This is a genomic window from Flagellimonas sp. B-3, assembly GCF_056857835.1.
The window spans coordinates 56,765-172,107 of the sequence record NZ_JBSXNW010000022.1 but is presented as its reverse complement, the minus strand read 5'-3'; the positions used below and the strand labels follow the sequence as shown (position 1 = coordinate 172,107).

Annotated in this window: 108 protein-coding genes, 1 tRNA gene and 2 riboswitches (2 of these 111 running past the window's edge); of the genes, 39 read left to right on the top strand and 70 right to left on the bottom strand. The window is 42.0% G+C overall.

What is annotated here, in order from left to right:
• Nucleotides 1–600, top strand: the 3' portion of a protein-coding gene (locus AC13CS_RS10755) for a creatininase family protein (RefSeq protein ID WP_293167648.1). Its footprint begins 165 nt before the window's first position; only the last 600 of its 765 coding nucleotides appear in the window; its start codon lies off the left edge, out of view; it ends in the stop codon at nt 598–600.
• Between the two features lie 148 nt (nt 601–748).
• Nucleotides 749–871 carry a hypothetical protein gene (locus AC13CS_RS10750; protein ID WP_293167650.1) on the top strand — a complete coding sequence of 41 codons (123 nt, stop codon included), beginning with the start codon at nt 749–751 and terminating at the stop codon, nt 869–871.
• Nucleotide 872: 1 nt separating this feature from the next.
• Here AC13CS_RS10750 and rsmG read toward each other — a convergent pair whose 3' ends face one another.
• Complete coding sequence (gene rsmG, locus AC13CS_RS10745; RefSeq protein ID WP_293167652.1) at nt 873–1,508, bottom strand: 16S rRNA (guanine(527)-N(7))-methyltransferase RsmG; 636 nt, start codon at nt 1,506–1,508, stop codon at nt 873–875.
• A 114-nt stretch (nt 1,509–1,622) separates the two neighbouring features.
• Between rsmG and AC13CS_RS10740 the strand changes: the two genes are divergently transcribed.
• Entirely contained in the window at nt 1,623–2,726 is a 1,104-nt protein-coding gene (locus AC13CS_RS10740) for a fatty acid desaturase family protein (RefSeq protein WP_163625163.1), read from the top strand.
• Between the two features lie 14 nt (nt 2,727–2,740).
• Nucleotides 2,741–3,925, top strand: coding sequence for a pyridoxal phosphate-dependent aminotransferase (locus tag AC13CS_RS10735; RefSeq protein ID WP_293167655.1), 1,185 nt, complete (start codon nt 2,741–2,743; stop codon nt 3,923–3,925).
• A 91-nt stretch (nt 3,926–4,016) separates the two neighbouring features.
• Here the strand turns inward: AC13CS_RS10735 and AC13CS_RS10730 are convergent, their stop codons facing one another.
• Together AC13CS_RS10730 and trkA are read right to left on the bottom strand one after the other, a co-directional pair.
• On the bottom strand, nt 4,017–5,507 hold the full coding sequence (locus tag AC13CS_RS10730) for a potassium transporter TrkG (RefSeq protein ID WP_293167657.1): 1,491 nt from the start codon (nt 5,505–5,507) through the stop codon (nt 4,017–4,019).
• On the bottom strand, nt 5,507–6,856 hold the full coding sequence (gene trkA, locus AC13CS_RS10725; protein ID WP_163625166.1) for a Trk system potassium transporter TrkA: 1,350 nt from the start codon (nt 6,854–6,856) through the stop codon (nt 5,507–5,509). Before trkA ends, AC13CS_RS10730 begins: the two co-directional genes overlap by 1 nt.
• A gap of 194 nt (nt 6,857–7,050) precedes the next feature.
• On the opposite strand from trkA, the gene ubiE reads away from it, so the two are divergent.
• Together ubiE and porT are read left to right on the top strand one after the other, a co-directional pair.
• Entirely contained in the window at nt 7,051–7,779 is a 729-nt protein-coding gene (gene ubiE / locus AC13CS_RS10720) for a bifunctional demethylmenaquinone methyltransferase/2-methoxy-6-polyprenyl-1,4-benzoquinol methylase UbiE (protein WP_293167660.1), read from the top strand.
• A 4-nt stretch (nt 7,780–7,783) separates the two neighbouring features.
• Nucleotides 7,784–8,482, top strand: a complete 699-nt coding sequence (gene porT / locus AC13CS_RS10715; RefSeq protein WP_293167662.1) for a type IX secretion/gliding motility protein PorT/SprT — start codon at nt 7,784–7,786, stop codon at nt 8,480–8,482.
• 271 nt (nt 8,483–8,753) lie between these two features.
• Here the strand turns inward: porT and AC13CS_RS10710 are convergent, their stop codons facing one another.
• Nucleotides 8,754–9,470, bottom strand: coding sequence for an RNA methyltransferase (locus tag AC13CS_RS10710; protein WP_293167665.1), 717 nt, complete (start codon nt 9,468–9,470; stop codon nt 8,754–8,756).
• Between the two features lie 24 nt (nt 9,471–9,494).
• Here AC13CS_RS10710 and tamL point away from each other — a divergent pair, with 24 nt between their 5' ends.
• From tamL to AC13CS_RS10665, 9 genes are all read left to right on the top strand, one after another.
• Nucleotides 9,495–12,083: a translocation and assembly module lipoprotein TamL gene (gene tamL / locus AC13CS_RS10705; protein ID WP_293167964.1), complete on the top strand. Its 2,589-nt coding sequence runs from the start codon at nt 9,495–9,497 to the stop codon at nt 12,081–12,083.
• Nucleotides 12,084–12,135: 52 nt separating this feature from the next.
• Nucleotides 12,136–13,203, top strand: coding sequence for a class II fructose-bisphosphate aldolase (fbaA, locus tag AC13CS_RS10700; RefSeq protein ID WP_293167667.1), 1,068 nt, complete (start codon nt 12,136–12,138; stop codon nt 13,201–13,203).
• Between the two features lie 27 nt (nt 13,204–13,230).
• Nucleotides 13,231–14,091 (top strand): acetyl-CoA carboxylase, carboxyltransferase subunit beta, encoded by an 861-nt coding sequence (accD, locus tag AC13CS_RS10695; protein WP_293167669.1) that lies wholly within the window; start codon nt 13,231–13,233, stop codon nt 14,089–14,091.
• Nucleotides 14,092–14,362: 271 nt separating this feature from the next.
• Nucleotides 14,363–14,632 carry a 30S ribosomal protein S15 gene (rpsO, locus tag AC13CS_RS10690; protein ID WP_293167671.1) on the top strand — a complete coding sequence of 90 codons (270 nt, stop codon included), beginning with the start codon at nt 14,363–14,365 and terminating at the stop codon, nt 14,630–14,632.
• A gap of 218 nt (nt 14,633–14,850) precedes the next feature.
• Complete coding sequence (locus AC13CS_RS10685; RefSeq protein ID WP_293167673.1) at nt 14,851–17,085, top strand: polyribonucleotide nucleotidyltransferase; 2,235 nt, start codon at nt 14,851–14,853, stop codon at nt 17,083–17,085.
• A 148-nt stretch (nt 17,086–17,233) separates the two neighbouring features.
• Nucleotides 17,234–18,097 (top strand): sigma-70 family RNA polymerase sigma factor, encoded by an 864-nt coding sequence (locus tag AC13CS_RS10680; protein WP_100817395.1) that lies wholly within the window; start codon nt 17,234–17,236, stop codon nt 18,095–18,097.
• 187 nt (nt 18,098–18,284) lie between these two features.
• A complete protein-coding gene (gene rpe, locus AC13CS_RS10675) occupies nt 18,285–18,944 on the top strand; it encodes a ribulose-phosphate 3-epimerase (RefSeq protein WP_293167675.1) in 660 nt (219 codons plus the stop codon).
• The gene (locus tag AC13CS_RS10670; protein ID WP_293167677.1) at nt 18,944–19,930 is read left to right on the top strand and encodes a YpdA family putative bacillithiol disulfide reductase; all 987 of its coding nucleotides are present in this window, start codon (nt 18,944–18,946) and stop codon (nt 19,928–19,930) included. Before rpe ends, AC13CS_RS10670 begins: the two co-directional genes overlap by 1 nt.
• 16 nt (nt 19,931–19,946) lie before the next feature.
• Nucleotides 19,947–20,420: a glutathione peroxidase gene (locus tag AC13CS_RS10665; protein ID WP_293167679.1), complete on the top strand. Its 474-nt coding sequence runs from the start codon at nt 19,947–19,949 to the stop codon at nt 20,418–20,420.
• Here AC13CS_RS10665 and AC13CS_RS10660 read toward each other — a convergent pair.
• From AC13CS_RS10660 to AC13CS_RS10645, 4 genes are all read right to left on the bottom strand, one after another.
• Complete coding sequence (locus tag AC13CS_RS10660) at nt 20,417–21,457, bottom strand: ATP-grasp domain-containing protein (RefSeq protein WP_293167681.1); 1,041 nt, start codon at nt 21,455–21,457, stop codon at nt 20,417–20,419. The two genes, AC13CS_RS10665 and AC13CS_RS10660, sit on opposite strands and share 4 nt — an antisense overlap.
• Before the next feature lie 5 nt (nt 21,458–21,462).
• Entirely contained in the window at nt 21,463–22,179 is a 717-nt protein-coding gene (locus AC13CS_RS10655) for an NRDE family protein (RefSeq protein ID WP_293167683.1), read from the bottom strand.
• Nucleotides 22,167–22,652, bottom strand: a complete 486-nt coding sequence (locus AC13CS_RS10650; protein ID WP_293167685.1) for a DinB family protein — start codon at nt 22,650–22,652, stop codon at nt 22,167–22,169. The genes AC13CS_RS10655 and AC13CS_RS10650 overlap by 13 nt, the downstream gene beginning before the upstream one ends.
• Nucleotides 22,653–22,720: 68 nt before the next feature.
• Complete coding sequence (locus AC13CS_RS10645) at nt 22,721–23,164, bottom strand: YHS domain-containing (seleno)protein (protein ID WP_293167687.1); 444 nt, start codon at nt 23,162–23,164, stop codon at nt 22,721–22,723.
• 424 nt (nt 23,165–23,588) lie between these two features.
• On the opposite strand from AC13CS_RS10645, the gene AC13CS_RS10640 reads away from it, so the two are divergent.
• The 7 genes from AC13CS_RS10640 (at nt 23,589) to AC13CS_RS10610 (ending at nt 27,917) form a co-directional block, all read left to right on the top strand.
• Nucleotides 23,589–24,173: a collagen-like domain-containing protein gene (locus AC13CS_RS10640; RefSeq protein WP_293167689.1), complete on the top strand. Its 585-nt coding sequence runs from the start codon at nt 23,589–23,591 to the stop codon at nt 24,171–24,173.
• Between the two features lie 243 nt (nt 24,174–24,416).
• Nucleotides 24,417–24,992 (top strand): collagen-like domain-containing protein, encoded by a 576-nt coding sequence (locus AC13CS_RS10635; RefSeq protein ID WP_293167691.1) that lies wholly within the window; start codon nt 24,417–24,419, stop codon nt 24,990–24,992.
• 244 nt (nt 24,993–25,236) lie between these two features.
• Entirely contained in the window at nt 25,237–25,785 is a 549-nt protein-coding gene (locus tag AC13CS_RS10630; RefSeq protein WP_293167693.1) for a GNAT family N-acetyltransferase, read from the top strand.
• A 40-nt stretch (nt 25,786–25,825) separates the two neighbouring features.
• Nucleotides 25,826–26,362, top strand: a complete 537-nt coding sequence (locus AC13CS_RS10625) for a Crp/Fnr family transcriptional regulator (protein ID WP_293167695.1) — start codon at nt 25,826–25,828, stop codon at nt 26,360–26,362.
• A gap of 56 nt (nt 26,363–26,418) precedes the next feature.
• Nucleotides 26,419–26,952, top strand: coding sequence for a DinB family protein (locus AC13CS_RS10620; protein WP_293167697.1), 534 nt, complete (start codon nt 26,419–26,421; stop codon nt 26,950–26,952).
• A gap of 28 nt (nt 26,953–26,980) precedes the next feature.
• On the top strand, nt 26,981–27,376 hold the full coding sequence (locus AC13CS_RS10615) for a nuclear transport factor 2 family protein (RefSeq protein ID WP_014033342.1): 396 nt from the start codon (nt 26,981–26,983) through the stop codon (nt 27,374–27,376).
• A 10-nt stretch (nt 27,377–27,386) separates the two neighbouring features.
• The gene (locus AC13CS_RS10610) at nt 27,387–27,917 is read left to right on the top strand and encodes a dihydrofolate reductase family protein (RefSeq protein WP_239057392.1); all 531 of its coding nucleotides are present in this window, start codon (nt 27,387–27,389) and stop codon (nt 27,915–27,917) included.
• A gap of 158 nt (nt 27,918–28,075) precedes the next feature.
• Here AC13CS_RS10610 and AC13CS_RS10605 read toward each other — a convergent pair whose 3' ends face one another.
• From AC13CS_RS10605 to mraZ, 16 genes are all read right to left on the bottom strand, one after another.
• Nucleotides 28,076–28,321: a GIY-YIG nuclease family protein gene (locus tag AC13CS_RS10605; protein ID WP_293167700.1), complete on the bottom strand. Its 246-nt coding sequence runs from the start codon at nt 28,319–28,321 to the stop codon at nt 28,076–28,078.
• A 16-nt stretch (nt 28,322–28,337) separates the two neighbouring features.
• Nucleotides 28,338–28,411 (bottom strand) — tRNA-Arg (locus AC13CS_RS10600).
• 9 nt (nt 28,412–28,420) lie between these two features.
• Nucleotides 28,421–28,873 carry a GatB/YqeY domain-containing protein gene (locus AC13CS_RS10595; RefSeq protein ID WP_293167702.1) on the bottom strand — a complete coding sequence of 151 codons (453 nt, stop codon included), beginning with the start codon at nt 28,871–28,873 and terminating at the stop codon, nt 28,421–28,423.
• Nucleotides 28,874–28,972: 99 nt separating this feature from the next.
• Nucleotides 28,973–30,976 (bottom strand): cell division protein FtsZ, encoded by a 2,004-nt coding sequence (gene ftsZ / locus AC13CS_RS10590; RefSeq protein WP_293167704.1) that lies wholly within the window; start codon nt 30,974–30,976, stop codon nt 28,973–28,975.
• A gap of 27 nt (nt 30,977–31,003) precedes the next feature.
• Complete coding sequence (gene ftsA, locus AC13CS_RS10585; RefSeq protein WP_293167707.1) at nt 31,004–32,332, bottom strand: cell division protein FtsA; 1,329 nt, start codon at nt 32,330–32,332, stop codon at nt 31,004–31,006.
• A 3-nt stretch (nt 32,333–32,335) separates the two neighbouring features.
• The gene (locus AC13CS_RS10580) at nt 32,336–33,055 is read right to left on the bottom strand and encodes a hypothetical protein (RefSeq protein WP_293167709.1); all 720 of its coding nucleotides are present in this window, start codon (nt 33,053–33,055) and stop codon (nt 32,336–32,338) included.
• The gene (gene murC, locus AC13CS_RS10575; protein ID WP_293167711.1) at nt 33,045–34,394 is read right to left on the bottom strand and encodes a UDP-N-acetylmuramate--L-alanine ligase; all 1,350 of its coding nucleotides are present in this window, start codon (nt 34,392–34,394) and stop codon (nt 33,045–33,047) included. The genes AC13CS_RS10580 and murC overlap by 11 nt, the downstream gene beginning before the upstream one ends.
• Nucleotides 34,391–35,479, bottom strand: a complete 1,089-nt coding sequence (gene murG, locus AC13CS_RS10570) for an undecaprenyldiphospho-muramoylpentapeptide beta-N-acetylglucosaminyltransferase (protein ID WP_293167713.1) — start codon at nt 35,477–35,479, stop codon at nt 34,391–34,393. The genes murC and murG overlap by 4 nt, the downstream gene beginning before the upstream one ends.
• Nucleotides 35,466–36,671: an FtsW/RodA/SpoVE family cell cycle protein gene (locus tag AC13CS_RS10565; protein WP_293167715.1), complete on the bottom strand. Its 1,206-nt coding sequence runs from the start codon at nt 36,669–36,671 to the stop codon at nt 35,466–35,468. The genes murG and AC13CS_RS10565 overlap by 14 nt, the downstream gene beginning before the upstream one ends.
• Nucleotides 36,672–36,674: 3 nt before the next feature.
• Nucleotides 36,675–38,009, bottom strand: coding sequence for a UDP-N-acetylmuramoyl-L-alanine--D-glutamate ligase (gene murD / locus AC13CS_RS10560; protein ID WP_293167717.1), 1,335 nt, complete (start codon nt 38,007–38,009; stop codon nt 36,675–36,677).
• A complete protein-coding gene (gene mraY, locus AC13CS_RS10555) occupies nt 38,010–39,230 on the bottom strand; it encodes a phospho-N-acetylmuramoyl-pentapeptide-transferase (protein WP_293167719.1) in 1,221 nt (406 codons plus the stop codon).
• A gap of 63 nt (nt 39,231–39,293) precedes the next feature.
• Nucleotides 39,294–40,757 carry a UDP-N-acetylmuramoyl-L-alanyl-D-glutamate--2,6-diaminopimelate ligase gene (locus AC13CS_RS10550; RefSeq protein WP_293167721.1) on the bottom strand — a complete coding sequence of 488 codons (1,464 nt, stop codon included), beginning with the start codon at nt 40,755–40,757 and terminating at the stop codon, nt 39,294–39,296.
• A complete protein-coding gene (locus AC13CS_RS10545) occupies nt 40,754–42,763 on the bottom strand; it encodes a penicillin-binding protein (RefSeq protein WP_293167724.1) in 2,010 nt (669 codons plus the stop codon). Before AC13CS_RS10545 ends, AC13CS_RS10550 begins: the two co-directional genes overlap by 4 nt.
• Nucleotides 42,763–43,080, bottom strand: coding sequence for an FtsL-like putative cell division protein (locus AC13CS_RS10540; RefSeq protein ID WP_163625201.1), 318 nt, complete (start codon nt 43,078–43,080; stop codon nt 42,763–42,765). The genes AC13CS_RS10545 and AC13CS_RS10540 overlap by 1 nt, the downstream gene beginning before the upstream one ends.
• 114 nt (nt 43,081–43,194) lie before the next feature.
• Nucleotides 43,195–44,097, bottom strand: coding sequence for a 16S rRNA (cytosine(1402)-N(4))-methyltransferase RsmH (rsmH, locus tag AC13CS_RS10535; protein WP_293167727.1), 903 nt, complete (start codon nt 44,095–44,097; stop codon nt 43,195–43,197).
• Nucleotides 44,090–44,545: a division/cell wall cluster transcriptional repressor MraZ gene (gene mraZ / locus AC13CS_RS10530; RefSeq protein ID WP_014033327.1), complete on the bottom strand. Its 456-nt coding sequence runs from the start codon at nt 44,543–44,545 to the stop codon at nt 44,090–44,092. Before mraZ ends, rsmH begins: the two co-directional genes overlap by 8 nt.
• Nucleotides 44,546–44,809: 264 nt before the next feature.
• Here mraZ and AC13CS_RS10525 point away from each other — a divergent pair, with 264 nt between their 5' ends.
• The 4 genes from AC13CS_RS10525 to AC13CS_RS10510 all read left to right on the top strand — a co-directional run bounded on the left by AC13CS_RS10525 (nt 44,810) and on the right by AC13CS_RS10510 (nt 47,636).
• On the top strand, nt 44,810–45,574 hold the full coding sequence (locus tag AC13CS_RS10525; RefSeq protein ID WP_293167730.1) for an alpha/beta fold hydrolase: 765 nt from the start codon (nt 44,810–44,812) through the stop codon (nt 45,572–45,574).
• 2 nt (nt 45,575–45,576) lie between these two features.
• A complete protein-coding gene (gene yihA / locus AC13CS_RS10520) occupies nt 45,577–46,191 on the top strand; it encodes a ribosome biogenesis GTP-binding protein YihA/YsxC (RefSeq protein WP_293167732.1) in 615 nt (204 codons plus the stop codon).
• Nucleotides 46,192–46,296: 105 nt separating this feature from the next.
• The gene (locus AC13CS_RS10515) at nt 46,297–47,025 is read left to right on the top strand and encodes a pirin family protein (protein WP_293167734.1); all 729 of its coding nucleotides are present in this window, start codon (nt 46,297–46,299) and stop codon (nt 47,023–47,025) included.
• Between the two features lie 113 nt (nt 47,026–47,138).
• On the top strand, nt 47,139–47,636 hold the full coding sequence (locus AC13CS_RS10510; RefSeq protein ID WP_293167736.1) for a hypothetical protein: 498 nt from the start codon (nt 47,139–47,141) through the stop codon (nt 47,634–47,636).
• A 2-nt stretch (nt 47,637–47,638) separates the two neighbouring features.
• Here AC13CS_RS10510 and gldC read toward each other — a convergent pair whose 3' ends face one another.
• Together gldC and gldB are read right to left on the bottom strand one after the other, a co-directional pair.
• Entirely contained in the window at nt 47,639–47,974 is a 336-nt protein-coding gene (gene gldC, locus AC13CS_RS10505) for a gliding motility protein GldC (protein ID WP_014033322.1), read from the bottom strand.
• Nucleotides 47,975–48,964 (bottom strand): gliding motility lipoprotein GldB, encoded by a 990-nt coding sequence (gene gldB, locus AC13CS_RS10500; RefSeq protein WP_293167742.1) that lies wholly within the window; start codon nt 48,962–48,964, stop codon nt 47,975–47,977.
• 66 nt (nt 48,965–49,030) lie between these two features.
• Here gldB and nadE point away from each other — a divergent pair, with 66 nt between their 5' ends.
• Both nadE and AC13CS_RS10490 read left to right on the top strand, forming a co-directional pair.
• Nucleotides 49,031–49,819, top strand: coding sequence for an NAD(+) synthase (gene nadE / locus AC13CS_RS10495; RefSeq protein ID WP_293167744.1), 789 nt, complete (start codon nt 49,031–49,033; stop codon nt 49,817–49,819).
• Between the two features lie 158 nt (nt 49,820–49,977).
• Nucleotides 49,978–50,607, top strand: coding sequence for a response regulator transcription factor (locus AC13CS_RS10490; protein WP_293167746.1), 630 nt, complete (start codon nt 49,978–49,980; stop codon nt 50,605–50,607).
• Between the two features lie 67 nt (nt 50,608–50,674).
• Here the strand turns inward: AC13CS_RS10490 and dnaG are convergent, their stop codons facing one another.
• Nucleotides 50,675–52,648, bottom strand: coding sequence for a DNA primase (gene dnaG, locus AC13CS_RS10485; RefSeq protein ID WP_293167748.1), 1,974 nt, complete (start codon nt 52,646–52,648; stop codon nt 50,675–50,677).
• Nucleotides 52,649–52,866: 218 nt separating this feature from the next.
• Here dnaG and AC13CS_RS10480 point away from each other — a divergent pair, with 218 nt between their 5' ends.
• A complete protein-coding gene (locus AC13CS_RS10480) occupies nt 52,867–54,690 on the top strand; it encodes a Xaa-Pro dipeptidyl-peptidase (RefSeq protein ID WP_293167750.1) in 1,824 nt (607 codons plus the stop codon).
• A 309-nt stretch (nt 54,691–54,999) separates the two neighbouring features.
• Nucleotides 55,000–55,308, top strand: a complete 309-nt coding sequence (locus AC13CS_RS10475) for a phosphoribosylpyrophosphate synthetase (protein WP_293167752.1) — start codon at nt 55,000–55,002, stop codon at nt 55,306–55,308.
• On the opposite strand, the gene AC13CS_RS10470 is transcribed toward AC13CS_RS10475, so the two are convergent.
• Nucleotides 55,309–55,938, bottom strand: coding sequence for a 2OG-Fe(II) oxygenase (locus AC13CS_RS10470; protein ID WP_293167754.1), 630 nt, complete (start codon nt 55,936–55,938; stop codon nt 55,309–55,311). It lies immediately after the preceding gene.
• 107 nt (nt 55,939–56,045) lie between these two features.
• Between AC13CS_RS10470 and AC13CS_RS10465 the strand changes: the two genes are divergently transcribed.
• Nucleotides 56,046–56,288: a zinc-ribbon domain-containing protein gene (locus tag AC13CS_RS10465; protein ID WP_293167756.1), complete on the top strand. Its 243-nt coding sequence runs from the start codon at nt 56,046–56,048 to the stop codon at nt 56,286–56,288.
• Between the two features lie 49 nt (nt 56,289–56,337).
• Here AC13CS_RS10465 and AC13CS_RS10460 read toward each other — a convergent pair whose 3' ends face one another.
• The 12 genes from AC13CS_RS10460 to rsgA form a co-directional block, all read right to left on the bottom strand.
• Nucleotides 56,338–57,408, bottom strand: a complete 1,071-nt coding sequence (locus tag AC13CS_RS10460; protein WP_293167758.1) for a hypothetical protein — start codon at nt 57,406–57,408, stop codon at nt 56,338–56,340.
• Between the two features lie 86 nt (nt 57,409–57,494).
• On the bottom strand, nt 57,495–58,220 hold the full coding sequence (locus AC13CS_RS10455; RefSeq protein WP_293167760.1) for a hypothetical protein: 726 nt from the start codon (nt 58,218–58,220) through the stop codon (nt 57,495–57,497).
• A gap of 5 nt (nt 58,221–58,225) precedes the next feature.
• Nucleotides 58,226–58,801 carry an RNA polymerase sigma factor gene (locus tag AC13CS_RS10450; RefSeq protein WP_293167762.1) on the bottom strand — a complete coding sequence of 192 codons (576 nt, stop codon included), beginning with the start codon at nt 58,799–58,801 and terminating at the stop codon, nt 58,226–58,228.
• A 109-nt stretch (nt 58,802–58,910) separates the two neighbouring features.
• Nucleotides 58,911–59,885, bottom strand: a complete 975-nt coding sequence (locus AC13CS_RS10445; protein WP_293167764.1) for a polyprenyl synthetase family protein — start codon at nt 59,883–59,885, stop codon at nt 58,911–58,913.
• A 218-nt stretch (nt 59,886–60,103) separates the two neighbouring features.
• Nucleotides 60,104–61,144: a dual-specificity RNA methyltransferase RlmN gene (gene rlmN, locus AC13CS_RS10440; protein ID WP_293167766.1), complete on the bottom strand. Its 1,041-nt coding sequence runs from the start codon at nt 61,142–61,144 to the stop codon at nt 60,104–60,106.
• 74 nt (nt 61,145–61,218) lie between these two features.
• A complete protein-coding gene (gene queA / locus AC13CS_RS10435; protein WP_293167768.1) occupies nt 61,219–62,268 on the bottom strand; it encodes a tRNA preQ1(34) S-adenosylmethionine ribosyltransferase-isomerase QueA in 1,050 nt (349 codons plus the stop codon).
• Between the two features lie 85 nt (nt 62,269–62,353).
• A complete protein-coding gene (locus AC13CS_RS10430) occupies nt 62,354–63,583 on the bottom strand; it encodes a 3-phosphoshikimate 1-carboxyvinyltransferase (RefSeq protein WP_293167770.1) in 1,230 nt (409 codons plus the stop codon).
• Between the two features lie 69 nt (nt 63,584–63,652).
• The gene (locus tag AC13CS_RS10425; RefSeq protein ID WP_293167772.1) at nt 63,653–63,979 is read right to left on the bottom strand and encodes a nucleotide pyrophosphohydrolase; all 327 of its coding nucleotides are present in this window, start codon (nt 63,977–63,979) and stop codon (nt 63,653–63,655) included.
• A 46-nt stretch (nt 63,980–64,025) separates the two neighbouring features.
• A complete protein-coding gene (locus AC13CS_RS10420; RefSeq protein WP_293167774.1) occupies nt 64,026–65,987 on the bottom strand; it encodes a DUF3857 domain-containing protein in 1,962 nt (653 codons plus the stop codon).
• A 9-nt stretch (nt 65,988–65,996) separates the two neighbouring features.
• Nucleotides 65,997–67,898: a transglutaminase family protein gene (locus AC13CS_RS10415; RefSeq protein WP_293167776.1), complete on the bottom strand. Its 1,902-nt coding sequence runs from the start codon at nt 67,896–67,898 to the stop codon at nt 65,997–65,999.
• Nucleotides 67,899–67,981: 83 nt separating this feature from the next.
• Nucleotides 67,982–68,434 (bottom strand): D-aminoacyl-tRNA deacylase, encoded by a 453-nt coding sequence (gene dtd, locus AC13CS_RS10410; RefSeq protein WP_293167778.1) that lies wholly within the window; start codon nt 68,432–68,434, stop codon nt 67,982–67,984.
• On the bottom strand, nt 68,435–69,373 hold the full coding sequence (rsgA, locus tag AC13CS_RS10405; protein WP_293167780.1) for a ribosome small subunit-dependent GTPase A: 939 nt from the start codon (nt 69,371–69,373) through the stop codon (nt 68,435–68,437). It lies immediately after the preceding gene.
• A 101-nt stretch (nt 69,374–69,474) separates the two neighbouring features.
• Here rsgA and AC13CS_RS10400 point away from each other — a divergent pair, with 101 nt between their 5' ends.
• The gene (locus AC13CS_RS10400; protein ID WP_293167782.1) at nt 69,475–69,915 is read left to right on the top strand and encodes a hypothetical protein; all 441 of its coding nucleotides are present in this window, start codon (nt 69,475–69,477) and stop codon (nt 69,913–69,915) included.
• A gap of 70 nt (nt 69,916–69,985) precedes the next feature.
• On the opposite strand, the gene AC13CS_RS10395 is transcribed toward AC13CS_RS10400, so the two are convergent.
• From AC13CS_RS10395 to AC13CS_RS10375, 5 genes are all read right to left on the bottom strand, one after another.
• Nucleotides 69,986–70,660, bottom strand: coding sequence for a head GIN domain-containing protein (locus tag AC13CS_RS10395; protein WP_293167784.1), 675 nt, complete (start codon nt 70,658–70,660; stop codon nt 69,986–69,988).
• Between the two features lie 249 nt (nt 70,661–70,909).
• Complete coding sequence (locus AC13CS_RS10390; RefSeq protein ID WP_163625228.1) at nt 70,910–71,992, bottom strand: bifunctional 3-deoxy-7-phosphoheptulonate synthase/chorismate mutase type II; 1,083 nt, start codon at nt 71,990–71,992, stop codon at nt 70,910–70,912.
• An 8-nt stretch (nt 71,993–72,000) separates the two neighbouring features.
• Complete coding sequence (locus tag AC13CS_RS10385) at nt 72,001–72,861, bottom strand: prephenate dehydrogenase (protein WP_163625229.1); 861 nt, start codon at nt 72,859–72,861, stop codon at nt 72,001–72,003.
• A gap of 3 nt (nt 72,862–72,864) precedes the next feature.
• The gene (locus tag AC13CS_RS10380) at nt 72,865–74,007 is read right to left on the bottom strand and encodes an aminotransferase class I/II-fold pyridoxal phosphate-dependent enzyme (protein ID WP_293167787.1); all 1,143 of its coding nucleotides are present in this window, start codon (nt 74,005–74,007) and stop codon (nt 72,865–72,867) included.
• The gene (locus tag AC13CS_RS10375; RefSeq protein ID WP_163625231.1) at nt 74,007–74,837 is read right to left on the bottom strand and encodes a prephenate dehydratase; all 831 of its coding nucleotides are present in this window, start codon (nt 74,835–74,837) and stop codon (nt 74,007–74,009) included. The genes AC13CS_RS10380 and AC13CS_RS10375 overlap by 1 nt, the downstream gene beginning before the upstream one ends.
• A gap of 368 nt (nt 74,838–75,205) precedes the next feature.
• Between AC13CS_RS10375 and AC13CS_RS10370 the strand changes: the two genes are divergently transcribed.
• The 3 genes from AC13CS_RS10370 (at nt 75,206) to AC13CS_RS10360 (ending at nt 77,992) form a co-directional block, all read left to right on the top strand.
• The gene (locus AC13CS_RS10370; protein ID WP_293167790.1) at nt 75,206–75,550 is read left to right on the top strand and encodes a hypothetical protein; all 345 of its coding nucleotides are present in this window, start codon (nt 75,206–75,208) and stop codon (nt 75,548–75,550) included.
• Nucleotides 75,551–76,444 (top strand): gliding motility-associated ABC transporter ATP-binding subunit GldA, encoded by an 894-nt coding sequence (gldA, locus tag AC13CS_RS10365; RefSeq protein WP_293167792.1) that lies wholly within the window; start codon nt 75,551–75,553, stop codon nt 76,442–76,444.
• 96 nt (nt 76,445–76,540) lie between these two features.
• Entirely contained in the window at nt 76,541–77,992 is a 1,452-nt protein-coding gene (locus AC13CS_RS10360; RefSeq protein WP_293167794.1) for an aminotransferase class V-fold PLP-dependent enzyme, read from the top strand.
• Here AC13CS_RS10360 and AC13CS_RS10355 read toward each other — a convergent pair.
• The 21 genes from AC13CS_RS10355 to metK all read right to left on the bottom strand — a co-directional run bounded on the left by AC13CS_RS10355 (nt 77,989) and on the right by metK (nt 104,689).
• Nucleotides 77,989–79,074 carry a serine hydrolase domain-containing protein gene (locus AC13CS_RS10355; protein WP_293167796.1) on the bottom strand — a complete coding sequence of 362 codons (1,086 nt, stop codon included), beginning with the start codon at nt 79,072–79,074 and terminating at the stop codon, nt 77,989–77,991. The genes AC13CS_RS10360 and AC13CS_RS10355 overlap by 4 nt on opposite strands.
• A gap of 75 nt (nt 79,075–79,149) precedes the next feature.
• On the bottom strand, nt 79,150–79,953 hold the full coding sequence (locus AC13CS_RS10350; protein ID WP_293167798.1) for a head GIN domain-containing protein: 804 nt from the start codon (nt 79,951–79,953) through the stop codon (nt 79,150–79,152).
• Nucleotides 79,950–81,050: an acyloxyacyl hydrolase gene (locus AC13CS_RS10345; protein ID WP_293167800.1), complete on the bottom strand. Its 1,101-nt coding sequence runs from the start codon at nt 81,048–81,050 to the stop codon at nt 79,950–79,952. Before AC13CS_RS10345 ends, AC13CS_RS10350 begins: the two co-directional genes overlap by 4 nt.
• A 123-nt stretch (nt 81,051–81,173) precedes the next feature.
• Nucleotides 81,174–82,127, bottom strand: a complete 954-nt coding sequence (metF, locus tag AC13CS_RS10340) for a methylenetetrahydrofolate reductase [NAD(P)H] (protein ID WP_293167802.1) — start codon at nt 82,125–82,127, stop codon at nt 81,174–81,176.
• A gap of 3 nt (nt 82,128–82,130) precedes the next feature.
• Nucleotides 82,131–84,809, bottom strand: a complete 2,679-nt coding sequence (metH, locus tag AC13CS_RS10335; RefSeq protein WP_293167804.1) for a methionine synthase — start codon at nt 84,807–84,809, stop codon at nt 82,131–82,133.
• A 3-nt stretch (nt 84,810–84,812) separates the two neighbouring features.
• Nucleotides 84,813–85,814, bottom strand: coding sequence for a homocysteine S-methyltransferase family protein (locus tag AC13CS_RS10330; RefSeq protein ID WP_293167966.1), 1,002 nt, complete (start codon nt 85,812–85,814; stop codon nt 84,813–84,815).
• A 108-nt stretch (nt 85,815–85,922) separates the two neighbouring features.
• Nucleotides 85,923–86,031, bottom strand: a riboswitch (SAM riboswitch).
• Between the two features lie 110 nt (nt 86,032–86,141).
• The gene (locus tag AC13CS_RS10325) at nt 86,142–87,203 is read right to left on the bottom strand and encodes an NAD(P)/FAD-dependent oxidoreductase (RefSeq protein ID WP_293167806.1); all 1,062 of its coding nucleotides are present in this window, start codon (nt 87,201–87,203) and stop codon (nt 86,142–86,144) included.
• A 74-nt stretch (nt 87,204–87,277) separates the two neighbouring features.
• Complete coding sequence (gene cobA, locus AC13CS_RS10320; RefSeq protein ID WP_293167808.1) at nt 87,278–88,054, bottom strand: uroporphyrinogen-III C-methyltransferase; 777 nt, start codon at nt 88,052–88,054, stop codon at nt 87,278–87,280.
• Nucleotides 88,047–90,137, bottom strand: a complete 2,091-nt coding sequence (locus AC13CS_RS10315) for a HEPN domain-containing protein (protein ID WP_293167810.1) — start codon at nt 90,135–90,137, stop codon at nt 88,047–88,049. The genes cobA and AC13CS_RS10315 overlap by 8 nt, the downstream gene beginning before the upstream one ends.
• Nucleotides 90,138–90,208: 71 nt before the next feature.
• Complete coding sequence (locus AC13CS_RS10310) at nt 90,209–91,456, bottom strand: GTP-binding protein (RefSeq protein ID WP_293167812.1); 1,248 nt, start codon at nt 91,454–91,456, stop codon at nt 90,209–90,211.
• 12 nt (nt 91,457–91,468) lie between these two features.
• Nucleotides 91,469–92,377, bottom strand: coding sequence for a sulfate adenylyltransferase subunit CysD (gene cysD, locus AC13CS_RS10305; protein WP_163625453.1), 909 nt, complete (start codon nt 92,375–92,377; stop codon nt 91,469–91,471).
• A 94-nt stretch (nt 92,378–92,471) separates the two neighbouring features.
• Nucleotides 92,472–93,095, bottom strand: a complete 624-nt coding sequence (locus AC13CS_RS10300) for a phosphoadenosine phosphosulfate reductase domain-containing protein (RefSeq protein WP_293167814.1) — start codon at nt 93,093–93,095, stop codon at nt 92,472–92,474.
• A gap of 11 nt (nt 93,096–93,106) precedes the next feature.
• Entirely contained in the window at nt 93,107–93,370 is a 264-nt protein-coding gene (locus tag AC13CS_RS10295; protein ID WP_293167816.1) for a DUF2061 domain-containing protein, read from the bottom strand.
• 177 nt (nt 93,371–93,547) lie between these two features.
• On the bottom strand, nt 93,548–93,955 hold the full coding sequence (locus AC13CS_RS10290; protein WP_293167818.1) for an RrF2 family transcriptional regulator: 408 nt from the start codon (nt 93,953–93,955) through the stop codon (nt 93,548–93,550).
• A 55-nt stretch (nt 93,956–94,010) separates the two neighbouring features.
• Nucleotides 94,011–95,177, bottom strand: coding sequence for an aminotransferase class I/II-fold pyridoxal phosphate-dependent enzyme (locus AC13CS_RS10285; protein WP_293167820.1), 1,167 nt, complete (start codon nt 95,175–95,177; stop codon nt 94,011–94,013).
• A gap of 42 nt (nt 95,178–95,219) precedes the next feature.
• Nucleotides 95,220–95,570 carry a GIY-YIG nuclease family protein gene (locus AC13CS_RS10280; RefSeq protein ID WP_313790351.1) on the bottom strand — a complete coding sequence of 117 codons (351 nt, stop codon included), beginning with the start codon at nt 95,568–95,570 and terminating at the stop codon, nt 95,220–95,222.
• An 80-nt stretch (nt 95,571–95,650) separates the two neighbouring features.
• Nucleotides 95,651–99,031, bottom strand: a complete 3,381-nt coding sequence (gene thrA / locus AC13CS_RS10275) for a bifunctional aspartate kinase/homoserine dehydrogenase I (RefSeq protein WP_293167822.1) — start codon at nt 99,029–99,031, stop codon at nt 95,651–95,653.
• Between the two features lie 28 nt (nt 99,032–99,059).
• A complete protein-coding gene (locus tag AC13CS_RS10270; RefSeq protein ID WP_293167824.1) occupies nt 99,060–100,334 on the bottom strand; it encodes an O-acetylhomoserine aminocarboxypropyltransferase/cysteine synthase family protein in 1,275 nt (424 codons plus the stop codon).
• 112 nt (nt 100,335–100,446) lie between these two features.
• A riboswitch (SAM riboswitch) is annotated at nt 100,447–100,554 on the bottom strand.
• Nucleotides 100,555–100,689: 135 nt separating this feature from the next.
• On the bottom strand, nt 100,690–101,376 hold the full coding sequence (locus tag AC13CS_RS10265; protein WP_293167826.1) for a tetratricopeptide repeat protein: 687 nt from the start codon (nt 101,374–101,376) through the stop codon (nt 100,690–100,692).
• A 14-nt stretch (nt 101,377–101,390) separates the two neighbouring features.
• A complete protein-coding gene (locus AC13CS_RS10260) occupies nt 101,391–103,325 on the bottom strand; it encodes a CocE/NonD family hydrolase (protein ID WP_293167828.1) in 1,935 nt (644 codons plus the stop codon).
• 110 nt (nt 103,326–103,435) lie between these two features.
• Nucleotides 103,436–104,689, bottom strand: a complete 1,254-nt coding sequence (gene metK / locus AC13CS_RS10255; protein ID WP_293167830.1) for a methionine adenosyltransferase — start codon at nt 104,687–104,689, stop codon at nt 103,436–103,438.
• A 327-nt stretch (nt 104,690–105,016) separates the two neighbouring features.
• Here metK and AC13CS_RS10250 point away from each other — a divergent pair, with 327 nt between their 5' ends.
• Entirely contained in the window at nt 105,017–105,634 is a 618-nt protein-coding gene (locus AC13CS_RS10250; protein WP_163625253.1) for a deoxynucleoside kinase, read from the top strand.
• A 101-nt stretch (nt 105,635–105,735) separates the two neighbouring features.
• Complete coding sequence (locus tag AC13CS_RS10245) at nt 105,736–107,013, top strand: serine hydrolase domain-containing protein (protein ID WP_293167833.1); 1,278 nt, start codon at nt 105,736–105,738, stop codon at nt 107,011–107,013.
• 335 nt (nt 107,014–107,348) lie between these two features.
• Here AC13CS_RS10245 and AC13CS_RS10240 read toward each other — a convergent pair whose 3' ends face one another.
• The 4 genes from AC13CS_RS10240 to AC13CS_RS10225 all read right to left on the bottom strand — a co-directional run bounded on the left by AC13CS_RS10240 (nt 107,349) and on the right by AC13CS_RS10225 (nt 114,105).
• On the bottom strand, nt 107,349–109,751 hold the full coding sequence (locus tag AC13CS_RS10240; RefSeq protein ID WP_293167835.1) for a sodium-translocating pyrophosphatase: 2,403 nt from the start codon (nt 109,749–109,751) through the stop codon (nt 107,349–107,351).
• A 116-nt stretch (nt 109,752–109,867) separates the two neighbouring features.
• The gene (locus tag AC13CS_RS10235; protein ID WP_293167837.1) at nt 109,868–110,395 is read right to left on the bottom strand and encodes an inorganic diphosphatase; all 528 of its coding nucleotides are present in this window, start codon (nt 110,393–110,395) and stop codon (nt 109,868–109,870) included.
• Between the two features lie 76 nt (nt 110,396–110,471).
• On the bottom strand, nt 110,472–112,967 hold the full coding sequence (locus AC13CS_RS10230) for a DUF5686 family protein (RefSeq protein WP_293167839.1): 2,496 nt from the start codon (nt 112,965–112,967) through the stop codon (nt 110,472–110,474).
• 157 nt (nt 112,968–113,124) lie between these two features.
• Complete coding sequence (locus AC13CS_RS10225) at nt 113,125–114,105, bottom strand: pyruvate dehydrogenase complex E1 component subunit beta (RefSeq protein ID WP_163625259.1); 981 nt, start codon at nt 114,103–114,105, stop codon at nt 113,125–113,127.
• Nucleotides 114,106–114,272: 167 nt separating this feature from the next.
• Here AC13CS_RS10225 and AC13CS_RS10220 point away from each other — a divergent pair, with 167 nt between their 5' ends.
• Together AC13CS_RS10220 and AC13CS_RS10215 are read left to right on the top strand one after the other, a co-directional pair.
• Entirely contained in the window at nt 114,273–115,019 is a 747-nt protein-coding gene (locus tag AC13CS_RS10220; RefSeq protein ID WP_293167842.1) for an electron transfer flavoprotein subunit beta/FixA family protein, read from the top strand.
• A gap of 91 nt (nt 115,020–115,110) precedes the next feature.
• Nucleotides 115,111–115,343 carry the beginning of an electron transfer flavoprotein subunit alpha/FixB family protein gene (locus AC13CS_RS10215; protein WP_293167844.1) on the top strand. The gene runs 736 nt beyond the window's last position, so only the first 233 of its 969 coding nucleotides appear in the window; it begins with the start codon at nt 115,111–115,113; the stop codon falls past the right edge of the window.

Genomic DNA, 115,343 nt, shown 5'->3' with positions numbered 1-115,343 from the left:
ATTGCTTGGGAACAAGGCAGCAAAGTAATTGTGCTTCCTACGATTCCGTTTGGGGTAAATACGGGTCAACCGGATATTTACTTGGACATGAACCTAAATCCAAGCACACAATTTGCCATTCTAAAAGATATTCTCACAGTTTTGAATCGTCAGGGCATAAAAAAATTTATGATCCTAAATAGTCATGGCGGCAACAATTGGAAAGCCATTATCAGGGAGTTGGGGCTACTTTTCCCCGATATGTTCCTTTGCGTTACCAATTGGTTCAACCTTGGAAATGAATCAGGGGTTTTTGACAAACCCGGCGATCATGCCGGTGAGATGGAAACCAGCCTTATTCTTCACCTAACACCAGAACTGGTATTGCCCAAAGAAGAATGGGGCGATGGAAAAGAATTCAAAAACAAGATCAAGGCCTTTTCCGAAGGATGGGCATGGACAGAACGTCCTTGGTCCAAAATAAGCGAGGATACCGGTGTAGGCGACCCCAGCAAGGCCAGCAAAGAGAAAGGCGAGGTGTTCTTTAACCTAATTTGTGCCAAAATGGGACAACTTTTTGTTGATATCGCCGAAGCCGACACAAACGACCTGTATAAGTAAACACTTATATATCAACAAACTAACAAGAAAACTACCTCAATAGAAAGCCTCAAAGGAGGTCAACCCACAATTTAAATGTAAAATTAACGTTAACTAATTGTAAATTAAACGTAATCTATTTAATTTTATAATACTAAATCAGTTAGTTATGGCAGTTAGATTCAACATGTGGGTGAAATCGGCGATTAAAAAGTATGAGCAATTATGGCAATATGCCAAGGATTATGCCCGCAAATGCAGATTGGTATATAAAAGGATGTACAGTATTTAATTTAACCCTTGAACTTCTGGGGTAAGTACACTACTTTTTTAGTCTCGAAAAAATCCTCTTCAAAATACTCGTTTAAGTCAAAGACTTGAACGGTTTCATAGCCCTTCAATTCCTCCGTAAGGTCACCGCCTTTAAGGTAAAGTATGCCATTTTTACGCTGATGGGCGGAATCCTTTTTAATCTTCCCTTTGGTCCAGTGCACAAATGTTGGCATCGCAGCCACTGCCCTGCTTACAATAAAATCATATTGTCCGGGAATTTCCTCCACACGGGAATGATGGGCTTCAACATTCTTCAATCCAAGTCCTTCCACCACCTCTTTAACGACTTTTATTTTTTTTCCGATTGCATCAACAAGGGTAAATTTTACGTTTGGAAATAATATGGCCAAGGGAATGCCCGGAAAGCCCCCGCCCGTACCCACATCCAAGATATGGGCACCTTCGTTGAACACCTGAATCTTTGCAATACCTACAGAATGAAGAACATGGCGCAAATAGAGCTCATCTATATCTTTTCTGGAAACCACATTGATTTTCTGGTTCCAGTCTTGGTACAACGCCTCCAACTTTATGAACTGTTGCTTTTGCTCGTCGTTGAGTGTCGTAAAATATTTAAAGATGAGTTCCGCTTTCATGTTCCAAACGTTATTTTTGTCAAAATTAATACTTTTATAGACCTTAACACCGTTCTAACAAAACGTTGTGACTCTAAAAAAGCATTTTAGTTACCTTTGTAAAAAATATTTTTTATGGATAAAAATACCATCCGGTTTTCAAGAAGAGATTCCGCACAATTTTTTAGGACACTTAACAAGAGAGTAAACGAATACTTCAAAGAAAACAACCTCAAGAAAACCGGTAACTGGAAACTTCACTTGAAAACCATTGTGATGTTTGCCATTTTTTTGACCCCCTACTTTTTGATGTTAACCTTAAACCTCCCTTTCTGGGGCTATTTACTACTTTCCATTACCATGGGCGTTGGAATGGCCGGTGTTGGAATGAACGTAATGCACGATGGAAACCATGGTGCTTACTCCAACAAAAAATGGGTAAACAAACTCATGGGAAGCAGCATCTACATTTTGGCCGGTAATGTTTACAACTGGCAAGTTCAGCACAATGTACTGCACCATACGTACACAAACATACACGAACACGACGAGGACATGGAAGCTGGAAGAATCTTAAGATTCTCCAAACATGCCGAGTGGAGAAAGCATCATAAATTTCAACATTACTATTCCATTTTGCTATATGGCCTATTGACCTTTAATTGGGCAATAACCACGGATTTCCAACAAATGTACCGTTATATGAAGCGGAAATTAAGCTACGGAAAACTACCCAATCCAGTAATTAACTGGAGCACATTGGTTATAACAAAAGTAATCTATATAACCATTTGGATTGTTCTCCCGTTGGTTTTTGTTGACATTGCCTGGTGGCAAGTATTGCTTGGGTTCTTTATTATGCACTACGTTGCAGGAGTGATTCTGAGTGTGGTTTTCCAATTGGCTCACATTGTGGACCATGCAGAAACCCCACTGCCTGATAAAGAAGGAAACATGAAGAACACTTGGGCCATTCACCAATTGTTCACCACGGTGAATTTTGGTACTAAAAACAGAATTGTAAACTGGTTTACCGGCGGATTGAACCATCAGGTGGAACATCATATCTTCCCGAACATCAGCCACATACATTACACAAATATTTCCAAAATTGTGAAACAGACTGCTCAGGAGTTCAATTTGCCTTATCACGAATATAAAACTACCAGAAAAGCTATAATTTCGCACTTCAAACACTTAAAAGAGCTAGGTAAAAAACCTGCGCTCCAATATCAGTAAAAAACGAAGTACCAATGAGCAACCACTTATCTGACAGGATCAAGAATATGTCCACGTCAGCAACTTTGGCCATGGCTGCCAAAGCACGGGAATTACGAAATGAAGGAAAGGATATTATAGGTTTGAGCTTGGGGGAACCCGACTTCAACATTCCTGATTTTATCAAAGATGCCGCAAAGCAGGCCATCGACGAGAATTATAGCAGCTACACCCCTGTTGATGGGTATGCAGAGCTAAAAACCGCAATTGCGAATAAATTCAAAAGAGATAACAATCTTGATTATGGTTTAAACCAAATTGTGGTATCCACGGGAGCGAAGCAATCGCTGTTTAATGTGGCCATGGTGGTTCTTAATCCTGGTGATGAAGTAATTCTGCCCGCTCCATATTGGGTAAGCTATAGCGACATCGTAAAATTGGCCGAAGGAGTTCCCGTAGAGGTTCTTACACAAATCGACACCGATTTTAAAATGACACCCGAGCAATTGGAGGCTGCCATAACCCCAAAAACACGTATGATCTGGTTCAGTTCACCATGCAACCCCAGTGGTTCGGTGTACAGCAAGGAAGAATTGGAAGGTTTGGCCGAGGTATTGAAAAAACACCCCAATATTTATGTGGTTTCAGATGAAATCTACGAACATATCAATTTTGCAGGCGGTCACGTAAGCATTGCCGGTATTGATGGCATGTACGACAGAACCATTACCGTAAACGGCGTATCCAAAGCTTTTGCCATGACGGGATGGCGTATTGGGTATATAGGCGCACCGGAATGGATTGCCAAAGGTTGCACCAAATTACAAGGACAGGTGACCAGTGGTGCCAACGCCATTGCTCAGCGCGCCGTAATCACCGCATTGGAGGCCCCAGTGAGCAAGATCCAGTTTATGATCGACAAGTTCCATGAAAGAAGAGACCTTGTACTTGGGCTTTTGGGAGAAATAGAAGGATTTAACCTCAACGTGCCCGAGGGTGCATTTTATGTTTTCCCCGATATTTCTGATTTCTTTGGAAAAACCTTGAACGGTGTCACTATTAACAATGCTTCAGATTTTTCACTGTATTTGTTGGAGCACGCCAATGTGGCCACAGTTACCGGTGAAGCTTTCGGAAACCCCAATTGCATTCGTATATCTTATGCAGCATCAGAAAAAGAATTGAAAGAAGCCATTGCCCGAATTAAGGCTGTACTTTAAATATATTAAGATGTCATACTGAACCTGTTTCAGCATCTAACAATTAATCAATCAATTAAAAGCCTCTTGTTTACTTCAAGAGGTTTTTTTATTAGGTCTTTTTCCAGAAATATGGGGTAAGCAAAATCAGAACAGTGAACAGCTCCAAACGCCCCAAAAGCATTAAAAAACTACACCACCATTTACCAGCCGCAGGGAGACTGTTATAATTACTGACCGGGTTTAAACTGCCCAAAGCGGGACCTACATTGCCCAGCGAAGAAGCAGAACCCCCAACGGCCGATACAAAATCCAAGCCCAAGAGACCCAGCACCAACGAACCTATAATAAAGAGCAGCATATACAGTACAAAAAAAGCTATCACATTGTAAACAATATGCTCTGTAACTGTTTTTTGATTGTACCGAACAGGTATGATGGCATTTGGGTGCAAGGTCCTCTTAAATTCCAAAATACCATTTTTGATAATCAATAGGTGTCGCATAACCTTGATCCCTCCTGCTGTTGAACCCGCCGAGCCTCCAAGGAACATTAAACCGAAAAAGAAAACGGTCAAAAATGGGGTCCAAGAGGTAAAATCCGCAGAAACAAAGCCTGTTGTGGTAATCACTGCAACCACCTGAAACAAACCATGCCTAATGGTGCTTTCCACCTCTCCCAGTACCATTGGATGAAAATCGGATATAGGCACATCTGCCCTAAAATAAATGCCCAAGGCAACAACAATGGTAAAAATAACCACAAAACCAAGATAGTACTTGAACTCTTCATCCTTTAGGATGCGTTGCACCTTTCCTGTCAACGCAAAATAGCTGAGTACAAAATTGCTTCCTGCCAAAAACATGAAAAGAATTACGATGTATTGAATCAAAGGTTGATCGTTCCAAAAAGCCAAGCTCGCATTTTTGGTGGAAAACCCTCCTGTTGACATAGTGGCCAGTGCATGATTGATGGCATCGAAAAAAGACATTCCAGCAAACTTTAGCAGCAAGGTTTCCAGCACTGTATATCCAAAATAAATCAACCAAAGCCTCTTAGCCGTATCGGTAATTCTTGGGTGAAGTTTATCCCCGCCAGGCCCAGGCGCTTCTGCGGCGAACAATTGCATGCCACCTATACCCAAAAGCGGTAAAATGGCAATGGCAAGTACAATAATTCCCATACCCCCAATCCAATGGGTAAGGCTCCGCCAGAGCAAAATTCCTTCGGGCAAGGCTTCTATATCATCTAATATTGAAGCTCCCGTAGTGGTGTAACCCGACATGGTTTCAAAAAAAGCATCGGTAATGGAGGGTATTGCTCCGGAAAAAAGATAGGGCAACATCCCAGAAATAGACATTACGATCCATCCAAAGGTAACCACAATGTACCCTTCCCTCTTTTTGACTTCCTTTTTATGGCCCCGGGTGTAGAACATGGCCATCATTCCAAAAAGCATGGTCACAATGGCAGCCAACATAATTTCCATGGTGGCACCATCTTTATATATGCCACTGGCAATTGCCGCTAAAAGCATAAAAGAACCATTGCAAAGCAACAACAGGCCCAAGATATGGATAATGATTCGTGTATTGAGCTTCATTATAGGAACAGCTTTTCTATCCTTGGTATGGCTTTGGGCAAGCAACAGACCACTACTTTATCGCCTTTGGCAATCCTAAAATCACCCAACGCAATAATTCCCTCTCCGTTCCGTATAACACCACCGATACTTGCCTCTCTAGGAAAATTAAGCTCCCTGATCAACTCACCATTCACCAAGGATGTAGCCTTTACTTCAAACTCTAAAATTTCTGCATTTAAATTGTTCAAACGGGTCAAGGCGAGCACCTCCCCTTTTCGGATATACCTAAAAATGCTGTTGGCGGCAAGGAGTTTTTTATTGATGAGGGTATCCACACCGATGGAGTGGGACAATTGAAAATAGTCCATGTTCTCTACCAATGCAATGGTTTTTTTGATTTTTTTGCTCTTGGCTACCAAACAGGACATGATATTGGTTTCAGAGTTCCCGGTAACGGCAATAAAGGCGTCCATGGACTCAAGGTTTTCTTCTTCCAAAAGTTCAACATTTCTCCCGTCTCCGTTTATTACAAGGGCATGGGGCAGTTCATCTGCAATGTCAAATGCTTTCTCCTTGTTCTTTTCAATCAGTTTTACATTGAATTTTTTATTGCAGAGGTCCCTTGCCGTTTTGTAACCCACTTTACTGCCCCCAAGAATCATCACATTTTTAATGTCCTGTTTCTGCATTCCCGAAAGCTTGTACAACTCTTCCACTCCCTTATCCGAAGTGATGAAATACACCTGATCGCCTTCTTTAAAAACGGTATCACCCCTTGGAATCAAAGTAAATTGGGTTCCTTTTCGCTGCAGTGCAATGGGCATAAAATTGAGTTCTGGAAAAATTCGGGCAGCTTCTTTCACCATTTTACCCACAAAAGGTGCGGTTTTGGGCAGTATTACCCCGAACATGGTGAGCAGTCCTTCTTCAAACTGGTAGGTATCGTTAAAGGCGGATTGATTGAGCATTAACTGGATTTCCATAGCCGCCAAACGCTCTGGGGAAATCAATTCATCAATTCCCAATTGTTCAAACTTGATAATATCTCGATTGTCCATGAATTCCGTATTGGAAATTCTGGCCATGGTTCGTTTGCAGCCCAATTGTTTTGCAAGTACACAAAGGGTCAAGTTGGTAGTTTCCGATGCTGTTACCGCGATTACAAGATCAGAGCCATCGACTTGCGCATCTTGCAATACTTGGATAGACGTAGCGTCGCCCCGAAGCACCCGAATATCCAAATGGTTATCGGCATAGGACAGTCTTTCCTTATCGGTATCAATCAAAGTGATTTCCTGTGCTTCATAGGACAATAATTTGGCCAAATGAAACCCAACTTCACCAGCACCTGCAATAATGATTCTCATTGATTAGAATAGGATGTGTTCTTAAATAACCTCAGTTTGCACGTTGCAAACAATATTAGGAATGGTATGCTATACGTAAACTCCATACTTTTAACCAAATACGGAAAATAAATCCCTTTGGAGGGCAAAATTACATAAATAATTTTGTCTTCATCCCTTAAGCTAAGTTGTATATTTGCCACCAAATTTAAGCGATGTCGAAAAAGGTGACGCCCTATAAAGAATCTGAGCTTGGCAAAAAGGACCAAGTAAGGCAGATGTTCGATAATATATCCGGTAATTACGACGGCCTTAACCGTGTTATTTCCTTTGGAACCGATGTTAAATGGCGTAAGCGCATCGTAGCTTTTTTAAAGGACAAATCCCCAAATTCCATTTTGGACATTGCCACCGGCACAGGTGATCTTGCCATTGCCATGGCAAAGACCGGGGCCAAAAAAATTATTGGTCTGGACCTATCTCCCGGCATGTTGGAAGTGGGCAAAACCAAAGTATCCAACAAAAAATTGCAGGATACCATTGAAATGGTGGTGGGAGACAGCGAAAACCTCCCATTTGAAGACAATTCCTTTGATGCGATCACCGTTGCCTTTGGGGTAAGAAATTTTGAAGATCTGGAAAAAGGATTGGAAGAAATTTATCGGGTACTAAAACCAAAGGGACATTTTGTAGTGCTCGAAACTTCCGTCCCCACCAAAACCCCTTTTAAACAAGGATATAAAATATATACAAAGTATGTTTTGCCCACTATAGGCAAACTTTTTTCCAAGGACAGGTCGGCCTACAAATATTTGAGTGAATCGGCATCTGTTTTCCCTCATGGTGAGGCTTTCAACAATATTTTGAAGAAAATTGGGTTTATAGGAGTAGAGAACAAACCACAAACCATGGGTGTAGCATCCATTTATGTCGCTTCAAAATAGTCAAATGAAAAATATCCTCATTCTTTTTGGATTTTTAGCTTTGTCAAACACCACTGTCATTGCCCAATTTGGAGGCGACCCCATTTTAAATCTTCAGAACGAGGATAAGAAATTTTTGAACTGGGGATATTATCTGGGGTTTAACCAATACGACTTTCAATTTGAATACAAGGATGATATTGGTAAAGATATATTGGTGGACAAAAGTTTTGGTTTTAATGTGGGATTGATCGGAGAACTTAGAATAAATGAGTTTTTGGATGCCCGTTTTGAACCCGGCCTGCTCTACACTTCCAGAATCCTTGGTTTCCCGGGCCTTCCTTCCCAAGTCGATGCGCTGCGCGAAGTGCGTTCGACCTACATAAGGTTCCCTTTACTGATCAAGGCCAGTACCCGAAGAATTGGAAACTGGAAACCTTTTATTATTGGCGGAGTGTATACTTCCATCAATTTAGGTAGCAATGAGGATAGCCTAGATGATAACAGTAGTGGACAATTCCGAATGAAACAAAATGTGTATGGGTATGAATTGGGTTTTGGAATTGATTTTTACACCGAGTACTTTAAGTTTACACCATCTATCCGAGGTGTTTTTGCCCTTACGGACGAATTGGTTCCGGATGAGGACCCCAACAGTCCTTGGACCGGGAACATCAACGCAATGCGCACCCGGGGCATCTTCATCAATTTTACGTTTGAATAGTACGGATCAAATTCCAAAAATTAAGCATCAAACTTCCGACTCCTTACTCCTGTCTTCCGAGTTTGACACGAATTGCACTAATTGCTCGAATCAAGTTCAAGCATCAAGCTCAAACATCAAACATTGGACTTCCGACATCCGACTTCTGATTTAAATTTAAATAACTGAATACCCAGTAACGGAGTGGCAGTATGCAATAAGTTCAAGCATCAAACTTCCGACATCGGACTCCCGACTTCTGACTTCTGGCATCAAAATCAAGTTCCAAAAACTACCTTCGTATTTCATTCAACAGAATGGCAGTTGCCGTGGCTACGTTCAAGCTTTCGGCAGTAGCAGCACCAAATTGGGGAATGGAAATTCTTTTGGTGATAAATTGACCCACTTCGTCAGAAATGCCGTTGGCTTCGTTGCCCATTACCAAAACTCCCTTTTTCGCCAAATCGGATTTATAAATGGTTTCGCCATCCATAAAAGCACCGTAAACGGGAAGGTCTGTTTTTTGCAAATAATCTTCCAAATCAACATAAACAATGTTCACCCGAGCAATGGAACCCATGGTGGCCTGCAATACTTTAGGATTATAACAATCTACCGTGTCCGGCGAACAGACGAGCTGCGTTATACCAAACCAATCACAAAGCCGGATAATGGTTCCTAAATTACCGGGATCCCTAACGGCATCCAGCACCAAGATCCAATCATCATCAATCGCTTTATGGGATTCGGCCATATAAAAAACCCCCAACACGCCATTTGGGCGGGTAAGGCTGCTCATTTGCTTCAAAACTTTGGAGGAAACCACTTCGGCATCTTTAAATTTCCCCATCAATACAGCATCATCAACAAAAACTTTAAATGGCTTTACTCCCGCTTGCAGTAATTCATTCACTACCTTTTCTCCTTCAACAACAAAGAGGCGATGTTGAGATCGGTACTTTTTTTGCTTTAGGCTAACAACTAGTTTAATTTGGTTTTTTGTAACCATCTAAATCGTGTATTTTTGGCTTCTATGAATGGTTCTTTTGGTGTAACGTGCAACTGGGCAAAAATAGGATTATTGTTGCTTTTGCTTAGCATTTTGGGTTGCAATACCTTAAAAAAGGTCGGGGATGATGAATTATTGCTCACCAAAAACACCATTTTGGTCGATGATGAAAAAATAAGCAGTAGCGAAATAAAAGGACTTATCTCCCAGAAACCCAACAGCAATGTTTTGGGTTACCCGCTAAAACTCAATCTTTATAACCTAGCCAAAGAAAACCCCGATTCATCATTCCAGGATTGGCTGCACCGAAAAGAAAAAAGGGAAAAACGACTTAACAATTTGCTTTCCGAGAAGCAGGTAAACAGATTAAGCGAATCATTTCTGGTAAAAGGATATAGTGAGTTTTTGAAAAGAATTGGCGAACCCCCTGTTATTATTGATACTTCAGAGACCAATAAATCTCTCAAAAAACTGGAATCCTATTACAATAGCAAAGGGTATTTTAACAACACGGGGGAATATCAAATAGTGGATAGCAGAAAAAAGAGAAAGGCAAGTATTGAGTATAACATCACCTTGAATAAGCCTTACATTGTGGACACCATACAAAAAAACATTACCTCACCAGAGTTGGATTCCATATACCAGAATGCAATTGGGCAAAGTTTTGTTAGACAGGGTGAACAATTTGATTTGGACAAATTTACCATGGAGCGGGAGCGATTAACAAGCTTGTTTAGAAATTCGGGGGTATATAATTTCCAGGAAAGCTCCATCAACTACAGTATTCTGCGGGATACTACCCTTGCTTCGGACGACCAGCTCATGGATGTGCAATTGAACATTAAAAAATTTAGGAGCTCGAACGATAGTACGGATACCAACATGCCGTACAAGGTGGCTCGCCACAAACAAATCAACATTTACGCAGATTATGATATAAACGGAGGCATGGATACTTTACAGCGTATTCAACACGAAAATTACAACATCTATTACAACGGCAAGCTCCGCTACCGCCCCAAAGCACTGGCCGATGCCATTTTCTTTGAGAAAGATAGTGTTTACCGAGATTTGGACAGAATAAGAACCTACAGGCAGATCACCAACCTGAACACCTTTAAGTACCCCAATATTGAGTTTATACCGGATTCCACACAAACGGAACTGGAAACCAACATATACTTGGCCGCCAAGCCCAAATACTCTTTAAACCTAAATTTTGATGTCACCCACTCCAACATTCAACAAGTGGGCACCGCCTTTAGTGCTTCGGTGATTACACGTAATGTCTTTGGCGGTGCAGAAACTTTGAATATTTCGGCAAGGGGATCCATTGGTTTGTTGAGCGATGCCTCCCTATCGGATGAAACATTCACTTCCGAGCTCGGCGGGGATATCAACATTACATTTCCCCGGATTTGGCTGCCCTTCAATACAGAGCGCATCATACCTTATTATATGCTCCCACAAAGCCGATTGTCCGTAGGTACTAACTTCCAAAGGAACATCGGTTTGGACAAACAGTCCCTGAACTCCATTTTATCCTATAACTGGTCGCCTTCGGAACGGTTAAAAAACAATATTGAACTTATTAATGTGGAATTTGTACGCAATGTAAACACGAACAATTTCTACAATGTATACCGAAATACCTTTTCCAATTTGGACGATATCGCCGATCAATTTCAGGACAACCCTGAATATTCCTCCTATTTTGACCCCATTCTGGAAGAAGGTGAAGAACCAAAGCTGAGCATACCAGATGGAGCAAACCGATTTGCCCAGGATGTTTTGAGCGATTCAATTCCAGTAAGCTCAGAAGAGAAACAAGAAGTAAATAGCATTGAGGAAAGACGAAGAAGGCTAACAGAGGACAACCTAATTTTTGCCAGTAATTTCACCCATACCAAAAACAGTAAATCAGGCATTAACGACCTTGATTTTTATCAGTATCGTATAAAACTCGAAAGTGCCGGTGCCATGCTCTCATTGCTCACCAATGCAATACCTTTCAATAAAAATCCCAACGGACAGCACCTTGTCTTCAGCGTTCCTTTCTCCCAATACGTAAAAACCGAGTTCGATTATATACGCCATTGGAGTATTGGAGGAGGACAAGTAATCGCCTTTAGGAGCTTCTCCGGTCTGGCAATTCCCTATGGCAATTCCGACAACGTGCCCTTTGTTCGCAGCTACTTTGCAGGTGGGTCCAACGACAACCGCGCCTGGAACGCTTACGAGCTTGGACCTGGCAGCACGGACAACATCAACGATTTTAACGAGGCCAACCTAAAACTGGCCCTAAACCTTGAATATAGGTTCCCCATTGCCGGTGATGTAAAGGGTGCCCTTTTTGCGGACGCAGGCAATATTTGGAATGTATTCGACAACGAAACAAACCCCGACGCCATATTTAGCGGGTTCGCTTCTCTAGGGGACATTGCATTGGGAACCGGCCTTGGGCTTCGTTACGATTTTACCTATTTTGTTTTTAGGTTGGATGTTGGGTTCAAAACGTACAACCCTGCCAAAATTGGGTCCGATCGCTGGTTCGATGGATACAGCTTCAAACAGGCCGTCTTCAACATAGGGATCAATTATCCTTTCTAGAGGAAATATTTTATTACTTTTGTTTCCTATTTAATTCGAAACCAATATAACTATGTCCCACAATATCAAGCCCGGTGTTGCAACCGGTGATGAAGTACAGGCAATTTTCAACCACGCAAAAGAGAACGGATATGCACTTCCTGCAGTAAACGTAATCGGTTCTGATAGTATCAATGCCGTAATGGAAACCGCCGCAACGTTAAACGCCCCCGTAATTATCCAATTTTCTAACGGAGGTGCCCAGTTCAACGCAGGTAAAGGACTTTCCAACGAAGATCAAAAAGCTGCAATTTTAGGAGCCGTTGCAGGCGCAAAACACGTTCACCAATTGGCCGAGGCCTATGGAGCAACCGTAATTCTACATACCGACCACTGCGCCAAAAAATTGTTGCCTTGGATTGATGGGCTTTTGGACGCTAGTGAAAAGCATTACAAGGAAACCGGAAAATCATTGTTCAGTTCACACATGATCGATCTTTCCGAAGAACCACTTGAGGAAAACATTGAAATCTGCAAGGAATACCTGGAGCGCATGAGCAAAATGGAAATGACTTTGGAGATTGAGTTGGGAATCACCGGAGGCGAGGAAGATGGTGTGGACAACACCGATGTGGACGACTCCAAATTGTACACCCAGCCCGAAGAAGTGGCCTTTGCTTACGAAGAGCTTTCAAAAGTAAGTCCAAGGTTTACAATCGCCGCTGCATTTGGTAACGTACACGGGGTATACAAGCCGGGGAACGTAAAACTGACCCCAAAAATCCTTAAAAACTCCCAAGAGTTTATCACCGAGAAATACGGTGTAGAGCACAACCATATCGACTTTGTATTCCACGGAGGTTCAGGTTCCACTTTGGAAGAAATCAGGGAAGCCATCGGTTACGGGGTCATCAAAATGAACATTGATACCGATTTGCAATACGCATTCTTGGAAGGTGTTCGTGATTACATCCAAGGAAAAAAGGATTATCTACAAACACAGATAGGCAACCCTGATGGTGACGACCAACCCAACAAAAAATACTACGATCCCCGAGTTTGGCTGCGAGAAGGAGAAAAAACCTTTATCGCTCGTTTGAAAAAAGCCTTCGAGGATTTGAACAACGTAAACACCTTGTAAGCCTTTGTCTAACTAAATATTGATTGCATGTCGTCTTGGTTTAAAAGAAAGGAAAAAGGAATACAAACAGCTACCGAGGAGAAAAAAGACACCCCAAAGGGGTTGTGGTACAAATCCCCCACAGGTAAGATTGTCGAGGCCGAGGATTTGGCAAAAAACTTCTACGTAAGTCCAGAAGATGATTATCACGTTCGAATTGGCAGTAAAGAATATTTTGAAATTCTTTTTGATGACAACAAGTTCCGTGAACTTGACACAAAAATGACGTCCAAAGACCCATTAAAGTTTGTGGACACCAAAAAATATTCGGATCGTTTAAAGGCTGCCCAGAAAAAAACAGGTTTAAAAGATGCCGTCAGAACTGCAGTTGGCAAATCCCAAGGAAAGGATATTGTTGTAGCCTGCATGGACTTTGCCTTTATAGGAGGTTCCATGGGAAGTGTGGTTGGCGAAAAAATATCGCGCGCCATTGATGTGGCCAAAAGGAAAAAAGTGCCATTTGTGATGATTTCCAAATCTGGCGGGGCCCGTATGATGGAAGCCGCCCTATCCTTGATGCAATTGGCAAAAACATCAGCCAAGTTAGCACAATTGGCCGATGCAAAAATACCGTACATTTCATTGTGTACAGACCCTACAACAGGTGGTACAACAGCTTCCTATGCCATGTTGGGCGACATTAACATCGCCGAACCCGGTGCTTTGATCGGATTTGCAGGACCCAGGGTAGTTAAAGACACAACAGGCAAAGACCTCCCGGAAGGTTTCCAAACGGCCGAATTTTTGAAAGAACACGGTTTCTTGGACTTCATTACCCACCGTAGGGATTTGAAAAAGAAAATCAATCTCTATATCGATTTGATTACCAATCAACCTGTAAGAAATTAAAAGGTCTAAAAAACAACAAAAGCTTGAATTTGTCAGGTTGAGCGCAGTCGAAACCCATTATTGACCATCAACATACTTTAGGTTCTCGACTGCGCTCGAACTGACAGATAATTAACTTTTTAGCCTCTTTGTTTTAGAAAGAGAAAGTCCGGCTACATACCGACCTTAAAAGTTTGATTGATATAAGTCTTTTAAATTCAAAAAAACGCCTATCTTTGCACGCTGATCGCAGATTTGATCAATACATAAAAATCATTTAAATAATATTGGAATGTATTTAACAAAAGAAGTTAAAGCCGAGATTTTTAAAAAACACGGCGGCTCTGAGAGCAACACTGGTTCTACGGAAGGACAAATTGCTTTGTTCACACACCGTATCAACCACCTAACCGGACACCTTAAAAGGAACCACAAAGATTACAACACCGAGCGTTCTTTGGTGGCATTGGTAGGTAAAAGACGTAGTCTTTTGGATTACCTAAAGAAAAAAGATATTGAAAAATATCGTTCCTTGATCAAGGAATTGAATATTAGAAAATAAAAACAAAAGGGGAGGCTTGGGCTTCCCCTTTGTTTTGGTTGAACACGTTTCAACAAAAAAGTCCCGGCCCAAAACCGGGCAAACACAAAAAGCTACAAATAGTTTTTCATTGGTCAAGTGCTCCCAAGCACACAACAACAACACAACCCGACCGCCCGGATGGCGGTAGACCCAATGTTTAACAACCTGGCCATAATTGGTTGGGTAAGATTAATTTTATGATTCCAAAGACATTCAAAGAGGTCATAGACCTCGGTGACGGTAGAGAGATTTCTATCGAAACCGGAAAACTGGCAAAGCAGGCCCATGGCTCTGTTGTTGTCCAATCTGGCAAGTGTATGCTATTGTGTACAGTTGTCTCCAATTACAAAGCTTCGGACGTGGACTTTTTGCCACTTACCGTAGATTATCGCGAAAAATTTGCTGCTGCAGGACGTTATCCAGGTGGTTTCTTTAAAAGAGAAGCAAGACCTAGCGACGGCGAAGTATTGACCATGCGGTTGGTGGACAGGGTACTGAGACCATTGTTCCCTAAGGATTACCACTCCGAAACACAGGTGATGATTCAGTTAATGTCGCACGACGAAGATGTAATGCCCGACGCCATGGCTGGATTGGCTGCTTCCGCTGCCATTCAACTTTCGGATTTCCCATTCGAATGTGCCATATCGGAAGTTCGTGTGGGTAGGGTGAACGGTGAGTTCGTCATCAACCCGACCAGAGCACAATTAAAAGAGTCCGACATCGACATGATGATCGGAGCCTCCGCAGATTCCGTGATGATGGTAGAGGGTGAGATGGACGAAATTTCCGAAGAGGAAATGGTGGAAGCCATCAAATTTGCCCACGAAGCCATTAAGGTACAGTGTGCCGCACAGATAAAATTGGCAGAAGCTTTCGGCAAAAAAGAGGTCCGTGAATACGAACCGGAAGCTGAAGACGAAGAACTTCAGAAAAAAATCCACGACATGGCCTACGACAAGGTATATGAAGTGGCCAAAGCGGGTTCCTCCAAAAAAGAACGCAGCGAAGCATTTGCCGCTATCAAAGAAGAAATTAAAGCATCTTTTTCTGAAGAAGAATTGGAAGAAATCGGTGATTTGATTTCCAAGTACTACCACAAAGCCGAAAAAGAGGCTGTTAGAAACCTAACATTGGAAGAAGGGCTTCGTTTGGACGGACGTAAAACAACCGATGTTCGACCAATATGGTGCGAAATCGATTATTTGCCCTCCGTACATGGTTCCGCCATCTTTACCCGTGGCGAAACTCAAGCTTTGGCAACCGTTACTTTGGGAACCTCAAGAGAGGCCAACCAAATAGACATGCCATCTTACGAAGGTGAAGAAACATTCTATTTACACTACAACTTCCCTCCTTTCTCCACTGGTGAAGCACGACCAATTCGTGGTACATCCCGTAGAGAGGTTGGACACGGTAACTTGGCACAACGTGCCCTAAAAGGAATGATTCCAGAGGATTGTCCTTATACGGTTCGTGTTGTTTCCGAAGTATTGGAATCCAACGGTTCCTCATCCATGGCAACCGTATGTTCCGGTACTATGGCATTGATGGACGCTGGTGTTCAGTTGAAAAAACCTGTTTCCGGTATCGCTATGGGATTGATCACAGATACCGAAACTGGTAAATATGCTGTACTATCCGACATCTTGGGTGATGAAGATCACTTGGGAGATATGGACTTTAAGGTAACTGGTACCGCAGATGGCATCACTGCCTGTCAAATGGACATCAAAGTAAAAGGACTTTCTTACGAAATCTTGGTGAAAGCTTTAATGCAAGCCAAAGATGGTAGAATGCACATTTTGGGCAAACTTACCGAAACTATTGCCGAGCCTAGAGCTGAGGTTAAATCTTATGCTCCAAAAATTGTTACCAGAGTTATTCCAGGTGAATTTATTGGTGCACTTATCGGTAAAGGTGGAGAAGTAATCCAAGAACTTCAAAAAACAACCAATACCACTATTGTTATTAATGAAGACCCGGATACCGAAGAAGGTATTGTGGAAATTCTTGGTACAGACCAGAATGGTATCGATGCCGTATTGGCCAAGATAGATTCATTAATGTTTAAACCAGAAGTGGGAAGTGTTTATGAGGTTAAAGTGATCAAAATGCTTGACTTTGGGGCTGTGGTAGAATATACCGAGGCACCAGGGAACGAAGTATTGCTCCACGTATCCGAATTGGCATGGGAACGTACCGAAAATGTATCCGATGTGGTAAATATGGGAGATGTTTTTGATGTAAAATACTTCGGACTAGACCCAAGAACCAGAAAGGAAAAGGTATCAAGAAAAGCCTTGTTGCCAAAACCTGAAGGGTATCAAGAACGTCCTCCCCGCAACGATAGAGGTGGTGACCGCAGAGGTGGTGGCGGCGACCGTAGAGGTGGCAACCGCGACAGAAAGCCAAGAAGGGATAGAGATTAAAACTTCTTTGTTAGAATATAAAAGCCCCGAGCAATTGCTCGGGACTTTCTTTTTAAAAAAAATGTAACCAAAATGTAACTTTTTGGTTTTTTGAACGTATAACCTAATGAGCTCCGGTTCACAAATTTAATTTGAAGGGATTTTTTAGATGAGACAGTTAAAGATTACAAAACAGGTTACCAATAGGGAAACCGCGTCGCTGGACAAGTATTTGCAGGAAATCGGTAAGGTTGATTTGATCACCGCCGATGAAGAGGTGGAGTTGGCACAGCGAATTAAAGCGGGAGACCAAGTAGCCTTGGAAAAATTAACTAAAGCCAACCTTAGGTTCGTTGTATCTGTTGCAAAACAGTACCAGAACCAAGGGTTGACACTTCCTGATTTGATCAATGAAGGAAACTTGGGACTTATCAAAGCTGCACAGCGTTTTGATGAAACCCGTGGATTTAAATTTATTTCATACGCTGTTTGGTGGATTCGTCAGTCCATTCTTCAAGCTTTGGCGGAGCAGTCCCGTATTGTTCGTTTGCCATTGAACAAGATTGGTTCCATCAACAAGATCAATAAAACATTTGCTTTCTTGGAGCAGGCGCACGAGCGTCCACCCTCTGCAGAGGAAATTGCCAAAGAATTGGACATGACCGTGGAAGACGTGAAGCAATCCTTGAAAAACTCTGGTCGCCACGTATCCATGGATGCTCCATTGATCGATGGTGAAGATTCCAACCTGTACGATGTATTGCGCAGTGGTGAATCGCCAAATCCGGATAAGGAACTTTTGCACGATTCCCTTCGTACCGAAATCGAGCGTGCATTGGAAACCCTTACCCCTCGTGAAGCTGATGTAATCAGGCTTTACTTTGGTTTAGCTGGTCAACATTCCATGACCTTGGAAGAAATTGGCGAGACTTTTGACCTTACACGAGAAAGGGTTCGTCAAATTAAGGAAAAAGCTATCCGCAGGTTAAAACACACCTCTAGAAGTAAGATTTTAAAGACATATTTGGGATAAAGTGTAAAAAACACCCCATAAATTACAGTTAAACTATCCTTAAATTTGATTTTTGGCAGGAAAGTTGTAATTTAGTAAGATATAACAGTTTATCATGACTGTTCGTTTTTTGATTGATGAATAAACTCCGGCTGATTACCGGAGTTTTTTTCGTTTATGGATGACCGTAATTGGCTAACTTTGTAACATGAACAAATCAATGATCGCTCCTTCGCTCTTGGCATCCGACTTTGCCAATCTTCAACAAGAAATAGAAATGGTGAACCAAAGTGATGCCGATTGGTTCCATTTGGACGTTATGGATGGTGTTTTTGTACCCAATATTTCCTTTGGAATGCCCGTAATACAAGCTATTGCCAAGCATGCCAAAAAACCGTTGGACACCCATCTTATGATTGTTGACCCGGACAGATATATTAAAACATTTGCCGATTTGGGGATACATCATTTAACCGTTCATTATGAGGCATGCCCCCATTTGCACAGAACGCTGCAAGCTATAAAAGCTGAAGGGATGAAGGCAGGAGTGGCCATCAATCCACATACTTCCATAAAGCTATTGGAAGATACCATTCAGGATATTGACATTGTAATCGTAATGAGCGTTAACCCGGGCTTTGGAGGTCAATCTTTTATCGAGAACACCTATCAAAAAGTGGCCGACCTCAAAGAATTGATAAATCGTAAAAATGCGAAAACCTTGATTGAGATTGATGGGGGCGTTAATGCAGATAATGCCAAAAAATTGATCGATCATGGTGCGGACGTTCTGGTCGCTGGCAGTTTTGTTTTTAAAAGTGGCGACCCGACCGAGACCATTAAAAAATTAAAAGAAGAAATTGCATAATGCAGGAATTTGATGTTGTCATCATAGGAGGCGGCCCTATTGGGATTGCCTGTGGTTTGGAAGCTAAAAAACAAGGACTTTCCTATATCATAATTGAAAAAGGGCCCATTGTAAATTCGCTGTTCAACTATCCTGTGAACATGCAGTTTTTTTCCTCTTCGGAAAAGTTGGAGATAGATGGGATTCCTTTCATTAGCAAAGAAGCCAAACCCAAACGTAACGAGGCCTTGGAGTATTACCGAAGAATCGTGACCTCGAACCAATTGAACATTCATCTTTTTGAAAAGGTCATCGACACCGAAAAACAAGGAGATATTTTTGCTGTAAGAACCGATAAAGATGAGTATCGGGCCAAAAACGTAGTAGTGGCCACGGGATTTTACGACTTGCCCAACACCATCAACGTTCCTGGCGAGGATTTACCGAAAGTATCCCATTATTACAAAGACCCTCACTTTTACGCCAGTCAAAAATTGGTGGTGGTCGGTGCAAGTAATTCGGCCATAGATGCCGCTTTGGAATGTTGGCGCAAAGGAGCCGAGGTAAGCTTGGTGATCCGAGGTCCAGAGGTGGGGCCTCGAGTAAAGTATTGGGTAAGGCCGGATATCATCAACCGAATTGAGGAAGGCAGCATTAAAGCCTTTTACAATTCCACGGTCAAGGAGATCAAACCAAACGAAATCATCATCAATACCCCGGAAGGTGAAGTTACTATGGAGAACGATTTTGTATTGGCCTTAACAGGATACATGCCCAACTTTGCCTTTTTGGAAAAACTCGGCATACAACTTTCCAACGACCCAAAAAGATTGCCCACTTACGACCCAGAAACCATGGAGACCAATATTGATGGATTGTTTTTGGCAGGAGTAATCTGTGGCGGCATGGAAACCCACAAATGGTTTATTGAAAACTCCCGAATTCACGCCCCTATTATTATGAAGGCCATAAAAAATAAATTACAATTGGCGGAAAAGAAGTCTTAATCCAAAAATCATTACCATGAGCTTTTACACCTTTGAAGCAGAACGATTGGACGGCACCTTGGAGTCCATGGAAAAGTACAAGGGCAAAACCGTTGTTGTGGTCAATACAGCCAGTAAATGCGGGTTAACACCACAATACGAAGGGCTGGAGGCACTCTACAAAGAATACAAAGAAAGGGGACTGGTTATTTTGGGGTTCCCCTGCAACCAGTTTGGAAACCAAGAACCTGGCAATGCAGAAGATATACAAGAGTTTTGCCAAGCAAACTACGGTGTAAGCTTTCCTATGTTTGCCAAGATTGATGTTAACGGTAGCAACGCCCATCCTATATTCAAATATCTTAAGTCTCAATTGAGCGGCTTACTGGGCGGAAAAATCAAATGGAACTTCACCAAGTTTGTGATTGATAAAACGGGAAAGCCTGTAAAAAGATTTGGATCTACGAAACAGCCAGAAGCCATGGAAAGCTACCTTAAAAGCATACTCTAAAACTTTAATTGCGCCTGCAAGGCACCTGTTTGTTTGAGCATGGCCCTGCCATCCTTAAAACTTAAATAAGAATGTCCTGCCCTTTTGTTAAGGATGCTAATTTCGCACAACATACCCCAATGGCGGGCAACTTCTCGCCAAGCCCATAACAATGAGTGGTTGGGGTCGTAAATATGGGTAGCCTCCCCTCCTGCTCCGTTCACTTCGATAATGCTAAAGTTTTTTCCTTGGCAAAGCTCCTCAAAAGAGTTGTAAAGTACATCCAATCTACCGTAATGGAAACCGTTCATTTGAGAACATACCTTATCAATGGTTTGCACTAAATAATCATTGATTTTATGGCTAATGTCCACAAACTTGGCTCCCCGTGTATGACTACCGTAAGGCACTAAAACAAATTCCTCTCCTTGATCCAAAATCTGTTGAAGCCGGTCACCAAATTTTTGTTCTAAAACCTTTAATTGCAGATGGCTTCGCGGGTTCTTTTTAATAAGTTGCACCATAGAACTTTCTCCATCCCCTGTAATGGACAAAAATTCCTTGGAAACGACTCCAGTAATTTTACCATGCATTTCCCCAGGTTTGCGCACATAGAATATACCCACTTCTTTTTGATATGGAATAAGTTCCTGCACCAAAAAATGGGAAGGGCTCCAACGCGCATAGTTTTGGAATTCATCTTTATTATGAATTTTTTCGACACCAAAGGCTTTCATTCCAATATCGGGCTTTGCAATAAATGGAAAGTCGATGCCAATAGCCAAAACATGCTCTATGGCCGATTCAGGAACCTCATCCTTCTCAATAAATAGGGTTTTGGGAATAAATTGATCGGGAATCATATTATAGATGTCCATTTTGGATACCATGGCCATGCCCCCATTCTTCATTCCAGGGTTGGCTGCATTAAAAAAGAAGATGGACCGTGCTTTAATGGAATAATACAACCAAACGGGAAACATAGGGTAATAAATCATCCAAAAGGGCCAATATTCCCAGTGGGTGATTCGATGCCATATCAATTTTAATGAATCCATCACAGTTACAAGGTGAGTTGGGTGGGCGAAAAAGGCACTTCGAAAAATTTATCGTTCAACAAATCCAAATGTCGCATCACAATTTCCTCTTCATCCAAAACGGCTTGGGTTACACTAAAGGTTTTTAAGCCCGAATCCCGATCAATGATAAATCCATTCTCAAAATCATCATGGTTGTTGGAATGAAAATCCACCACTTCGGAAGGGGTAATCCGTGAATTTTCATCCATAAACTGTTGAAACAAGTTTCGTCTATGTTCGATTACTTCATCTCTATAAAGTGTGGCCGAGGACCAAATGTGGTTTTTTGACTTGTCCAATGGCCTAAAATACTTTTGATGACCATCCCATCTAAACTCCAACAACGCACCATTGAACAAAACCAAAGTAAAGGGCTCAATGTCAATCAGCTTCATCTCCTGAAGCAAATCATAAGGTCGCCTGGATGCAATCACATCCAGCAGTACCAGCCCCCGACTCCGAGCATAATTCCCCCTTGGATCATGAGCTACAAAACCACCATTGAGAAGCACCGCCACCGAACCGTTTTCGTTAAGGGCAAACCAAGTACCGCCCGCTTTGCGGTCCTTTGGAAAAAGCACTTTTACCGAACCGATGGTTTCCTCTTGCGGTTGCAAGGCCAAAGGCCTTGAAATATGTTCGTCTCGGTTGGAGGTGATAAGCCGCATACCACCCGAAGATATATAACTTACTGTGCACATGCCTTTCTGTATTGTATGGTAGAAGGTGCTACCCCGAAAGATTTTGGGATTTCTTGTTCAGAAAAATGCTTTATGCCCACCTTGATCAATGCCTGATGATGAATGGTATGCTCCAAATTGTACATGACCTCCCTAAAATAATTGGAATCCATACAATTCTCTTCCCCATCGAGCTCATAGCTTAGTTTGATAAACTTGTTGGGTTTTTCCAAATGCTCTTGGATGTAGGCTAACTTTTCAAGGGCAAATGATACGTTTTCTTCAATTTCAATATTTCGTTCCCTGCGATCATATGAGACATCGGCAGGTTCATACCCCTTGATCAAGCAAAGGTATAACTCTATAATATGTCGTGTGTGCTGGCCAATACTGGCGTTTGAAAGAATACTACATGACTGGGAGTAACAACCTTTGGGCAGTTCGGATAAAACCTGTTTAAACTGCTCTAAAGTGTCCAGGGATGATTTGAACATGATGGTTTACTTATTGGTTATTTTTATTCGTTTTTTGATGAATTTGAGTATTAAGATAGAAAGAATATTCAATTCTTTATTTTTTCCCAGTTTTTATCCGCTTGGGAAACCAAATCATTTGGAGAGGATTTGAGCCAAAACTGCAGGGTATTGTTTTTTCCCTTGTTGTAAAATAGATAAAGTTTGCCGTCCCTGATTTCGTAGGTCTGCGGATCAACTTTTACTTTTCTTCCATTGACAGCCACAGCGTAAGCGCAATACCCGCCATACTTTGGAATATAACTGGACGGGCTTTCCTTGAACTTTTCTAAATTTTCTTGGTTGTAAAACTTGAACTTGGTTCCATCATAGGTTGTAGTAAACCCTTTCTTTCCTTCTAATGGAGTACCATTAAAATACGACACCACATCGTAGCCATCTACTGCATACCCTTTCTTGGTATTGTAATCCATGGTTTGTGCAAAATTCAAAGTGTAAACCATCAAAAAAAGAGTGAAAACAATTTTATTCATATCCATTAAGTCTAAATCTTTCAGCTAAAATCACTGTTTACATATTGAATTAGTCTTCAGCAAGTATTATTCCTTTCAATGTTAAGTGATGAAATCAGCCTAACAAAGTGACTCTCTTTATAATTGTGTAGGATTTTTCTTTCTTTAAAATATTGTCGCTTTGTCAAATAGCGGATTCGTCAATTCATATGGGGCATTCATCAATTGGACCCAAAATAACTCAATATTCCATCCTAATTTTAATGCCATAAAAGCATAAAACCCATACGTAGAACCACAAAAAGATGGCTGTTGCTATAATTTTTTTTCTAAACTGTAAATCTCCACTAAAAAGATCAGTTGGTAGAGAAATACCTTTTTAAATCCAAGACCATCCTTTTCATAAAACACATAACCCAATTATTAATCTTTTAAATATTTTTTTATGAAAACTAAGAATCTAAATCTAGCAAAATTGGCCCTTTTCCTTTTTATGGGGCTTAGCATTACATTGGTTTCCTGCTCTGGAGAAGATGGGACGGACGGTATTGATGGTATTGATGGTGAACAAGGTCCTCCAGGACAGGATGGTGCAGACGGACAGGATGGCAATGCCAATGTGGTTGCATCAGACTGGTTTCAAATTGAATGGACTAACGCTCAACCCACAGAAAGTTCAATGCATATTGAAATACCTGAAGTGGACATGACAGAGTTTTTAGCTAATGGAGGAGTCGTATTGGTCTATCTCAAAATAATTAACGACTATCCTAAAACGTATACATTGCCTTACGAATACAATAATGTAACATTTGACTATTATATGGCAAATGTGCCCGATGAATTCGATGGCATTTCAGTAACATTGGATGATCCAGATGAAAATGGCGTTTATTTAGATGTACTAGAAAACCCAAATTATACACTACGCTATGTACTGGTACCCGCCAACGTGGCCGAAGAAACTGGAATAGCAGATAAAATGCCCGAAAACTTTGGTGAAGCTGCCGCTTTGCTAGGATTGGATTAAGTCGTTGGATGTCAGAAGTCCGATGTTTGATATTTGATTCGAGCAATTAGTGAAATCCGTGTCAAAGCTGGAAGTCGGATGTCAGAAGTTTGATGCTTGAGATTTGCCTGCCTGCCGTAGGCATGGAACTTGAAACTTGAGCTTGACTCTTGAACTTGAACTTTTTAAACTAGATACCCGGCAGGTATTTTTCTCATACCACATTTTTTAACCTGTCGGGTTATTTATAAATCCATACATACCATGAAAACCAAAAAGACCTTGCTAAAAAGCATCATCCTTTTCTCTATGGGTATTTGCCTATCCTTGGCATTGGGATGCTCGGGAGAAGATGGCGAAACAGGAGCACAGGGACCCGCTGGAAAAGACGGGGTAGATGGACAAGACGGACAGGATGGCAACGCCAATGTAATCGCCTCGGAGTGGATAGACATTGAATGGACCGAGAAGATAACTACAGAGTGGGCCTACATGGCCATTCCAGTCGAAGGCATTATGGAATATGTGGAAAATGGTGGCATTGCCATGATGTATTTAAAGACGGCTGACTCAGTTGTAGTTGGACTACCGTTCACCAGTTCTTCTCAAGGTGGTAGTTCTTATTATTTCAGGTATGGCAAATTTTCTTCCGGTGAAAGTGAATGGGAAGGGTTCCGGTTTACCATGCAAGGTCATGGCACTGCCATAAACATTGCCGAAATAAACTATGCTGTTCGTTATGTCTTGGTGCCTGCCAACATGGTACATACCAATGGTTTGGCCGATAAAATGCCCGAAAGCTACGAGGAAGCTGTCTCCTTGCTTGAGTTAAACCATTGAATTGTTGGGCGTTGAATGTCAGGAGTCGGAAGTCAAAAGTCCGAAGTTTGAAGTCCAGTATTTGATATTTTATTCGAGCAATAAGTGAAATTCGTGTCAAAGCTGGAAATCCGATGTTTGATATTTGATTCGAACAATTGGTGAAATTCGTGTCAAAGCTGGAAGTCGAATGTTTGATGTTTGAACTTGACTCTTAAACTTGAAACGCCTGCCTGCCGTAGGCACGGAACTCAAAACTAAACAAATGAAACTATCCGTTCGGGAAATGAACAAAGGTGACATTGAACATTTTGTCCAATATTGGTTAAATGCTTCGGATCAATATTTGTTGGATTTGGGGGTAGATTTAAAAAAAAGACCCACCAGGGAACAGATAGAACAGCTAGTGAACGATCAAATTGGCGTGGCCATGGAAAAACGAAAAGCCTACTTTTTAACCTGGCTTTACGATAATAAACCCATTGGTTGTTCCAACGTAAACCAAATTGAATATGGAAAAAAAGCGTTTATGCATTTACACATTTGGGATTACAAGAACAAAAAAAAAGGGGCTGGGGCTACGCTTATAAAAAAGTCGCTCCCCTTCTACTTCAAAAACCTGAAACTACAAGAACTATACTGTGAACCATACGCCCTTAACCCAGCACCAAATAAAGTAATGGAGAAAATCGGTTTTACATTTATAAAGCAATACCGGATCGTTCCCGGCGCATCAAATTTTGAACAAATGGTGAACCAATGGAAACTCACCAGAGCAGATTACGAATCAATCATAGCTAAAAATAAAGAATAGGTAACCAACTTTTACAATAAAACCTCAAAAATCGACCAACGTGGATATTATCCAAACACTGTACCATCAAATAGATAAAGAAAACCTATGGAAAAAAGAGGTTTCCCTAAAAAGAAACGAATACCTAAAGGTAAGCGGAAGTACGGACACCAACCTCTATTATATTATTGCAGGGGCCATAAAAATCTTTATTCTGGACGATTATGAAGAGCATATCATCAGATTTGGCTACGAAAAGGACTTTGTTGCTCCCTTGGGTAGCTTTCTGTCTGAAAAACCGTCCGATGTATACATACAAGCCATTAGAAAATCTGAGTTGAAAGTAATTTCAAAAAACAACTTTTTCAGGTTGATCAACAGTAATGAACGTAACAAACAAATCTGGGACACCTTTATGGAACAACTCATATTACAACTATTGGAAAGGGAAAAGGACATTTTAACGGCTTCTCCGGCAAAACGTTACCAAAGGGTCTTGAAGAGAAGTCCACAACTGTTTCAGGAAATACCCAATAAGCACATTGCTTCTTATTTGAGAATGACGCCGGAAACCCTATCCAGATTGAAAAAATCTTGATCTTAATCAATAAAAACCATTGTAACCAGCTGTAGTTTGCACAAAAACTAAATACCATGAAATCAGATGAATTGATTCACGACCTAATCAAAATCACCAAGGTCAACATGAACGAAGTACAAACTTTTAAAACACTCTCGAAACAAGAGCTCAACCACAGAAAAACAAACAATAGCTGGAGCATTTTGGAGTGCATTGAGCACTTGAACAGGTACGGTGATTTCTACATTCCGGAAATCAAAAAAAGCATGCAAAATTCCAAACACCCCAAATCAGCAACATTTAAAAGTGGCTTTTTGGGAAATTATTTTGCCAACACCATAAAACCGAAAGAAAAATTGAACAAGATGAAAACCCCTAAATCGATGAACCCCATTAACAGCTCACTGGACAAATCGGTTTTGGACAAATTCATTTACCAACAAGAACAATTATTAGAGTATTTGAACGAAGCCAACAACATAAACCTCACCAAATTAAAAACCCCGACTTCGCTATCCAAATGGATTAATCTAAGACTTGGCGACACATTGCGGTTTGTAATATTCCACAACCAACGCCACGTTCAGCAAGCTAAGCGGGTACTATAATAATCACTAACATAAAATGTCTACAAAAATGAATCTAGAAGAAACTGTAAAAAAATTTCTCCACACACTGGAAAACCGAGAAAGCTTTGAAGAGTTGATTCCTTTTTATCATCCTGATGTGGAACAAATCGAATTTCCCAACACTTTGACAAAACGCAAGGCTGTTAGAAACCTAGATGCCTTAAAAGAAGCGGGGAAAGCAGGAAAAAATGTGTTGAAGAGTGAAAAATACGAAATTGTAAAAACTCATTCCCTTGGAACAACAGTGATTATTGAAGCTGTTTGGACCGGTATACTTGCCATACCCATTGGAAAACTAGATCCAGGTTCCGAAATGAAAGCCTACTTTGCCCAATTTTATGAATTTGAGGATGGTAAAATCATCAGTCAGAGAAACTATGACTGTTTTGAACCATTCGAATAAAACAAAGATGATGAAACAGATTATTTATTATGTAGCAAGTTCCTTGGATGGTTTTATTGCCGGAAAGAATGACGATATCAGCCAATTTATCCTTCAAGGTGAAGGAGTTGAAAAATACCAATCCGATCTTTCCAAGTTTGAAACCGTTATTATGGGAAGAAAAACGTATGAGTTTGGTTATAAATTTGGTCTAGAACCTGGGCAACCTGCATATCCCAACATGGAGCACCATATTTTCTCTGAATCCATGCAATTGGAAAATCTGGCCGATAATGTACATATTGAAAAAATGTCCATTGATCGGGTGAAAAAAATAAAAGAAGCCGCTAAAACGGACATTTACCTGTGCGGTGGTGGCGAATTTGCCGGTTGGCTATTGGACCATGATCTGATCGACCAACTAAAATTGAAGCTAAACCCAATTATTTTGGCTGAAGGCACCAGATTGTTCGGAAATTCCAACACGGCCACCCGCTGGAATTTGATCAAAAGCGAAGTGTTTCACGATGGTTTGCAAATTCTTACCTACAACAAACAATGAGTAAGGTAAGAACGTTGACCCATAGAAAAAGCAGGCTGGTCAGCCTGCTTTTTCTTTTTTGTGACCCAGGGAGCCTGCCTGTCGGCAGACAGGGATTCGAACCCCCCAACCCGAAATCTGATATTCCCTGCCTACCGGCAGGCGGGTATCCAGTTGAACTACTGGGACAATATTTGTGTTTTCAGAAATTCCCTTCCTACTCCAGATTTAAGATATCTTTCCCTTTCAATTGCTTCTTCCCTACTTTCAAAAGTTTCGAAATAAACTAATTTCCAAGGAACATATCCTTTTGTAGATCTTGTTTTACCAGTATTATGATCCTTCAAGCGGCTTTCGATGTTTTCGCAATGGCCCTTGTAAAGACGGCCATCCACCATACTTTGCAAAACATAAGCGTAATACACTCAATCCAATATTATGTGACCCAGGGAGGATTCGAACCCCCAACCCTCAGAGCCGAAATCTGATATTCTATCCAGTTGAACTACTGGGCCATTTATTGTTTATGAACTCAATTTTGCCTTGACTATGGCAGAAATGGTTTTCCCGTCGGCCTGTCCGGCCAATTCTTTGGAAACAATTCCCATTACCTTGCCCATGTCTTGCATTCCCGAAGCGCCAACAGAGTCAATGGTCATTACAACTACTTTTTCTATTTCCTCTTCGGTAAGTTGCTCGGGCAAAAACTTTTCGATAACGGCCACTTGTGCCAGTTCGGGTTCCGCCAAGTCCTCACGCCCTTGCTCTTGGTAAATCGTCGCACTATCCTTGCGTTGCTTCACCAATTTTTGAACCAGTTTAATTTCGTCTTCTTCAGACAATTCAGCGCCACCACCCTTATCGGTCTTTGCCAACAAGATAGCAGACTTAACTGCTCGCAATGATTCCAAGGCAACGGTATCTTTTGCCTTCATTGCGGCCTTCATTTCTGTCATCACCTTTTCTTGCAAACCCATGTGTTCTGATTTAGTTCGCGAAGATAAAAAATAAACCCGTAAGTTTCGCTACTTCCGGGTTTATGCTTTCCATTAAAATGGACATTAATTTAAACACTACTAATCAACATTATCGTGCAAAAAAGAGTTGTTGGAACGCAATTGCAAATCATCATTGCTGTCCTCACCCAATGATGTTCTTGACACCTTTTGCTCCTTTGGAACATCGTTTAGGTCCACTCCTTGGCGTTTGTATGCCGGCTCTTTTTCAATATCGTCTATACTGCTCCTATTGTTCTGGAACTTGTAGTTGAAGTTTTTCAACTTTCTTCTGCGCTCATCGGCACGATCTTTTAAAATATCGCTGATGGAGCTGTTCATTGGGTCTAGATTACCGATGGTTTCTTCGTTTTGTCCGGAACCTTCAATTTTTCTTTCGGCCTTCTTTACGGTTTTCTTTTCAAAAACAAGTTCGTTCTCCACCAGTTTTGGTTCATGGGTTTCCGCTTTGGATTTTGCCCCTGTCAACTTATTTTCCAACTCCATGTACTCTTGCAAATCGTATCGGGTCTCACCTTCTTTTTTATATTCCAAAACAGGCTTTACCTCTACATAATCGTTCACTTCCACATCCCCTATACCGTCATCCAAGTTAAAGGTTACCGTGTGTTCTTTGTCATCCTCTTCCTCTTCAGGCTGAGTGTTCAATGGCATGTCAAAGCTTAAGGTGAACTGGTCCTCATTGCTCTTTGGAGATACCTCTTCAGCATCCACCACATCAATATTATTGATTACATTTTTTGCTTCGATGATTACAAAATCATCCTCTACCGGTTCGGCAACCACTTCCTCGTAAAACACATTGAAATTTCGGATATAGTTGGTCGTTGGAATCAATTCTGGATTCTTGCTCTCCATTTTTTGGGAGGCGTCTTCTTTTTCATCCTCCATCTCCAATGTATGCTTCACTACTGTTGGTTCTGGCTCAGGTGTTGGTTCTGGTTCAGAAACCGGTGCTTTTTCAACTTTAACTTCCTGTACAGATGTAGCTTCGGGAGTTAAATCTTGTTCTGCCGTCTGCTCATCTTCCAAGGTGTAAAATACCTTTTTGGACTCCGTATTTACAATGTTATCCTGCTGATCCACATTAAAACCTGTGGCAATCACCGTTACAGCAATGGCTTCACCTAGGCTTTCATCTTCGCCTACACCCATAATGATATTGGCTCCGTGGCCGGCCTCAATCTGGATATGATCGTTGATCTCTCCGATTTCATCAATGGTAATCTCTTGAGAACCGGAAACAATGAGCAACAATACGTTTTTGGCCCCATTGATTTTGTTATCGTTCAACAATGGAGAATCCAAAGCTTTCATAATGGCTTCGGTAGCCCTTGTCGAGCCTGAAGCTGCCGCCGACCCCATAATAGCCGTTCCGCTATTGGAAAGTACGGTCTTGGCATCCCTAAGGTCGATGTTTTGTGTGTAGTGATGGGTAATTACCTCTGCTATACCTCTTGCCGCAGTGGCCAAAACTTCATCTGCCTTGGAGAAACCGGCCTTAAACCCAAGATTACCGTATACTTCCCTAAGCTTGTTGTTGTTGATGACAATTAATGAATCTACGTTGGCACGCAGTTTCTCAATCCCGATTTGGGCTTGTTTGTTACGCATGGCACCTTCAAACTGGAACGGCATGGTAACGATACCTACCGTAAGAACATCCATTTCTTTGGCTATCTTGGCAATAACAGGGGCTGCTCCAGTACCGGTTCCGCCACCCATTCCTGCGGTAATAAATGCCATTTTGGTATTGTTGTCCAGCATAGCCTTTAAATCTTCCATGCTTTCCAAGGCTGCCTGTTCTCCAACCTCGGGGTTGGCCCCTGCACCCAATCCTTCGGTAAGGGTTACTCCCAATTGAATTTTGTTGGATACCGGACTGTTCTGTAAAGCCTGCGCATCGGTGTTGCAGATTACAAAATCCACTCCATTGATACCGGCCTGAAACATGTGATTGATAGCGTTGCTTCCTCCACCGCCTACGCCGATAACTTTAATTACGTTGCTTTTGTTCTTGGGCAAATCAAAAGCTATGTTGTCAAATTCAGTGTTCTTACTCATGACAGTTGTGTTTCTCTTATGAGGTTATTATTCTGCATTGTCCAAAAAGTCCTTCAACTTTTCTGACCATTTGTCAAAAATGGATTTTCTCTCCGTATGCGGAGCCCCATTTGTTTTGGCTCCCATATCGTGTTCTTGGCCTACCAAAACCTCTTCTTCGTGCATCTCTTCCTGATCCACTATGCGGTTTTTCTTTTTGGCCTCCAAGGAATTCATCAGCAATCCAACAGCCGTTGCGTATAATGGGCTTGCTACCTCCTCGTCCGAATCTCCGGCAAGGTGTTCGTTTGGATAACCGATTCTTGTATCCATACCGGTAATGTATTCCACCAATTGCTTTAAATGCTTCAGTTGGCTACCTCCTCCAGTAAGGACAATTCCTGCGATCAATTTTTTCTTTTGTTCCTCGTGTCCATAATTCTTGATCTCCACATATACCTGCTCCACAATCTCCACTACACGGGCGTGAATGATCTTGGAAAGGTTTTTTAAGGTGATTTCTTTGGGTTCACGACCCCTTAACCCAGGAATGGACACGATTTCGTTGTCCTTGTTCTCTCCCGGCCAAGCGGAACCAAATTTTATCTTTAACAACTCGGCTTGCTTCTCGATGATGGAGCAGCCTTCTTTGATGTCTTCCGTTATCACGTTGCCTCCAAATGGAATGACGGAGGTATGACGGATGATACCATCCTTGAAAATGGCAAGGTCTGTGGTTCCACCGCCTATATCAATCAAAGCAACACCTGCTTCCTTCTCTTCCTGACTCAAAACAGCATCAGCTGACGCCAGAGGCTCTAGGGTAATGTTCCCTAAATCCAATCCGGCACTTTTGATGCATCTTCCAATATTTTTTATGGATGACACTTGCCCCACCACCACATGAAAGTTGGCTTCCAATCGACCACCATACATACCCACGGGTTCTTTGATTTCCGATTGACCGTCCACTTTGTACTCTTGCGGCAACACATGGATAATTTCTTCCCCGGGTAGCATCACCAATTTGTACACTTGGTTGCACAGTTTATCCAAATCTTCATTATCAATTACCTCTTCGGAATTGGGTCGGGTTATGTAGTCGCTGTGGTGCAGGCTTCGAATATGCTGACCCGCAATACCTACGACCACAGAACCAATTTTAAGCCCCGAATTCAATTCGGCCTGTTCCACCGCTTGCTGAATAGATGAAATGGTCTGTGTAATATTGTTGACTACTCCACGGTGAACACCCAAACTCTTAGATCGTCCAGTGCCCAAAATCTCTATTTTTCCATACTCATTTTCCCTACCGATGATCGCTACGATCTTGGTAGTTCCAATATCCAACCCAACTGAATAATTACCTTGTTCCATACTTTAAATTTTGGTGCAAACCACTTGATTGTTGAATTCCAAACTAACTGTTGCATAATCTTCCAAGGAATTGTCCTTGGCCGCCTTTGCATAAAAGGCCATAAAATTTTTGAACTTTTTGTTCAAATTGTCCACTCCGCCCAAATTCACCACAAAATTTTCCATGCGCAATTTGAGCTGATACTTTCCTTCGCTTTCAATATGTATGCCGATGACGTTCTTCCTTAAAAAATCATCGTTGTTGATATAATCCAAAATCACATAAGCATCCTCAAGGGTTTTCCCTGTAATTTTTCCTGTAATTATCGGAACCCTTGCCGAATGGTGCTTGGATAAAGGCATACGTTCACCCAAATCATCCAAATAAAATTTGGAGACACTTTCCACTCTTCCTATTGGCTTTCGCTGAACGATCTTGGACACAAGCTCCCCGTTTACAGTAAGATAGACCTGGGCGTTTTTGACCATGTCATTGGATAGCACAATCTCCTCTATAGTATTCAAAACTAACTGTTCTTTGGGCGTATTTTCTAGGGTTCCGTAATTTTGTATTAACAATTTATTAACCGCATCTTCAGTTAAATACAAATTGTTTTCACCAACAAATTTTACCGTCACATTTTGGACTGTTCTCTGTTGATTTCTTTGTTCGGCAAAACCGTAAAGCGCAATTACGGCCACGGACAAAAATGCCAGTTTTATGTAATCCCAATTAATGCGCATAACTCAATTCTTTTTTGATTTTTGGCACTTCCAGTCCAATATCCCCTGCACCAAGAGCAACCAAAACTCCTGATTTACAGTTCTTTACATCTTCCAGCAATGCTGATTTTGAAATCAGCTTTTTATTGGGGTTCTCTATTTTTTCCAATAACCATTGAGAAGTGACTCCCTCAATCGGTTCTTCCCGTGCCGGGTAAATATCCAGCAGGATGATTTCATCAAAATCTGAAAGACTCGCTGCAAAATCATCCACAAAATCCTTTGTTCTTGAAAAAAGATGTGGTTGAAAAATAACGGTCACCTTCTCTCCTACATGCATTTCCCGTATGGCTTGATGCACCGCACTGATTTCTGTTGGATGATGGGCGTAATCATCGATAAACACAAAGTCTTTTTCTTTTATCTGGTACGAGAACCTACGCTGAACACCTTTAAAACTCCCCAAAGCTTTGGCAAGGCGTTGTGGCGAACAGCCAGTTTGTACCGCCATCGCAAAAGCAGCTAATCCATTGAGTAAATTGTGCCTTCCGGGCTTATTGAACTTTACATTCTTGATTACCTCCGATGGTGTTATTAGATCAAATATGTAGGCGCCGTGTTCAATTTCAATATTTTCTATGCAGTAATCAGCTCCATCTTCAATGCCAAAGGTGGTGCCTTCCAAAGGAAGACCTTTGTGCACGAACAATTTTCCATTGGGCTTGATTCTACCTACAAACTCCCTAAAAGAGTGTTCCAATTCTTCTTTGGTGCCGTAAATATCCAAGTGATCGGCATCCATGGATGTTACACAAGCCACAGTTGGGGTCAAACGAAGGAACGAACGATCAAATTCATCAGCCTCCACCACCGAATATTCAGTGCCGTCCAACACAAAATTACTGTTGAAGTCCTCCGAAATCCCACCAAGGAAAGCGGTCAACGGCAATCCACATTCTTTGAGCAGATGTGCCAAAATGCAGGTGGTGGTGGTTTTACCGTGTGTACCCGCAACGGCCAAGCAAAAAGAATCCTTGGTAATAATCCCCAATACCTCGGAACGTTTTTTTAGATTGAATCCTTGGCTTTTGTAAAATTGAAATTCTGAATGTGAAGACGGTACGGCCGGCGTATACACCACCAAAGTGTTTGGATGTTTGAAAGTGTCCGAAATCAAATCGACATTGTCTTCAAAATGGACCGAAATGCCCTTTTCCATCAACCCATCGGTAATGGGTGTCGGGGTTCGGTCGTATCCGGCAACCTCCTTGCCCACAAATTTGAAATAGCGTGCCAGGGCGGACATACCTATGCCTCCTATGCCAATAAAATAAACGCTATGTATATCCTTCAAATTCACTTCAACAACTTTACTATTTCGTCCACAATATGCTCCGTTGCCTTGGGCATGGCCATTTTTTTAATGTTCTCTCCAAGTTTGTCCTGAGCCTCTTTCGAATCCATTAAACCCAGAAACCTTTTTTCAAATTCGGCATCCAACTCAACTTCCCTCAGCATAATGGCCGCATCTTTGGCCACCAAGGCTTTGGCATTTTGGGTTTGATGGTCCTCCGCCACATTGGGCGACGGGATAAAAATCACAGGTTTGCCCACCAAACAAAGCTCGGAAACCGAGCCTGCACCTGCCCTTGAGATGATAACATCCGCTGCTGCATAGGCTAGGTCCATCCGATTGACAAAGGCCAATACCTTGACGGTCCCCGATTCAAATTTTTTGTATTCTTCGTAATACAGTTTACCACACTGCCAAAGCACCTGTAATCCTTGTTCTTCAAAAAAGCCAAGCTCCTTTTCAATCAACTGATTGATTCTTCTTGCCCCAAGGCTACCCCCCAAAACAAGAACTGTTTTTTTGTTCCCATCTAGTCCAAAAAAGTTGCTCGCTTCTTGCTTGTTTTCTTTTACGTCCACCAAATCGGTTCGGATGGGGTTTCCTGTTTTTACAATTTTCTCCTTCGGAAAAAAGCGCTCCATTCCATCGTAGGCAACACAGATTTTATCCGCTTTTCCAGCCAATAGTTTGTTCGTGATGCCCGCAAAGGAATTCTGTTCTTGCAGCACACAGGGAACTCCCAAGCTTTCGGCCATTCGCAACAATGGTCCGCTTGCAAAACCTCCAGTGCCAATTGCTACGTGAGGCTTAAATTGTTTCACTATTTTGCGTGCTTCTAACAAACTACTTATCAGTTTAAATGGAAACATGAGATTTTTCAATGTCAGTTTCCGTTGTATTCCACTTATCCACAAGCCCTTGATTTCAAATCCGGCTTGCGGCACTTTTTCCATTTCCATTTTATCCTTGGCTCCAACGAACAAAAATTCTGCATCAGGAAATCTTTTCTTCAGCTCGTTCGCAATGGCCACCGCAGGATAAATATGTCCTCCCGTTCCTCCTCCAGAAAGTATAAACCTATAGCTGTCCACTTAATACTTCTAAAGGGTTCGTTTCATCCATTCCGTGGGATTCCTCCTCCAAATTTTCTTTTCTATTGCTAGCACTTAGCACGATCCCAATTGCCATACAGGTCATCCAAATCGAAGTTCCTCCCATACTGATCAAAGGCAACGGCTGCCCGGTAACCGGAAACAACTGTACCACTACCGCCATATTGATGAAAGCTTGGAACACAATCGGCAATCCCACGCCTATCACCAATAATTTTGAAAAAACCGTTTTGGACGAGTGTGCCACGACCACAATCCGAAATAATAGTAACAGATAGAAAAACAATAATGCTCCTCCTCCCAACAACCCATATTCTTCAATAATGATGGCAAAAATGAAATCCGACGTACTTTGGGACAGCATGTTCTTCATCACACTCTTTCCTGCTCCCTTTCCTACCACCCCACCCTCGGCTACTGCTATTTGCGCCAATGTCAACTGATGTAGATCATCTTTATCCGCTTGCTCTGGGTGAATAAAAGTTTCTATCCGTGATTTCCATGTTCCCGCCCTATCTGGCAATACCTCGGGGGCCTTGAAGAGTACAAACAGGAACATGCCCGCAAATACAATTCCTGTTGCCACCATGGCGAACAAATATTTTAAAGGATATCCGCCCAAAAAACACAACACCAACACCATTAAACCAATAATGGCGGCGGTTGAAAAGTTTTCGGGCAAAATCAACAGAACCACAAGGGCGACAGGCAACCAAAGTGGTAAAATACTTTCCTTGAACGTGATTTTTGTATCCTTGATCTTGGTCAGGTACCTGGCAATCCAAATCATCAAGACCACTGCTGCCAAAGTTGATGTTTGAAAGTTTACCCCCACCAAAGGAATTTTTATCCAGCGGTTTGCGGTCACTCCACCAATGCGTGTTTCCACGGTCAGTGTGTAAATCAACAGCAATATTACAATGGGCATGGCAATTATGGACAGCCCTTTAAAGTAATGTGTAGGTATCTTGTGCACGGCATAAATAATGCCGAAGCCCAAGAACAAGAGCACAGCATGTTTTACCAAATGGCCCAAAGTGGTCCCATCGCCATTGACGTAGACCAAATTGGTACTGGCACTGTACACTGGCAAAAATGAGAAAAGAGCCAAGAGGGCCACTACGCCCCAAATGGCTTTATCACCTTTCAGATTTTTGAATATTGCCAACACGTTTTACAAATTTTTTATCGCGTTTTTAAATTGATCTCCCCTATCCTCATAATTTTTGAAAAGGTCGAAGCTTGCACAGGCAGGTGACAACAAAACAGCATCTCCGCGCTCCGCAACTTTATAAGCCACCTTAACGGCTTCTTCCATGGAATAGGTCTCTACCATAAGGTCGATTACGTTTCCAAAGGCATCTATCAACTTGGAATTATCCACACCCAAGCAAATAATGGCCTTTACCTTTTCCCGAACCAACGGCATCAACTCGGAATAATCGTTTCCTTTATCGACACCCCCAACAATCCAAACAATCGGCTTTTTAATACCATCCAACGCATAATAAGTAGCATTGACATTGGTTGCTTTGGAATCGTTAATGTATTCCACATGGTTGATCTTCAATACATTTTCCAATCTGTGGGGCACGCCCTGAAAAGATTGGATACTCTGGCGAATCGTCTCCTTTCTGACCTTAACCAGCATGGCTGCCATACTTGCTGCCATTGTGTTCTTTACGTTGTGCTGCCCTTTTAAGGCCAAAATATCTTCACTCATTTCCAAGGTTTTATGTTCTAATTTTATTTTTATCGTTTTGTCTTCCAACCAAGCCCCTTCTTCCAGTTTTCTTTTTACAGAAAAAGGAATCAATTTGGATTGAACAGGATGTTTTTTTAACCAATCCCCGATTACTTCATCATCGGCATCATAAATCAGGTAATCGTTCTTGTTTTGATTCATGGCTATTCTGAATTTGGATGCGATATAATTCTCAAACTTGTCATCATATCTATCCAAATGATCTGGCGTTATATTGGTAATTACAGCGATATGTGGCTTAAAATCCACAATACCATCTAACTGAAAGCTGCTGATCTCCAACACATAATGATCAAAATCTTGCTCAGCCACCATTTTAGCATAGCTATCACCAATGTTTCCAGCCATGCCCACGTTCACCCCATCATCTTTCAACAAATGGTGCGTTAACATGGTGGTTGTGGTCTTCCCGTTGCTTCCCGTAATTCCAATTAGAGTGGCATCTGTATGCTTTGATGCAAACTCTATTTCCGAGATTACCGGAACACCTTTTTCCACAAGTCTTTTTACCAATGGAACCGTATCCGGAATCCCAGGGCTCTTCATCACCAGGTCAGCATTCAGGATTTTAGCTTCGGTATGCTCGCCGGACTCCCATTCAATCTCAAAATGTTCAAGAACTTTTTTGTATTTCTCTTTTATGTCGCCCTTGTCCGAAACAAAGACTTCAAATCCTTTTTGTTGCCCCAAAATGGCGGTTCCAACACCACTTTCTCCTCCTCCGAGTATCACCAATCGCCCCATCTATCGAATCTTTAGAGTGACTATACTGATGATTGCCAGCATAATTCCAATAATCCAAAAACGAGTCACTATTTTGCTCTCGTGATACAATTTTTTCTGATAGTGATGATGTAGGGGCGCCATTAAAAATATCCGCTTTCCTTCGCCATATTTCTTCTTTGTATGCTTAAAATAGCCCACCTGCAACATTACGGACAGCGATTCCGCAAAGAAGATTCCGCATAGAATGGGAATCAACAATTCTTTCCTAACGATAATGGCAATAACTGCAATAACACCACCAATGGTCAAACTTCCTGTATCTCCCATAAACACTTGGGCCGGATAGGTGTTGTACCATAAAAAACCGACCAGGGCACCCGCAAAGGCAGCTATAAAAACAACCAGCTCGCCAACACGCGGCAAATAGAAAATGTCCAAATAGTCCGAGAATTGTATATTGCCCGACACCCAGGCAAAAATTCCGAGCGTCAGAACAATTATGGCCGACGACCCCGCTGCAAGACCATCAATGCCATCCGTAAGGTTGGCTCCATTGGAAACCGCAGTCACGATCAAAATCACCACAGGGATAAAGATGAGCCATGCATAATCTTCGGCTCCGTCACCAATCCATGAGATAAAATCCGCGTAGTCCAGTTCGTTGTTCTTAAAAAAGGGAACATTGGTACGTACCGCTTTGGTCTCATCGCCAAATACCCTTTCTACTTTAAAATTTTCCGTTATGGTGGTCGAATCTTTTTCCTTAATGGTGACCGCTGGGTGAAAATAGAGTGTCAATCCAACGATCAAACCCAATCCAACTTGCCCCATAACTTTAAACCTTCCCTTTAAACCTTGCTTATCTTTTTTAAAGGTTTTGATGTAGTCGTCTACAAATCCGATAATGCCCATCCAAATTGTGGTTACAATCAACAGGATGACATAAATATTTTTGACATCAGCGAACAAAATCACCGGTAATAAGGTGGACATGATGATGATAAGCCCTCCCATGGTAGGTGTTCCCGCTTTTTGCTTTTGACCCTCCAAACCAAGGTCGCGGATGCTTTCCCCAATCTGTTTTTTCTGAAGGAACAAAATGATTCGTTTTCCGTAGACCATGGCGATCAATAGCGATAACAATACGGACAAGGCAGCCCTGAACGTAAGGAACTGAAAAAGTCCCGCGCCCGGCAGTTGGTATTGTTTCTCTAAAAATTCGAACAAGTAGTATAACATATTTTAGACGTTAGATATTAGAATCTAGACGTTAGACTTTTTCTTTGAATTTTCTATTTCAATTTATTTGCCCAAACTGGACAAAGCTTCTTTTACTTCTTTAAAATCATCAAAATCGACCCGGACACCATTGGTTTCCTGATAGGTCTCGTGGCCTTTTCCCGCCACTAGGATTATATCGTTGGTCAATGCCAGTTTACATGCCGTTTTTATGGCTTGCTTCCTATTTTCAATGGATAGCACTTTTCTTGTGTTCTGGGGTTCTACTCCAGCTTCCATTTCTTCAATTATGACAGCAGGTGATTCCGTTCTGGGGTTATCGGATGTAAAAATGACCTGATTGCTCATTTCTGAAGCGATATGACCCATAACCGGACGCTTAGACTTGTCACGGTCACCACCACACCCCACTACGGTGATGACGTTTTCATTTCCAGTCCTCAATGCATTGATTGTAATCAATACATTTTTTAGTGCATCCGGCGTATGGGCATAATCAACAATAGCCGTTATCTTATCTTTTGATATGTAATATTGGAACCTGCCATCCACATTGTCCAGTTCGCTCATCAGCCTGAGGGTCTCCATCTTTTCGAGCCCCAAAATGTCGGCCGTGGCATATATGGCAAGTAAGTTGTACGCATTAAAGTCCCCAATGAGTTTGGACCACAATTCGTTATCGTCCACCTTTAATAATTGACCGTTGAACTGCTTTTCCAAAATCCGCCCCCTGTAGTTGGCAAAGGATTTTAAGGCATAAGTGTATTTTTTGGCTTTGGTGTTCTGTAGCATCACCAAGCCGTTTTTATCGTCGATATTGACCAAGGCAAATGCGGTTTTTGGCAAGCCATCGAACAATTTTTTCTTGGTGTCCCTGTAGTCCGCAAACGTTTTGTGGTAATCCAAATGGTCGTGGGACAGATTGGTAAAGATGGCTCCTTCAAAATAAAGTCCTTCTGCCCTTTTTTGATGAATTCCATGGGAACTCACCTCCATAAAACAGAACTCCACACCCGCTGCATTCATCTTGGACAAATAATCGTTGATGGTGAGCACATCGGGGGTCGTATGGGTGGTCTTGTACTCCTTGTCGTCCACCATTACTTTTATGGTAGAAATCAAGCCTACCTTAAAACCTGCTTTTTTGAACAGATGGTACAAAAGCGTGGTCACGGTGGTCTTTCCATTGGTGCCCGTAACCCCGACCAGTTTTAAATTCTTGGATGGATTATCATAAAAATTGGAAGCAATAACAGCCAGAGCACTGTTGCAATTGGCCACCTGCAAATAGGTGACCCCATTGACCATGAGTTCAGGAAGCTCTTCGCACACAATGGCACGTGCACCCAAATCCACAGCTTTTTGTATGAATTTGTGGCCGTCGGTAAGCGTACCCCGAATGGCCACGAACACATCATCCATTTCCACCTTTCTGGAATCAAAATGAACATTGTTCACCATTACATTGGTATCCCCGCTGACCGCAGAAAGGCTTACACCATATAATATGTCCTTCAATAACCTCATGAAAGTTGCAATACTATTTTTTTGACCTGTTTTATATTGGTCCCTTGGTTTACCGACTGATTCTTTACTTTTCCATTGCCGTGCACCTCCACTTCAATTCCCAGGTTTTCCAACAGGGAAACGGCATCCATACCACTCATGCCCTTTACGTTGGGCACGGTATTGTATTTTTTTTGGACCTGGGCATAGTATTGTTGGTACTGATGCTCCAAGTCTTTATCCTCAATAACTTTGATGTCCACTTCATCCACCATAGGTGAAATGGCATGTATTTTCTGCGCCATGGATTTGAATACCGGACCGGAAACATCGGCTCCATAATATCCTTCTTCCTTGTCGGGTTCATGAATTACCACGATGCACGAATATTTTGGATTGTCCGCTGGAAAGTACCCGGCAAACGATGAGATATAGGCTAATTTATCCGGGTTCTTTTCCACATAGTTCTTTTGTGTGGTACCCGTTTTTCCCGCCATGGAAAAGTTTTTGGAGTACAGTTTATGACCTGTCCCATAATCCTTTTCCACTACATCCTTTAATAATTGTTGCGCCCTTTTTACGGTTTCTTTGGAACAGATGGAAGAGTTCAACACTTCCTTGTCAAATCGCTTCAAAACCTTGTTGCCTTCTCGTACTTCTTGAATCAATCGAGGTTTTACATACTCGCCGTTGTTGGCAATGGCATTGTAGAAAGCCAAGGTCTGAATCGGGGTCAACGACACTTCGTACCCGTGCGACATCCATCCCAACGAAATTCCAGACCAACCTTTGTCACCGGGGTAACGGATTACCGGGTCGCCCTCACCTATAATCGGCAAATCCAATTTTTTATGAAGTCCCATGTTCATCAAGCGATTGACGAATTTCTCGGGCTGTTCCTTATAATTTTCGTTGATGATTTTCGCAAAAGCCGTGTTGGAAGAAACGGCAAAGGCCTCGGCAACCGAAATCTTTCCGTATCCACCCCATTTTGAATCTTTTACGACTCCATCATAAATCCGATACCTACCTTTTTCCGTATCGATTACGGTACTGGTATCGATCACTTTATCTTCCAAAGCGGCCACTAGGGACATCAATTTAAAAGTGGAACCTGGCTCATGGGATTCACCTACGGCATAGTTCAATTTCTCGTAATATTTGCCCTCGGACGTCCTTCCCAGATTGGAAATGGCCTTGATTTCACCGGTTTTGGTTTCCATCACCACCACACATCCATGATCGGCCTTGTATTTTTCCAATTGCTTCAACAATTCGTGGTGGGCTATATCTTGAATATTGATATCGATGGTCGAGACCACGTCCAGCCCATCTTGAGGCTCAACAATATTATCCAATCCAACAGGCTTCCATTGTCCCTTGGCTATTTTTTGCTTTAATCGCTTTCCTTCCTTACCGCGCAAATAGGATTCGCCAAATGCCCCGTCCAAACCTACACGGGTATAGTATCCGTTTTCGTCCACGCGCTCGTAACCAATGCTTCTTGCAGCCATTTTACCCAATGGGTATTCACGAACCACTCGATGGGTCTCAATAAATCCGCCCTTGTACGGTCCAAGGTTGAACAGCGGAAACTGTTTGATGCGCACATAGTCCAGATACCCTACATTTCGGGCCACCAACTTGTAGCGATTGCCGTTCGCCCTCGCCTTTCGGAACAACTGCCTGTAGTAAGAAGATGGCCTATTGAAGAGTGCGCCCAAGGAATCGGACAAGGCGGCCACATTGTTCTGAAAGTTTTCTTGCGAAACGGTTTGGGCGTCAAACCGGATTTCATATTTAGGTACGGATGCGGCCAATAAACTACCATCTTCGGAATAAAGATTGCCGCGATTGGGCTCAATGGTGAACATCTTCTCGGTTTGACTCAAGGCCAACTCCTTGTATTTTTCACCTTCTACCATCTGAATATCCACCAACTTCACCACCACGGCAATGGCCAACACAAAAAGACCTCCCGCTACGAGGTACAATCTGTTCATGATATTTTTTTCGGTAATGGCCACTATTCCGCTGATTTAACTTTAATTTTTTGTGGAGGGTTTTCCGACGGCACCAGTCCTTTTTCGGCCACCACCTCCCGCAAGGTTGATTCCAGTTTTAGTTGCTGCACACTGGAACGGGCTTCAAAAAACTCGCTTTTAAGTTTTCGCACTTCCTCGTTCAACTCAGCAATCTCCAATACTTTTCTATCGGCATTATGGCTACTGGAAATCATCAAAGCCGCCAAAAAAGAGGCAAACAATAAAAACATCCAGTTTTTGGGAGCGTCACCGCTTACCAAAAACCTTCCTTTTAATATGTCCAGTAATCCTTTTCTCATTTTGTGTTCCTTTTGCCATCCCATGTATACGGGAATCTATCCACATCCCATCTTTCGACTGGCCCTTCGACTGCGCTCAGGGTGACAGCTCAAGATGACATTTCAACCTCACCTTTATATTTTTTCCGCAATGCGGAGCTTTGCACTTCTTGCCCTATTGTTATTGGCTATTTCTTCTGCTGATGGCGTAATCAACTTCCCAACTTTTTTTAATGGAACATTTATGTTCCCATAAAAATCCTTCTCCGGTTCGCCGTCGAACTTTCCTGCACGGATAAAGCGCTTTGCCAATCTATCTTCCAAGGAATGGTAACTGATCAAGCTCAACCTACCCCCTTTGTTCAACATCTCCGGCACTTGCTCCAAAAACTCCTTGAGCACGGCTATTTCTTGGTTTACCTCTATCCTAATAGCTTGATAGATTTGAGCCAAAATTTTGTTCTCCTTCATTTTTGGCAAAAACCTGCTCAAAACCTTTTTCAAATCATCTGTTGTTTTGATGGGCTCATCAGACCGTGCCGAAACAATGGTCTTGGCCATGGCATTTGCATTTCGCAACTCGCCATACTGAAAAAGTACCGACGCTAAATCTTCTTGGGAATAGGTGTTCACCACCCGAAAGGCCGTCAATTGATTGTTCCTGTCCATTCGCATATCCAAATCTGCATTGAACCGAATGGAGAAACCGCGGTCAGCCTCATCGAACTGATGGGAAGAAACCCCGAAATCCGCCAAGATTCCATCAACTTTCCGAATGCCATAGAACTTTAAATACTGTTTGAGGTAGCGAAAGTTTTGGCTGATCAATTGGAACCTGTCATCATCCAATACATTTTGCAGGGCATCCTCATCTTGATCAAACGCGAACAACTTTCCACCATCACCCAATCTTTTCAAAATTTCCTTGGAGTGTCCACCACCACCAAAGGTGACATCCACATACACCCCATTTTCCTTTATGTCCAATCCATCCACCGACTCCTTCAACAACACTGGATTGTGGTACGCACTACTCATCGTCGTCAAAAATCTCCTCGGCCAGATCGGCATAATCCTTCTCGCCTTCTGCCAAGACTTTCTCGTACATATCCTTGTTCCAAATCTCGATTTTATCAAAAACCGCATTCAAAACCACCTCTTTCTCAATTCCAGCGAACTCCACTAAGTTTTTTGGAATCTGCAATCTTCCGGAATCCCCATCAATGCTCACTTCCTTCATACCGGCCACAAAGTTTCTCACGAAAGCATCGTACTTTCGGTTGATTTTGCTTTTCTTCATGACTTTCTGCATGAGGACATCGAACTCTTGCTTAGGGTACAACTCCAAACATTGCTGAAAAACCGACCGCTTGATAACAAACCCTTCCTTTAAAACAGGCAACAACTGATTTTTCAAAGAAATGGGCAGCAATACCCTTCCCTTGGAATCAGCTTTACAATCATGTTGTCCTATGATATGGGTCACTAGAAATCAATTGGTTACTTAATACAACTCAAATATATAGATTTTATTTCCACATTTCTCCACATAACACCACTTTTGTTAATAAATTATCCACTTTTCGATGAAAAACTCCTGATTCGACCCTAAATCAAACTTGAGATCGACAAACTCATTCGAGAATAGAATTGACCGGATTAAAAAACTTATCGCAGTTCTGTTTAAAACCTAAAATCTTTGTGATATGAAATTCCTATATTTGCGCCTCTTACTACCAACTAACTATAGATGGAAGAGCATTTAATCGAGGATGGCAAGTACCGATATATAGAAAAGGGAGAAGGGACTCCCATGATTATATTGCACGGTTTGATGGGAGGTTTGAGCAACTTCCAGGGTGTATCCGAATATTTCCCCTCTAAAGGATATCAGGTGCTTATTCCCGAGCTGCCCATTTACGATATGCCGCTCCTAAAAACCACGGTAAAGAACTTTGCTACATTTTTGGAAGGGTTTATTGAGCACAAAGGATTGAAGGATGTGATTTTGCTGGGAAATTCCCTAGGTGGACATATAGGACTATTGCACACCAAAATGTTCCCGGAAATGGTAAAAGCATTGGTTATTACAGGTAGTTCCGGACTTTATGAGAGTGCCATGGGTGATGGATACCCCAAACGCGGCGACTACGAGTTCATAAAAAAGAAGGCCGAGGACGTATTTTACGACCCAAAAGTGGCCACTAAAGAAATTGTGGACGAGGTTTTTGCCACGGTAAACGACAGAATGAAACTGGTAAAGACATTGGCCATTGCCAAAAGTGCCATTCGCCACAACATGTCCAAGGATTTGCCCCACATGAAGACGCCAACCTGTATTATTTGGGGAGAAAATGATACGGTGACACCACCGAACGTGGCCAAGGAATTCCATGAACTGTTGCCCGATTCCGATTTGTATTGGATAGAAAAATGCGGCCATGCCCCTATGATGGAGCACCCCAACGATTTTAACCATATTCTGGAAGCTTGGCTGAAAAAGCGTAACTTCTAGACATGAAAATTACCTCAGCAGAATTTGTAATAAGCAACTCCAATGTTGCCAAATGCCCCAACGAACCTTTACCTGAATATGCCTTTATTGGCAGGTCCAATGTAGGGAAGTCATCTTTAATCAATATGTTGGTGGAACGCAAAGCATTGGCCAAAACATCGGGTCGACCTGGGAAAACACAGCTCATCAACCATTTTAAGATCAACAACAATTGGTTTTTGGTAGATTTGCCCGGTTACGGCTACGCCAAGGTTTCCAAAAAGGACAAAAGAACATTTCAGAAATATATCACGGAGTATTTTCAAAAAAGAAAGCAACTTGTCTGTGGTTTTGTTTTGGTGGATATCCGACACGAGCCTCAACCTGTGGATCTGGAATTTATGGAATGGTTGGGCACCAACCAGATTCCTTTTGCCATTATTTTTACCAAAGCGGACAAACTAAAACCTGCCGTTATTGAAAAGCAGGCCAATGCCTACCTTCAAAAATTATTGGAAGGTGCTTGGGAAGAAGTTCCTCCACATTTTACCACTTCGTCCACAAACCGTATGGGCAGGGAAGAGCTTTTGGAATTTATTGATGGCATCAACCAAGAGTTTTTCCAGAGCAACAAATAGTTTATAAGTTTTATTCCCAGGATCCATAGAGCGGTAAGATAATGCTGTGTTTTACGACTTACCCTATATCTGAAAACAGCTATTTTTAAATAAAAGATTGATACTATGAAATCTGTATTGCACAAAGCAACAACTCGCGGCCATGCTGATCATGGCTGGCTGAACTCTCATCATACTTTTAGTTTTGCAGGCTACAACGACCCTGAGCGTATGCATTTTGGCGTTTTACGTGTCCTTAATGATGATCAGGTAGCGCCAGGCAGGGGTTTTGGAACACATCCGCACGATAATATGGAAATTATCTCCATTCCTTTGGAAGGCGATTTGGAACACAAGGACAGCATGGGCAACACCACCACGATAAAGGAAGGTGATGTCCAGGTGATGAGTGCCGGTACTGGCATTCAGCATAGTGAGTACAACAAAAACACCGACCAAGAGGTTAAGTTTTTACAGATATGGGTTTTTCCGAACAAAAGAAACGTGGAACCCCGGTACGACCAGATTTCGATAAGGGATATTGAAAAGAAAAATGCCTTTTACCAAGTACTTTCCCCCAACCCAGATGATGAAGGTGTATGGGTTCATCAGGATGCTTGGTTCCACTTGGGAAAATTTGAAGCAGGCGCTACAGACACCTATCAAATAAATAAGGAAGGAAACGGGGTATATGCCTTTATATTGGAGGGCGAAGTTGAGATCAATGGGCAAAAACTTGAAAAAAGGGATGGATTTGGTCTTTGGGAAACAGATTCCTTTGACTTTAAATCAAATACCGACAGTAGGGTATTGCTCATGGAAGTTCCGATGAGTCTTTCTCAAATTGGTCGTTAAAAACTTTGACCCAACATAAATTGTTGAATATCCGCAATCAGTAAAAAAACATCCATCAAAATAATTTTTTATGGGAATATTGGTATTTTAGAATCGCTAAACACCTACTTACCATGAAGAATACAATCAATAATTATACCCCTGGAGGCTTCTTAAAAACCATGTCCATTTTACATCTGGGAATTGCAGCAGCCCCTGTGGTACTTGGCGTCTTTTTTTATGTTAAAACTGAGGACGCCAAGTTAAATCTTTCCAACTCCAACGACATATTTTTGGCCATAGTACCCGTTGTTGCAATAGCCAGTATTTTTTTGGGAGACCTTATCTTCAAGAAAACCCTAAAGTCTTTGCCCGAAAACGCAACATTAAAGGATAAATTGGCGAAATTCCAAACCGCTTCCATTATAAAATATGGACTAATGGAGGGTGGCGTTCTTTTTTGCATCGTTGTTTTTGCCAACACCCAAAACCTCACCTATCTAATTATAGGTGTATTTCTAATATGCTATTTGTTCCTTCAACGGCCCACAAAACAAAAAATTGAAAGTGTGTTGAACCTTAAGGGAGCAGATAAGGCAAAATTTGACCGTACAAACGACCCTTTGGATTAGGTCTATTTTTTCAATTCCAGCTTTTCTGCAAAATAATCACAGAAATCCTTCATGGTAGCCGTCATTTTTTCATCTTGGGTGGCCTTGAAAAAGGTATCGGCCATAGTCACCAAGGTTTGATGGAAAAATACCTTCATTTCGTCCACTGGCATATCCTTGGTCCAAAGGTCGATTTTTAAGGATTCCTGATTTTTGCTATCCCACACGGACAGCATCATGGCCTTGGCCTCTTCCTCATTAATCCCACCATCTTGTGCCGACCATTTCAATTCCTCGGGCACTCGGTTCTCATCCAATCCAACTGTCAAGGTTATCTCCGAAGTATGTTCTACTGCCATTTATTTTTTTGGTTTGTAATTCGATTCTTTTAAAATTTCATCCGCTGGCAAATGCAACATTTGCTTTAAGTCTGTGTCTGTTTTCTCCATAAAGGCCCTTACAATTTGCCATCCCATATATCGTCCCAAGCGTGGGGGCGATTCATTGTCCAGCTCCAACCCAAATTTAGTGAAGGGGGCCGGGTCCAAGAATTTTCTATCCAATCCCGTATCGGTACTATACAGCAGTTCGCGCTCCACAAAATACTTCCACATTTGTTCTTCATTGGCTTTTGCCCATTCCATTTCCTTTTCGGAATATCCAATTTTTTGGGCATCGGTGGCCAAGGGTATCAATTTATCTTTTAGATAAAGCTCTTTACCATAATATACCATACGGGAAAGCAGGGTCCGGTTTCTTGGGTAAGCCAGTACTTTTTTGGAGAAAGCACTTGCCACATCGGAGGTTAAGAACTTTTTGTCCAAAGATGCTGCGATATACCTTTGAATCCCCTCATAAAAATGATGATCCTCCCCCAAATAGTTATCAAGACCGATCAACAAAAGGGAATCTGCCAAAATAACCCGACTATCGTATCTAACATCCGAAGTAAGTGTTACCACATGGGGCGTTTCGGTTTCCGGAAAATAATACTCGATATGTTTAAAAAGCGATTCCAAATCCTTGGATTCCTGTTCAAAATTGCCAAAAGCCTTGGCAACCTCTTCTGAAAGTTCGACTTGAAGGGTATCCGTTAGTTTGGCCACCCAAACGCTATCCGGGAACTGCTCCGGGAACAAATAAGGGTATTTGGCCTTTAATTTGGGAATATCGTTCGCAGTTGCCTTGGCAAATTCTTGATCAAACCTTGAAATCTGTAAATCAATGGCAACTTTGTCAATTTCTTCCTCGGTCTTGTCCATTTCCCCACATGATGAAAAAAGTAAAACCACCACCAAAACAAAACTTCTAAATACTGGAATCGTAAAGTATTTTAACAACCACTTCATTTTTAAGGGTACAGGGTTTAAATTTACAGGGCACAAAGGTAATTTATTGAATCTAAATAGTAAGATATGCAAACAGAAAAGGTTATAACCCATATTGTTGATTGGCTAAAAGAGTATGCCGAAAACGCAAAATGCAAAGGTTTTGTAATTGGAGTCTCTGGCGGAATTGATTCCGCAGTAACCTCAACACTCTGTGCCAAAACAGGATTGGACCTTTTATGTTTGGAAATGCCAATTCACCAAGGCGAAAATCAAGTTACCCGTGCTGACAGGCATATAGATTGGTTAATTGAAAACTTCCCCAATGTTTCCCGTCAACCCGTTGACCTGACACCTGTATTCGATACGTTGGTAGATGCCTTTCCCAAGGTGGACAACGAGGAAGACCGATTCATGTCCCTAGCGAATACCCGTGCAAGACTTCGTATGACTACACTCTACTATTTTGCAGCCCTCGAAGGGTATTTAGTTGCCGGTACCGGAAACAAAGTGGAAGATTTCGGCGTCGGTTTCTACACTAAATATGGTGATGGCGGTGTTGACCTTAGCCCAATTGCCGACTTGGTCAAAACAGAGGTTTACGAACTTGGAAGGGTGCTCGGTGTAAACCAAGATATTATGGAAGCTGCACCAACCGATGGACTTTGGGGCGATAGCCGAACCGATGAAGACCAAATCGGGGCTTCTTACCCGGAACTGGAATGGGCCATGCAAATGGATGACCAAGGTAAAACTGCCAATGATTTTTCAGGTAGGGAAAAAGAAGTGTTTACTATCTATAAAAAGTACAATACCGCCAACAAACACAAGATGGTTCCCATACCTATTTGTGAGATTCCCAGTGAGTTAAAATGACTGTTCACCCATAAAACCCCAGTTAAAAACGAAAAAACCCCAAAAAAACTATGGTTTTAAGAAAAAAAGTACAATTTTACATTATTAAATTCTTATCTTGCTCGCTATGTATTGTAAGTATTTAGCCACTAACCATTTATTAAATTAAACCTAAAAAAATGATAAAAGTATTGATAGCTGACAACCATCCTATTGTTAGGCTTGGTATTAGACAGGTACTTGAATCAAGTTCAGACATTGAAGTTATTGCTGATGTTTCAACTACCAAAGAGCTTTTTAATACATTGAAAACCATAACCCCCGATGTAGTTATTTTAGAGATGGACATTCCAGAAATCAATGGAATTGCTACCCTTAGAAAAATGAAAGTGGACTTTCCGGACATTAAAACTTTAATGTACAGTGGACAGTCAGAAGATGTTTATGCGCTCAGCACCATTCGTGCAGGTGCATTTGGTTACTTATCCAAAACCGCTGATTTGGAATACATTATTTCCGCAGTTAAAAAGGTCAGCGAAGGAAACATGTTTATTACAAACGAGCTTGCACAACGCCTTGCTTTTGACGAAGGCACCCAAAAACCTAGAAGATTCTTCAGAAAACTCTCTTCCAGAGAGGTCGAGGTACTCAAACTATTGGCCAGTGGAAAAAGGAACAAAGAAGTTGCCGAAGGATTAAACTTGAACGAAAAAACAGTAAGTACATACAAAGCCCGATTAATGAAGAAGTTGAACGTGGATAATTTGGTGGACTTGCTACAACAGGCAAAAGCCTTGGAACTATATTAGGAATACCCAACCAAACCAACTATTGTGGAAACCCCTTTCAATTTAAATTGAAGGGGGTTTTATATTTTTAGGAAAGTACGCGGTTTAATTTGGCGTTGAGCAATTTGTTGAGTTGAAGATAATTCATTATCTCTTCTAAAACCTCCGTATTGTCGCCCTGGTTGTCCTGGGTTCTCTCCTTGAGTTTTTCGATTCGGTTTTTTATCAAATTGCAGCGTAGGGTAAGAATGGTCTCGCCCACCAATTGGGCCACACCTATTTTTTTCTCTTTCGGGTATATATCCCTCCGTTCCCAATCATGCAACACATACTGCTCTTCTTCCATCAAAATTGAAGATACTTGCGAGACGGTTTCTTGGTCCAGATCGGATAAAAATGTACTTATCGAAAAATCAGCATCTTCGTTAAGTTTTTCAATCAACTTATAATAAATGGTTTTGAATTGCTCATTGGTCAGTTCAATTTCATCATCCTGAAGATCCAAATATACCTTTTCATACACCTTCGCCTCCACAACCTCAGGTTCGAGCACCAATTCCCCTTCATCGTTTTCTTTGAGCACCAAATCCTCAAATTCTTGTTTTTGGTCCCCATATAACAAAAGAACTTCGATAATCTTGCGCTCCAACTCATACTGAACATCTACCTTTTCCACCACGGCATCGTTCTTGACAACTTCGAAGGCCTTTTGTTCTTTCTTTACTTTTTTAGAGGCTTCCGTCTGATGTTTTTTATCAATCTGAGCCAAGGTATTGTAGAGTACATCTTCAGAAATCTGCATAATCTTTGCACATTCCTGAACATATATTTCTTGACGGATACGATCGGGAATCTTACTGATGCTATTTACGATATCCCTGACCGTATCAGCCCTTTTTATGGGGTCATTGGCCGCCTCTTTAGCCAACAAAGAAGTCTTGAACTGGATAAAGTCTTTGGAATTCTCTTGAAGATAAAGCACTACATCCTCGTAGGTATTGTTTTTGGCAAAACTGTCCGGGTCTTCACCTTCGGGAAAGGTACATACCTTCACATTCATGCCCTGTTCCAAAATGAGGTCGATACCGCGGAGCGATGCACGCAATCCGGCCGCATCCCCATCGAACAAGACCGTAATATTTTTGGTGAGCCTATTGATTAAACGAATCTGCTCAGGAGTCAATGCCGTTCCACTGGATGACACTACATTTTCCACTCCCCGCTGGTACATCTGAATAACATCGGTGTAACCTTCCACCAAAAAACAATTGTCCTCCTTGGCAATGGCCTGCTTGGCATAATAGATACCATAAAGCACCTTGCTCTTATGGTAAATCTCGCTTTCGGGGGAGTTTAAATATTTGGCCGCCTTTTTGTCGTTCGTCAATATTCGTCCACCAAATCCAAGTACACGCCCACTCATGGAATGTATGGGAAACATAACCCTTCCCTTAAATCTATCGAACGTTCGGTTTTCTCCTCCACCTTTGTCCTTAACAATGGTAAGACCGGTTTTCTCCAAAAACTCCAATTTATAACCTTTGCCCAAAGCCTCTTTGGTAAAGGCCTCCCACTCGTCCAAACAATACCCCAGTCCAAATCGTTTTATGGTCTCATTGGTAAATCCACGTTCCTTAAAATAGGTAAGACCAATGGCTTTGCCAGGTTCACTGTTCCATAGTGTTTCCGTAAAATACTTTTGGGCGTATTCAGAGACCAAATACATGCTTTCCCGCTCATTGGCCTGCTCTTTTTGCTCATCTGTCTGTTCGGTCTCTTCTACCTCAATGTTGTACTTTTTAGCCAAGTATTTAATGGCCTCAGGATAGGTAAAGTGCTCATGTTCCATTAAAAAAGCCACCACATTGCCCCCTTTTCCGCTACTAAAATCCTTCCAGATTTGCTTAACGGGCGAAACCATAAAGCTGGGGGTACGCTCATCGGTAAATGGGCTAAGCCCCTTAAAATTGGAACCCGATTTCTTCAATTGTACAAAATCGCCGATCACCTCCTCCAAACGGGCGGTTTCATATACTTGGTCTATGGTAGTTTTTGAAATCAAGGCGTTCTATTAAAATAGCTGTTAAAGATAATAAACCACTACTGATTTAAAATCCATAGTTTTTGATAAAGTACAATTTCTTGCCACTCACTCCTTACCTTTAATTGGATAATAAAAACAAAGTTTAGGTGAATCGGAAATTCAAATCCCTATTTAAGATTTATTATCTTAGAAGCACATTCCACAATAACAGGGAATATTTTTAAAACAAGGATTGTATGATGAAAAGAGTATCACGTAAAATTTGGATACTGAGCGTATTTTTAATGGCCTTTATGCTGGTCGCCCAAGGTCAAATAGCAAAAAAAGCATCCCCTATTTTTGAAAACGGAGAGGCCCAAGTAGTAGAAGCTTTTTCCGACCCAAGTACATGGATACGTCATGATCTTTGGGTAGAAACGTCTTTTGATTCGGATGGTGACGGTAAACTAGATCGTATGCATGTGGATGTGACACGCCCGGAACAAACGGACTCCGAGAACCTGAAACTCCCTGTTATTTACGAATCCAGCCCGTACTATGCAGGAACCGCTGGTATGGATAAAGGAATTTTTTGGGATGTGAAGCATGAACTCGGTGAATCTGGGGAGCCTCGTAAGCACCCGAGCGTAACACGTATAGGAGAGCGTCCCATAATTTCGAACTCCCAAGTAAGGACATGGGTACCAAGAGGCTATATTGTTGTCCACTCCTCTTCTCCGGGCACCGGGCTTTCCGATGGAGCGCCGACCGTGGGGGGCGACAACGAATCCTTGGCCCCCAAAGCAGTGATAGATTGGCTCAATGGACGAGCCAAAGGCTATACCGAGCGGGATGGCGGTAAAGAAGTAAAGGCCTATTGGTCCACGGGAAAAGTGGGCATGACGGGAACCTCTTACAACGGAACCATCCCCCTAGCAGCGGCCACAACCGGGGTTGAAGGTCTGGAAGCCATTATCCCCATTGCGCCCAATACTTCATATTATCATTATTACCGCTCCAATGGATTGGTACGTTCTCCCGGTGGTTATCTAGGTGAGGACATTGATGTGCTATACGATTTTATCCATAGCGGTGATGAGTCCAAAAGAGCAAGAAACAACAAAGTGATACGCGATACCGAAATGAAAAATGGACAGGACCGCATTACGGGAGATTACAACGAATTTTGGGCCGAACGTGACTATTTGAACGACATGAAACCCATGAAAGCAGCGCTTTTGATGTCACATGGATTCAACGATTGGAACGTAATGCCAGAGCATAGCTACCGAATCTATAAGAAAGCCAAAGAAATGGGATTGCCCGTTCAGATTTATTACCACCAAAACGGGCACGGCGGGCCACCTCCAATTTCCATGATGAACCGATGGTTCACACGTTACCTGTATGGCATTGAAAATGGTGTGGAAAAGGAACCCAAGGCATGGATCGTTCGCGAAAATGATAAAAAAGATAACCCGACACCTTACAAGGATTATCCCAATCCAGAGGCCAAGGACATACAATTGTTCTTGACCAAAGGAGCCCCTGAAAAAGGACAGCTAACCACCAGTAAACCCAAAAAGCAAGGAACTGAAACTTTGGTTGACAATTACTCCTTTTCCGGTTCCAGTTTGGCGCAAGCGGAAACCACAAAGCATAGATTACTGTATGTTACCGCACCTTTAACGGAGGATGTACATATTTCCGGAGTGCCTAAAATCAAGATTAAATTGGCCAGCAACAAACCCGCCGCCAATTTATCGGTCTGGTTGGTATCCTTGCCTTGGAACGATGGCTTCAACACCAAAATTACGGACAACATTATTACACGGGGATGGGCCGACCCTCAAAACCATAGTTCATTAACGAAAAGCAAGCCTTTGGTTCCCGATACATTTTACGAAATGGAATTTGAATTGATGCCGGATGACCAAATCATTCCCAAAGGCCAACAAATTGGGTTGATGATTTTTTCAAGTGATAAAGAGTTCACGCTTTGGCCCGAACCGGGAACAGAGCTCACAGTGGATTTGGATGGTACTGAACTTACATTGCCTGTAGTGGGAGGTAAATTATGATTCAAAATCGGGTATAATTGACCAAAATTATGTAGTTTATCATATATATTATGAATAGGATAGTATAACATTCATCCTGAAGACATAAAAATTATGATAATTTATGTCACCATAGAATACCAGACCCGAAAATATCGAGGTTTATGGAAAATGTCCTTCAAACAGAAAACCATCAAATGGTTATTGCAAATAGTGTTGAAGACTCTCCATCTACGAAGAATTTTGAGATTGTATCTATTGATAGCACATCCATATCAGCAAATACAATATGACAAAAACAATTAAACGTTTAAAACATAATCTACACACATGAACAAACATAGTTTCGACACGCTTTCCGAGGCGGTAAACACATTGACCCAAGAAGGGTACAAAGAAGATTTTGAAGCAAAAGAAAATTTTATTAAAGCATTATATTCCAAAAAGGAATACCAACCTGACGATTTGAAAATCATCGATTCTTACCGCTTCGAAGGCATAACGAATCCAGGGGACCAATCCACTGTATTTACCATTGAGGCCAACGACGGCACAAAAGGGACCATGGTAATGTCCTATAGTGCTTCGTCGGGGCAAAATGATGAACTTATTAAACAGATTCCGTACAAAAAGGATTGATCAGCCCAATAGTTTTCCCACGGATCTAGGCTGGTACAATAACCAACCCGTTAAACTGAAGCGGTTTTTATGGGCTTGGAGGACTGCATGCGGAACTTCGGCACTTTTAAATAGCACACAACGGGCAGCCAAGGGCTCTACCAAGAAACTTGTTCCATCTTTTTCAAAAATTTCCAATTCGCCACCATCGCCAGGTTTCCAATCATCATTTAAATAAATGATCATGGAAATCATACGGTTGTTCCTGTTCTCGAACTGATCTAAATGTTTATCGTAATGGCCGCCCGATGGATAATGGGCCAAATGGAATTCATATCCCGACAAACTGAGATAGCAATACCGGTTAAAGATATGCATGGTCTCATCCAATAGATTCCAATACGTTTGCAATTGGGCATCTCTTTCCCTGTCCAACCAGTACGTAAAATCTCCACGTATTCTGGCATCAATTTGATTATCGGAATGGGCACCTATACCCGCTTCCTTGAAATTGGGGAGCTTACCAAGAAAAAAAGATTTGATCTCGGCATACAATTCGTCCTTCAAAAAATGGTCGATAATCACATAATCCTTACTGGAGATGTCATCCATCCAGGACAACCAATCCTCCAAGTCGTGGTAGGCGTTCAATGTTTTATAAATGTGGTCGAATGTAGAAAATATTTAAAAACGAAAATCATTTTTATTCATTCCTATTGGAAAGTTCTAACTTTGAATACGATTAACACAAGTTTTAAATGATACTTTTTTTCGGAACAAGACCAGGCAAAAAGGAAACCAAAGTGCTTCCAAACGTTAGCTGTCCTTATTGTCACCAAACCGGAACTTTAACAGTAGTGGCCCAACCCAACTATGCACATTTATTCTGGATTCCGCTCTTTACCATCAACAATGTGAGATACGCGGAATGTTCGCATTGCAGAAAAGTGTACTACAAAGAGGAGTTTACCCCAGAAATGGAACGGGCGTTATCCAAATAAAAAAACGGCCAGAAAAATCCTGACCGCATTTCTTGAAGATTCAAAATGGTTAAATATCGAACCGAAGGCCTAATGATATATTGTTCTGCTTTATATCCGCATCTTTAAAAATCGGATTCAGGTCATATTTTAAATAAAGTAGTACCCCATCAAATCCCATATATCCACTCACACCATAAATTAGGTCACTGCTGTTGTAATCCCTTTTAAGTTTGTCCTTGACATTTTCACCGTCTCTATTGTATTTTAATTTTTGACGGGTACCCAGGCTAAATCCGCCATACCCACCAAAACCAAGCCTAAACTGATCACGTATGGAGTAGCGGATAGTGCGTTCCGATTTCTTGAAACGGGATGGACCTACCTCAAAATGTACTGGAAATACAAGGTTGTCCATTCTAAATTTAGATTTATCCAAATCGTATTCAAACTCTTCCAAAACAGTTTGGTCACCCTCTTGTACAAAGATTCGATTCCCATCTGGTTTTAAACCATTAAACTGGAATGAAAATCCGTAATTAAAACGTAACCAATTGGAATTTTTAAAAACTCTGGTCCGCCATTGCCAACCCATTTCAAAAAAACGGCTTCCCCCAATTTTATAGGGCGAGTCATTCAACGATTGCCCCTCGATCAATGCATTGTTCAAACCAATGGCCATCACAAAATCAGAGTAGGTGCGTCTGTCATATTTTATTTCTTTTTTCCATCTTTTGGAATTAAAGGTAACGGCAGGCTTACCATCAATAAGCAGTCCTATACGCACTCTGTCTCCCTCTAGGGTATCCAACTCGGTCAACATGAGCACTTCGCCCTCATTGCGTTCCAACCAAGCAATCTTGTTCTCGATAATGGCAACTCGGTTCTCAATATTTAAAGCTCGCCGTTTGGCAGCTTCCTCTTTTAAGGTTTTGGCCTCGCTTTCAGAAATATCGCCATCCTCCAATCGTTGATTGATATCCTTAACCTCGAACTTAAGGGCGTCTTTCTCCTGTTCTATGATACGCTGCTTTTCAATTTTCAATGCCTCAATTTTCTTTTGATAGTCCTCCTGCCCAAAAGCGAAATGAGAAACTAAGAACAAGAATAGTACGGCTGAATAAAATGTAATTGTTTTCATGATTGTTTTTGGATTATAAACCTCCCTCCTTCCCGCCCGCTTTGGGCAGGAAGTTGTAGAAGGTTTGTTTTGATTGATGAATAACTTTATTGATTTCGGTCTGCCACCGCGGTACGTAGTTTTAGGTAACCTGATTTTAACGCATCAAAGATTTGGTCCCGGAACGATTCGTCCAGTTCATCCTCCACCTCGGCCAACAGGGACATGGCATCCACAGAACCACTTTCGGAAAATAACTTATCGGTCAAAATCTGTCGCTGGGCCGCTCGCAAAAGTGAATCCACTTCCGCATCGGAAACATCTCGCTGTGCGGTTTCCATAAGCTCTACTTGTGCCACTACTTCCTCTACCTTTTGCGCAATTAATTTATTTGAGTTTATTGTAACCTCGTCTTGCAATGGCTGTTTTACTTCCTGTTCGGCAACTGCTGCTTTGGAAATCGACTCTTTTGGACTGAATTCCTCCGTTTTTTCTGGTGTAACCGATTCAAGCCCTGTCTCCACAACCTCAGTTTGTTCCTCCTGTACAAATTCTTTGACAACTTTATGCTCTGGTTCGATTTCTTTGGCCGTTTTGGTATCGGTTTCCACTACCTGTATTTGTTCCGCCTCAGGATTATCCTTGGCAAAAAAGAAGATTGATACGAATACAATGCCCACAACACTTGCAGCAATGGCGTACGGGAACCAAGTATTCTTTTTTCTTGGTGATGGCTCCTTAACTTGCGAAGCGATTTTGTCCCAAGCATTCGCTGATGGGGCAATGGTTCGCTCCTCCAACTTCTCCTTGATATGTTTTTCCAACTTATCCATACCCGCTACTTTTTACTCGCCGATTTTGATTTGGGCGACATTCCGTTTAAACTTAAATTCTCTTGAAGCATCTTTCTGGCCTTGAACAATTGCGATTTTGAAGTTCCTTCGGATATTTCCAATAGCTCCGCAATCTCCTTGTGCCCGTAGCCCTCTATGGCGTAAAGCAAGAACACTGCCTTGTAGCCTTCTGGCAATTCATCAATAAGGTATTGCACATATTCCACATCCAAGAGATCATCGTTTCCGGATGAAACATCTCCGTTCGCTTCCACAGCATCATCATCATAAACCACAAATTGTCTTTTGCGCAGATAAGAAATGCTTTCCCTTACCATTATGGTTCTGATCCAACCCTCAAAGCTTCCTTTGTTTTTAAAGGAACTTAGGTGATTAAAAACCTTTACAAATCCATTGACCATCACATCCTCAGCAAAATGAAGGTCCTTGATGTATTGCCTGCAAACACCCAACATTTTGGGCGAAAACTTATCGTACAGCAACTTTTGAGCCTGTTGGTCTCCTTTGATTGATTTTTTGATCAATTGTTTTTCGTTGCTATGTAACGCGATGATCTTCAAAGTTTGGTTTATAAAAGTGCTTCTATTTTAATAGACGGGATAAATTCACGAAGGGTTGCCTGAAAATAAAAATTTTCAGTATTTGTTTGATTTTCAGGTTTTTAAATTTTTATTTTTTTCGGTCCACCACGTAATTGACCATAAGTGTGAGGGCACTTTTGTATTCTGAATCGGGATAATTGTCCAAAATAGCCAAAGCTTCATCCTTAAACTCCAACATTTTGACCACGGCATAATCCAGTCCACCCCTCTCTTTGACGTACTCGATTACTTCCTTAACCCGTTTTTTATTCTTGTTGTGCTTTTTAATGGAGTTGATCAACCACTTCTTCTTTTCCTTATCGCTATTGTTCAAGGCATAAATCAAGGGAAGGGTCATTTTTTGTTCTTTGATGTCGATTCCCGTAGGCTTACCGATTTTTTCGGCACCATAATCAAAAAGGTCGTCTTTAATTTGGAATGCCATTCCGCAAAGCTCACCAAATTTTCTGAAGGTTTCCACTTCCTCTGAATCAGGTCGCACGGAACAGGCACCCATACTGCAGCAAGCCGCAATCAAGGTCGCTGTTTTTTGACGAATGATATCGTAGTAAACATCCTCCGTAATATCTAAAAGTCGCGCTTTCTCTATCTGTAACAATTCCCCCTCGCTCATATCCCTAACGGCATTGGAAATAATATGGAGCAGGTCGTAATCCTTATTTTCCAAGGAAACCAACAGTCCTTTGGAGAAAAGAAAATCACCTACCAAAACGGCAATTTTGTTCTTCCACAATGCATTGATGGAGAAAAACCCCCTGCGTTTGTTACTATCGTCCACCACATCGTCGTGCACCAAGCTCGCCGTATGTATCAACTCAATAATGGAGGCTCCGGTGTAGGTACGCTCGTTGACCTCGCCGTTCAATAATTTGGCGGTCAAAAAAACAAACATAGGGCGCATCTGTTTGCCCTTTCTATTTACTATGTAGTAGGTAATCCTATTGAACAGTGCTACCTTGGAAGACATGGATTTGAGGAATTTTTCCTCAAAAAGCTGCATCTCATTTTCTATAGGTTCCCTTATCTGCGAAACGATTTTCAACGTAACAGGTGTGGTGTTTGGTTTTGAATGCCTAAAAGTAGGGAAAATGCAAGAGTTGTTGGAATGAAATCGAAGTTTTAAGATACAGCTCTAAAAGTATCGGTGATTTACAGGGTTTGGGGTTAATTGAACTTGAACTTAGCCAACCAAGAGTTCTCGACTGCTCCTTCGGCTCCGCTCTGGATGACAGCTCGAACTGACTTCCGACTTCTTAAATTCTAACTTTTATTCGCGAGCTGCCCACAGGCGGCATCAATATCTTTACCGCGGGATCTACGCACCGTGACCGTAATGCCATTTCGCTCCAATGTGTTTTGGTACATTTCTACCGCTTTGCTGGATGCTTGCTGAAATTCACCATCATCAATGGGGTTGTATTCGATAATATTGACTTTGGAAGGTGCAAATTTGCAAAACTTTACCAAGGCATCCACGGCCTCTTGGGTATCGTTTATTCCTTTCCAAACCACATATTCGTAGGTAATCCTGTTTTTGGTCTTGCTGTACCAATATTCCAATGCTTCCCTTAAATCTTTTAATGGGAATGTGGTATTGAAGGGCATTATAGACGTACGTACTTCATCAATAGCGGAATGAAGTGAAACCGCCAAGCCGAACTTCACCTCTTCGTCTGCCATTTTCTTAATGATCTTGGGCACCCCAGAGGTAGAAACCACAATCCGCTTGGGTGACATGCCCAATCCTTCGGGCGAGGTTATCTTATCAATGGCTTTCAATACATTGTTATAGTTCATCAAAGGTTCGCCCATGCCCATAAAAACAATATTGCTCAAAGGTCGGTCAAAATACAAACGGCTTTCATTGTCAATGGCCACCACTTGATCATAAATCTCATCGGGATTTAGGTTTCGCATACGCTTCAATCGGGCGGTGGCGCAAAACCTACAGTCCAAACTACAGCCAACCTGACTGGAAACACAGGCTGTGGTACGGGTTTCTGTTGGAATCAAAACGGATTCGACAATCAACCCATCATGCAAGCGAACGGCATTTTTAATGGTACCATCCGAACTACGTTGCATTTGATCAACACGGATATGATTGATGACAAAGTTATCTTCCAACATTTTTCGGGTTTCCTTGGAAATATTGGTCATGGCATCAAAATCGTGAGCAGATTTCTGCCATAACCATTCATATACCTGGTTGCCACGAAACGCCTTATCGCCCTGATCCACAAAAAACTGTCGGAGCTGTTCCTTTGTCAATGCTCGTATGTCCTTTTTTTTGATTTCCACCACTTAAAGATAAACAAGAAAAAATCCCGCTGGCCATAAAGCGAACGGGATTTCTCTTTTATGAAATTTTGTTTTTATAAAATCAACATGGCATCCCCGTAGGAATAAAAGCGGTAACCCTCCAAAATGGCCTGTTTGTACGCTTTTTTGATCAGGTCATGACCTGCGAATGCAGAAACCATCATCAATAATGTTGATTTAGGCAAGTGAAAGTTTGTGATCATACAGTTTGCTATGCTGAATTCGTATGGAGGAAAGATGAACTTGTTGGTCCAACCCTCGAACGTATTCAAGGTATGCTCGGATGATACTGCGCTTTCCAATCCTCGCATTACCGTAGTACCCACCGCACAAACCTTTCTTTTGTTCGTTTTGGCGTTGTTTACTATTTCTGTTGCTTTTTCATCGATTACCAACTCTTCGCTATCCATTTTGTGCTTGGACAAATCCTCTACTTCTACAGGGTTAAAGGTTCCCAAACCAACGTGCAGCGTCACCTCGGCAAATTCGATTCCTTTGATTTCCAAACGCTTCAACAAGTGCTTGGAGAAGTGCAAACCTGCAGTTGGGGCGGCCACGGCACCTTCATGCTTTGCATAAATGGTCTGATAACGTTCTTCATCATCCGCAGTAACCTCTCTTTTTATATATTTTGGAAGTGGTGTTTCTCCCAATTCCCTAAGCTTTCTTCTAAAATCGGTGTACGAACCATCGTAAAGGAAACGCAATGTTCTCCCTCTGGAGGTAGTGTTGTCGATAACCTCGGCCACCAAGCTCTCATCTTCGCCAAAATAAAGTTTGTTCCCGATACGTATTTTTCTTGCTGGATCTACCAATACGTCCCAAAGGCGTTGCTCTTGGTTTAGCTCCCGCAACAAGAAAACTTCGATTCTGGCCCCGGTTTTTTCCTTGTTCCCAAAAAGTCTAGCAGGAAATACCTTGGTATTGTTCAAGACCATTACATCGTCTTCATCAAAATAATCAACTAGATCTTTGAACATTTTATGTTCAATTTTTCCTGTATCCCTATGAACCACCATTAGTTTGGATTCGTCCCTGTGTTCCGCGGGATATTCTGCCAATAGTTCCTTAGGCAATTCAAAATTGAAGTTTGATAATTTCATGTGGACTTTTTTTCGATTTTTTAAAGACGGCAAATATACAACCTCACAATAGCGGATGTCAAGTAATTTGATGATTAAATGTGGTTTACATCTCCGCGATGCGAAATCCCAGTGTTTTTAGGTCGTTCCAAAAATCGGGATAGGATTTGGAAACCACCTCTGCATCATTCACAACAAAATCTGCTTTAAGTGACAAGGGGCCAAAGGCCATTGCCATTCGGTGGTCGTTGTAGGTGTCGACTGCCACTTCGCTTTTTAGGTTGGATTGCGGTTGCAAGGTCAAACTTTCGGAATCTATATCCACCGTGGCTCCAAACTTGCCAAGTTCGGCCTGTAATGCTGCCAAACGGTCTGTTTCCTTGATCGGTAAAGTGTGCAGGCCTGTAAGATGGCAGCCAATGCCCAAACCAAGACAAGTTACAGCAATGGTCTGTGCAATATCAGGGGCATTGGAAAGGTTATACTCCAAATGATTTGACTTGACGTCCGATGTTTTTTTAAGAAGGATGGCGTTGTTCGAAAACGTAGTTTCAACTCCAAAATCTTTATAAATTTCCGCCAAAACACTATCGCCCTGCAAAGAGCTTTGTTTATAAGAGGACAATTGAATCTCTGTGCCCACTTCGCACATGGCCGTAATGCTATAAAAGTAACTGGCCGAGCTCCAATCGGATTCCACGACCAGGGTGGTATCCGCTACATTTTCTTTTGGATACACCTTAATTATGTTCCCTTCAAAAGCGGTCTGTACCCCGATTTGCCCTAAAAGCGCCAAAGTCATTTTTATATAGGGCACCGAAGTTATTTTGCCCATCAGTTCGAGTTCCAAACCATTTTCCAGACTGGGCGCTATCAACAACAAGGCCGAAATATATTGGCTGCTGATGTTGGCCGGAAGGGAAACTTGGCTCCTTTTTAGTTTTTTGCCAGTAATTTTAAGGGGCGGGTATCCCGCTGATTTTTCATATTGAATATCCGCTCCGAGTGATTGAAGCGCCTCCACCAAAACTTTTATGGGACGTTCCTGCATACGCTGAGAACCCGTAAGTACCACTTGTTTTCCTTCTTGTGAAGAAAAATAGGCGGTTAAAAACCGCATTGCAGTACCAGCGTGGTGAATATCCACTTCGCCTGTTGATTTGGCCAATCCTTTTTGCATGACCGCTCCATCGTCGGAATTGGAAAGATTCTCTATTTTGATATTTGGAAAAAGGGCCTGCAACAATAAAGACCGATTCGTCTCACTCTTGGAACCGGTTATTGCGATGGCTTTTTGAATTTTTCTCTCGTCGGGTGCAGAAAGTTGGAGTCTCAATTCGTTAGGGTTTGAATGAATTGTCAAAACTAGAAAAAACAGCCCTAATGTCCCTTTAAGCAGGCAACTTTATTTGAGCTTTTTGTTATTTTGATGACGGTCATGGTCCCGTTTGGCCTTAAGGTCCAGTTTTTTGTCAAAGGCTTCCTGCAAGTCTATTCCCGTTTGATTAGCTAAACAGAGTACCACAAAAACCACATCGGCCAGTTCCTCGCCCAAATCCTTGGCCTTATCGGATTCTTTTTCGCTCTGTTCCCCATAACGCCGTGCAATAATTCGCGCCACCTCGCCTACCTCTTCGGTAAGTTGGGCCATATTGGTTAGCTCGTTAAAATAGCGTACCCCATGGCTTTTAATCCAATCATCAACGGCTTTTTGTGCATTTTCTATGTTCACCTGAAACCAATTTTGAAGTTGGCACTAAGGTAACAACAATACCTGATTACTCCTTTTCAAACACCAAATAACTTTGGTTGATACTAGTTACAGCCTGTTCAAATAACTCCTTTACAAAGGCATAGCCCTCACTTTTGTATTGTGTTGACCTTAATTGAAGATTAAAAAACACTATAATATTATCCTGGGATGTGGAACAATTGAACCGGAGCACCCCACTGCCCCCCGGAAGTGCAATGTTGTTGTTTTCCGGAAGATCCTTTATTCGATAACCTTCGGGAATTTTAATGTTGGCCATGTACTTGTAATTTCGCCAGTACCCAAAATCGACGGGATAATTTCGTTCCGAGCTTTTAAATGGGTTGGTTTGGAAAAAGCGAATCAAAAAAGGGTTGAAGTAGATGTTTTTAGAGGTATTCAGGTTTTCGAGCTCGAAGGTAAAATGCTCCATCAACATATTCTCATTGGATTTATCCTCGTCAATGTTGTACTCATTAATATAAAAATCGCCATTGGTACTGTTCTCCACCTCGTCCAAATATTCCTGATTGGAAATACTTGCCAAATGGTTATTTTTAAAATAGGCCTCATAACCTCTTGAAATCTCATCAAAGTTTCCTTTGGCAGTACCTTCCTCAAAGTTCAGATTTAGCCGTAACATTACTTCTTTGCTATTGCCCTTGGGAGCTTCAATGTCGAACCAATAGCTCTCCCCATCCAGGTCCATTACCCTACCGTAATAGTTTAGGCATCGATACGGCAGCATTCCAAAGGGCAACTGTTTTTCCGTTGCATCCAACAGGTAGGTGGTACCATCAATATCCAATTTGGCAACCACATAATTAAAGTCGGACATTACCGGATGGCTTTTTTTGGGCAGACCATGGGCCCGAGTGGACAATAGCATCAAATCTGCATCCATTCCTGCCGCATTGAGCAGGTTGATAAGGGTAATATTGATTTCAGCAACATTTCCCACACCTTCATCAAATGCTTTTTTAACCTTGTTGTCCCTAAAAATACCGAACTTTCCGTTCCATGAATAATGGGATTTAACAAAGTTGTAGAGGTTTTTGGCCTTGGTGAGGTCTTCTTCCTTTCCTGCAAGGATATCGAGGGGCAGGTTTCGTTCAAAGTAATTTTTCTTCCTAAGCTGACCACCGATGTCCCCATCTGTTCTAAATTCCTTGTCCACATCTTTCCATGATTTGGTGTATCGCTCCTTAACGCCCCTAAAGCTCTGGTATTCGGAAAGTTCAAATTCCAATCTGGATTTATAATTGGAAGGAGCCAACATATATTCCTCGTCACTTTTAAAAGCTGGAACATCCTCCATCACATACCTGAGCACCTCACAATCTGCTTGTTGACTTGTTCCTGGAATACTGAAACAACTTTTTTTAATGGTGGCTTCGTTCACATCTAAGGGGAAGTTGCCCAACAATGACCTGTTGTATATATAATTCCCCGGAATCTTCGCATTATATTCTGTGTGAATTTTAGGAATATCATCCTGAAAATCCCATCCATTCAAATTATAAAAAAATGGGGATTGGATTTCGTAGGTATATTCCAAAATGGAACCGTTTTGCACATTCGAAAAAGTAAATCTTTTCTCCGACCAATGCTCGCTCACCTCAACATCGAATACATTATGAGCCATTACATTGTGCTTTGCCCCATTGGTATGGGTTATGGCCCTAATGTCGTTAACTCTTTCGGTACCATTGTCCGAGTGATAATAGGGGATACTTATTTCCGCTTCCGAGAAACCCTGCTTATCTAAAATTTTAATTTTGGCGTGGTATTTTTTTATCAACCAGACATAATCTCTCCTTACCTCAAAATAGTTTTCGCCTTTCTCGTATAGATAAACTGCATGGGCGGTCGTATCTTTTTCATAGCTTCTGAATCCGGACTCGAAATCTGTTAGCTCACCGAATTCGGGTTCTTGTCCAAATATCACCAAACTATTGAGCAAAATAAGGAATACAAATACTTTTTTCATTCTTATTTTCTATAATTCCTTTTTGGTTAAAATGATTTTTCCGTTGTCATATCCAGCAACCTTCTTTCTAAAATCTCGATACAGTTTGTAATCTTCTTTTAGGTACTCTCCCGATTTTATAAGCAGTCGCCTTTTGTAAACAAGTACACCGGGTTCTTTGGGTTCCACCGATACAGAATAGGAACCGAACTTGGTTTCTTCATTTACGGGGAGCAGCAAGGTTTCTGGAACATAGCCTTCCGGTAAATGGATGGTGAACTCATCCTCATCCAGATAGCCCCGGGAAATGACCAGCGGCATCTTTCTATTTCTTACCCTATCTGGAACACCTAAATTTCTGTTCGATATATTTGGTGCGAACAAGAGTTTGTCCCCAGCACTAGAAAGGTAATTGTCGGCCTTGAACTCTACGGTTTCCACAAACTCGATTTCATCTTCATTATTTTGATAGGCAACCTCGCCCAACTTTAGGTTTTGAACATAATTCCAGTAGGTTTTATAGAATTCCTCTTGCTCCGACCGAGTATTTGTGGTTCTCCAATATTTTTGATCGTACTGGGATCCCCTCGAAAATATTTTTACTTGACCGATTACGTTCTTTTCATCCCTCAATTGAAAATTGGCTTGGGTAAACTGGTAATTTTCTTCATCAAGATTCTCTTTGGTCCTGACCAATTCACCACCTTGGGGAGTGACTTTAAGCACATTTCGATTGTCGGTAAATGTTCCCAAATGGTTAATGGGTGTTGTTTGACTGGTGCACTCCAACCAAACTTCCTCATTCTCTAGGGGTACATTCAAAAAAACGTGATTTCCCTGCATGGAAGGAAAATTCTTATCCAAATGCCTTATCTGGGGGCCGGCGTGCACAACGGTATAGTACGACTCCACCCCAACGGCCTTTAGCAATGCTTTGGTATAATTGGTAAGCCCTTTACAATCTCCATATTTTACACGGTCTACATCCGATGCACTAATGGGCATCCATCCGCCTATTCCCAATTGAACACTGATATATCTGGTGTTCTCCTGTACATAATCGTATACTTTTTTTGTTTTCTCCAATGGGTCGGATATTCCACCAACCAGGTTTTTAATATATGAGATCGTGGATTCGGACAATGCATCCCTGCCCTCCAGAAGCTCATCGTGCATCCATTTACCCAATTCTTGCCATGTTGTCGCCCTGCCATTAATGCCCTCTAAATGAAATTCGTTCATTGCAATTTTTATATGAGGTGCAAAATCGCTAAACGCAGGGGATAAGGGTTCACGCTCCAAGGGTCTTAAGTTTTTGGCTTTGTAGGTTATACCATTCGCAGTCTCAATGGTTTCAATCTGGTATGCTTCTATATTTTCTTCCTTATGTCTAAACGGTATGCCACATTCTACGGTAAAAGAGAACTCGCTCTTTTCGGTTCCGACCCGATAATCATCCAAAAAGGACCAATTGGGAGCAAATGCGGTGTTAGGGGTTGAATACTCTTTGGTAAACTCAACGGTATAGGGGTATTGCGAGGGTGTATATTGCATGACCAAAACCCGTGATTCAGAATAAAGCGTTCCTCCACCAATGGCACTTTGGTCTAAAAAGTCCCTTTTTTTGATTTTTTTGATTTCCTCGCCCCGTGTATCATAAATAATAGCTTCCAGTTTGGAGACCTTATCGTTTTTTTCGTAAAAGGCATAGGCATGGATATGCGCGTTCCCTTTTTCGTTCAATACCGTGACCACCCTTTTACTGGTAACAGTCATTTTGTCCAAGGCTTCGACCACAACGTCCATTTTATCCAAGCGTACAACTGCATCGGCGCTTTGGCGCAACTCTTTTGGTATGGAGCCTACATTATAGGCTTGAGAAAACGAAAAATGAAAAAGTAAGCTAAATAAGGAGAAGAAAAAGAATCGCATTCGTTTATTAGGAAATGGTTAGTTAGGTAACGGCAAAGTGATCAATTTCCTACAAGAAAGATATTTTTTTCGACAAAAAGTAATTATTCCTTGTTTTTTGTATCTATAAAAATGGTCACAGGGCCATCATTAAGAAGCTCAACTTTCATGTCGGCGCCAAAAATTCCCGTACCCACTTTTTTTTCCAGTTTCTGCTCCAAAACCTGAACAAATTTCTCGTACATGGGTATAGCAACATCTGGTTTCGCAGCCTTTATGTAAGATGGACGGTTCCCTTTTTTTGTTTGGGCATGAAGTGTAAACTGGCTAACTACGATAATTTCCCCGTCAATATCAACAACCGAACGATTCATTACATCGTTATCATCATTAAAAATACGGAGGTTCACAATTTTATTGGTCAGCCAATCAATATCCTCTTGGCCATCGGCATCCTCGATGCCCAATAACACTAAAAGTCCTTTTTGAATAGATGAAACCACCTTTCCATCGACTGTAACACTCGCTTTAGAAACTCGTTGTAATACTGTTCTCATTTATCTTTCCCTATACGGATTGTCTTCATCCCCCATTAGCATTTGAACATAGCTACGGTAACGGCTTGCGGAAATCCCATCATTTTCCAAAGCTTCTTTTACTGCACATTTAGGTTCGTCCAAATGGAGGCAATTATTAAACTTACATTCTGATTTCAAAGCAAAGAACTCTGGAAAATAATCCCCTATTTCATGCTTTTCCATATCCACAATGCCAAAACCTTTAATTCCTGGGGTATCAATAATACGTGCATCAAAAGACAAATCGTACATCTCTGCAAAAGTTGTGGTGTGCTGTCCCTGCAAATGCTGCTCGGAAATTTCGGCAGTCTTTAATTGCATCCCAGGTTCCAGTGCGTTGACCAAAGTGGACTTTCCCACACCGGAGTGACCAGCAAACATACTTGTCTTGCCCACCATCAGTTCCTTTACCTTATCCACGTTCTTAGCTGTTTTTGCTTCAATTTGTATGCAAGGGTAGCCAATTTTGGTGTAAAGGTCAATTAGATAAGCAACCTCACCCTTCTCCTCTGGACCGTACACATCCATTTTATTGAAAAGAAGCACTACGGGAATATCGTATGCTTCTGCCGTAACCAAAAACCGATCTATAAAACTGGTAAAGGTGGGCGGGTTGTTCAGGGTGATCAACAAAAAAACCTGATCAAGGTTGGAAGCAATAATATGGGTCTGTTTGGAAAGTTTTACCGACTTGCGAACGATATAGTTTTTGCGTTCACCTATCTTATGGATAACACCAAGCGTCTCATCTCCAATATTTTCCAGCTCAAACTCCACATGATCTCCAACAGCTACCGGATTGGTGCTTTTAATTCCCTGTGTTCGGAACTTTCCCTTAATACGGCATTCGTAAAACACCCCTTCCGAGGATTTTACGGTATACCAGCTTCCCGTTGATTTATAAACAGTTCCGTCCACTATTTGTTCACATTTTGATTACAAAGAAACAATATTCCTGCTTTTTCGTCGTATATCTTTATTAAGAGTTTTAACAATCATTAACATTTTTATTTTTAATTATGAAAAAAATCATTTTGGCTGCAGTGGTACTATTTACAGCAACTTTTACCATGAGCGCTCAACAGTACCACGTAGTTACCAGCGTTGAATCCATAGTACCCAACGGTTTGGGACGGTCTAGGATTATAAACGCCTTGGAAGATAAGGATTACAAAGAGTTTACAAGTGTCCAAACCGAGGATGACAATACCCGTAACAAATCCAAAAGAAACGAAATCCGCGTAAAGAATTTTGAGGAAACCAAGCTATTGAACTTCTACAATATAGGTGGTATCCGTTTTCAGAACATTGCGGCCAACGATGCCCTTATCACTTCCATGATAAACGATATGGTTTCCAATGGATGGGAGCTGGCCTTTGTAGTAAGTGGTGTGGAAAGTGAAGGTGGAAAAGGAGACGGACAAGGTATTTTTATAACCCGTTACATCTTTAAAAAATAAATATGGGCGATCACCGAAAAGAAAAAAAGCCCTCCAAAATCGGAGGGCTTTTTGTTGGCAACAAGTTTCATTAATCCTTAATGTAAACCCTTCCACCAACAAAGGTTTTTTTATGGACTGTTTGCGGATTCCCGTATACGTAAACATCACCACCGGCCTTTACATTGATGTCGACCATTTCAGAAGCAAATACATCGGCTTCGCCACCAGCCGAAATCTTTACATCAGTGGTGCTGGTCCGTAGTTCTCTACCTTCAAAAATACCGCCAGTGTTGAGTACAACCGTTTGGTTTTTTGCCAAGCCAGAGGCTTGAACAATACCTCCCGTCACCGCTCGTATGTCGGCATAATCCACATCCATTCCAATACGAATGGTTGCCCCTTCTTGAGCCCGCAGTTCAATTTTGCTTTTCTGTACCATTTCGTTGCACGTAATCTGGGCCCCTTCGTTACCATCGATTACATCCAAATTGGTATAGTAGACTTCGATCATGGTGTCCTCACCCTGAAATTTTTTGTCCAACTGCATTCTGAGTTTCAAGGTTCCATTTTTGTTGGTCCATTTAATGTCATCAACGTTCCAACCTTTGATCATGATTTTGTTCTCATCGGATTGGATCAAGTTGACTTCGATCAAGTCAAAAACCTTGATTTTGTTGAATTCACCAACTTCCTTATCAATGATTCGTTGCGAGAACATGGCCAAGGGAAGTAAAAGAAGACTAAGTGTGTACATTTTTTTCATGATAGCGTGTTTTTACTCGATAATCGATATTTGAATGTTCCGAGGCTTGCCTCGAAATGAAAACTTCCTTTCTTATAAATGCCTCGTGGGCTTGCCTTTGTCAGCAGACAGGCTTGCCCCGAGGTAGTTTACTCCTGAAAGATGATGCTTTTGTGGAATTGTTACAGTTTGAAACAAAAAAACTATTTGCAACCCCAAAATTTATCGAAGCTACAAATAGTTTTCTAAACTAACTTATTAAAAATCAGCCTATGCGTTGATGATTTTTTCTTGGTGGTTGATGGATTCCTGGTGAATTGCCTTGAACATCTTCAAAACAAATTCCTCACTCAATCCGCGTTGTTCACCTTCCAAGATCATATTGCCCAAAATGGCGTTCCAACGATTGCTTTGAAGTACGGCAACGTTCTTTTGCTTTTTCAGCTCGCCGATACCATCGGAAACCTTCATTCTTTTACCTAGCAAATCAATCAATTGATTGTCCAACACATCAATTTGTGCCCTAAGGTTGGTCAACTTGCTATTGTACTCAGCTTCTTCATCGGTTTCCTTTCTAATTCGAAGATCCTTCATAATCTGAACCAATGTTTTTGGGGTTACTTGCTGTGCAGCATCACTCCAAGCATTGTCCGGATCATAATGTGTTTCGATCATCAAACCATCAAAGTTCAGGTCCAATGCGGTTTGCGATACATCAAAGATCATATCGCGCTTACCGGTAATGTGGCTAGGATCGTTTATGATAGGCAAATCAGGAAACTTTGTTTGTAACTCAATGGCCAATTGCCATTCTGGAATGTTTCTGTACTTCGTTTTTTCATAGGTGGAGAATCCTCTGTGGATCACGCCCAATTTTTCAATATTGGCGGAGTGCAAACGTTCCACGGCACCCAACCAAAGGGATAAATCGGGATTTACGGGATTTTTCACCAAAACAATTTTATCGGTTCCTTCCAAAGCATCGGCAATTTCTTGGATAATGAAAGGGCTTACGGTGGAACGCGCTCCTATCCACAATAGATCCACATCATACTCCAATGCCAAATCCACATGTGCCCTATTGGCTACCTCGGTAGCGGTTTTTAAACCGGTTTCTTCCTTAACTTTTTGCAACCACTTCAATCCAATGGCTCCAACTCCCTCAAAATTTCCAGGACGAGTTCTTGGTTTCCAGATTCCAGCACGGTAATAATTCACGTCTGTATCTTTAAGCTCATGTGCTATCTTAAGCACCTGATCTTCGGTTTCGGCACTACATGGACCTGCAATTACCAGGGGATGACCCAAATTCATGTCATCCAACCATTTCCTCATTTCCTTTTTGTTTTCCATAATACGCTCTATTTTTTAGTAAGTGGTATTCCTTTTAGTATTTGTTTTATTTTATTGGTATTACTCATTTCTTGGTGGACATTTTCGAAATCGTTGTCCAAGATCAGTTGTTTGAACCTTGTTAGATTATCGATATACTCTTCGAGTGTCTCGACAACGTTGTCCTTGTTCTGCTCAAAAATCGGCGTCCACATATCGGGTGAACTTTTTGCCAAGCGAACAGTGCTTTCAAAACCACTCCCTGCCATGTCAAAAATATCACGCTCATTTTTTTCTTTCTCAATAACCGTCTTTCCCAACATAAAAGAGCTAATGTGTGATAAATGGGATACGTAGGCGATGTGCTTGTCATGAGCTTCGGGGTTCATGTACCGAATCCGCATACCTATATCTTGAAAAATGGTCAACGCTTTTTCCTGAAGCTTGAAGGCTGTTTTTTCCACTTCGCAAATAATCATGGTCTTGCCGGTATACAAACCTTCGAATGCCGCTGCCGGACCTGAAAATTCGGTACCCGCAATGGGGTGGCAGGCCATAAAATTCCTTCGTTTGGGATGATCTTCAACCTGCTCGCAGATCAAACGTTTGGTGGAACCTGCATCCATTACCACAGTTTCATCTCCTGATGCATCCAGAATTTTGGGCAATTCGGTGACTAGAACATTCACTGGGATACCCACGTAGACCATATCTGCCGTTTCCAGATCAGTGTAATCTCCTTTTTTATCAATAATTTGAAGTTGGAGTGCCTCATCCAAGTGGGCTTCGCTTTTGTCCACACCAATAATTTCCGCTTCGGGATGAAGCTTTTTTACATCTTTGGCAAAAGAACCCCCAATCAACCCAACTCCTATGATTACTACTTTCATAATCTAAAATCTTTCTATGGCTTCTTTGATTTTTTCTTCGCTCACGCAAAGTGAAAAACGAATATAGCCTTCGCCATTGCTTCCAAAAATGGTTCCCGGGGCAATAAAAATATCTTTATCGTACAATACCTCATCTATAAATTCTTCGGATGGCCCAGCTCCTTCGGGCAATTTGCACCAAACAAACATCCCAACTGCATTTTTATCGTAAGTACATCCCAATTTGTCAGCCAACTTAAACATCGATTCACGTCTTTTGGTGTACACCTCGCCCAATGCTTCAAACCATTCTGGACCACTTTGCAAAGCTGCAATCGCCCCTTTTTGGATTCCGTAGAACATCCCGGAGTCCATATTGCTCTTCACTTTCAACACAGCATTGATGTGTTCCGAACTTCCAAGAACCATCCCCACACGCCAACCTGCCATATTAAAAGTCTTGCTCAAACTGTTCAGCTCCAAGGTGCAAATTTTTGCCCCAGCTATGGATAAGATACTGGTTGGATTGCTGGACAATACAAAACTGTAGGGGTTGTCGTTCACCAAAAGAATCCCGTTGGCTTTTGCAAAATTGACCAATGACTCCAGTTGTTCCTTAGTCGCAGTCGCACCCGTGGGCATGTGCGGATAACTGATCCACATGAGTTTCACCTTGGACAAATCCTTTTTGGAGAGCTCCTCCAAATCGGGGAACCAACCGTTTTCTGCTTTTAAGTCGTAATTGACCGCTTTTCCACCCACCAAATTGGTGACCGATGCATAGGTGGGATAGCCCGGGTTCGGCAACAGCACTTCATCTCCTTCATTTAAAAAGGCCATACTAATGTGCATAATTCCTTCCTTGGAACCCATCAAGGGCAAAATTTCGGTGCTGGGGTCTACCGATACAGCAAACTTTTGCTGATAGAAATCCGCAATGGCCTCCCTTAATTGTGGCAATCCTTGGTAGCTTTGGTATTGATGCGCTCCCGCCTCGATAATGGAATCCCGAAGGGTTTCCAATACCTGTGGTGACGGTGCCAAATCCGGACTACCAATCCCCATATTTATGATGGGTTTGCCCTGGGCAATCAACCCCCTTACCTCTCTTAATTTTTTGGAAAAGTAGTATTCCTGTACGCTATTTAGCCTATCTGCTGTTACCATTACAACAATGCATTTTTATATTCCCCCAAAACCTTGAAATCTTCGGCCATGATCTGCATCAAAGATTTGGTTTTGGCAAAGTGCTCATATTTATCAAAAGTTACATCCACAAAAAAGGCATACTTCCATGGGGTCTCGATCACGGGCAAGGATTGTATTTTGGTCATGTTCATATTGCAATCACTCATCACGTTCAATACGGTTGCCAAACTGCCCCTTTTGTGATCGGTTATAAATCGCAACGATGCCTTGTTGATTTCCTCTTCTGGAAGTACTTTGTTTTGCTTTTTAAGAATGATGAACCGCGTGGAATTGTTCACAATGGTCTGTATGTTGTCCGCAATTATTTCCAAATCATACAGATCGGCAGCCATTTTGGGGGCTATTGCCGCGATGTGTTCCAAGTTTTCATCTTTGATTCTTTTGGCCGTTTCCGCTGTATCCACACTTTCCACCAGTTTGATCTGGGGATGTGCCTTAAAAAATTCCTTGCACTGCAACAATGCCATGGGGTGCGAATGTACTTCTTGGATGTCATCAAAAGATTTCCCCTTCATCACCATTAGATTATGGTGGATGTTCAGATAATGCTCCCCGATTACATGAATGTTGTTGTGGTAGACCAAGTTGTAATTGGGTATAATGGAACCGGCGATGGAGTTTTCAATCGCCATTATACCTTTATCGGCGGTACCGATCAACAAATTGTCCACGACTGCATCAAAAGAGTTGCACTCTAGCAACTCAATATCATCTCCAAAAAAATCCGTAGCAACCTGATGGTGGTTGGACCCCTTTATTCCTTGTATGGCGACTTTTATTAATTCCATTGCAAAAAAAAAGCCCCGATTGTATCGGGACTTTATAAATTGGTTATACTTTAAACGTATCTACAATAGTCCCGTTCCTCTTTGAAAAAAGAAGTAAAAATAAAAACGGTTCCAGAAATACGTGTTTGTCATCTCGTTGTTAATTGTCGGCTAATTTAGGTATTCAATTTGAAACACACAGACATTCCCAAATTTTTTTTGATTTTTTTCAAAAAAGAGATTTTCACTGCACATTATTTGACAGAAACCATGCTTTTTTAAGAATTCCTATTTTCACGACTGTTCCCGAGCAATTCTAAACCAGATTTTAAAACCCAAGGATTAAAGCATCTAAAAGTGTATTTTTGATTTGACTCTAAGCCTTCACAATGAAAAATGGAACGTATACTTTAAGGGAAAAGCCAAAATTTGAAATTGATTTGTCCGATAATTCCATTAAAATAGTTAATAAAAGCAAGGTTCAGTCAAGCTCATCATTTATACTTGATAAGATTGAAACATTTGAAATAAAAGAAAGAAGAACCAATTGGTTGATTACTATCCTTAGTTTTGTTGTGGAAATCTTTTCGAGTATTTCTGTTCCCGGAAAATATTCAGAAGGCTCACAATTGCTTATGGAATATGAAGGAAATACATTTAAATATTATCTGAATGATTGTGACCTGAAACTTCTGAGTGAAATTCAAAACAAACTACAAAACATAACCCAATAAATGTCCATCACTGTACAGAACATCACAAAAACCTTTGGTTCGCAAAAAGCATTGAACAATGTTTCGTTTACCATCAACAAAGGAGAAGTCGTAGGTTTTTTAGGCCCAAACGGTGCCGGAAAATCCACCATGATGCGAATTTTGACCACTTTTTATAAAGCGGACAATGGTGAAGCAGCTGTAAATGGTTTTGATGTGTTGGAGGCTGAAAAAGACGTTCAAAAAAGTATTGGGTACCTGCCAGAGCACAATCCGCTGTACTTGGAAATGTATGTAAAAGAGTACTTGGCCTTTAATGCGGATGTCTACAAAGTGAACAAATCCAAAATAAATGAGGTGATAGCGCAAACAGGACTCTCTCCCGAGGCCCACAAAAAAATCGGACAGCTATCCAAAGGATACCGTCAGCGTGTAGGCCTAGCCGCTGCGTTGCTTCACGATCCCGAAGTTTTGATCTTGGATGAACCCACCACGGGACTCGACCCCAACCAATTGATCGAGATCCGAAAACTGATCCGGGAGATTGGCAAAGAGAAAACCATTTTACTTTCCACACATATTATGAAAGAAGTTGAGGCCGTTTGCGACCGCGTCATCATCATAAACAAAGGGGAACTGGTGGCCGATAAAAAATTAGAAGAACTCCGTGAAGCCGAGGAACAGATTATTGAAGTGGAGTTTGATTATCGCGTGGAAGAACAATTGCTACAACAAATGCCAAATGTTTCCAAAGTGAAAAATACGGGCGGTTTTGTTTATGAAATTACCTTCACCACCTCAAAGGATATGCGACCCGTTGTTTTCGATTTTGCGCACGACAATAAACTAAAAACACTTCAACTCAGCAGAAAGAACAAAAATTTGGAGAGCCTGTTCACCGAACTGACTTCCTAACTTTCTTTTTATCCAAATTGATTGGACAACCATCCAAAATCAGATGGAAAACCGTTCTAAATATGGTACTTTTGCGGTTCAGAAGAAAACGGACCTATGAAGAAGAACAACGCCAGATTGGAACTTTCCAAAGAAGAAATGAAAAACTATGGCTATCAGATCGTGGATGCCATTGTGGAACATCACGCTACACAAGATCAAAAATTGCCCGTAGCCCTTGGCTCACGTGAAGAAATGGATTCTTTGTTCCTCGAAGAGGCTCCCGAAAAAGGTTCCGACCCATCGCAGGTACTTAATTTTGTCCTGGAAAAAGTAATGACCAATAGTGCCAATATGGCGCACCCAAGGTCTTTTTCTTTTGTTCCCGGCCCAAGTAATTATGTAAGCGTTATGGCCGATACGCTGGCAACGGGCTACAACATCTTCTCTGGAGGATGGGCCGCCAGTCCTGCTGCAGCTGAACTGGAAATTGTTACCATTCAATGGCTGTTGAAGATTTTTGGTTTTCCAAAGAAAAAGGGAGGCGGTATTTTCACTAGCGGTGGCTCCATGGCCAACCTTACCGCGGTAGTTACTGCTCGAAGAATAAAATGTGGTGATGATTTCTCCAAAGCCGTGATTTATCTTTCCGACCAAGCGCACTCATCCAATATTAAGGCCATTCGGGTGTTAGGATTCAAAAAAGAACAGATTAGAATCATCCCTACGGATAATGAATTAAAATTTTCTGTAAATAAATTGAAGAACTGTATTGCCAAAGATAGGTTGGAAGGTCTTTATCCCTTCTGTTTGATAGCCACTGCGGGAACCACCAATACTGGAACGGTTGATCCATTGGTGGAGTTGGGCAATATCTGTAAAAAAGAAGATATCTGGTTCCATATTGATGGTGCCTATGGCGGTGCGGCCATCTTGTCCAAAAAGGGCAAACAGGCTATGAAAGGAATCGAGAAAGCCGATTCCTTGACCGTGGATCCCCACAAATGGTTTTTTCAGCCTTATGAAATGGGTTGCCTTTTGGTGCGAAACCACAAAAACCTGAGCCATACCTTCACCGAAAAACCTGAATATTTAAGGGATATTGAAGGGAATACTTCTGAAATCAATTTTTATGACCACGGCATTCAATTGACCCGTAGGTTCAGGGCCCTAAAATTTTATATGTCCCTAAAAACCTTTGGTTTAAAGGAATTCCGAGATGCCATTACCTATAATATTGATTTGGCTGAAGAAGTGGAAACGATGTTACGGGGCAGTAAAAGTTGGGAGGTGGTTTTCCCTGCAACCTTGGCCGTCATCAACTTTAGGTACAATCCCATAAGCAAAAATTATTCGGAGAAGGAATTGGACAAAATCAACCAGTACATTTCTGAAAAAGTAGTGGAATCACGTAAAGCATTGTTGGTCACCACTATTTTGAATGGACAGATTGTACTTCGGATGTGTCTCATCAACCCAAGAACAACCATGAAAGATGTTACAGACACCTTTGATCTTTGCAAAAAGTATGCTTTGGACATTGAAGAGGCATTGGCAAGTAAAGTCTAAGCTCGGATTTCGAAAACAGCATCAATGGCTAGGTCCAATTCTTTTTGCACCTTTGGATCGGTACAATTGATCAATATTGAAATTACTTTTTGCTCTCTGGGATACACAAAAAGATTGGTGTATGCACCAACACTGTTTCCCACATGGCCAAAAAACGGCCTTCCCTTTGCATCTTGACTCACTTGAAACCCGAGGCCGTAGTAGGCAGGTTTTCCATTTACCACTTGAGAGGTCAATAACTGATTATATGTCTCTTTTTGGAGCAACTGGCGATCTGAAATAGCCTGTCCCAGTTTAGCGATATCCTCACAGGTGGACAAATACCCGCCTCCAGCCAATTTATAAGCATTGTTCACCTCAGCGGCTTCAGTAAAGCAGATTGCCCGTTTAGTATAGAATTGGGTTTTGTTCTCGACTGCACCCGAATCGATATCCATTTCGTTCGGAGAAAAGGTATGTTTCAATCCCAAGGGCATCAAAATATTTTCCTTCACATAATCTTGAAAAGGTACCCCACTCGCTTCTTGCATGGCCAAGGACAGCAATACAAAATCGAAACTGTTGTAGAGATAGTCACTTCCGGGCTCAAAAAGCAAAGGGTCATTTTTAAAAACTGCTATACTATCTTTGATGGAATAAGCTTGGTTCAAAGCAAACTCTTTGCCCTTGTATCCCCTAATGCCAGCGGTATGACTTGCCAATTGCCGCAGTGTAAAATCGTATTTCTTTTTTGGATAGTAGGGTACGTAGGTGTAAAAGGATTCATCCAAACCCACAATTCCATCCTCCACCATTTTGCCCAAAGCCAATCCCGTGATGCATTTAGAAATGCTCGCGATGCGGAAAACCGTACGTTTAGGGTCGACCTTATCCCTGTTTTCCAAATCGGCAAAACCATATCCTTTTTGAAGTACCCTCTCGCCATTATCCAGAGTGGTAACGGCCAAACCTGGCACTTTTTTCTCCGCTACCAGATTATGGAAAAGGGCGTTGGCTTTTTCCAGCCCGTGCAATCCTTCCAATGGTTTTACTTTAGGAAATGTTGAAAACAGATTTTTGATATGCGTGAAAAGATGTCCCAAAAATTTGGTTTGAATATAGAAAATAAAGAGAAATATTTAAGTTGCTGAAAACTAATATTATTGTTTGAAGCTACATCAATCTTGGAAAATCAACTTCCCATTGTAGAGTTCCTCCACTTCTACTTCTGGTGGACGGTTAACGCTTATCACATCGCCTGTCCCTCGAATAACACCGCCTAACCGTTGCTGAGGGTTAACATAGACATCATTGGAACCCCTGTGGCTAACACCAATTTTATCAGCTATCAAGGCCTCTGCCTCAATTCTGGAATCACCTGCGGCCACAGTAACATTAAAATTTTCTGTATTTCCCCTAAGCTTAAAATAAGCTATCCCATTCACCACAATTCTTACCGTGGTCGAGTTAAGGCTCAAATCAAAAGAGCCATCCGTTGTTTCGGTTTCAGGATTGCTAAAACTCTCGCAAATCAAGGACAAGTTGGGATAATCCAAAATACCATCACTGGAAACTAAAAGCCCTGTGCTACTGCGAACTTCTGTGATGTTTGGCGATGTAACATAAACGGTGGTCAGTCCATAATCGCGTACGTAGTTGCAGCTATTCTCGTTTCGAAGGACAAGTCGGTTATCCTCTACCTCCGCGAAAACATCATTTATAAGATATTCCCCCGTTTCTATCTCCACCTTTTGTTCCTCGCCCTGTTTCAATACCACATTTAGGTTTTCAAAAACAGTAATGGTGCTAAATTCAGGAACATCTACCGTATGGCGTACCAAATCGCCTGCGTTTTGAAAACAATCGGGTACATTATCACCGTTGCAAGAGGCAAACAAAAAAGAAACCAGCATCAAAAACACCCCTAAAGCGCCCTCAAGGGGACACTTTTCATTTTGAATTTTGTACTTCCACATTTTCATAACCTGATTCCTATTCCAAATTCGATCGCTTCTGCTTTGGCCCCATGTGATTTTAATGTGATGGCACCAAAAATTTTGCTTCCAAAATACCTTTTCATCCCAATTCTGTTGTACATCCTTCCTTCAAAATCAAAAGGGTAATATACATAGTATCCCAACTGGGCCACAACACTCATTTTGTTTACGAAGAGTTCATGACCAAGAAAAAGTCCCACTCTTTTATAATCGGTATCCGCATCAACATCCAATTCTGGGAATGCAATAGACTGATACCTGATCAACTCCTTTATAAAGTTAGAAAAGAAAATATCCGTTCCCAATTGAACAGCGTTTCGTTTGCCCAAACGTTTATCGGCGTAAGCAGATATAGTCGCAAAGCCGTAACGCCCCATATTGATCACATCACTTTCGTTGGCTCCGCCGCGAAGTACCAAGTTATAACGGACAGGCTCTGTTATTATCCCTTTCGGCTCCGGTACTAGGTATTCATAATTGGTTTCCTCATCAAGATTATAGGTCAATCCAAAATTTATGGCGAATGTATTGGTCGATGTATTGGGTGCCTTAAAATTTGCGTTGGAATAATGAATGAACGAAAGTCCAGCATTGACACCCAATCCTGCAAAAAGATTTTCCTTATGATAATTCAGCATTAATAAAGTACTGCTCAAAATATGGCTTCCGTAGGCATTGTTTCTAAAATTTTCATCCTTGTCATAAGGATTGTTAGTGTATGCCAATCCTTGCGCCACTCGTAACTGAACGTTTCTTTTAAAGAAATAGAAATTATAGTGCCCGTACACCCCAAAATGTTCCCCAAGCGTTGGATTATTGGTGTTTTGATAGACAAATGTGTAACCCGTATCTGGATACCCAAAATCTGCCTCCCACTCCTTGTGCCCGTAAGTTTTTCTACTGACACCCAAAATTACCCCTCCTGGATGGCTGGTGATCAAATGTGAAATATCTGGATTGTGCAGAAGAATGGAACCATAAAATTGGTTCGCATCCAATACAAAATGCTTTGGAACATCATCCGTTTGGCACAACCCAAAAAATGAAGTCAAAAATACGAATAGGCTAAGTAGGCACCTCATGGGGCGCTAAAGTAGGAAAATAAAAAAACACCTATGTCCATAAGAAAAGAAAACTAAGAAAAAAACAAACCTTCCTTTTACAGATTGGATTGTTCCGCTGCCATGCACCCTTAACATCAACTTTTAAAAAAGTTCCTTTGCTATGGCCTTGATATTATCCGATTTTCCCATGGAGTAATAATGTAACACGGGCACACCTGCTTCCCTCAATTCTTTGGATTGCTGAATGGCCCATTCCACCCCAACTTGACGCACTTCTTTATTGTTATTGCAAGCTTCAACGGCATCAATCAAATCTTGTGGCAGATCTATACTGAAAACATGGGGCAATAATTGCAAGTGACGTTTAACGGCTATTGGCTTGATTCCCGGAATAATCGGAACATCAATGCCCATTTCACGTGCAGCCTTAACAAAGGCAAAAAACTTTTGATTGTCAAAAAACATCTGGGTCACCACATAATCCGCTCCCAAATCCACTTTTTCCTTCAAGCGTTTTAAATCAGATTGAAGGGAAGGTGCTTCCATGTGTTTTTCGGGATAGCCTGCCACCCCGATACAAAAACTGTTCAAATCGCTTGATTCGATGGTATCGTGCAAGTAATTACCCTCGTTAATATCCTGAATTTGCTTTACCAATTCTGTGGCATACTGGTGACCGCCTTCTGTGGGAGTAAAATATTTTTCCTCTTTTCTGGCATCACCACGGAGTGCCATTACATTTTCTATCTCCAAATACTGACAGTCCACCAATAGGTATTCGGTTTCCTCTTTGGTAAAACCTCCGCATAGCACATGAGGAACGGTATCCACATTGTATTTATGCTTCAAAGATGCACAGATGCCCAAAGTTCCAGGACGTGTACGCGTAAGTTTTTTATCCAACAGACCATCTTTCTCCTTATAAATGTATTCTTCCCTAGAGGTGGTCACATCAATAAAAGGGGGCTTGAACTCCATCAAAGGGTCAATATTTTTGTAGAGCTCTTGAATGCTTTTTCCTTTTACGGGTGGCACAATCTCAAAACTGAAAAGGGTTTTGCCATTCGCCTTTTTTATGTGATCGGTAATTTTCATTGGTTATTCGTCAACTATGTTGGGAGCAAGCCATTTTTGGGCTTCCTCTAGTTTCATATTTTTTCGCTCAGCAAAATCCTGAACTTGGTCTTGCTTTATTTTTCCCAATCCAAAATATTTGGCCTGTGGATGTCCAAAATAGTAGCCGCTAACACTTGCCGCGGGCCACATGGCCAGACTATCGGTCAGTTTTACCCCTATTTTTTCTTCCACATCCATCATCTCCCAAATAGTGAGTTTCTCTAAGTGGTCGGGACAGGCAGGGTAACCGGGTGCGGGTCGGATACCTCGATATTTTTCTTTGATCAGCTCCGTATTGTCCAAATTTTCATCTACTGCATAGCCCCAATATTTGGTCCGGACTTCTTTGTGAAGATATTCTGCAAAAGCCTCTGCGAATCTATCCGCCAAAGCTTTGATCATAATGGAATTGTAATCATCGTGATTTTTTTCAAACTGAGCGGCCAATTCTTGGGTACCGAAACCTGCACTCACGCAAAAACAACCTATGTAATCTTGAATTCCAGAAGCTTTCGGGGCAATAAAATCTGCCAATGCGATATTAGGGACTCCTTCGCGCTTTTTTAATTGTTGACGAAGGGTTCTAAAAATGAAGGTTTCTTCTTCCTTTTCTACTTCTATATCATCTTCGTTGATTTGATTGGCAGGAAACAACCCGAAGATAGCCTTGGCCTTCAATAGTTTTTCATCCAACACTTGGTTCAAAAGCTCTTTGGCATCTTTAAAGAGTTCTTTGGCCTGTTCTCCAACAACCTCATCGGTCAAAATATCGGGATATTTACCGTGCAAGTCCCAACTTCGGAAGAACGGAGACCAATCAATGTATTCTTTCAACTTGGTCAAATCAAAATCTTCCCAAACTTGAATGCCCAACTGGTTTGGTTTTTTAATGTCTGATGGATCCCACTCGATTTCAAGTTTGTTCTTCCTTGCTTGCTCCAAAGTCAAATATTCCTTCTGCTTTCCTCGCTTTAAAAACTTCTCCCTAAAGCTTTCATAATCCAGTTTGATGGATTTTTTATAACCCGCAGAAGTCTCATCCTGAAGCAAATCCCCCACTACCGTTACCGCTCTCGATGCATCGTTTACGTGCACTACAGCCTGACTGTATTGAGGGTCAATCTTCACTGCTGTATGGGCTTTGCTCGTGGTAGCACCGCCAATCAGAAGTGGAACCTCAAAGTTTTGACGCTCCATTTCTTTGGCCAAAAACACCATTTCGTCCAAGGATGGGGTGATCAATCCGCTCAAACCGATAATATCAACCTGTTTTTCCTTGGCCTCGTTTATAATTTTTTCCGGTGGCACCATCACTCCAAGATCCACGATTTCGTAATTGTTGCAGGCAAGCACTACGCTCACTATATTTTTTCCAATATCGTGCACATCGCCCTTAACGGTGGCCATCAGTATTTTTCCGGCAGCCTTGGCATTTTTGTCTTTGGATGCTTCAATATATGGCGTCAAATACGCTACGGCCTTCTTCATCACCCTGGCGGATTTCACCACCTGTGGCAGAAACATTTTGCCGCTCCCAAAGAGATCGCCCACCACGTTCATTCCGGTCATTAAATTACCTTCTATAACGTGCAAAGGTTTGGCAGCCTGTTGGCGGGCCTCTTCCACATCTTCAATAATATATTGATCTATTCCCTTGACCAAGGCACGGGTAATACGGTCTTGTAGCGGTTCTTCTCTCCACGAAAGGTCTACTTTGCTTTCCTTTGCGGTACCCACAACGGTTTCCGCAAATTCCAATAGGCGTTCGGTGGCATCGTCCCGCCTATCCAATAGTACATCCTCCACATGTTCGAGCAAGTCTTTGGGTATATCATCATAGACCTCCAACATGGTAGGGTTTACAATCCCAATGTTCATTCCAGCTTTAATGGCATGGAACAAAAAGGCTGAATTTATGGCCTCCCGTACTGGATTGTTTCCCCTAAACGAGAACGAAACGTTACTCACTCCCCCACTAACACTGCAATAGGGAAGGTTTTCCTTAACCCAACGGGTTGCCTCTATAAAATCTACGGCGTTGCGCCTGTGCTCCTCCATTCCCGTAGCTACGGGAAAAATGTTCAGGTCGAAAATAATGTCCTCTGGAGGGAATTTTACCTTATTGACCAGCACATCATAAGATCGTTTGGCAATTTCAATACGACGTTCCAAGTTATCGGCTTGCCCAACTTCATCAAAGGCCATAACAATAACTGCGGCACCATATCGCTTGATCAATTTGGCATGTCGGATAAATTCTTCTTCTCCTTCTTTGAGACTGATGGAATTTACCACGCATTTACCTTGTACCACCTGAAGTCCAGCTTCGATGATTTCCCATTTGGAACTATCGATCATAATGGGCACCCGGGCAATATCGGGCTCGGAAACGATCAGGTTCAAGAACTTGACCATGGCTTTTTTACCATCTATCAAGCCATCATCCATGTTCACATCAATGATCTGGGCACCACCCTCCACTTGATTGCGGGCAATATCCAGGGCCTCATCAAATTTTTCTTCTTTAATGAGCCTTAAAAACCGTTTGGAACCCGCCACATTGGTACGTTCCCCTACGTTAATGAAATTGCTTTCCGGGGTAATGATCAAGGGTTCGAGTCCGCTCAGCTTCAAATATCGTTGTTCGTTGTTCGTTGCCATAAACTATGCTGGAGTCAGAAGTTTTCTCGGTTTATAATCTTTTACCACATCGGCAATAGCTTTGATATGTTTAGGGGTGGTACCGCAACATCCGCCAACGATATTCACCAGTCCTTTTTCTGCATATTCCTTAATCTGCACGGCCATTTGTTCGGGTGTTTCGTCATATTCGCCAAAGGCATTGGGCAATCCGGCATTGGGGTGGGCGGAGGTGGCAAATTCTGATTTTGCCGAAATCACCTCCAAATGGGGCACCAATTGTTTGGCTCCCAAGGCACAATTGAATCCAACGGATAAAATGGGAATATGGGAAACTGAAATTAGAAATGCTTCTGCCGTTTGCCCAGATAAGGTTCTCCCTGATGCATCGGTGATGGTGCCGCTGACCATCACGGGCACTTCTATATTGCGTTCGTCCTTTACTTCTTCAATGGCAAAAAGGGCTGCTTTGGCGTTGAGGGTATCAAAAATGGTCTCCACCAACAATATATCGGACCCACCATCCAGCAGGGCTTCTACTTGTTGTTTGTAGGCTATTCGCAGTTCATCAAAAGAGACGGCACGATAGCCCGGGTCGTTCACATCTGGGGACATACTGGCCGTTTTGTTGGTCGGACCTATGCTCCCTGCCACAAATCGGGGTTTGTCCGGGTTCCTTTTGGTAAATTCCTCCGCTACTTGCTTTGCAAGTTTGGCGGATTCATAATTCAGTTCATACACCAATTTTTCCATACCGTAATCGGCCATGGCTATGGTTGTACCCGAAAATGTATTGGTTTCAATGATGTCCGCTCCTGCTTCCAAAAACATTCGATGGATATCTTTGACGGCTTCAGGTTGAGTCAAGGACAACAAATCGTTGTTTCCCTGCAAATCACTGGGCCAATCCTTGAACCGTTCTCCCCTAAAATCTTCCTCCTCGAATTTATAGCGCTGCAACATGGTGCCCATGGCCCCGTCCAACACCAAAATCCGTTTCTTCAATATATCTTCAATTTTTTCCATAATACATTCTTCCTTCAAAAAAGGTTGTAATGGTATCAAGAAAAGTGCGGTAAATACTTTGATCATGTATTTTTTCGTTATCCTTCCCCAATGGCAGGATGTTGCTCCGTACTTTCCCGAGAATCGTTCAGGACAAGGGTAGAATGTAGCACCTTCTCGAAGTCGAGGGTTGCTAAGGCTTCAACGGGTCCAATCCCTCCACCTTTCTTGATAACACTTTCAACTTATAAATGAACTGAACTGCAAAGAAACGGTACTCCCCAGTGAAAAGCAAAAAAACCTTCCAAAATCGCTTTTGGAAGGCATTTTCGCTTCTAAAACAAATAATTAATTGATACTCTGCACTACTTCTTTTTTGGCCTCTTTTTTGGAACCATCAAATCCTTGCACACCGCCAACGGTGGTATATTTCATTACAAACCGCTTATCTGGATTGATGATTTGATAGGCAAATTGACACATCACGGCCGCTTCGTGGAATCCGGATAGAATCAGCTTCAGCTTCCCTGGATAGGTGTTGACATCGCCAATGGCAAACACTCCTGGAAGATTGGTCTGATAATCCTTGGCATTGTTAACTTTGATGGCATTTTTCTCAATTTCCAATCCCCAATTGCCCAATGGGCCCAATTTTGGAGATAATCCAAACAATGGGATAAAGAAATCGGTTTCCACGTAGGTCGATTCCTTTTCTTCATCGTTGTACTTGATCACTACGGCATGCAGGTCGTCCTTACCATGGATTTCCTTTACCTCGGCCTTGGTGTACAATTGAATTTTGCCCAATTTGGCCAATTCCCTTGCTTTTTCAACAGAGTCCAGTGCACCACGGAATTCGTTTCTACGGTGTACCAAGGAAACTTCGGAAGCCACATCGGCCAAAAAGATGGCCCAATCCAATGCAGAGTCACCCCCACCGGATATCACCACTTTTTTATCGCGAAACTGCTCTGGATCCTTTACCATATATTCCACTCCCTTACTTTCAAAGAGCCCAATATTTGGAATCATAGGTTTTCTGGGTTCAAAAGACCCCAATCCACCAGCAATTACAACAACCGGGGCATGATGTTGCGTTCCCTTGTTTGTGGTAACGATATAGGAACCATCTTCTTGCTTATCCAAGGTTTCCGCGCGTTCTCCCAAAGTAAAACCTGGTTCAAACGGTTTGATTTGCTCCATAAGATTGTCCACCAAAGTACCCGCTAAAATTTCTGGGTAGGCCGGAATGTCGTAAATGGGTTTCTTCGGATAGATTTCCGAACATTGCCCTCCTGGTTGTGCCAAAGCATCGATTAAATGACATTTTAGTTTAAGCAATCCTGCTTCAAATACGGTAAACAATCCTGTTGGCCCTGCTCCGATTATAACAATATCTGTTTTGATCATAATTCTCCTTTTAAATGCTCTTGAAGTCCCCTTTGGCTGCGCTCGGGGTGACATTCTTCGAGCTGACACTTGATTTAAATTTTCTCTAGCAATTTTTTTCCCTGGTGTTGATATTTATTTTGAATATCCAATACTGTTTGACGGTGATTGACCACTTCGCCGATAACTATGATGGCCGGATTGGACAACTGCTGCTCCTTTGCCTTGTGCTCAATTGAAGCAACAGTGCCAATACCGATTTTTTCGTTTTCCGTAGTTCCATTCTGAATAATGGCGACTGGAATCTCTCTTTTTCCTTCTTCTTTGAAGAGTTGCATGATTTCCCCTAATTTGGACATTCCCATAAGGATAATTATCGTTGCATTGGATTTTGCCGCCAAGCTTACATCGCTGGACAACTTGTGTTCCTTAGTAGTTCCGGTTATCACCCAAAAACTTTCGGCAGCACCCCTTTTGGTTACAGGAATGTTTTGTGATGCCGGTACGGATACCGAGGATGAAATTCCCGGCACTACGGCCACTTCTACCCCAAATTTTGATGCATGTTCCATTTCTTCGGCTCCCCTGCCAAACACAAAGGGGTCTCCTCCTTTCAATCGTACTACGTGCAATCCTTGGGTTGCCCGTTCCACGATCAAATCGTTGATTTGTTTTTGTTGATAGGCATAGCAACCTTTGCGCTTGCCCACAAATATTTTCTCCGCATGTGGGGCGTGCTCCAACAATCTGGAATCGACCAAGGCATCGTATAGAACCACATCTGCACTTTGCAGGGCCCTAACCCCTTTTAGGGTAATCAATTCCACATCTCCCGGGCCTGCGCCCACTACTGTCAACTTTCCGCTATGCATGTTCCAACTCTAATTTTCTGTATGCTTCCAACCGATCCAAAACATTTTTCGCATCTTCTAAATAGCTTTTTGCAAAGGCTTCGGATGGTTTGTTCTTGTTTAATTGAAGGGCTATTTTATCAAACCCGCCCTCAAAACCAATTTTTCCTGTTTCCACATACAGCTTATCAAAATCCCTAATGATACTTGCATGGGTATTGACCTTAACTTTCTCTGCTGTCAACAATGCTTTGGCAGAGTTTACAATAGATTGATAGGAGTAGTAGATACTTGCCGCCCATTTTCCATCATTGATGGCTTCTTCGGCATTTTCTATTTTTTCTTGGCTCTCAAAGAAAAGTGTGGCCACTAGATCTACGATGACTCCGGCACATTCTCCAATTCCTATCTCTTTTTTATATTTTTCCTCGTTGCCCCAATCGATAAAATCTTCTTGGGTAAGATTGTCCACATCGGTAAGTGGTTTTAGGAAATCGTAGAAATAATGTTGTCCTTTTTCCTCGTAATAATCGGTAAAGGATGCTCCGTTTCCATTGGCCTCAAAATCATCCAAAATAAGACGCAATGCCTGTGGCCCTCGCTTACTTGGAATTTTGGCCACTTTATCGGCAAATCTTGCATTGCCATCGCCAAAATTTCCTCCTCCCAACAAAACCTGAAGTGCTGGTGCCACCAATTTATCCTTGGTACGCACGGACATTCCCTGAAACCCGATATGGGCCATATTGTGCTGTCCACAAGCGTTCATACAACCACTGATCTTGATAACGACATCCGGATTTTTGATGTACTGTGGGTATTCTGCCTTGATTACACGCTCCAGCTCATCGGCAATACCGGTACTACTGGCAATTCCAAGGTTACAAGTGTCTGTTCCAGGGCAAGCTGTAATGTCCAAAGCTTTATTGTAACCTGCTTCGGCAAAGCCCAATTTCTTCAGCTCTTGGTAAAAGAAAGGAACCAATTCCTCTTTTACGTAGGGAATCAGTATATTTTGTCTGAGGGATAAACGAATCTCCCCAGCTGCATAGTCCTGTACCAATTTTGCCAGCTCACGGGCTTTATCGGTATAAAAATCGCCCAAAAGCACTTTTATACCAATGGCTACATAGCCTTCTTGTTTTTGAGGGACCAAGTTGGTGGATTTCCACTCTTCAAAAGCCTCTTGATCCTCAATGGCAACATCTGGAGTTTCAACCTCAGCAACTTTTACTTTGGGGTAATCCTCAAAGTTAATGGGATAGGTCTTGTGCGGGATGGCCAACTGTTCTTCATCGAGCAATTTTTTGAAACCATCCAGACCAATGTCCTTCAACAAGAATTTCATACGGGCTTTTGCCCTACTCTTACGTTCTCCGTATCTATCAAATACACGGATTACGCCTTCCATCAATGGAATTATTTTATCCGTGGGCAAAAAGCTGTACAATTCATCGGCATGGCGTGGTTGTGACCCCAATCCACCAGCCAACATTACTTTAAAGCCTCTTTCGCCATCTTTTTCTTTGGCAATAAAGCCAAGATCGTGCATGTAGGACAAGCCGGTATCTTCATCGCTGGCGGAAAAGGAGACTTTGAATTTTCTTCCCATTTCCTGCCCAATGGGATTTCTTAGGAAATACTCGAACACGGCATGGGCATAAGGCGAAACATCGAAAGGCTCGTTTACATCGATACCTGCCGTTTCACTTGCAGTAACGTTACGAACAGTATTCCCACAGGCTTCCCGAATGGTTACTTCATCTCTTTCCAATTGGGCCCAAAGCTCAGGGGTCCGTTCCAAATCCACGTAGTGAATCTGAATATCTTGACGGGTGGTGATATGCAATCGCCCCCGTGAATATTCATCGGAAACATCAGAAATTCGAAGCAATTGATTGGAAGTGACTTTACCATAAGGCAGTTTTATCCGAACCATTTGCACCCCTGGTTGACGCTGACCATATATTCCACGGGCCAAACGAAGACTTCGGAACTTTTCCTCATCTGTATTTCCTCCTTTGAACTCTCGAATTTTTTTCTCCAATTCAATGATGTCCTTTTGTACAACTGGGTTTTCTATTTCTGTTCTAAAGCTTTGCATAATCTATTTTTCCTATCTATTTTATAGAGTTATTTCAAAAAACTCCCTTATCTTCCAATTAATGGAAGAAATTATTCAATAAATCCTACGCCTGCGGTGTTGTTTGTTCGACTATCAATAATGATAAAGGAACCGTTTGTACGATGGTCCTTGAACCTATCATAAAAAATAGGCTTGTTCAATTTTAAGCGCACTTTTGCGATGTCGTTCATTTGAAGTGAAGTTACATTCTCTTCAATTCCTGAATAATCTGGATGAATCTTATGTTCAATGGCATCGACCTTGGCCAGTACTTTATTTACCCCATGCTGAAGCACATACTTTCCTCCTGGGGTAAAGTTGTCACTGTCCATCCAAGATACGGTAGCGGTCAATTGTTTGTCCACAGTAGGCAAATCACCGGCTTTTACCAACATATCCCCACGGCTTACATTCACCTCGTCTTCCAAAGTAATGGTAACCGAGGATCGTCTTGGTGCTGTTTGGTATTCCTTATCATAAAAATAAATGGTCTTTATTTTGGATCGGGTCATCGATGGCAATACCACTACTTCATCGCCTACTCTTAGCTCTCCACCATACACTTTCCCTGCGAATCCACGGAAATCATGGAAGTCTTCGGTTTTTGGTCGAATTACATACTGTACTGGAAAACGTGGTGTTCCTGTATTGTAGATGTCTTTTTGATCGAGTTCTTCCAAGTGTTCCAATAAGGTTTGCCCTTGATACCAAGGTGTATGCTCGGAACGGTTCACTACGTTGTCCCCTTTTAAGGCACTAACGGGTATAAAGGTTATGTTTTGATCTTGATAATCTCTTTTCCCCATCAATTCTGAAAAATCGGCCTTGATTTTGTTATAGGTTTCTTCCGAAAAATCCACCAAGTCCATTTTATTGATGGCCACGATAACATCTTTCACCCTCAACAGGTTGTTGATGAAAAAGTGGCGGTGGGTCTGCTCGATTACTCCTTTTCGAGCATCGATCAAAATAATGGATGCCTGCGATGTAGAGGCTCCGGTAACCATATTTCGAGTATACTCCACATGGCCAGGGGTATCGGCAATAATGTAACTTTTGGATGGGGTTGAAAAGTAGATATGGGCCACATCAATAGTGATGCCCTGCTCTCTTTCGGCCACCAATCCATCGGTTGCTAATGAAAAATCGAGATAATCGTATCCTTTTTGTTTGCTGGTCCTTTCAATGGCCTCCAATTTATCGTCGGTCATTGATTTTGTATCGTACAGCAATCTTCCGATCAAGGTACTTTTACCGTCATCTACACTTCCTGCTGTTGCTATTTTTAAAACTTCCATTTCTTCTTCCAATTAAAAGTAACCTTGTTGTTTCCGTTTTTCCATTGCGGCTTCGGAACGTTTGTCATCAATCCGTGCGCCTCTTTCCGAAATTCTGGAATCCCTGATTTCGGCCACTACCTTATCTATGGTATCGGCATGGGATTCAACCGCTGCGGTACAGCTCATATCTCCCACAGTTCTAAAACGCACCATTCTTTCTTCCACTTGCTCATCGTCTGCCCTAAAAACCACATCATCTTCAGCGGACCAAATCAAGCCATCCCGCAGGAAGGTACTCCTTTTGTGTGCAAAGTAAATGGATGGAATTTCTATGTTTTCTTTTTGGATATAGCTCCAAACATCCAATTCGGTCCAATTACTTATGGGGAATACCCGCACATTTTGTCCTATCTCGATTTCACCGTTGAGCATATCGAACAATTCGGGTCGTTGGTTCTTTTCGTCCCATTGTCCAAAATCGTCACGCACTGAAAAAATACGCTCTTTGGCCCTTGCCTTTTCCTCATCTCTTCGGGCTCCACCGATACAGGCGTCGAATTTAAATTCTTCGATGGCATCCAACAGGGTTGTGGTCTGCAACATATTCCTGCTGGCATATTTACCGGTCTCTTCAACCACTTTTCCCTCATCAATGGAGTCCTGAACGTTCCGCACAATCAGTTCCACACCTAGTTCTTCGACCAATCTGTCCCTAAACTCAATGGTTTCGGGAAAGTTATGTCCCGTATCAATATGCATTAAGGGAAATGGTATTTTGGCGGGCCAAAATGCTTTTTGGGCCAAACGTACCAATGTAATGGAATCTTTTCCTCCGGAAAATAACAGTACAGGTTTTTCAAACTGTGCCGCCACTTCGCGAATAATATAAATTGCTTCATGTTCCAGAGCATTTGCGTTTGGTCTTTCAACTCCGTTCAAGGTCTCTGGCTTTTTTATTTCTTCTGTAAGTGTACTCAAAGTTCAATTTTGTTTTTACCTCGTGCTTACGCTCAAGGGGACAATTACTATTTTATTAGGTATGCAAACCACATTCGCGGTTCGCCAATACTTTGGTCGGATCAAAATATTTGTGTTCGTTCGGCAACCCTTGTGCTTTTAAATAAGCGTCCAACTGGGTGTCGCTCCAATGGTAAAATGGGCTCACTTTAAGTACGCCGTCTTTGCTCAAACTCAAAACATCCAAGGAATCTCTGTGGGCGGTTTGGCCTTTGCGTAGATTTGTGAACCAAACATCTGGTTTGTGCTCGGCCATTGCCCTACGGAAAGGTTCCAACTTCACCTGTTCCGTAAACTCTTTGTGCAAGGGATCATCTATTTGTGGAATCCCCATAACTGCATCGCGGTGGGAACTTGTTTGTTTTGGTACATACAATTTTATGTTGAGTCCCAATCTTGAAATCAACTCTTCGGCATGTTTATAGGTTTGAGGTGTATTGTAGCCCGTATCGCACCAAATTACCGGAATGCTTTTATCCACTTCGGTAACTGCATGGAGGATGGCCACCTCGTATGGTCTAAAATTAGTGGTGACCACGGATTTTTTACCATGACCTATTGCCCATGATATGATTTCCTCTGGTGGAATGCCCTTAAACTGGCGGTTCAAATTCTGTATTTCTTCTTGCGTCAATGCCATTGCCATTAATTTTATTTACCCCATTTAATGGAGTTCCATATTCTCTCGTGAAAAAAATAAAGCACCATTTTGGTGACCAGTTCCACCAATCCAATTGAAAAAGCCATACTTAAGGTCCCTGTTACAACCCAAGATATCAATATAGTATCCAGAGTACCCACAATTCTCCAACTTATGGATTTTACGACACTTCTTTTGGGGCTTTCCGAAGTGCTGTCCTTTGTATAAGTACTTTGCTCCTTGTCGCTTTTTATTATCAACTGATCAGTAATCATTTTTAAACTTTTATTACCCTACTCAATTGGTAGGGATTTCAAAAGTAAAATTATTTTTCTGAAGAAAAAGCAAAATGAATCATAAATTTACTTTTACCCTATAGTTTTAGTAGATTATCGATAATTAATAGGGAATTTTGAGAATTTTTAAGCTAAAAATAACCGTGAAGCATTGATTTAGAGCAAATCGGCCAGCGTATTATTTCGGTAAACATCGAGTGCACTGTCCCTTACCTGAAGCATTAGTTTGTGGACCGAGCATTCCTCCTCATCCGGACAGTCATCACATTTTTCGTAGAAATTGAGGCTTACACAAGGTACCATGGCAATCGGTCCTTCCAAAACCCGCATTACGGTGGTCATGTGGATATCCTTTGGTTCCTTGATCAAATAATACCCCCCTCCCTTACCTTTTTTAGAGCCCAAAAGTCCATTTCTGCGGAGCATGAGCAAAATACTTTCCAAAAACTTTTGGGAAATATTTTCGTGTTTAGCAATCTCTGCAATTTGAATGGGCTCTCTACCCTCTACTTTAGCAAGGTAGGTAAGTGCTTTGAGTCCGTATTTTGTTTTCTTGGAGAGCATCGCACGAATATAGGGAAAATTAACAATCTACCTCTAAAACCAATTTTCAGAAAGATTACCCTAAAGCCTGCTCAATATCGGCAATAATATCATCAATATGCTCTAGGCCCACGGACACCCGAACCATTCCATCGGAGATTCCCACAGCCTCACGTTCTTCTGTTGTGAGTTTACTGTGGGTAGTGGATGCGGGATGGGTGACAATGCTTCGGGCATCACCCAAATTGGCAGATAAGGATAATAGTTGAATGCTATCAAAAAATTCCCTGCCTGCTTCCAGACCTCCTTTTACTTCAAATGCCACCACACAGCCTCCTGCTTTCATTTGTTTTTTGGCAATTTCGTGCTTGGGATGTGATTTTAAGAAAGGATATTTTACCCACTCGATTTTATTATGACCTTCCAAATAAGTGGCCAGTTTCAAGGCGTTTTCACAATGCCTATCTACCCGAACAGCTAAGGTTTCCAAACTTCGGGACAATACCCACGCGTTGAACGGTGACAATGCAGGGCCAGTGATACGGGAAAAACGATATACTTTATCCATCAATTCACCGCTACCTACCGTGATTCCGGCCAGCACCCTTCCTTGACCGTCCATTAACTTGGTTCCGGAGTGAATCACTAAATCGGCACCAAATTTTATGGGTTGTTGTAAGTATGGGGTTGCAAAGCAGTTATCAATTATAAAAATGAGGTCATGCTTTTTGGCAATCTTGGCCAACACTTCCAAATCCAACACATCTACTCCCGGGTTGGTAGGTGTTTCCGCATAAAGTATCTTGGTATTGGGTTTGATCAATCCCTCAATCTCCGATAAATCATTGGCATCAAAATAACTACTTTCGATGTTCCAATTAGGAAAAAACTGAGTGAACAGAGTATGTGTGGAACCAAAAATACTTTTGGATGATATTACATGATCGCCGGCATCCAGCAAGGCCGCCAAGGTGGAAAAAACTGCCGACATGCCCGAAGCATAGGCAAAACCACTCTCGGCACCTTCCATCTTGCATACTTTTTCGATGAGTTCGTTCGAATTTGGGTTGGAATATCTGGAATAAATATTCCGGTCCTTTTCCTCCGCAAAGGATGCGCGCATATCCTCCGCATCTTCAAAAACAAAGCTCGATGTCATGTAAATTGGACTGGAATGTTCCAAATTTTGACTGCGCTCCATTTGCGTTCTTATCGCTTCTGTTTCGAATTGTTTGCTTTTCATCACGTTCTTTTTATTTGGTGGCTGAGCGTAGTCGAAGCCACTTTATTTTTTCACCTTATAATATTTAAAATTCGTCTGGTTCTTGCACTCAGCCAATTCTGGAAGATCATCCAATTTTCCTCCTACCAATGCCTCTTTTTTCGCCCTTGACCAACCTTGGATTTGCTTTTCACGTTCAAAAGCTGTTGCAATACTCAGGTACTCTTCAACATATAACAGCTCTACAGGCAACCTCTTTTTGGTATGATTGGCTCCCCGACCATCTTGATGTTCCTTTAACCGTTTATCCAGATCTATCGTACTTCCAGTGTAATAACTGCCATCGGAGCATTCCAATATGTACACATAACCTTTCATCCGTTGACTATTGTGGCTTCGACTCCGCTCAGCCACCGTTACGATTTTTTTAACTAGCTATTTCGACTCCGCTCAGCCACCAGAACTCAAAACACGGTAACTAAGCGAGGCCGAAGCTATATCTTCTCTGCTATTCTTAATATGTCACCAAATACGCCTCTTGCCGTTACGGCCGCTCCAGCTCCAGCTCCTTGAATCACCAAGGGGTGTTCCCCGTAGGACTCCGTATAAATCTCAATAATGGAATCGGAACCTTTTACCTGCCCTAATGCACTTTCTTTGGGCGCAGAAATCAATTTCACCTCCAAAACACCCTTATCTTGTTGCAAATCGCCATGTAAGTCCCCCACATAACGTAACACATGGCCTGCTGATTGGTTCTGTTTGATTTCTTTATAAATTTCATCCATTTCCCCGATGCGTTCCATAAATTTTTCAAAATCCAAGGTTTGCAGCTCTTCGGGAATCAGGTTTTGTACATCAATATCGGAAAACTCATTTTGAAGATCTAGCTCCCTGGCCAGAATCAACAGCTTCCGACCTACATCGTTCCCGGACAAATCTTCCCTTGGGTCGGGTTCGGTGAACCCACTTTCCATAGCTTCCCTTACAATTTCCGAAAAGGAAACATCTTTCTCCGAAAAAGTATTGAAAATATAACTCAACGACCCAGAGAACACCCCTTTGATCCGCGTAATGTTCTCTCCGGAAAGGTGTAACAATTTAATGGTATCAATTAGGGGCAATCCTGCCCCTACATTGGTCTCGTAGAGATATTGTTTTTGATTTTTATCCAAACACTTCCTAATGGATTTATATTTCTCAAAACCCAGCGTATTTGCTATTTTGTTTGATGAAACCAAATCGAAGCCATGTGCTATTAAGGGTTCGTACTGCTCCACAAACGTTTTGCTCGCCGTATTGTCAACCGCTATCAGGTTCTCTAAATGATGCTGTTTGGCAAAGGCCATTATATCACCAATCTGATAGGGTTGCCCCTCTTTTTCCAAACGTTCTTTCCAATCGGCACCAACCCCTGAAGCATCCAAAAGCACTTTTTTGGAATTTGCTACGGCAAACACTTTTAAGTCAATGCTTTTTCTTTCCTCAATACTGTTTTTGGAATCCAAAATCTGACTGATCAGCGTGCCCCCTACATTGCCATGTCCAAACAATGCCAGATTGATTTTCTTGGCAATCCCGAAGATTTGCCCATGAATCACATTGATGGCCTTGTTCAAATCGGATTTCCTCACCACCATACTCACATTCTTCCCGGTAACCGTATTGTTGAAAAGCAAGGGCGTGATTTGGTTTTTGGCCAATGCATTGAACGGCTTGTGGAAGCTGCTCAAATCCATCCCAACAATGGAGATGACGGAGACATCCTTCACCACCGAAATCTGGTTGATGTCCTGGGAAGAATAATCCGTCTCGAATTCTTGGTCCAGCACTTTTTTGGCCTTATCGGCTTTGGATTCGTCCACAACAAGGCCAATGCCCCGTTCCGATGACCCTTGGGAAACAATCCCGACACTGATGCCATTTTGGCCCAAGGCTCTAAAAATCCGCATGTCCACACCCACTTTTCCGAGCAGTCCCCTACCCTCTAAATTGATAAGGGCCATGTTATCGAGCACCGAAAGGGATTTAATTCCACCATTGTCGGTTTTCGGCCCGATCAAGGTTCCTTCGTTGTCATCGTTGAAGGTATTGCAGATACGCAGCGGAATATTTTTCTCGATCAATGGAATTATGGTTTTCGCATGGAGAATGTTTGCCCCGAAATTAGCAAGTTCATTGGCTTCACCATAGGATATCACATCAATCAACTTGGCATCCTGTACCAAATCTGGATTGGCGGTAAAAATACCGTCCACGTGGGTGTAGTTGATCAGTTCGCCCGCGTCCAAAAAGTTGGCCAACAAAGCTGCTGAGTAGTTAGTTCCATTTCTTCCCAAAGTAGTGGTCGCCCCTTCTTTGTTGGAAGCGATAAAACCGGTAACAACAGGAATGGTCCCAGCTTTCAGGTTGTGGAAATATCGAATCACGTTTTCTTTGGAAAGTCCCTCATCTACCTCCGCATTGCTAAAACTATCATCGGTTTTGATGAGTTTACGGGAATCCAACAGCTCTGCTTTGATTCCCTTTGCGTTCAACGCAGCAGTCACATATTTCCCCGATATCAGTTCGCCGAAGGACAATACTTCATCCTTGGTTTTTAGACTGTAATCCCCAGTTAATGAAACTCCGTTCAATATTTTTTCAATGGCGGCCAATTCTTTATCAACTGCTACCGCATCAAAATTGTTTTTCTGATAGTCGGCAAACTTTTTTAGATCTGATTGGAAGTCGATTCCCTTGGCAGCTTTTTCCAGTAAGTTTTCCAACTGGTCCGTGGCCTTTCCGCGAGCGGAAACCACAACCGCGAAGTGTTCCTCTTCTGTATACCTTTTACTGATGATGTTCAGCACACGTTGTATGCCTTCGCCATTGGCCAAGGATTTTCCGCCGAACTTCAAAATTTTGATGCGTTCCGTATTTTTCTGAAAAACAGTCTCCAACAATTTTTCCAATTGTTCAAACTCCATTAAAAAAGCGTCGTGACCGTGTACCGATTGTACTTCACCATAGGTAACATTGGTGTTTGCCTGGGCCAATCTTTTAAAAGTTTCCTTGTTCTCTTCTGCGGTAAAGAACAAATCAGAATTGACCCCGATGATATGAATTTTAGTATCACTTTCTTGCAACGCCTTGAAAGCCTCTTCCCCATTACGGGTAATGTCGATGGACTTCAACAATTGGTTCATCAACTTATATGCGGACAACTGAAAACGCTCTTGCAGTTTTTCACCATGGTGCATCAACCAAGATTCCACATTAAAAACCTGTAGCTCTTCGTTTGTACTTCTTTTGAATCGCTCTTTGAAAGATTCGGGAGTACGGTAGCACAACATCGCGTGCATACGGGCATCGTGTACGGGCTGTTTGGAGTTGACCAAAAACTGCTCTTGAATCTGACAATTGGCAATCAACCAATCCGTAGATTTCCAATCAGACGCCACAGGAATCAAGTGTTTCGTAATATTTGGGTTGATGGCTGTCATTTCCCAAGCAATTCCACCTCCCAATGAACCACCGATAATGGCGAACAATTTATCAATCTTCAACTGCTCCAATCCCCAGAGAAACATTCTGGCAATATCCCCGGCCACAAAATCCTTGTAGTTTTCGATAATAAAACCATCGAAACCATTTCCTGGGATATTGAATGCCAAAATGGTGTACTTCTCCGTATCGATACATTTGCCATCCCCTATCAAATCGGACCACCATCCATCTTTTCCCGCTACGTTGGAATTACCCGTGAGCGCGTGGTTTACCAAGATTATGGGTGCCGAATGCAAGGGTTTCCCAAATATCTGGTAGGATAACTCAATATCCTGCTCGATGCCACTCAGCGTTTTAAAATTTTCTATTTTCAGATACTTTAACATAGCTATTCCATCACATTATTAACTCCGATTAAATGCTTGCAAAGGCATTTTTTAAATCTGCCTTTAGATCGGACAAATCTTCCAAGCCTACGGACAATCGAATCAGGTCTTGAGTTACCCCTGCGGACTCTTGATCTTCTGCACTCAACTGTTGGTGCGTTGTACTTGCAGGGTGGATGACCAAGGATTTTGTGTCGCCAATATTGGCCAACAACGAAAATAGTTTGGTCTCGTCCGCAATTTTCTTGGCGGCTTCATATCCTCCCTTGACACCAAAGGTAACAATACCACTTTGTCCATTGGGCAAATACTCATCTGCCAAGGCTTTATAGGCACTGGAATCCAACCCTGGATAGTTTACCCACTCGACCTCTTCCCTGGTTTCTAGCCATTGTGCCAACGCAAGGGCATTCTCGCTGTGTTTTTTCATGCGAATTTCCAAGGTTTCCAATCCTTGAATAATCTGAAAGGCATTAAAAGGGCTCAAGCATGCCCCGTGATCCCGTAATCCTTCCACCCGCACCTTGGCAATATATGCGGCGGGGCCAAGTGCATCGTGATAGACCAATCCGTGATATCCTGGAGAAGGTTCAGTGAATTCCGGGAACTTACCATTGGCCCAATCAAAATTACCTGCGTCGATTATAACGCCGCCCAGAGCCGTTCCGTTACCATTTATGTATTTGGTAAGGGAATGAATGACAATATTGGCCCCGTGTTCGATTGGGTTCAATAGTGCTGGTGAAGCAACGGTATTATCCACAATAAATGGCACCTGTGCTGCTTTTGCTTCTTTGGAGATTGCTTTTAAATCCAGTACATCCAACTTTGGATTGCCCAAGGATTCCACAAAAAAAGCTCTGGTATTCTCCTTTACGGCTTTACCAAAATTGGATGGATCCGATGGGTCTACAAATGTTGTGGTGATGCCCAAACGGGGCAGGGTAACGCTAAATAGGTTATAGGTACCACCATACAAGCTGTTGGAAGCTACGATATGGTCCCCGGCTTTGAGCAACACCAACAATGCGGTGTTTATCGCTCCAGTTCCCGAAGCTGTGACCACTGAGGCAATTCCGCCTTCCAAAGCGGCAAGTCGCTGCTCCAGAATATCGTTTGTCGGGTTATTGATCCTTGTGTAAATATTTCCAAACTCTGCCAAAGAAAAAAGATTGGCCGCATGATCGGAATCGTTGAACACATAGGCTGAACTCTGATAAATGGGCACCGCTCTTGTTCCTCCGTTTGCTGTTACATCGTGTCCTGCATGCAGGGCATTGGTAGAAAATTTTTGATCGCTCATGACTTTGCTTTTTTTAATTGTTAAAACGAAAAATTAAAAAGTCAAACCCTTAGCCCGTGGGCGTAAGAAAATCAAAAAGTTATAAGAAAATGAAATCGAAAATGGTCGATTGTCGTTATCTATACCCAACTGGGATAGAATGTAGCACCTTCTCGGCACTGGGGGCCAAGGGTTGCTAAGGCTTCAAAGGGTCTATTCCCTCCACCTTTCTTGATAACTAATCAATACTTGTTTGAACTTCGAACGACAAATATACTGATGGAATTATAGAATTTCCTAATCTTTTTGGTTTTTTTCCAGAATGAACTTTTTTGCACTTTGTAGGTCTAATCGAATAATTGATTTTTTTGATACCTTAGTCATAACAAACTCGATTTATTTCTTCCTTGGATTCTTCGAACCCTAAATTGGCAGATACTTTAAAATAATGACAAGCTTGAATTGAATCATTTAGTCCCATAAAGGAATGACCTATCCAAAAATAACATTCAGCTTTTCTATAATTTGTATTCAATACCTTTTCAAAATCCTGAATTGCTTTCTCAAATTCATCATTTTTAAAATAAGATGTTGCTCGTCCAAATCGAATTTCATTCTTGTACAATGAATAATTTGAATCGTTATCAATATCTCCAATCAATCTTAAATTTACCTGAATAGACTCGCTAGACAATGCACCCTCAGTATTCAATGCCTGACTGTAAAATTGAATTGATTTGTCAAATTCCGATAAGTTATAATAACAATTTCCCAGATTAAACAGTGCCAAAGTATTGTCGCTATCAAAATTTAAAATAGACTCAAAATCTTTAATTGCTTCCGCGTCACGTTCTAACTGAATCTCACAAAACCCCCTTTGAAGTAACGCAGGTCTGAATTTCTGCCGTCTTTGGATGGCTTTATTGAACAGTTCAATCGCCTGCTGATAATTACCCTTTTCTACTTGTTCAGCTCCTAAATAATAATATTCCTCTGGTGAAGTAAACTCACAAGAAACATTAAAGAGTAAAATCAATATGAAAACTAAAAGATTCCTGAGCATATTAGATAAAAGTATTACTTCAGTACCTTAAACTCAATATTGGAATCGGTAAAAACAGTGTGGGTCTGTGTTTTGAAATCATCTTCATCCGCCTTAAAGATATTCTCCACATACGTTTGTGGATTCAAATCGATAAGCGGGAACCATGTGCTTTGCACCTGAATCTGCAATTTGTGCCCCTTTTTAATGGTGTGGAACACATCCTGAAGCTTGATGTTTACATCGGTTTTTTTATTTGGCGTAAAAGGTTCCGGGTCGGAAAAGCTGTTCCTGAACCGACCGCGGAGCACCTCGCTCCTTACCATTAAATGGTAATTGCTCATTTTAAGGTGGTCTTGCATTTCCTCATTGGTCTCGGCATCCGCTGGGTGCACATCGATTACTTTAACAATCCAATCGGCTGCCGTGCCCGTGGTGGCCACTTTTAGTTTAGCCAAGATATCTCCTGCCAAAGTGAGGTCTTCCTCCATCACATCGGTTTCGAACACCAAAACATCGGAACGGCGAGCGGCGAAACGCTGGTCGTCCGTCATGTATTTTCTTGGAGTGAAAACGGTCTTCACATCTTCGGAATAGGGAACAGGTTTCTTTACATTACTGATAAACTGAATTCCCGTAGTTCCCATTTGCTCGGAAGTGAGTTCTTGGTCATCGGAAAGATACATAGTTTGTTTGGTGGCATTCTCCGGTGGCCAGTCATCATACTTTTTCCACTCTTTTCTACCCGTATCAAACACATAGGCTTCGGGCAAGCCTGAATCCATATCGCCTTCTCCTTTTAGGAAGTGGTTGAAGAACTTCGTCTCAATTTCTTTTTGAAAAAACAAGGAAATGGAATCTCCAAAATAGTAGTTGCCCACCGTATTGCGCTGTTTGTCCCTAGCCCAAGCTCCGTGATCCCAAGGTCCAAAAACCATGGTATTGTAGTTGTCCTCGTTATATTTTTCAATGTTTTTGTAGGTTTCCAACGGACCATAAAGGTCTTCGGCATCAAACCAGCCTCCGACAATCATGGTAGCCACACTGCTCTTTACGTCTTTAAGGTGTTGAATCAGTCCCTTACTTTGCCACATTTCATCATAATTCGGGTGTTTCTTCAATTCGTTCCAAAAGAAATCATCCGTAACACCTTCGGGACGTATGGTCGGGGTGTCGGCGGTTTCGTATTCAAAAAAGTAATCCAAATTTTTAAGTGGACCTGCATCCAAAAAGAATTGGTACTGATCTTCTGTTGGAAGTTCTGGCAAGGTATACCAAGCTGTATCAATGGGCTGGTCACCATTGGGACGCGGTGTTCCAAAAAGTGATGTTGCCCTGAAATAACTCAACAAATAGGCTCCGTTGTGGTGAAAATCATCAAAAAAGAAATCCCCTATACTGGCCTGTGGTGAAGCGGCTTTTAACGCTGGATGTGCATCCACGGTGGCATAAGTAGCATAAAATCCGGGATACGATATTCCCCAAACGCCAACATTTCCGTTGTTGTTCTCCACATTGTTCACCAACCATTCAATGGTATCGTAGGTATCCGAACTTTCGTCCACTTGGTCATCGGAGGTTTTATTGGGAATATAAGCTCGCATATTTTCGTAATGCCCCTCGCTGAGCCATCTTCCCCTAACATCTTGGTAAACGATGATGTTCCCTTCTTTCATCAAGTGCTCGTTGGGACCAATTTTGGTCCTAAAATTACCCTCCCCATATGGTCTAGAGCTATACGGAGTGCGCTGCATAATGATGGGATATGCTTTGGAGGTATCCTTCGGGGAATAAATGGTGGTATGCAGTTTTACCCCGTCCCGCATTTCAATGTCCACTTCTTTTTTGGTGTAATTGTCGGCGACATAGGTGTCGACCGCTTTTGTTTCGGTCTTGGTTGTTTTTTTACAACTGACGGTCACCGTCAACATTAAAATACTTAGAAACAGGATGCTAACTGAACTTCTCATATGTACTCTTTTTAATAGGCTAAAACTACTAAAGTTCGCTGGAGTATACCAATAAAAAAAGGAGCCTCGTTGAAGCTCCTCCTACTTTTATTTTAAGTGATGGGTTGGGATTATAACCCAAAGGCTTCTTTCACCTTGTCCACCATATCCAATTTTTCCCAAGTGAACAGTTCCACTTCCTTTTCGATTCTTCCATTGTAAGGAGATTCAAAAACTTTGGTCACAGTTTTTGGTTCTTTGCCCAAATGACCATAAGCAGCCGTTTCCAAGTAAATGGGATTCCGAAGTTTTAAGCGTTCTTCAATGGCAAACGGTCGCATATCGAAGAGTTCGGATGCTTTTTTGGCAATTTCACCATCTGTCATATCCACATGGGAAGAGTTATAGGTATCCACAAAAATAGATGTAGGCTCCACAACTCCAATGGCATAGCTCACCTGTACCAAAATTTCTCCTGCAACACCTGCAGCTACCAAGTTTTTAGCCATGTGCCGGGCAGCGTAGGCCGCACTTCGGTCCACTTTACTTGGATCTTTACCGCTAAAAGCTCCACCTCCGTGGGCACCTTTCCCCCCGTAAGTATCCACAACAATTTTTCTTCCGGTAAGACCAGCATCACCGTGCGGCCCACCAATCACAAACTTTCCAGTTGGGTTAATATGGTATTTAATATTGTCCGTAAACAATTTTTGAATGCTCTCAGGCAATAATTTTTTCACTTCAGGAATCAAGATGTTGATAATATCATTCTTGATTTTGGCCAACATCGCTTCGTCCGAATCAAATTCATCATGCTGAGTGGAAACAACAATGGTATCTATCCGTTGCGGAATGTTGTCATCCGAATACTCAATAGTTACCTGGGCCTTGGCATCAGGACGTAGGTATGGAATGCGTGTTCCCGCTCTTCTTAAATTGGCCAACACCTCCAAAATCTTGTGCGAGATATCCAATGCCAAAGGCATGTAATTCTCAGTCTCCGTGGTAGCATAACCGAACATCATGCCTTGGTCGCCGGCACCCTGTTCTTCTTTAGTGCCACGATCAACCCCTTGGTTGATGTCCTGCGATTGCTCGTGGATCAATGAAATCACCCCACAAGAGTCCCCGCTAAATTTGTACTCGCCTTTGGTGTAACCAATTTTATTGATAACCTCACGTGCAATGCTCTGTAAATCCACATAGGTATGGCTCTTTACCTCGCCGGCCAAAACCACCTGACCCGTGGTCACCAAAGTTTCGCATGCCACTTTGCTCTCGGGGTCAAAGGCCAAAAAATTATCCAGCAGTGCATCACTTATCTGATCCGCAATCTTATCTGGATGTCCCTCACTAACGGATTCTGATGTAAACAAATACGCCATTTCTCTTTTTTAAAATTGAAGATTTGACAAAAAAGTGCGAAGAAGTTCCAAACCCTTGATGAAGAGATGCCAACAGAAGCCGACACGAACTGCTTTAGCATTTTTCGTATACCCAATTAAAGGTGCCGAGGTTGCAATCAGTCAAATCTTTCCTCGTTTTGAAGCGCAAAAGTACGTATTTGGAACATATTTTAAAACTTTGTTTGCCGCTAATGCAAGATCATCCATTTGAACCAGTTTTTTTTCTTCAAGTGGATATACTTTGTATATTGCGATGATTAAAAACTCCCTGATCCATAAACACCAACTTAAAAACACTTACACCCCATGCATATTGCTGTAGCAGGAAATATTGGCGCTGGAAAAACGACTTTAACAAACTTACTTGCAAAACATTATAAATGGGAGGCCCATTTTGAGGATGTAGTGGACAATCCCTATCTGGATGATTTTTACACCCAGATGGAACGTTGGAGCTTTAACCTCCAGATTTACTTTTTGAACAGTAGATACCGTCAAATTTTAAAGATCAGGGAAAGTGGAAAGAGTGTGATCCAAGACCGGACGATTTATGAGGATGCCCACATTTTCGCACCCAACCTGCACGCCATGGGCTTGATGACCAATCGTGATTTTGAAAACTACAAAGGTCTTTTTGAGTTAATGGAGAGCTTGGTGCAACCTCCTGACCTTTTGATTTACTTACGAAGCACCATCCCCAATTTGGTAAACCAGATTCATAAACGTGGTCGTGATTACGAAAACTCCATTTCCATTGATTACCTCAGCCGTTTGAACGAACGCTACGAAGCATGGGTAAACACTTACCAAAAAGGAAAACTGCTCATTTTTGATGTGGACAATTTGGATTTTGTGGATAACCCGGAGGATTTGGGAGAAGTCATCAACCGTATTGACGGGGAAATTCATGGATTGTTCGAATAAGGACTTTTTTACTCGACTACCTTTCCCAATTCTTCTTTGCGGACAAAATATTAGGTATATTTAGATGCTTTTGCACGCTAAACAAACCAATATTAAGTCACATGAAAACAATGCAACCTACCAAATATGCAACTTTACTGTTTGCATTCCTCCTCTTTTTTACCACTAATGCCCAAGAACTCACCAAAGTTTCACCCGAAGAAGTTGGCATGTCTTCCGAACGTTTGGGAATTTTATCCCAAACCTTTCAGGATTATATTGATGGGGATGAATTATCGGGGGCCACAATTCTCGTAGCTCGAAAAGGCAAGGCTGCTTATTTTGAATCTTTCGGGAAAAATGATTTGGAGAACAACATTCCCATGACCAATACTTCCATGTTCAGGATAGCGTCACAGACCAAGGCAATTGTAAGTGTCGGCATCATGATACTTCAGGAACAAGGGAAATTATTGATCACCGACCCAGTCGGCAAGTACATTCCCGCCTTTATGGAGACAACGGTTGCCGTAAGCAAGGATGATGGTTCTTACGACATTGTAAAAGCGAACAGACCCATTACCATCCGAGATTTGTTGACACATACTTCCGGGGTTTCATATGGGCAAGGAATAGCTTCCGACCTCTGGGAAAAAGCAAAAATACAAGGATGGTATTTCGCCGATCGGGATGAACCGATATTGGAAACAGTGACCCGAATGGCCGAATTGCCCTTTGAGTCACAGCCTGGGGAGAAATTTGTTTATGGCTACAACACGGACATTCTAGGCGCATTGATTGAAGTTGTGTCAGGAAAAACTTTGGATGTTTTTTTACAAGAAAACATTCTTGGTCCATTGGGCATGACCGATACTCATTTTTACCTACCCGAAGCCAAAAAAGAACGCTTGGCCGTAGTGTATTCCCCCTCGGAAAATGGTTTGGAACGTGCGCCCAATCCCGGGGGCATGGTTGGGCAAGGTGCTTACGTGGAAGGTCCTCGAAAGAGTTTTTCCGGTGGAGCGGGACTATTGAGCACCTCTATGGACTACGCCAAATTCTTGCAGATGATGCTCAACAAAGGAACTTTTAACGGAAAACGTATTATTTCTCCCAAAACAGTTGAACTTATGACGGTAAATCACCTGGGCAAAGCAAGCTTTCCCTGGGCGGGAGGGACTGGTTTCGGCTTAGGGTTTTCGGTAGTTGAGGATTTGGGAGATAGGGGCACTCCAGGATCCGTTGGTGAATATGGGTGGGGCGGCGCCTATCATTCTTCCTATTGGGTAGACCCAAAAGAAGAATTGGTCGTGGTTTATTTCACCCAATTGATTCCCTCGGGAGATATTGATGATCATGGAAAATTAAGGGCCTTGATCTATCAGGCATTGGTGGACTAAAATAACTTTTTCCATTTCCCTTATCAGACTAAGAAACAGCACACACAATTTATGCATATAAAATGCTTGTTATCAGGTTTCCCTATATCAGTTCGAGCGCCCGCCTACCGGACTAGCAGGCAGTCGAGAACTCTTTGAACGTCAAAAAAGGCTTCGACTTTAGTTTCTCCTGAGCGAAGCCGAAAGGCTCAGCATGACACTTTTTAGGTTATTTTTTACATGTAAATATCTACTGATCTCTATAAACTAATACATCTTGATTCCGCTCAATGGTGGCAGCATAAAAAAACCACGCCAATTGACGTGGTTTTTCCAGCTTTGCTATAAAGCGCGAGCTAATCCTTTGCCTCGGCACTCTTATATGCTTGTATCTTTTTTTCAAGTTCTTCTTTGGTGTCCGCCATAAGCTCTTTGGTTTCTTCCACTACTTCCCCATTAACATTTGAGGAAGAAGTCACAACAGCTTTGTAAGCTCCGTCTTCAGTATTGCTTACCTCCACTCGGATTTGTTTTTCCACTGCTTTGGTTTCTTTCATGCCCTCTTCTGTAATGGTGATCATAGTACCATCCGCCTTCATCATACCTACCTCATCCGCAGGAGCAAGACTAACCAAACTAGGAGCGATCACCAAGGCCACAACTGACATCAATTTAAGTAAAATATTCAAGGAAGGACCCGAAGTATCCTTAAAAGGATCACCAACGGTATCCCCTACAACGGCTGCCTTATGTGCATCGCTACCCTTGCGACCTTCACTTTCTATGGTCTTTTTGGCATTGTCCCAAGCACCTCCAGCATTGGATTGAAATATGGCCATAAGCACCCCTGCGGTAGTTACGCCGGCCAAAAGTCCACCCAACATCTCAGCTCCACCAATAAAACCTACGGCAACCGGTACGGCGATCGCCAACAATCCCGGCAATACCATTTCTTTAATGGATGCCTGTGTTGAAATGGCCACACATTTTTGATATTCTGCTTTACCATCGGCCGCTTCAAAAATCTCCATATCCTCTTTACTGGCTTTGGAAAGGTCTGAATCATATTTGCGCATAACGGCCAAGGCGGCTTTCAATTCAGGTATATCCTTAAACTGACGGCGCACTTCCTCAATCATGGACATGGCAGCTCTACCTACGGCATTCATGGAAAGCGCGGAGAACACAAACGGAAGCATACCTCCCACCAAGAGTCCCGCCATAATATCAGGCTGAGACACATCAATGGATGTAACCCCGGCTGTTTTCATAAAGGCTGCGAAAAGTGCAAGCGCTGTCAATGCAGCAGACGCTATGGCAAAACCTTTACCAATGGCAGCCGTTGTATTTCCAACTGCGTCCAATTTATCGGTCCTTTCACGGACTTCCCCAGGTAGTTCTGCCATTTCCGCAATACCTCCTGCATTATCCGAGATAGGTCCATAAGCATCAACTGCAAGCTGAATACCCGTGTTGGCCAACATCCCTACGGCCGCAATCGCAATTCCGTAAAGGCCAGCGAAGTAGTGAGATACCAAAATCGCTGCGGCAATCAAAATAATTGGGATGGCCGTGGACATCATTCCCACACCAAGACCTGCAATAATATTCGTTGCAGATCCTGTTTCGGATTGACGCACTATGGAGTTAACGGGTTTTTTGCCTGTTCCTGTATAGTATTCGGTAACCTTACCTACCAAAAGTCCGGCAACAAGTCCAGCGATGGTCGCCCAGAAAACGCCCATAGCCGTAAACTCTTTCCCGCCTTCTACCCAAGATTCGGGCAACATGGCGTTGATGATGAAATAAGAGGCAATCAACATTAAACCAGCTGATCCAAATTCTCCCACATTTAATGCGGTTTGCGGGTTTCCGCCATCTTTCACCCGAACAAAGAATGTCCCAATGATCGACATTATAATTCCTACGGCAGCCAAAGCCAACGGCAAATACACCGCGCCAAGGCCATCAAAAGCAGCTTGAAATTCCGGCAATCCAGCAAAAACAGCACCCAAAACCATAGTACCGATTATGGAACCCACGTAAGACTCAAAAAGGTCGGCACCCATTCCGGCCACATCCCCAACATTATCCCCTACGTTATCCGCAATGGTTGCAGGGTTCAATGGGTGATCTTCAGGTATTCCTGCTTCCACTTTACCTACCAAATCGGCCCCAACATCGGCAGCTTTGGTGTAAATACCCCCGCCTACACGGGCAAAAAGTGCTATGGAAGATGCGCCAAGGGAGAAACCGGAGAGTACATTTAAAATCTCGGCAAGTTCCCAGCCTTGTCCGCTGTAAATCATAAACAGACCGCTCAATCCCAAAACACCAAGTCCTACCACACCAAGCCCCATAACAGCTCCACCGGCAAACGCCACTTCAAGGGCCTTGCCAAGGGAGGTTCTTGCAGCATTGGTGGTTCTTACATTGGCCTTGGTCGCGACTTTCATACCGATAAATCCGGCCAAAGCGGAACAGATGGCCCCTACAATAAAGGAAACGGCCACCATACCGTTGGAGCCTGTTTCGTTGCTTCCCTTGAAGAAGAGCAAAACGGCCACACAGACCACAAAGATGCTCAGTATTTTATACTCGGCCTTTAAGAATGACATTGCTCCATCGGCAATGTTCTTTGCAATCCTTGCCATTTTCTCGTCCCCGACCTCTTGTTTTGAAATCCATACATTCTTGATGAATACATACAGGAGGGCCAAGACACCGAATACAGGCAAAAATTTTACGATTAAATCCATAGGTTAGATTATTTAGAAATTTTTAATGCCAGCTAATGTAGTAAAATACGAAGTAATAAAAAAAATGCGCCTTTAATTATTAAAAGCGCATTTTTTTAAAGTGATTGTTATGTTATCTATATGGTGAAAGCCCTTTGTTTTTTAAGTTCGCTTTCTTCGTAACGTTTAACGCATTCGTGATAGATTTGCACGGCCTCGTTAACGTCTCCCCATCCTCCGGTATCTACCTTCTTCTCTTCCAAATCTTTATATACTTGAAAGAAATGTTCGATTTCCTTTAACCGATGTGGGTTCAATTCACTTATATCATCTCTTTTGCTCCATATTGGGTCGGAAACCGGAACACAGATAATTTTTTCATCCGGACCTTTTTCATCGGTCATGTGAAAAACCCCAACTGGCTTTACTTCCACAACCACCATCGGATAGGTTGGCTCGGTGCAAAGCACCAATACATCCAACGGGTCGCCATCCAAGGCCAAGGTTTCAGGAATAAACCCATAATCGCCCGGATACATCATTGAGGAAAATAAGGTTCGATCAAATCGAATTTTGTTGAGGGTAAAATCGTATTCGTACTTGTTTCTGCTACCTTTGGGTATTTCTACCAGTACATCAAAGGTAATACGTGGTTTTTTAGACATGTTAGTGATAAATTTATTGTGCAAAAATAACCAGTATAACTGGAATAGGGCGTATAAATTGGCTGTTTCGTGAGAATTAAAAGCTAAATCCGAAAGTTCCCGTTATTCCAAATGCCCTTGCATCTGGATTATCGAGGTAGTTTCCTCTAAAGTTAAAGTCAATCCGAAGTATTTTAAAAATGTTACCCACACCAAGTGAATATTCCCAATACATTTGGTCCTCTGGAGCCATTAAAGGAATATTGGTCGGGGCACTCAAAGCTATGTTTTCTTCGGACAATTGCCCCCAAGCACCTCGGAGCCCTACAATTTCCCTAAGGTTGAGCTTACGCAATAATGGAATACGCGAGAATAATCTACCATTGAAGTTGTGTTCCAAGTGCACCGTAGCATAGGTATCGGTAACAAACTCGTAGAAATCCAGATTGGGGAATACATTGTACAGTGAAAATAGCGTCTGGTTACCCGGGATTACACTCAACAGACCCAAAGGCACTTCCCCAAAGGTTTTTCCAAGTTCCACGCTACTGGTCAACCTGCCAAAACCTCCTATTTGCCATGGCTGTTGGTAAGAGAATTGGATTTTCTCATAATCAAAATCACTTTCCAAAAATCCATCCACACCTTTGGTGTATTTTAAAACCAGGGTGCTGTAATCGTCATTGATGCTAGAGCGTTCCACTCCGTAACCAATGGTACGCTTGCCTGGTGTATAGATCAAGGTAGTGTTAAGGTCGAACTGTTTTATTTCGGATGAAATGCCCGTGGGTGAAGCCGGGTCCACGTAATCCAGACTAAATGCGTCGGGTAAAGCAGAGCTCAAGGTCCTAAAGGAACCGCCCACATTTATCTTGAAGTTTTTAACGGGCTCCATCTCCACGTTCAGGGTAGATAGATTAATGTTCGTTAAACGGTCGTTGGAACCCACGGTTACCAAGGAGGATGAAGCTATACTTCTTCCCATTACATCATTGGTACTGGTAAGACTAAGCCCCAATTGCTCAATGTCCCTTCGATTTCCTCCGGATATAATGAGCCGGTTTTTTCTATCGAGCAAAAACTTGCCCGAAAACCCGTGCTTAAATTTCTTATCATCAAAACCATAGGCCATGTACCCTTCCAAACGCCACATATCATTCTGTCCAAAATAGGTCCGTGCACCGGCCCGCATACGAATACCTTCGGCATCGTTATAACCAAAGGTGCTGTATATATCACCAATATCTATGTTCCATTTATCTATTTCGATATATCCAGAACCCAAAATACTTACGATATCGTAGTATGTTCTGAACTTGGGAACGGTTTTTAAGGTATCCAGCAGTTTAAAGATTCCCGACTCGTCCTCGTTCAAACTTTCCAAACGGGCATTTTTCCAGAAAATACTATCCTGCGAGAAAACCCTTGGATCGTACGGGTCGGCAACTGCCTTGTAAAAATCTTCGGAACGTGGGTTATCAAAATTATAATTATCAAAAACCGTGGTACGCTTGCCATACACCCCCCGTGATTCCTCTTTTTTTGAAAAGCTAAAATCACTCAGCATGTAATCCCGCTTCAAGAGAAAAACCGAATCGCTGACCACCTCAAAATCCTGCTCTATATAAATTTCCTTTACCCAGTTGATGTTGGCACTTTTGGTGACCTGCATGTTAATTTTTTTGATGGCAAAGGTGGTATCGTTCACCCAAAAGTCTCCTTTAAAGGTGAGTTCGTTCTTACGCCTCGGGTAATAAATAATATTATAGCACCATTTATTGTCAATAAAGGTACTGTCGGACAACACGTAATTGTACACATCAACTCCGGTTTTGGACAATGGGCTGGTAAAGCTTTTATCAAAAAATTTGAGATAGTTATCGTAAATGTCGTAGTCGGAGTATAAATCCTCCACAAATGCCGTTATGGCCTGATTACCACTAAAACCTGAGCTTTTATTTCCCAAAACATCTTCTTTCTCCCTATCCATTACATTATCGCCATAGACTTTGGAAAAAGTTTCGTTGAGGAACATGGGCAAATAGGTTTTTCCCGTGATTCGGGATGTATCCAAGTCCTCGAACATAAATTCCAGCCCTTTGAAGAGTTTACTTTTGATCAAGGCACTGTCGATGGTATTGAGGTCAAACTCAATTTTTTCATATTTATCGTACTGGTACTGTTTGTACTTGCGTACCCCATTTTCCCGTTTTTTAGCCCAAATTTTACGCAGAATATCTATTGCTGGGTTATTTTTTTTGGATTGTTTCCCTGTATACACGATTACCTCCTGAAGCTGCTCCGCAGATTCTGTAAGTATGATCTCCATGCCATAGTTCACCTTTTGTTCCAAGGGAATTTCCTTGGTCTCGTAACCAATGAATGATACCTTGATGGCATCATAGGTTTCGTCGGACTCCATATAAAAGCGACCATTATCATTGGTAATGGTTCCTTCGGATGAGTTTGCGAAAATTATGTTGGCAAAGGCAATGGGCATGCCAGCATCGTCAGTAACAACGCCTTCAATCTTGGTTTGTGCGGTAACGCAGGTAATAAAAATCAGAAAAAAAACGGAAAAGAATCTTTTCATAGGCAGATATAAGGGACAACGGAGAAAAGCATTAGAGCCTATCCCCATTTAACTTAGGTCAAATTTGGTTCAAAGTAATTTCTAATCAAAAAAATATTCCCTAAAAAAAAGCCCCGTCAACAAAGTTGACAGGGCTAATATACCTTAAAATATGATTCTACAGCTTATATAACACTTTCTTAACAGCCTTTATCACATCTTCGTGGTTGGGCAACCACTCAGCCAAAAGCACTGGAGAATAAGGTGCAGGAGTATCTGCAGTGTTCAATTTTACGATAGGGGCATCCAAATAATCGAATGCTTTGTCCTGAACGTGATAGATAATTTCGGTAGCCACATTGCCAAAGGGCCATGCTTCTTCCAAGATTACCATCCTGTTGGTTTTCTTTACGGATTTAAGAATGGTATCGTGGTCCATGGGACGCACTGTCCTTAAATCTATAATTTCACAACTGATACCTTCTTTTTCCAATTCATCAGCAGCTTTGTAAGCTTCTTTGATGATTTTTCCAAAGGAAACAATCGTCACGTCGGTACCTTCCCTTTTAATATCCGCAACACCTAAAGGCGTTGTATACTCCCCTTCGGGCACCTCTCCTTTATCGCCATACATTTGCTCCGATTCCATAAAAATCACGGGGTCATCATCGCGAATGGCAGCCTTCAACAATCCCTTGGCATCGGCTGGGTTCGATGGAACCACAACCTTAAGCCCAGGAGTATTGGCATACCAACTTTCAAAAGCTTGGGAGTGTGTGGCCCCCAACTGTCCCGCAGAAGCCGTTGGCCCCCTAAATACGATCGGGCAATTGAACTGCCCTCCGGACATTTGTCGGATTTTGGCAGCGTTGTTTATGATTTGGTCAATTCCCACTAAGGAAAAGTTGAATGTCATAAATTCTATAATGGGCCTGTTGCCGTTCATTGCAGAACCAACACCGATACCGGCAAAACCAAGTTCTGAAATCGGGGTATCGATTACCCGCTCCGGTCCGAATTCATCCAACATGCCCTTGGAAGCCTTATAAGCACCGTTATATTCGGCCACTTCCTCGCCCATCAAATAAATGGTATCATCCCTTCGCATTTCTTCGGACATAGCCTCAGCTATCGCCTCCCTAAACTGTAATGTTTTCATTAAATCGTACTAAATATTTGTAGTCTGCTTAAAAACGCAAGCAAAAATAGCAAAAACTACCCGAAATTTGCTTGGAGAAAATCCAAAAAAAGAACAAAATTTATTATGCATGCATAATAAATTTAAGATTTTATACCTATATTTGAATCGATAAACCTTAAGTATATATGAAGATTTTAGTTTGCATAAGCAACGTACCGGATACAACTTCCAAAATCAATTTTACGGAAGGCGATACCAAGTTTGACACAAACGGGGTTCAATTTGTTATTAATCCTAATGACGAGTTTGGGCTTACCCGAGCCATGTGGTTTAAGGAAAAGCAAGGTGCAACGGTTCATGTGGCCAATGTTGGCGGGGCCCAAACCGAGCCTACCATTAGAAAAGCTTTGGCCATTGGTGCCGACGAAGCCATTCGGGTCAATGCCGAACCAACCGATGGTTTTTTTGTGGCCCAGCAGTTGGCCGAAGTGGTTAAAAATGGGGAATACGACCTAATTATTGCCGGTAGGGAATCCATTGACTATAACGGTGGTATGGTTCCTGGAATACTCGCCACTTTGTTGGATATAAACTTTGTGAACACATGTATAGGTTTGGAAATTGAAGGAAATACCGCAACCGCAATTCGCGAAATTGATGGAGGCAAGGAAAAAATAAGCACTTCCCTCCCATTGGTTATCGGTGGACAAAAAGGACTGGTTGAGGAAAGTGATCTTCGTATTCCCAATATGAGAGGTATTATGATGGCACGTAAAAAAGCATTGAACGTGGTTGAACCCGTAGATGCCTCACAACCTACACAAGACCAAAAATTTGAAAAACCTGCTGCCAAAGGACCCGTTAAATTGGTCGATGCCGGTAATGTGGGGGAATTGGTCGAACTGCTGCACAACGAAGCTAAAGTGATTTAAATAAAATCCGAAAAACCCTGCCTGCCGCTGGCGGGCCAGTTCCAAAAATATCTTGGAATTTGGGGTTTGAATATTGAAATTTCAAAAAATTATGTCAGTACTAGTATATACAGAATCCCTCAAGGGAAAATTCAAAAAAAATGCCTTCGAAGTGGCCTCTTACGCACATAAAGTGGCCCAGGATTTAGGCACAACCGTAACAGCGGTCTCTTTTAATGCCGAGGACGATGCCTCATTGGGAACCTACGGGGTTTCCAAAGTTTTGAAGGTATCGGACGATTCCTTGGCTACCTTCAATGCCAAAGCCTATGCTGATGTATTGGC

Coding starts and splice junctions, on each gene's coding strand:
- AC13CS_RS10750 (WP_293167650.1), top strand. CDS start 749: ATGGCAGTTAGATTCAACATGTGGGTGAAATCGGCGATTAAAAAGTAT.
- rsmG (WP_293167652.1), bottom strand. CDS start 1,508: ATGAAAGCGGAACTCATCTTTAAATATTTTACGACACTCAACGACGAG.
- AC13CS_RS10740 (WP_163625163.1), top strand. CDS start 1,623: ATGGATAAAAATACCATCCGGTTTTCAAGAAGAGATTCCGCACAATTT.
- AC13CS_RS10735 (WP_293167655.1), top strand. CDS start 2,741: ATGAGCAACCACTTATCTGACAGGATCAAGAATATGTCCACGTCAGCA.
- AC13CS_RS10730 (WP_293167657.1), bottom strand. CDS start 5,507: ATGAAGCTCAATACACGAATCATTATCCATATCTTGGGCCTGTTGTTG.
- trkA (WP_163625166.1), bottom strand. CDS start 6,856: ATGAGAATCATTATTGCAGGTGCTGGTGAAGTTGGGTTTCATTTGGCC.
- ubiE (WP_293167660.1), top strand. CDS start 7,051: ATGTCGAAAAAGGTGACGCCCTATAAAGAATCTGAGCTTGGCAAAAAG.
- porT (WP_293167662.1), top strand. CDS start 7,784: ATGAAAAATATCCTCATTCTTTTTGGATTTTTAGCTTTGTCAAACACC.
- AC13CS_RS10710 (WP_293167665.1), bottom strand. CDS start 9,470: ATGGTTACAAAAAACCAAATTAAACTAGTTGTTAGCCTAAAGCAAAAA.
- tamL (WP_293167964.1), top strand. CDS start 9,495: ATGAATGGTTCTTTTGGTGTAACGTGCAACTGGGCAAAAATAGGATTA.
- fbaA (WP_293167667.1), top strand. CDS start 12,136: ATGTCCCACAATATCAAGCCCGGTGTTGCAACCGGTGATGAAGTACAG.
- accD (WP_293167669.1), top strand. CDS start 13,231: ATGTCGTCTTGGTTTAAAAGAAAGGAAAAAGGAATACAAACAGCTACC.
- rpsO (WP_293167671.1), top strand. CDS start 14,363: ATGTATTTAACAAAAGAAGTTAAAGCCGAGATTTTTAAAAAACACGGC.
- AC13CS_RS10685 (WP_293167673.1), top strand. CDS start 14,851: ATGATTCCAAAGACATTCAAAGAGGTCATAGACCTCGGTGACGGTAGA.
- AC13CS_RS10680 (WP_100817395.1), top strand. CDS start 17,234: ATGAGACAGTTAAAGATTACAAAACAGGTTACCAATAGGGAAACCGCG.
- rpe (WP_293167675.1), top strand. CDS start 18,285: ATGAACAAATCAATGATCGCTCCTTCGCTCTTGGCATCCGACTTTGCC.
- AC13CS_RS10670 (WP_293167677.1), top strand. CDS start 18,944: ATGCAGGAATTTGATGTTGTCATCATAGGAGGCGGCCCTATTGGGATT.
- AC13CS_RS10665 (WP_293167679.1), top strand. CDS start 19,947: ATGAGCTTTTACACCTTTGAAGCAGAACGATTGGACGGCACCTTGGAG.
- AC13CS_RS10660 (WP_293167681.1), bottom strand. CDS start 21,457: ATGGATTCATTAAAATTGATATGGCATCGAATCACCCACTGGGAATAT.
- AC13CS_RS10655 (WP_293167683.1), bottom strand. CDS start 22,179: ATGTGCACAGTAAGTTATATATCTTCGGGTGGTATGCGGCTTATCACC.
- AC13CS_RS10650 (WP_293167685.1), bottom strand. CDS start 22,652: ATGTTCAAATCATCCCTGGACACTTTAGAGCAGTTTAAACAGGTTTTA.
- AC13CS_RS10645 (WP_293167687.1), bottom strand. CDS start 23,164: ATGAATAAAATTGTTTTCACTCTTTTTTTGATGGTTTACACTTTGAAT.
- AC13CS_RS10640 (WP_293167689.1), top strand. CDS start 23,589: ATGAAAACTAAGAATCTAAATCTAGCAAAATTGGCCCTTTTCCTTTTT.
- AC13CS_RS10635 (WP_293167691.1), top strand. CDS start 24,417: ATGAAAACCAAAAAGACCTTGCTAAAAAGCATCATCCTTTTCTCTATG.
- AC13CS_RS10630 (WP_293167693.1), top strand. CDS start 25,237: ATGAAACTATCCGTTCGGGAAATGAACAAAGGTGACATTGAACATTTT.
- AC13CS_RS10620 (WP_293167697.1), top strand. CDS start 26,419: ATGAAATCAGATGAATTGATTCACGACCTAATCAAAATCACCAAGGTC.
- AC13CS_RS10615 (WP_014033342.1), top strand. CDS start 26,981: ATGAATCTAGAAGAAACTGTAAAAAAATTTCTCCACACACTGGAAAAC.
- AC13CS_RS10610 (WP_239057392.1), top strand. CDS start 27,387: ATGAAACAGATTATTTATTATGTAGCAAGTTCCTTGGATGGTTTTATT.
- AC13CS_RS10595 (WP_293167702.1), bottom strand. CDS start 28,873: ATGGGTTTGCAAGAAAAGGTGATGACAGAAATGAAGGCCGCAATGAAG.
- ftsZ (WP_293167704.1), bottom strand. CDS start 30,976: ATGAGTAAGAACACTGAATTTGACAACATAGCTTTTGATTTGCCCAAG.
- ftsA (WP_293167707.1), bottom strand. CDS start 32,332: ATGGAACAAGGTAATTATTCAGTTGGGTTGGATATTGGAACTACCAAG.
- AC13CS_RS10580 (WP_293167709.1), bottom strand. CDS start 33,055: ATGCGCATTAATTGGGATTACATAAAACTGGCATTTTTGTCCGTGGCC.
- murD (WP_293167717.1), bottom strand. CDS start 38,009: ATGGGGCGATTGGTGATACTCGGAGGAGGAGAAAGTGGTGTTGGAACC.
- mraY (WP_293167719.1), bottom strand. CDS start 39,230: ATGTTATACTACTTGTTCGAATTTTTAGAGAAACAATACCAACTGCCG.
- AC13CS_RS10550 (WP_293167721.1), bottom strand. CDS start 40,757: ATGAGGTTATTGAAGGACATATTATATGGTGTAAGCCTTTCTGCGGTC.
- AC13CS_RS10540 (WP_163625201.1), bottom strand. CDS start 43,080: ATGAGAAAAGGATTACTGGACATATTAAAAGGAAGGTTTTTGGTAAGC.
- rsmH (WP_293167727.1), bottom strand. CDS start 44,097: ATGAGTAGTGCGTACCACAATCCAGTGTTGTTGAAGGAGTCGGTGGAT.
- AC13CS_RS10525 (WP_293167730.1), top strand. CDS start 44,810: ATGGAAGAGCATTTAATCGAGGATGGCAAGTACCGATATATAGAAAAG.
- yihA (WP_293167732.1), top strand. CDS start 45,577: ATGAAAATTACCTCAGCAGAATTTGTAATAAGCAACTCCAATGTTGCC.
- AC13CS_RS10515 (WP_293167734.1), top strand. CDS start 46,297: ATGAAATCTGTATTGCACAAAGCAACAACTCGCGGCCATGCTGATCAT.
- AC13CS_RS10510 (WP_293167736.1), top strand. CDS start 47,139: ATGAAGAATACAATCAATAATTATACCCCTGGAGGCTTCTTAAAAACC.
- gldC (WP_014033322.1), bottom strand. CDS start 47,974: ATGGCAGTAGAACATACTTCGGAGATAACCTTGACAGTTGGATTGGAT.
- gldB (WP_293167742.1), bottom strand. CDS start 48,964: ATGAAGTGGTTGTTAAAATACTTTACGATTCCAGTATTTAGAAGTTTT.
- nadE (WP_293167744.1), top strand. CDS start 49,031: ATGCAAACAGAAAAGGTTATAACCCATATTGTTGATTGGCTAAAAGAG.
- AC13CS_RS10490 (WP_293167746.1), top strand. CDS start 49,978: ATGATAAAAGTATTGATAGCTGACAACCATCCTATTGTTAGGCTTGGT.
- AC13CS_RS10480 (WP_293167750.1), top strand. CDS start 52,867: ATGATGAAAAGAGTATCACGTAAAATTTGGATACTGAGCGTATTTTTA.
- AC13CS_RS10475 (WP_293167752.1), top strand. CDS start 55,000: ATGAACAAACATAGTTTCGACACGCTTTCCGAGGCGGTAAACACATTG.
- AC13CS_RS10465 (WP_293167756.1), top strand. CDS start 56,046: ATGATACTTTTTTTCGGAACAAGACCAGGCAAAAAGGAAACCAAAGTG.
- AC13CS_RS10460 (WP_293167758.1), bottom strand. CDS start 57,408: ATGAAAACAATTACATTTTATTCAGCCGTACTATTCTTGTTCTTAGTT.
- AC13CS_RS10455 (WP_293167760.1), bottom strand. CDS start 58,220: ATGGATAAGTTGGAAAAACATATCAAGGAGAAGTTGGAGGAGCGAACC.
- queA (WP_293167768.1), bottom strand. CDS start 62,268: ATGAAATTATCAAACTTCAATTTTGAATTGCCTAAGGAACTATTGGCA.
- AC13CS_RS10420 (WP_293167774.1), bottom strand. CDS start 65,987: ATGAAAAAAGTATTTGTATTCCTTATTTTGCTCAATAGTTTGGTGATA.
- AC13CS_RS10415 (WP_293167776.1), bottom strand. CDS start 67,898: ATGCGATTCTTTTTCTTCTCCTTATTTAGCTTACTTTTTCATTTTTCG.
- dtd (WP_293167778.1), bottom strand. CDS start 68,434: ATGAGAACAGTATTACAACGAGTTTCTAAAGCGAGTGTTACAGTCGAT.
- AC13CS_RS10400 (WP_293167782.1), top strand. CDS start 69,475: ATGAAAAAAATCATTTTGGCTGCAGTGGTACTATTTACAGCAACTTTT.
- AC13CS_RS10395 (WP_293167784.1), bottom strand. CDS start 70,660: ATGAAAAAAATGTACACACTTAGTCTTCTTTTACTTCCCTTGGCCATG.
- AC13CS_RS10390 (WP_163625228.1), bottom strand. CDS start 71,992: ATGGAAAACAAAAAGGAAATGAGGAAATGGTTGGATGACATGAATTTG.
- AC13CS_RS10385 (WP_163625229.1), bottom strand. CDS start 72,861: ATGAAAGTAGTAATCATAGGAGTTGGGTTGATTGGGGGTTCTTTTGCC.
- AC13CS_RS10380 (WP_293167787.1), bottom strand. CDS start 74,007: ATGGTAACAGCAGATAGGCTAAATAGCGTACAGGAATACTACTTTTCC.
- AC13CS_RS10375 (WP_163625231.1), bottom strand. CDS start 74,837: ATGGAATTAATAAAAGTCGCCATACAAGGAATAAAGGGGTCCAACCAC.
- AC13CS_RS10370 (WP_293167790.1), top strand. CDS start 75,206: ATGAAAAATGGAACGTATACTTTAAGGGAAAAGCCAAAATTTGAAATT.
- gldA (WP_293167792.1), top strand. CDS start 75,551: ATGTCCATCACTGTACAGAACATCACAAAAACCTTTGGTTCGCAAAAA.
- AC13CS_RS10360 (WP_293167794.1), top strand. CDS start 76,541: ATGAAGAAGAACAACGCCAGATTGGAACTTTCCAAAGAAGAAATGAAA.
- AC13CS_RS10350 (WP_293167798.1), bottom strand. CDS start 79,953: ATGAAAATGTGGAAGTACAAAATTCAAAATGAAAAGTGTCCCCTTGAG.
- AC13CS_RS10345 (WP_293167800.1), bottom strand. CDS start 81,050: ATGAGGTGCCTACTTAGCCTATTCGTATTTTTGACTTCATTTTTTGGG.
- metF (WP_293167802.1), bottom strand. CDS start 82,127: ATGAAAATTACCGATCACATAAAAAAGGCGAATGGCAAAACCCTTTTC.
- metH (WP_293167804.1), bottom strand. CDS start 84,809: ATGGCAACGAACAACGAACAACGATATTTGAAGCTGAGCGGACTCGAA.
- AC13CS_RS10330 (WP_293167966.1), bottom strand. CDS start 85,814: ATGGAAAAAATTGAAGATATATTGAAGAAACGGATTTTGGTGTTGGAC.
- AC13CS_RS10325 (WP_293167806.1), bottom strand. CDS start 87,203: ATGATCAAAACAGATATTGTTATAATCGGAGCAGGGCCAACAGGATTG.
- cobA (WP_293167808.1), bottom strand. CDS start 88,054: ATGCATAGCGGAAAGTTGACAGTAGTGGGCGCAGGCCCGGGAGATGTG.
- AC13CS_RS10315 (WP_293167810.1), bottom strand. CDS start 90,137: ATGCAAAGCTTTAGAACAGAAATAGAAAACCCAGTTGTACAAAAGGAC.
- AC13CS_RS10310 (WP_293167812.1), bottom strand. CDS start 91,456: ATGGAAGTTTTAAAAATAGCAACAGCAGGAAGTGTAGATGACGGTAAA.
- AC13CS_RS10300 (WP_293167814.1), bottom strand. CDS start 93,095: ATGGCATTGACGCAAGAAGAAATACAGAATTTGAACCGCCAGTTTAAG.
- AC13CS_RS10295 (WP_293167816.1), bottom strand. CDS start 93,370: ATGATTACTGATCAGTTGATAATAAAAAGCGACAAGGAGCAAAGTACT.
- AC13CS_RS10290 (WP_293167818.1), bottom strand. CDS start 93,955: ATGCTCTCCAAGAAAACAAAATACGGACTCAAAGCACTTACCTACCTT.
- AC13CS_RS10285 (WP_293167820.1), bottom strand. CDS start 95,177: ATGAAAAGCAAACAATTCGAAACAGAAGCGATAAGAACGCAAATGGAG.
- thrA (WP_293167822.1), bottom strand. CDS start 99,031: ATGTTAAAGTATCTGAAAATAGAAAATTTTAAAACGCTGAGTGGCATC.
- AC13CS_RS10270 (WP_293167824.1), bottom strand. CDS start 100,334: ATGAGCGATCAAAAATTTTCTACCAATGCCCTGCATGCAGGACACGAT.
- AC13CS_RS10265 (WP_293167826.1), bottom strand. CDS start 101,376: ATGCTCAGGAATCTTTTAGTTTTCATATTGATTTTACTCTTTAATGTT.
- AC13CS_RS10260 (WP_293167828.1), bottom strand. CDS start 103,325: ATGAGAAGTTCAGTTAGCATCCTGTTTCTAAGTATTTTAATGTTGACG.
- metK (WP_293167830.1), bottom strand. CDS start 104,689: ATGGCGTATTTGTTTACATCAGAATCCGTTAGTGAGGGACATCCAGAT.
- AC13CS_RS10250 (WP_163625253.1), top strand. CDS start 105,017: ATGCATATTGCTGTAGCAGGAAATATTGGCGCTGGAAAAACGACTTTA.
- AC13CS_RS10245 (WP_293167833.1), top strand. CDS start 105,736: ATGAAAACAATGCAACCTACCAAATATGCAACTTTACTGTTTGCATTC.
- AC13CS_RS10240 (WP_293167835.1), bottom strand. CDS start 109,751: ATGGATTTAATCGTAAAATTTTTGCCTGTATTCGGTGTCTTGGCCCTC.
- AC13CS_RS10235 (WP_293167837.1), bottom strand. CDS start 110,395: ATGTCTAAAAAACCACGTATTACCTTTGATGTACTGGTAGAAATACCC.
- AC13CS_RS10230 (WP_293167839.1), bottom strand. CDS start 112,967: ATGAAAAGATTCTTTTCCGTTTTTTTTCTGATTTTTATTACCTGCGTT.
- AC13CS_RS10225 (WP_163625259.1), bottom strand. CDS start 114,105: ATGAAAACATTACAGTTTAGGGAGGCGATAGCTGAGGCTATGTCCGAA.
- AC13CS_RS10220 (WP_293167842.1), top strand. CDS start 114,273: ATGAAGATTTTAGTTTGCATAAGCAACGTACCGGATACAACTTCCAAA.